The sequence below is a fragment of the Lutimonas halocynthiae genome, assembly GCF_030409835.1.
Classification (GTDB): Bacteria; Bacteroidota; Bacteroidia; order Flavobacteriales; family Flavobacteriaceae; genus Lutimonas; species Lutimonas halocynthiae.
Map to the genome: position 1 here is coordinate 1 of NZ_JAUFQO010000016.1, position 115,343 is coordinate 115,343.

Annotated in this window: 113 protein-coding genes, 1 tRNA gene, 1 pseudogene and 1 riboswitch; of the genes and pseudogenes, 56 read left to right on the forward strand and 59 right to left on the reverse strand. The window is 35.0% G+C overall.

The features are described from left to right. The 6 genes and pseudogenes from QWY87_RS12875 to QWY87_RS12900 all read right to left on the reverse strand — a co-directional run. A pseudogene (locus QWY87_RS12875) lies at window positions 1–648 on the reverse strand (hypothetical protein); the annotation flags it as partial. A 15-nt stretch (window positions 649–663) separates the two neighbouring features. Beyond that, window positions 664–1,707, reverse strand: a complete 1,044-nt coding sequence (locus QWY87_RS12880; RefSeq protein WP_290291847.1) for a hypothetical protein — start codon at window positions 1,705–1,707, stop codon at window positions 664–666. Window positions 1,708–1,711: 4 nt separating this feature from the next. Next, window positions 1,712–2,290 (reverse strand): Pvc16 family protein, encoded by a 579-nt coding sequence (locus QWY87_RS12885; RefSeq protein ID WP_290291848.1) that lies wholly within the window; start codon window positions 2,288–2,290, stop codon window positions 1,712–1,714. A 4-nt stretch (window positions 2,291–2,294) separates the two neighbouring features. Beyond that, a complete protein-coding gene (locus QWY87_RS12890; protein WP_290291849.1) occupies window positions 2,295–2,615 on the reverse strand; it encodes a hypothetical protein in 321 nt (106 codons plus the stop codon). Then, the gene (locus QWY87_RS12895; protein ID WP_290291851.1) at window positions 2,612–4,501 is read right to left on the reverse strand and encodes a glycosyl hydrolase family 18 protein; all 1,890 of its coding nucleotides are present in this window, start codon (window positions 4,499–4,501) and stop codon (window positions 2,612–2,614) included. The genes QWY87_RS12890 and QWY87_RS12895 overlap by 4 nt, the downstream gene beginning before the upstream one ends. 727 nt (window positions 4,502–5,228) lie before the next feature. Then, complete coding sequence (locus tag QWY87_RS12900; RefSeq protein WP_290291853.1) at window positions 5,229–5,663, reverse strand: helix-turn-helix domain-containing protein; 435 nt, start codon at window positions 5,661–5,663, stop codon at window positions 5,229–5,231. A 170-nt stretch (window positions 5,664–5,833) separates the two neighbouring features. Between QWY87_RS12900 and QWY87_RS12905 the strand changes: the two genes are divergently transcribed. The 5 genes from QWY87_RS12905 (at window position 5,834) to QWY87_RS12920 (ending at window position 8,278) form a co-directional block, all read left to right on the forward strand. Next, on the forward strand, window positions 5,834–6,184 hold the full coding sequence (locus QWY87_RS12905; protein WP_290291855.1) for a hypothetical protein: 351 nt from the start codon (window positions 5,834–5,836) through the stop codon (window positions 6,182–6,184). Window positions 6,185–6,244: 60 nt separating this feature from the next. After that, window positions 6,245–6,439, forward strand: a complete 195-nt coding sequence (locus QWY87_RS17870) for a helix-turn-helix domain-containing protein (RefSeq protein WP_353959171.1) — start codon at window positions 6,245–6,247, stop codon at window positions 6,437–6,439. Further along, window positions 6,436–6,918 (forward strand): hypothetical protein, encoded by a 483-nt coding sequence (locus QWY87_RS12910; RefSeq protein WP_290291857.1) that lies wholly within the window; start codon window positions 6,436–6,438, stop codon window positions 6,916–6,918. The genes QWY87_RS17870 and QWY87_RS12910 overlap by 4 nt, the downstream gene beginning before the upstream one ends. Window positions 6,919–7,001: 83 nt before the next feature. Further along, a complete protein-coding gene (locus QWY87_RS12915) occupies window positions 7,002–7,814 on the forward strand; it encodes a hypothetical protein (RefSeq protein ID WP_290291861.1) in 813 nt (270 codons plus the stop codon). A gap of 122 nt (window positions 7,815–7,936) precedes the next feature. Continuing rightward, window positions 7,937–8,278, forward strand: coding sequence for a single-stranded DNA-binding protein (locus QWY87_RS12920; protein ID WP_290291863.1), 342 nt, complete (start codon window positions 7,937–7,939; stop codon window positions 8,276–8,278). A 438-nt stretch (window positions 8,279–8,716) separates the two neighbouring features. Here QWY87_RS12920 and QWY87_RS12925 read toward each other — a convergent pair whose 3' ends face one another. The 3 genes from QWY87_RS12925 to QWY87_RS12935 are packed head-to-tail and all read right to left on the reverse strand — an operon-like array spanning window position 8,717 to window position 10,497. Beyond that, the gene (locus QWY87_RS12925) at window positions 8,717–9,511 is read right to left on the reverse strand and encodes an ImmA/IrrE family metallo-endopeptidase (RefSeq protein WP_290291865.1); all 795 of its coding nucleotides are present in this window, start codon (window positions 9,509–9,511) and stop codon (window positions 8,717–8,719) included. Further along, the gene (locus tag QWY87_RS12930) at window positions 9,498–9,836 is read right to left on the reverse strand and encodes a hypothetical protein (RefSeq protein WP_290291869.1); all 339 of its coding nucleotides are present in this window, start codon (window positions 9,834–9,836) and stop codon (window positions 9,498–9,500) included. Before QWY87_RS12930 ends, QWY87_RS12925 begins: the two co-directional genes overlap by 14 nt. After that, window positions 9,829–10,497, reverse strand: coding sequence for a sigma-70 RNA polymerase sigma factor region 4 domain-containing protein (locus QWY87_RS12935; RefSeq protein WP_290291872.1), 669 nt, complete (start codon window positions 10,495–10,497; stop codon window positions 9,829–9,831). The genes QWY87_RS12930 and QWY87_RS12935 overlap by 8 nt, the downstream gene beginning before the upstream one ends. Before the next feature lie 144 nt (window positions 10,498–10,641). Between QWY87_RS12935 and QWY87_RS12940 the strand changes: the two genes are divergently transcribed. The 5 genes from QWY87_RS12940 to QWY87_RS12960 all read left to right on the forward strand — a co-directional run bounded on the left by QWY87_RS12940 (window position 10,642) and on the right by QWY87_RS12960 (window position 14,362). Further along, on the forward strand, window positions 10,642–11,259 hold the full coding sequence (locus tag QWY87_RS12940) for a Cap15 family cyclic dinucleotide receptor domain-containing protein (RefSeq protein WP_290291874.1): 618 nt from the start codon (window positions 10,642–10,644) through the stop codon (window positions 11,257–11,259). Between the two features lie 14 nt (window positions 11,260–11,273). Further along, entirely contained in the window at window positions 11,274–12,275 is a 1,002-nt protein-coding gene (locus QWY87_RS12945) for a cyclic GMP-AMP synthase DncV-like nucleotidyltransferase (protein WP_290291876.1), read from the forward strand. Beyond that, a complete protein-coding gene (locus tag QWY87_RS12950) occupies window positions 12,265–12,918 on the forward strand; it encodes a hypothetical protein (protein WP_290291878.1) in 654 nt (217 codons plus the stop codon). The genes QWY87_RS12945 and QWY87_RS12950 overlap by 11 nt, the downstream gene beginning before the upstream one ends. A gap of 177 nt (window positions 12,919–13,095) precedes the next feature. After that, window positions 13,096–13,422 carry a type I restriction-modification system subunit M N-terminal domain-containing protein gene (locus tag QWY87_RS12955; protein ID WP_290291880.1) on the forward strand — a complete coding sequence of 109 codons (327 nt, stop codon included), beginning with the start codon at window positions 13,096–13,098 and terminating at the stop codon, window positions 13,420–13,422. 106 nt (window positions 13,423–13,528) lie between these two features. Continuing rightward, entirely contained in the window at window positions 13,529–14,362 is an 834-nt protein-coding gene (locus QWY87_RS12960; protein WP_290291882.1) for a hypothetical protein, read from the forward strand. 241 nt (window positions 14,363–14,603) lie between these two features. On the opposite strand, the gene QWY87_RS12965 is transcribed toward QWY87_RS12960, so the two are convergent. Further along, window positions 14,604–14,675, reverse strand: a tRNA-Arg gene (locus tag QWY87_RS12965). Window positions 14,676–14,793: 118 nt separating this feature from the next. Between QWY87_RS12965 and QWY87_RS12970 the strand changes: the two genes are divergently transcribed. Then, a complete protein-coding gene (locus QWY87_RS12970) occupies window positions 14,794–16,764 on the forward strand; it encodes a glycoside hydrolase family 97 protein (protein ID WP_290291883.1) in 1,971 nt (656 codons plus the stop codon). On the opposite strand, the gene QWY87_RS12975 is transcribed toward QWY87_RS12970, so the two are convergent. Continuing rightward, window positions 16,761–17,276 (reverse strand): hypothetical protein, encoded by a 516-nt coding sequence (locus QWY87_RS12975; protein ID WP_290291886.1) that lies wholly within the window; start codon window positions 17,274–17,276, stop codon window positions 16,761–16,763. The genes QWY87_RS12970 and QWY87_RS12975 overlap by 4 nt on opposite strands. A gap of 133 nt (window positions 17,277–17,409) precedes the next feature. Between QWY87_RS12975 and QWY87_RS12980 the strand changes: the two genes are divergently transcribed. The 3 genes from QWY87_RS12980 to QWY87_RS12990 are packed head-to-tail and all read left to right on the forward strand — an operon-like array spanning window position 17,410 to window position 20,506. Then, the gene (locus tag QWY87_RS12980; RefSeq protein WP_290293708.1) at window positions 17,410–18,459 is read left to right on the forward strand and encodes an o-succinylbenzoate synthase; all 1,050 of its coding nucleotides are present in this window, start codon (window positions 17,410–17,412) and stop codon (window positions 18,457–18,459) included. 30 nt (window positions 18,460–18,489) lie between these two features. Further along, the gene (locus QWY87_RS12985; RefSeq protein ID WP_290291888.1) at window positions 18,490–19,452 is read left to right on the forward strand and encodes a CPBP family intramembrane glutamic endopeptidase; all 963 of its coding nucleotides are present in this window, start codon (window positions 18,490–18,492) and stop codon (window positions 19,450–19,452) included. Further along, the gene (locus tag QWY87_RS12990; protein ID WP_290291890.1) at window positions 19,427–20,506 is read left to right on the forward strand and encodes an AMP-binding protein; all 1,080 of its coding nucleotides are present in this window, start codon (window positions 19,427–19,429) and stop codon (window positions 20,504–20,506) included. Before QWY87_RS12985 ends, QWY87_RS12990 begins: the two co-directional genes overlap by 26 nt. On the opposite strand, the gene secA is transcribed toward QWY87_RS12990, so the two are convergent. The 4 genes from secA to QWY87_RS13010 all read right to left on the reverse strand — a co-directional run bounded on the left by secA (window position 20,503) and on the right by QWY87_RS13010 (window position 25,661). Further along, on the reverse strand, window positions 20,503–23,838 hold the full coding sequence (secA, locus tag QWY87_RS12995) for a preprotein translocase subunit SecA (protein ID WP_290291892.1): 3,336 nt from the start codon (window positions 23,836–23,838) through the stop codon (window positions 20,503–20,505). The genes QWY87_RS12990 and secA overlap by 4 nt on opposite strands. 126 nt (window positions 23,839–23,964) lie before the next feature. Next, entirely contained in the window at window positions 23,965–24,186 is a 222-nt protein-coding gene (locus tag QWY87_RS13000) for a DUF2795 domain-containing protein (protein ID WP_290291894.1), read from the reverse strand. Between the two features lie 134 nt (window positions 24,187–24,320). Beyond that, window positions 24,321–24,884 (reverse strand): cob(I)yrinic acid a,c-diamide adenosyltransferase, encoded by a 564-nt coding sequence (locus QWY87_RS13005; protein WP_290291896.1) that lies wholly within the window; start codon window positions 24,882–24,884, stop codon window positions 24,321–24,323. Window positions 24,885–24,947: 63 nt separating this feature from the next. Then, window positions 24,948–25,661 (reverse strand): O-methyltransferase, encoded by a 714-nt coding sequence (locus tag QWY87_RS13010; RefSeq protein ID WP_290291897.1) that lies wholly within the window; start codon window positions 25,659–25,661, stop codon window positions 24,948–24,950. A gap of 150 nt (window positions 25,662–25,811) precedes the next feature. Between QWY87_RS13010 and QWY87_RS13015 the strand changes: the two genes are divergently transcribed. From QWY87_RS13015 to QWY87_RS13095, 17 genes are all read left to right on the forward strand, one after another. Then, complete coding sequence (locus tag QWY87_RS13015) at window positions 25,812–26,600, forward strand: polysaccharide biosynthesis/export family protein (protein WP_290291898.1); 789 nt, start codon at window positions 25,812–25,814, stop codon at window positions 26,598–26,600. 3 nt (window positions 26,601–26,603) lie between these two features. Further along, window positions 26,604–29,051, forward strand: a complete 2,448-nt coding sequence (locus QWY87_RS13020; protein WP_290291900.1) for a GumC family protein — start codon at window positions 26,604–26,606, stop codon at window positions 29,049–29,051. Window positions 29,052–29,061: 10 nt separating this feature from the next. Next, window positions 29,062–29,667, forward strand: a complete 606-nt coding sequence (locus QWY87_RS13025; RefSeq protein WP_290291902.1) for a sugar transferase — start codon at window positions 29,062–29,064, stop codon at window positions 29,665–29,667. Window positions 29,668–29,692: 25 nt separating this feature from the next. Then, on the forward strand, window positions 29,693–30,994 hold the full coding sequence (locus tag QWY87_RS13030; protein ID WP_290291903.1) for a nucleotide sugar dehydrogenase: 1,302 nt from the start codon (window positions 29,693–29,695) through the stop codon (window positions 30,992–30,994). 21 nt (window positions 30,995–31,015) lie between these two features. Then, on the forward strand, window positions 31,016–32,059 hold the full coding sequence (locus QWY87_RS13035; RefSeq protein WP_290291904.1) for an NAD-dependent epimerase: 1,044 nt from the start codon (window positions 31,016–31,018) through the stop codon (window positions 32,057–32,059). Next, on the forward strand, window positions 32,056–32,850 hold the full coding sequence (cysQ, locus tag QWY87_RS13040) for a 3'(2'),5'-bisphosphate nucleotidase CysQ (RefSeq protein ID WP_290291905.1): 795 nt from the start codon (window positions 32,056–32,058) through the stop codon (window positions 32,848–32,850). The genes QWY87_RS13035 and cysQ overlap by 4 nt, the downstream gene beginning before the upstream one ends. Window position 32,851: 1 nt before the next feature. Beyond that, window positions 32,852–33,286, forward strand: coding sequence for a DUF2061 domain-containing protein (locus tag QWY87_RS13045; RefSeq protein WP_290291908.1), 435 nt, complete (start codon window positions 32,852–32,854; stop codon window positions 33,284–33,286). Then, complete coding sequence (cysC, locus tag QWY87_RS13050) at window positions 33,283–33,876, forward strand: adenylyl-sulfate kinase (protein ID WP_290291911.1); 594 nt, start codon at window positions 33,283–33,285, stop codon at window positions 33,874–33,876. The genes QWY87_RS13045 and cysC overlap by 4 nt, the downstream gene beginning before the upstream one ends. After that, window positions 33,873–34,778, forward strand: a complete 906-nt coding sequence (cysD, locus tag QWY87_RS13055) for a sulfate adenylyltransferase subunit CysD (protein WP_290291914.1) — start codon at window positions 33,873–33,875, stop codon at window positions 34,776–34,778. Before cysC ends, cysD begins: the two co-directional genes overlap by 4 nt. Window positions 34,779–34,801: 23 nt before the next feature. Next, window positions 34,802–36,058: a sulfate adenylyltransferase subunit 1 gene (locus tag QWY87_RS13060; RefSeq protein ID WP_290291917.1), complete on the forward strand. Its 1,257-nt coding sequence runs from the start codon at window positions 34,802–34,804 to the stop codon at window positions 36,056–36,058. Window positions 36,059–36,212: 154 nt separating this feature from the next. Beyond that, a complete protein-coding gene (gene ychF / locus QWY87_RS13065) occupies window positions 36,213–37,307 on the forward strand; it encodes a redox-regulated ATPase YchF (protein ID WP_290291920.1) in 1,095 nt (364 codons plus the stop codon). A 32-nt stretch (window positions 37,308–37,339) separates the two neighbouring features. Then, complete coding sequence (gene tgt / locus QWY87_RS13070; RefSeq protein ID WP_290291921.1) at window positions 37,340–38,470, forward strand: tRNA guanosine(34) transglycosylase Tgt; 1,131 nt, start codon at window positions 37,340–37,342, stop codon at window positions 38,468–38,470. Window positions 38,471–38,516: 46 nt separating this feature from the next. After that, on the forward strand, window positions 38,517–39,608 hold the full coding sequence (locus QWY87_RS13075) for an LptF/LptG family permease (RefSeq protein WP_290291923.1): 1,092 nt from the start codon (window positions 38,517–38,519) through the stop codon (window positions 39,606–39,608). Beyond that, window positions 39,595–40,494, forward strand: coding sequence for a DMT family transporter (locus QWY87_RS13080; protein WP_290291926.1), 900 nt, complete (start codon window positions 39,595–39,597; stop codon window positions 40,492–40,494). The genes QWY87_RS13075 and QWY87_RS13080 overlap by 14 nt, the downstream gene beginning before the upstream one ends. Before the next feature lie 61 nt (window positions 40,495–40,555). Then, entirely contained in the window at window positions 40,556–41,509 is a 954-nt protein-coding gene (locus QWY87_RS13085) for an acetyl-CoA carboxylase carboxyltransferase subunit alpha (protein ID WP_290291928.1), read from the forward strand. A 118-nt stretch (window positions 41,510–41,627) separates the two neighbouring features. Continuing rightward, complete coding sequence (locus QWY87_RS13090; protein ID WP_290291930.1) at window positions 41,628–43,130, forward strand: NAD(P)H-hydrate dehydratase; 1,503 nt, start codon at window positions 41,628–41,630, stop codon at window positions 43,128–43,130. Between the two features lie 68 nt (window positions 43,131–43,198). Continuing rightward, on the forward strand, window positions 43,199–43,591 hold the full coding sequence (locus tag QWY87_RS13095) for a DUF6146 family protein (protein ID WP_290291931.1): 393 nt from the start codon (window positions 43,199–43,201) through the stop codon (window positions 43,589–43,591). A gap of 10 nt (window positions 43,592–43,601) precedes the next feature. On the opposite strand, the gene QWY87_RS13100 is transcribed toward QWY87_RS13095, so the two are convergent. Next, complete coding sequence (locus QWY87_RS13100; RefSeq protein ID WP_290291933.1) at window positions 43,602–44,261, reverse strand: hypothetical protein; 660 nt, start codon at window positions 44,259–44,261, stop codon at window positions 43,602–43,604. Between the two features lie 95 nt (window positions 44,262–44,356). Here QWY87_RS13100 and QWY87_RS13105 point away from each other — a divergent pair, with 95 nt between their 5' ends. Next, complete coding sequence (locus QWY87_RS13105; RefSeq protein WP_290291934.1) at window positions 44,357–45,697, forward strand: aspartate kinase; 1,341 nt, start codon at window positions 44,357–44,359, stop codon at window positions 45,695–45,697. 39 nt (window positions 45,698–45,736) lie between these two features. On the opposite strand, the gene QWY87_RS13110 is transcribed toward QWY87_RS13105, so the two are convergent. After that, complete coding sequence (locus QWY87_RS13110; RefSeq protein ID WP_290291936.1) at window positions 45,737–46,120, reverse strand: PUR family DNA/RNA-binding protein; 384 nt, start codon at window positions 46,118–46,120, stop codon at window positions 45,737–45,739. A 102-nt stretch (window positions 46,121–46,222) separates the two neighbouring features. Continuing rightward, on the reverse strand, window positions 46,223–47,986 hold the full coding sequence (locus tag QWY87_RS13115) for an ABC transporter ATP-binding protein (protein WP_290291939.1): 1,764 nt from the start codon (window positions 47,984–47,986) through the stop codon (window positions 46,223–46,225). Window positions 47,987–48,174: 188 nt separating this feature from the next. Here QWY87_RS13115 and nusB point away from each other — a divergent pair, with 188 nt between their 5' ends. From nusB to QWY87_RS13155, 8 genes are all read left to right on the forward strand, one after another. Then, window positions 48,175–49,113 carry a transcription antitermination factor NusB gene (nusB, locus tag QWY87_RS13120; protein ID WP_290291942.1) on the forward strand — a complete coding sequence of 313 codons (939 nt, stop codon included), beginning with the start codon at window positions 48,175–48,177 and terminating at the stop codon, window positions 49,111–49,113. Window positions 49,114–49,149: 36 nt separating this feature from the next. Beyond that, complete coding sequence (locus QWY87_RS13125) at window positions 49,150–49,620, forward strand: DUF1573 domain-containing protein (protein WP_290291944.1); 471 nt, start codon at window positions 49,150–49,152, stop codon at window positions 49,618–49,620. 8 nt (window positions 49,621–49,628) lie between these two features. After that, on the forward strand, window positions 49,629–49,952 hold the full coding sequence (gene yajC / locus QWY87_RS13130; RefSeq protein WP_290291947.1) for a preprotein translocase subunit YajC: 324 nt from the start codon (window positions 49,629–49,631) through the stop codon (window positions 49,950–49,952). Window positions 49,953–50,049: 97 nt separating this feature from the next. After that, a complete protein-coding gene (locus tag QWY87_RS13135) occupies window positions 50,050–51,018 on the forward strand; it encodes a CdaR family protein (protein ID WP_290291949.1) in 969 nt (322 codons plus the stop codon). A 27-nt stretch (window positions 51,019–51,045) separates the two neighbouring features. After that, window positions 51,046–51,633: a dephospho-CoA kinase gene (gene coaE / locus QWY87_RS13140; protein WP_290291950.1), complete on the forward strand. Its 588-nt coding sequence runs from the start codon at window positions 51,046–51,048 to the stop codon at window positions 51,631–51,633. Window positions 51,634–51,735: 102 nt separating this feature from the next. After that, window positions 51,736–53,298 carry a sensor histidine kinase gene (locus QWY87_RS13145; RefSeq protein WP_290291953.1) on the forward strand — a complete coding sequence of 521 codons (1,563 nt, stop codon included), beginning with the start codon at window positions 51,736–51,738 and terminating at the stop codon, window positions 53,296–53,298. Window positions 53,299–53,309: 11 nt separating this feature from the next. Continuing rightward, window positions 53,310–54,005 carry a response regulator transcription factor gene (locus tag QWY87_RS13150; RefSeq protein WP_290291955.1) on the forward strand — a complete coding sequence of 232 codons (696 nt, stop codon included), beginning with the start codon at window positions 53,310–53,312 and terminating at the stop codon, window positions 54,003–54,005. A gap of 95 nt (window positions 54,006–54,100) precedes the next feature. Next, complete coding sequence (locus QWY87_RS13155) at window positions 54,101–54,721, forward strand: L-threonylcarbamoyladenylate synthase (protein ID WP_290291957.1); 621 nt, start codon at window positions 54,101–54,103, stop codon at window positions 54,719–54,721. Window positions 54,722–54,728: 7 nt separating this feature from the next. Here the strand turns inward: QWY87_RS13155 and QWY87_RS13160 are convergent, their stop codons facing one another. Both QWY87_RS13160 and QWY87_RS13165 read right to left on the reverse strand, forming a co-directional pair. Continuing rightward, window positions 54,729–55,349: a DUF8845 family protein gene (locus tag QWY87_RS13160; RefSeq protein ID WP_290291960.1), complete on the reverse strand. Its 621-nt coding sequence runs from the start codon at window positions 55,347–55,349 to the stop codon at window positions 54,729–54,731. Window positions 55,350–55,351: 2 nt separating this feature from the next. Next, on the reverse strand, window positions 55,352–55,846 hold the full coding sequence (locus QWY87_RS13165; RefSeq protein ID WP_290291964.1) for an RNA polymerase sigma factor: 495 nt from the start codon (window positions 55,844–55,846) through the stop codon (window positions 55,352–55,354). A gap of 202 nt (window positions 55,847–56,048) precedes the next feature. Here QWY87_RS13165 and QWY87_RS13170 point away from each other — a divergent pair, with 202 nt between their 5' ends. Genes QWY87_RS13170 through QWY87_RS13190 form a run of 5 tightly spaced genes read left to right on the forward strand, consistent with a single transcriptional unit; the run spans window position 56,049 to window position 58,994 of the window. Then, a complete protein-coding gene (locus tag QWY87_RS13170) occupies window positions 56,049–56,273 on the forward strand; it encodes a hypothetical protein (protein ID WP_290291966.1) in 225 nt (74 codons plus the stop codon). A 16-nt stretch (window positions 56,274–56,289) separates the two neighbouring features. Next, window positions 56,290–57,612, forward strand: coding sequence for a histidine kinase (locus QWY87_RS13175; RefSeq protein ID WP_290291968.1), 1,323 nt, complete (start codon window positions 56,290–56,292; stop codon window positions 57,610–57,612). A 4-nt stretch (window positions 57,613–57,616) separates the two neighbouring features. Continuing rightward, window positions 57,617–57,904, forward strand: coding sequence for a 2TM domain-containing protein (locus tag QWY87_RS13180; RefSeq protein WP_290291970.1), 288 nt, complete (start codon window positions 57,617–57,619; stop codon window positions 57,902–57,904). Further along, entirely contained in the window at window positions 57,901–58,224 is a 324-nt protein-coding gene (locus tag QWY87_RS13185; protein WP_290291973.1) for a 2TM domain-containing protein, read from the forward strand. The genes QWY87_RS13180 and QWY87_RS13185 overlap by 4 nt, the downstream gene beginning before the upstream one ends. Window positions 58,225–58,238: 14 nt before the next feature. Further along, complete coding sequence (locus tag QWY87_RS13190; RefSeq protein WP_290293709.1) at window positions 58,239–58,994, forward strand: LytR/AlgR family response regulator transcription factor; 756 nt, start codon at window positions 58,239–58,241, stop codon at window positions 58,992–58,994. A 7-nt stretch (window positions 58,995–59,001) separates the two neighbouring features. Here the strand turns inward: QWY87_RS13190 and QWY87_RS13195 are convergent, their stop codons facing one another. The 3 genes from QWY87_RS13195 to QWY87_RS13205 are packed head-to-tail and all read right to left on the reverse strand — an operon-like array spanning window position 59,002 to window position 61,107. Further along, the gene (locus QWY87_RS13195) at window positions 59,002–59,556 is read right to left on the reverse strand and encodes an RsmD family RNA methyltransferase (protein ID WP_290291975.1); all 555 of its coding nucleotides are present in this window, start codon (window positions 59,554–59,556) and stop codon (window positions 59,002–59,004) included. Continuing rightward, the gene (locus QWY87_RS13200) at window positions 59,553–60,443 is read right to left on the reverse strand and encodes a DUF3822 family protein (protein WP_353959172.1); all 891 of its coding nucleotides are present in this window, start codon (window positions 60,441–60,443) and stop codon (window positions 59,553–59,555) included. The genes QWY87_RS13195 and QWY87_RS13200 overlap by 4 nt, the downstream gene beginning before the upstream one ends. Continuing rightward, window positions 60,379–61,107 carry a hypothetical protein gene (locus QWY87_RS13205; protein ID WP_290291979.1) on the reverse strand — a complete coding sequence of 243 codons (729 nt, stop codon included), beginning with the start codon at window positions 61,105–61,107 and terminating at the stop codon, window positions 60,379–60,381. Before QWY87_RS13205 ends, QWY87_RS13200 begins: the two co-directional genes overlap by 65 nt. A gap of 248 nt (window positions 61,108–61,355) precedes the next feature. Here QWY87_RS13205 and QWY87_RS13210 point away from each other — a divergent pair, with 248 nt between their 5' ends. Next, window positions 61,356–62,777, forward strand: a complete 1,422-nt coding sequence (locus tag QWY87_RS13210; RefSeq protein WP_290291981.1) for an ATP-dependent DNA helicase — start codon at window positions 61,356–61,358, stop codon at window positions 62,775–62,777. Beyond that, window positions 62,767–64,029 (forward strand): D-alanyl-D-alanine carboxypeptidase/D-alanyl-D-alanine-endopeptidase, encoded by a 1,263-nt coding sequence (locus tag QWY87_RS13215; RefSeq protein WP_290291983.1) that lies wholly within the window; start codon window positions 62,767–62,769, stop codon window positions 64,027–64,029. Before QWY87_RS13210 ends, QWY87_RS13215 begins: the two co-directional genes overlap by 11 nt. Before the next feature lie 6 nt (window positions 64,030–64,035). On the opposite strand, the gene QWY87_RS13220 is transcribed toward QWY87_RS13215, so the two are convergent. After that, window positions 64,036–65,679, reverse strand: a complete 1,644-nt coding sequence (locus QWY87_RS13220) for an AMP-binding protein (protein WP_290291985.1) — start codon at window positions 65,677–65,679, stop codon at window positions 64,036–64,038. A gap of 93 nt (window positions 65,680–65,772) precedes the next feature. Then, window positions 65,773–66,699 carry a tRNA (adenosine(37)-N6)-dimethylallyltransferase MiaA gene (gene miaA, locus QWY87_RS13225; protein ID WP_290291986.1) on the reverse strand — a complete coding sequence of 309 codons (927 nt, stop codon included), beginning with the start codon at window positions 66,697–66,699 and terminating at the stop codon, window positions 65,773–65,775. 128 nt (window positions 66,700–66,827) lie between these two features. Between miaA and QWY87_RS13230 the strand changes: the two genes are divergently transcribed. Next, complete coding sequence (locus QWY87_RS13230; protein WP_290291989.1) at window positions 66,828–69,365, forward strand: DUF8693 domain-containing protein; 2,538 nt, start codon at window positions 66,828–66,830, stop codon at window positions 69,363–69,365. A 7-nt stretch (window positions 69,366–69,372) separates the two neighbouring features. Here QWY87_RS13230 and QWY87_RS13235 read toward each other — a convergent pair whose 3' ends face one another. From QWY87_RS13235 to QWY87_RS13260, 6 genes are all read right to left on the reverse strand, one after another. After that, window positions 69,373–70,197 (reverse strand): ion transporter, encoded by an 825-nt coding sequence (locus QWY87_RS13235; RefSeq protein WP_290291990.1) that lies wholly within the window; start codon window positions 70,195–70,197, stop codon window positions 69,373–69,375. A gap of 447 nt (window positions 70,198–70,644) precedes the next feature. Next, window positions 70,645–71,727: an exonuclease domain-containing protein gene (locus tag QWY87_RS13240; RefSeq protein WP_290291993.1), complete on the reverse strand. Its 1,083-nt coding sequence runs from the start codon at window positions 71,725–71,727 to the stop codon at window positions 70,645–70,647. 15 nt (window positions 71,728–71,742) lie between these two features. Continuing rightward, the gene (locus QWY87_RS13245) at window positions 71,743–72,750 is read right to left on the reverse strand and encodes a M28 family peptidase (RefSeq protein ID WP_290291995.1); all 1,008 of its coding nucleotides are present in this window, start codon (window positions 72,748–72,750) and stop codon (window positions 71,743–71,745) included. Between the two features lie 40 nt (window positions 72,751–72,790). After that, window positions 72,791–73,582, reverse strand: coding sequence for an ABC transporter ATP-binding protein (locus QWY87_RS13250; RefSeq protein ID WP_290291996.1), 792 nt, complete (start codon window positions 73,580–73,582; stop codon window positions 72,791–72,793). Beyond that, a complete protein-coding gene (locus QWY87_RS13255) occupies window positions 73,579–74,610 on the reverse strand; it encodes a FecCD family ABC transporter permease (protein ID WP_290291998.1) in 1,032 nt (343 codons plus the stop codon). The genes QWY87_RS13250 and QWY87_RS13255 overlap by 4 nt, the downstream gene beginning before the upstream one ends. A gap of 54 nt (window positions 74,611–74,664) precedes the next feature. Then, window positions 74,665–75,813 (reverse strand): ABC transporter substrate-binding protein, encoded by a 1,149-nt coding sequence (locus QWY87_RS13260; protein WP_290291999.1) that lies wholly within the window; start codon window positions 75,811–75,813, stop codon window positions 74,665–74,667. A gap of 103 nt (window positions 75,814–75,916) precedes the next feature. Further along, a riboswitch (cobalamin riboswitch) is annotated at window positions 75,917–76,113 on the forward strand. Between the two features lie 25 nt (window positions 76,114–76,138). Here QWY87_RS13260 and QWY87_RS13265 point away from each other — a divergent pair. From QWY87_RS13265 to QWY87_RS13275, 3 genes are read left to right on the forward strand one after another with little or no spacing between them, the layout of a single operon-like run. Further along, window positions 76,139–77,959: a TonB-dependent receptor plug domain-containing protein gene (locus QWY87_RS13265; RefSeq protein ID WP_290292002.1), complete on the forward strand. Its 1,821-nt coding sequence runs from the start codon at window positions 76,139–76,141 to the stop codon at window positions 77,957–77,959. A gap of 6 nt (window positions 77,960–77,965) precedes the next feature. Further along, the gene (locus QWY87_RS13270) at window positions 77,966–79,024 is read left to right on the forward strand and encodes a YncE family protein (RefSeq protein ID WP_290292003.1); all 1,059 of its coding nucleotides are present in this window, start codon (window positions 77,966–77,968) and stop codon (window positions 79,022–79,024) included. Between the two features lie 29 nt (window positions 79,025–79,053). Beyond that, on the forward strand, window positions 79,054–79,485 hold the full coding sequence (locus QWY87_RS13275; protein ID WP_290292004.1) for a putative outer membrane beta-barrel protein: 432 nt from the start codon (window positions 79,054–79,056) through the stop codon (window positions 79,483–79,485). A 28-nt stretch (window positions 79,486–79,513) separates the two neighbouring features. On the opposite strand, the gene QWY87_RS13280 is transcribed toward QWY87_RS13275, so the two are convergent. From QWY87_RS13280 to QWY87_RS13370, 19 genes are all read right to left on the reverse strand, one after another. Next, complete coding sequence (locus QWY87_RS13280; RefSeq protein WP_290292006.1) at window positions 79,514–79,957, reverse strand: DUF2147 domain-containing protein; 444 nt, start codon at window positions 79,955–79,957, stop codon at window positions 79,514–79,516. Window positions 79,958–80,068: 111 nt separating this feature from the next. Beyond that, entirely contained in the window at window positions 80,069–80,500 is a 432-nt protein-coding gene (locus QWY87_RS13285) for a DUF2147 domain-containing protein (RefSeq protein WP_290292008.1), read from the reverse strand. Further along, window positions 80,497–81,426: a YihY/virulence factor BrkB family protein gene (locus tag QWY87_RS13290; protein ID WP_290292011.1), complete on the reverse strand. Its 930-nt coding sequence runs from the start codon at window positions 81,424–81,426 to the stop codon at window positions 80,497–80,499. Before QWY87_RS13290 ends, QWY87_RS13285 begins: the two co-directional genes overlap by 4 nt. A gap of 5 nt (window positions 81,427–81,431) precedes the next feature. Then, window positions 81,432–81,959, reverse strand: a complete 528-nt coding sequence (locus QWY87_RS13295) for a KdsC family phosphatase (RefSeq protein WP_290292014.1) — start codon at window positions 81,957–81,959, stop codon at window positions 81,432–81,434. A 2-nt stretch (window positions 81,960–81,961) separates the two neighbouring features. Then, on the reverse strand, window positions 81,962–82,720 hold the full coding sequence (locus tag QWY87_RS13300; RefSeq protein ID WP_290292016.1) for a Rossmann-like and DUF2520 domain-containing protein: 759 nt from the start codon (window positions 82,718–82,720) through the stop codon (window positions 81,962–81,964). A 165-nt stretch (window positions 82,721–82,885) separates the two neighbouring features. Beyond that, window positions 82,886–85,612, reverse strand: coding sequence for a pyruvate, phosphate dikinase (ppdK, locus tag QWY87_RS13305; RefSeq protein ID WP_290292018.1), 2,727 nt, complete (start codon window positions 85,610–85,612; stop codon window positions 82,886–82,888). 158 nt (window positions 85,613–85,770) lie between these two features. Next, entirely contained in the window at window positions 85,771–87,099 is a 1,329-nt protein-coding gene (locus QWY87_RS13310; protein WP_290292021.1) for a TolC family protein, read from the reverse strand. Continuing rightward, a complete protein-coding gene (locus tag QWY87_RS13315) occupies window positions 87,086–90,268 on the reverse strand; it encodes an efflux RND transporter permease subunit (protein ID WP_290292023.1) in 3,183 nt (1,060 codons plus the stop codon). Before QWY87_RS13315 ends, QWY87_RS13310 begins: the two co-directional genes overlap by 14 nt. 20 nt (window positions 90,269–90,288) lie before the next feature. After that, window positions 90,289–91,410: an efflux RND transporter periplasmic adaptor subunit gene (locus QWY87_RS13320; RefSeq protein ID WP_290292024.1), complete on the reverse strand. Its 1,122-nt coding sequence runs from the start codon at window positions 91,408–91,410 to the stop codon at window positions 90,289–90,291. Between the two features lie 5 nt (window positions 91,411–91,415). Then, the gene (locus QWY87_RS13325) at window positions 91,416–91,892 is read right to left on the reverse strand and encodes a MarR family winged helix-turn-helix transcriptional regulator (RefSeq protein ID WP_290292027.1); all 477 of its coding nucleotides are present in this window, start codon (window positions 91,890–91,892) and stop codon (window positions 91,416–91,418) included. Between the two features lie 164 nt (window positions 91,893–92,056). Beyond that, window positions 92,057–92,455, reverse strand: coding sequence for a c-type cytochrome (locus QWY87_RS13330; protein ID WP_290292030.1), 399 nt, complete (start codon window positions 92,453–92,455; stop codon window positions 92,057–92,059). Between the two features lie 11 nt (window positions 92,456–92,466). Next, entirely contained in the window at window positions 92,467–93,336 is an 870-nt protein-coding gene (locus QWY87_RS13335) for a hypothetical protein (RefSeq protein WP_290292032.1), read from the reverse strand. Next, window positions 93,333–94,649, reverse strand: coding sequence for an NrfD/PsrC family molybdoenzyme membrane anchor subunit (gene nrfD / locus QWY87_RS13340; RefSeq protein ID WP_290292033.1), 1,317 nt, complete (start codon window positions 94,647–94,649; stop codon window positions 93,333–93,335). The genes QWY87_RS13335 and nrfD overlap by 4 nt, the downstream gene beginning before the upstream one ends. A 2-nt stretch (window positions 94,650–94,651) precedes the next feature. Further along, window positions 94,652–95,629, reverse strand: coding sequence for a 4Fe-4S dicluster domain-containing protein (locus QWY87_RS13345; RefSeq protein ID WP_290292035.1), 978 nt, complete (start codon window positions 95,627–95,629; stop codon window positions 94,652–94,654). A gap of 18 nt (window positions 95,630–95,647) precedes the next feature. Next, window positions 95,648–95,896: a hypothetical protein gene (locus tag QWY87_RS13350; RefSeq protein WP_290292037.1), complete on the reverse strand. Its 249-nt coding sequence runs from the start codon at window positions 95,894–95,896 to the stop codon at window positions 95,648–95,650. Between the two features lie 24 nt (window positions 95,897–95,920). Further along, window positions 95,921–96,841 (reverse strand): DUF5777 family beta-barrel protein, encoded by a 921-nt coding sequence (locus QWY87_RS13355; protein ID WP_290292039.1) that lies wholly within the window; start codon window positions 96,839–96,841, stop codon window positions 95,921–95,923. A gap of 17 nt (window positions 96,842–96,858) precedes the next feature. Beyond that, a complete protein-coding gene (locus tag QWY87_RS13360; RefSeq protein WP_290292042.1) occupies window positions 96,859–97,257 on the reverse strand; it encodes a hypothetical protein in 399 nt (132 codons plus the stop codon). Window positions 97,258–97,335: 78 nt separating this feature from the next. Beyond that, the gene (locus tag QWY87_RS13365; protein WP_290292044.1) at window positions 97,336–98,583 is read right to left on the reverse strand and encodes an ethylbenzene dehydrogenase-related protein; all 1,248 of its coding nucleotides are present in this window, start codon (window positions 98,581–98,583) and stop codon (window positions 97,336–97,338) included. Window positions 98,584–98,669: 86 nt separating this feature from the next. Continuing rightward, on the reverse strand, window positions 98,670–99,779 hold the full coding sequence (locus QWY87_RS13370; protein WP_290292046.1) for a multiheme c-type cytochrome: 1,110 nt from the start codon (window positions 99,777–99,779) through the stop codon (window positions 98,670–98,672). A gap of 312 nt (window positions 99,780–100,091) precedes the next feature. Here QWY87_RS13370 and QWY87_RS13375 point away from each other — a divergent pair, with 312 nt between their 5' ends. The 3 genes from QWY87_RS13375 (at window position 100,092) to priA (ending at window position 106,493) form a co-directional block, all read left to right on the forward strand. Then, window positions 100,092–103,292, forward strand: coding sequence for a cytochrome c biogenesis protein CcsA (locus QWY87_RS13375; protein WP_290292048.1), 3,201 nt, complete (start codon window positions 100,092–100,094; stop codon window positions 103,290–103,292). 1 nt (window position 103,293) lies between these two features. Beyond that, window positions 103,294–103,893, forward strand: a complete 600-nt coding sequence (locus QWY87_RS13380; RefSeq protein ID WP_290292049.1) for a glutathione peroxidase — start codon at window positions 103,294–103,296, stop codon at window positions 103,891–103,893. 113 nt (window positions 103,894–104,006) lie between these two features. Beyond that, window positions 104,007–106,493 carry a replication restart helicase PriA gene (gene priA / locus QWY87_RS13385; RefSeq protein WP_290292050.1) on the forward strand — a complete coding sequence of 829 codons (2,487 nt, stop codon included), beginning with the start codon at window positions 104,007–104,009 and terminating at the stop codon, window positions 106,491–106,493. Here the strand turns inward: priA and QWY87_RS13390 are convergent. The 5 genes from QWY87_RS13390 to rpsF form a co-directional block, all read right to left on the reverse strand. Next, a complete protein-coding gene (locus QWY87_RS13390; RefSeq protein WP_290292052.1) occupies window positions 106,487–107,386 on the reverse strand; it encodes a sterol desaturase family protein in 900 nt (299 codons plus the stop codon). The two genes, priA and QWY87_RS13390, sit on opposite strands and share 7 nt — an antisense overlap. Continuing rightward, complete coding sequence (locus QWY87_RS13395; RefSeq protein ID WP_290292053.1) at window positions 107,361–107,618, reverse strand: hypothetical protein; 258 nt, start codon at window positions 107,616–107,618, stop codon at window positions 107,361–107,363. Before QWY87_RS13395 ends, QWY87_RS13390 begins: the two co-directional genes overlap by 26 nt. A gap of 63 nt (window positions 107,619–107,681) precedes the next feature. Continuing rightward, complete coding sequence (gene rplI, locus QWY87_RS13400) at window positions 107,682–108,131, reverse strand: 50S ribosomal protein L9 (protein WP_290292055.1); 450 nt, start codon at window positions 108,129–108,131, stop codon at window positions 107,682–107,684. A gap of 13 nt (window positions 108,132–108,144) precedes the next feature. Further along, complete coding sequence (gene rpsR / locus QWY87_RS13405; protein ID WP_224926970.1) at window positions 108,145–108,441, reverse strand: 30S ribosomal protein S18; 297 nt, start codon at window positions 108,439–108,441, stop codon at window positions 108,145–108,147. Next, complete coding sequence (gene rpsF / locus QWY87_RS13410) at window positions 108,441–108,788, reverse strand: 30S ribosomal protein S6 (protein WP_290292062.1); 348 nt, start codon at window positions 108,786–108,788, stop codon at window positions 108,441–108,443. Before rpsF ends, rpsR begins: the two co-directional genes overlap by 1 nt. A gap of 130 nt (window positions 108,789–108,918) precedes the next feature. On the opposite strand from rpsF, the gene QWY87_RS13415 reads away from it, so the two are divergent. Then, the gene (locus QWY87_RS13415) at window positions 108,919–109,398 is read left to right on the forward strand and encodes a DUF6495 family protein (protein ID WP_290292064.1); all 480 of its coding nucleotides are present in this window, start codon (window positions 108,919–108,921) and stop codon (window positions 109,396–109,398) included. Here QWY87_RS13415 and QWY87_RS13420 read toward each other — a convergent pair. Both QWY87_RS13420 and QWY87_RS13425 read right to left on the reverse strand, forming a co-directional pair. Then, on the reverse strand, window positions 109,395–110,078 hold the full coding sequence (locus tag QWY87_RS13420; RefSeq protein ID WP_290292066.1) for an SIR2 family NAD-dependent protein deacylase: 684 nt from the start codon (window positions 110,076–110,078) through the stop codon (window positions 109,395–109,397). The two genes, QWY87_RS13415 and QWY87_RS13420, sit on opposite strands and share 4 nt — an antisense overlap. 3 nt (window positions 110,079–110,081) lie before the next feature. Further along, window positions 110,082–111,254, reverse strand: coding sequence for a GlmU family protein (locus QWY87_RS13425; RefSeq protein ID WP_290292068.1), 1,173 nt, complete (start codon window positions 111,252–111,254; stop codon window positions 110,082–110,084). A 178-nt stretch (window positions 111,255–111,432) separates the two neighbouring features. Between QWY87_RS13425 and QWY87_RS13430 the strand changes: the two genes are divergently transcribed. Beyond that, the gene (locus QWY87_RS13430) at window positions 111,433–112,038 is read left to right on the forward strand and encodes a carbonic anhydrase family protein (protein WP_290292070.1); all 606 of its coding nucleotides are present in this window, start codon (window positions 111,433–111,435) and stop codon (window positions 112,036–112,038) included. Between the two features lie 65 nt (window positions 112,039–112,103). On the opposite strand, the gene carB is transcribed toward QWY87_RS13430, so the two are convergent. Both carB and rpmH read right to left on the reverse strand, forming a co-directional pair. Further along, window positions 112,104–114,953, reverse strand: a complete 2,850-nt coding sequence (gene carB, locus QWY87_RS13435; RefSeq protein WP_290292072.1) for a carbamoyl-phosphate synthase large subunit — start codon at window positions 114,951–114,953, stop codon at window positions 112,104–112,106. A 138-nt stretch (window positions 114,954–115,091) separates the two neighbouring features. Beyond that, window positions 115,092–115,250, reverse strand: a complete 159-nt coding sequence (gene rpmH, locus QWY87_RS13440) for a 50S ribosomal protein L34 (RefSeq protein WP_290292076.1) — start codon at window positions 115,248–115,250, stop codon at window positions 115,092–115,094. Between the last annotated feature and the right edge of the window lie 93 nt (window positions 115,251–115,343).

The window sequence follows — 115,343 nt, forward strand, 5'->3', positions numbered from 1 at the left end:
AAGTTCCGGCCACAAAGTAATATCGACAGGTCCAATTAATTTCTTATCATCCTGAATATAGTAATAAGATCCATTGGTCATATCCTTGACATCAGGCTCTTTGGGTACAATATTAACCTCGAATGATTCACCCCATTTGCTCGGATCTTTTTTAGGGCCAAACATTGTTTTGCTATTTAAATCAATAGAATATGATCCTATGGCATCATCATCCTTTTTACTCGAAAATTCGATTAGTGTTTCAACAGTGACACTAGTCAATTCTGGGGCTTTTTTAGGCCCGTATAACTTAGGTATTCTAGTGTCCAGGTAGTAATCACCTTCAGCACCCATTTCATTGATCTTTAATGCTTCAGAAACTACAAATAATTTAGCACTTTGAAAATCTATAGGAGGTGAATCCAGTCCTTTCACTCTAAATTGAATCTTAGGCCGCGATAAAGGGTTAGGATCTTCATATATTGACATAAATTCTGCAAGAGAATTAATCTTTTTAGCCTTATTGATAAGGCCTTTTCCCTTTTTATCAGTCGTTTTTTGCGTGTAACCAATAAAGGCGGGGACAGCCGTTGGCACTGGAACTACAGCATTCCCAAATGCATCCAGTTCTCGAATGTATACGCCTGGGGTTTTCATTTCATTTGACATAAGATTTGATTTAAGTTATACATATACTATTGTTGTTGAACAGAATGGATCATCATTCTTTTCGGTATTGGTTTTAAATAAATTTTCGATTCCCGGATTGGGGAGTTTTATATTCAAACTTTCCTTCCTCTGTGAAAAAGGGGCTAAGTATTTCAATTTCAATGTGGGGTTTTCTATAAGATGGTTTTGTAAGGCATAAGGACTTTTAGATTTGAAAACTTTTACCAATTGACCATTTATCAATTTTGGTTCTTTGGTTGTGACTCTTTCATAAATTTGATCACCTATTCCTTGAATTTCAACTTCTTCATCATCAATACTCCAGTTCGAGGGGAATATTATTTGGTATTCCCAATACACTTTTCTCGATTTAAAATTGATCGTATAAATTGGTGACTTTTCTTGTTCTGCGCGTATCTGTTTACTCTTAAGTTCTAAAATGCCTAGACAATTTGAAGCCAAATCAGTATCGAAATGGTAAAAACCTTGCGCGAATTGATTATCGACAAACAGCTTAAATTTACCATAGGTAAGATTCTTATAATTTACAGCGGGAATCTTGTTTTCAGGATCCTTTTTCTGTTGAACAGTGAGCCCTATTTCATTTTTTATTGCAACACTTGAAGATGAATTCATTGCTGCCTGCAAAGCATCTAAATCCAATAAATTAACTCTATAATTAGAATCATTTATCTGAAGTCCAATAGCGTTATTAGGAAATTGAAATAAGAATAATTGTCTATGATTAACTTCAGGTATATCGGTATAATTCATAAATAATTCATCCTCAACAATCAATTGAAAATACAGATTACTAAGATTCTTAATATTTTCTTTAATTATCGAATCGGATACATTAGTTGCACTTAAATCCGACACATTAGCAACTCCAAGATAAAAGGTAAATAAGTTATTGTTCTTCTGAATTAAAATATTATAGTTTTTTAATTCAATAGTAGTGCTATTCAAGGGAATCATCTCAAAATATGGACAAACTCCATTTTCAAAGTAATTATTGGTTACTTCTATGTCTAGCCATTTGTAATACTTAATATCCATGCCGTTATTCTGATCTAAATTTAGTTTCCAATCCGGTAATCATTGGTATTTCTCTTGTTACTTTATCTTCTTGTATGGTTATCATTCTCATTTTATAGACTAAAGAGGGAACATATTTGGCCCCTATTCCGCTCCATATATGACTGAGTTCAGTTAGAGGCACATTAAATATTTCCATAGTTAATTTAGTCAATGGATCTGCCATCTCTGGGTGTTTCTTCTTTGTAAAATATGGGTTTGATTGTAAAACACTTATAACAGCTGAGAGATTTTTAAATGCCTCTAAATAATTGTCAGAATTATAATTAGCGGAAATCATGAGGTAGATATTTAGATAAATAGGCGGAGTAACTTGTCCCAATGTCGACCCCGTACCTCTTTTATATACCTCATTTGGATTCATATATGTTTCATGCTCCATATTGATTACAGATATAACAATTTTATTCCCAATGTTTTCGGTGATACTTCCATCTGGATTGATTAAGCTACTGGCCATAACAGGGTTGTTCATTAAGTCATATGAATTATTCAATTGCTTATTAAGAAAAGTGGTTAAGAAAATTAATGCTTTTGCTATCATGGTATTAATTTTTAGGCTTCTTAACTAGAGTTTTTATAGATCCGATTATCGCCCGTATGAAATAAATACCTGCCGCACTCAATACATAGGTGGGTAAGAATAATTCTGTACTATGCATTAAACCGGCAATATAAGCCTTAAAACTAGGCGAGTAATTATCCAAAATCGCTTTAAATAACTCAGCTAATGGAAGGGCCAATATGGCTACGAATACAACCCATAAGAACTCTTTTGCAAGAAATTTTTTAAGGGCTGCGAAAAATTTCATCAGCTTACCCTGCTCTTTGGTCAAGGCCTCTTTTTCTGTTGCTAATATCCCACTCATGGTAAATTCTTATAATTATTAAGTAATATTTTATTGATAAAAAACAATCCAACAACACCAAAAGAGAAACCAAGTATTAACATCGTCTTTTTGGAATTGGTGTTGTTCATTAAAATTGCCATGAGACTTACCATCATAATTCCTACATAAAAAATCAAGTACTTGCCACTAAAAAAGATTATTCTAATATGTGGTTGAAATAATGAAATTATGAATCCGACACCTCCAAAGATTATTATGAATGCTAATATGAATAAAACCAAATGCTGTGAATTCTTGTAGTTCACTGTCTTTAAGAATTTTTTAAATTCAGCCCAATTATTGGTCTTGTAATTCCCTTTTTCAACCTTTGTTATTCTTTCAGAAAGGATAGTGTCTTTAGCTTTTAAATCTTTAATCGACTTGTCATATTTAGAGAATTCAGCCAATATGAAATTTGGTAAAGTATCTAAGCCTGCTTCATTTTTACCAGTAATAACTATTTCTATTGTATCGGGATATTTATATTCTGGTTTAATGGGTTTTGGTTTTAGTTTTGAAGAATCTTTTTTTACTACAATTTCTTTTAAAATATTCCAATAATTTTGATGTTCATTATTATATCCTAAGGCCCATATACCAAGGCCATTTAAAGATTCATGATCCACTAAACTCATTTTAGCCTTCATATCCTTATCAGTATCAAACCACAATTGTCTCCATTGCCTTTTATAACTAGGAGCAGAAGGAGTTATAATATAAGAATACCAAGAACTCTTACTTATAGAATCATTGCGTATTAATATGGAATCATTATGTTTTAATTCGAGCTGTTTTTCCTTTAAAAAGTTTTGAGCTGAATCTTGAGTTAGGTGTTTTATGAAGCGATATACTTTTGAACCCTTTAAGCCATTTTTTGTTTCCCACAAATTAGCATAAAATGGTAGAGCCAAAATTATTTTCTCTCGAGGCACCTCTTTTTTCTTGCAGTAAACATTGATCGATTCTGTTAAACTAAAAGGACTTTTTACATCACTTTCAAGGGGAGCTGATGGTCCTGACACCTTACTAGTTGAACTATAGTAGTCATATCCCATAATTACATATTGATCAATATAATCGTTTAGATCATCGAACAACAAATAATCATTATAATCAACAGAAGGAACCGTTAAATATAAAAGGTAGTTTTTATCCGAGGATTTAAATTTCTCTCCTAAAAGCGCAATAAAAGTATTGAAAACCTCCTTATCAGATTTTGAAACACCTTCAAAATCTATACAGACTCCATCAGCATCTGTTCTTTCTAATTCTTTTAAAATTTTATTAATCAGTCTGATTCCTGCTTCATTATTATTTAAAAACAAACTATTTCTGTCGAACCCAAAGAGTGACAAAGTAATCAATACACTCTTATCATGATTATATTTTGCGTGAGTAATTAATTTAGATAACTCAGATCCTTTTGGGCATTCCATATCACCTGAATGGGGATTTACCTTATAACCAAAATAGGCAATCGTTGTCAACATGGAATAATTTAAATACCTGTAAAGATTTTTACTCCAATGTGGATAAAAACCTAAGACTTCTTTATTTAGTATAATCTGGCTCGTATCTTTAGGTACAAAAAGATCCATTGAATCCTCGTTAATATTTACTCTAAACTCCTTTTTTCCAGAATTTCTTAAGTTCTTATGCCATCTTATATAACGTTTTGCCAGTTTTGAAGAATCGCTATGATGGAAAAATTTTTTTACTGAAAACTTTTTCTCAACTTTTTTCGTATCTTTTTCTATCGTCTTTATTGAAGTGGTTTCTTGTGAGTAAATCACACCATTAAATGGATTCAACCACAATAGGAGAAGAAAATAAATGAAAAAATTACAGGACTTCGAGGGGGTCATTCGTAAATCTATATAGGTTGATTAAAAAAAATGTTTTTCAATTCTAGAATGGAGTGACAAATGAAATTTTAATTAACTTAAAATGTGCAATAGAACATACCATTTCGAAAAAAGATCATTACATTTCCAACCCTATATAAGTTAATAATAAATAAAACTAGAATTTGGGACTCACCAAAAATACCCAGTAACCACCAATTTTTATTACCTGTAATTAAATTGTTATTTCAAATTAATTAAGGATGAATAGACAATATTCTTATCCCAAGGGGTATGTTTATTTTTCAAAGCCTAATCTGATCGCTTAAATTATATTTTTTAGAAGAATTAAAATACTAACACCAAAATCAGTTTTTTAAATAAAAAACGCAGATTTCTATATTTTTCAGATGATTTTTGAATAAAAAGTTAATTTCTCATATAATCTAAAACCAGTTATCAGAAGATTAATATCAAGAGAAACTTTTGAAAATATTGGCATAATAGATTTTCATTTCAAAATGAAGAATAAATCCTCGGGTTAAAATAAACAGTATAGAAGCTCTTATACCAGAAAATATAAAGTATTAACTAAAATAGACACATTAACCATAATGAAAATAACTGGTCATAAGACAGAGAAACAGTTTATTGACTATATTAAAATTACTCCTTCAGAATACGCTAAAAAGTTAGAGGAGTATTGGGAGACCTAAGATCTTAAAGAATCAGACTAATAAATATGATATTAACTAAACCTCTTAATTGCTCGATATACAGTTCCATATTTTATATTAATACGATATTTCGTTTGAATGTCTCTACATAATAGCTTACATGATAAATCTAAACTTCTATGGCTTCTCAAAGCTAGCCAATCTTTTATAAATTCTTCAACTTCATCATTTATCACTCTTCGAGTTCTTCTTCCGGACTTATATTTTTTAAATAACCTCTCGATACCTCCTTCCTCAAAATTAATCTGCCACCTTTTAACCGTTCTTCTGTTGACACCTAGTTTTAATCCAACAGATGTATAGGTAGATCCTTTCTTGAAATCAAGTAATAGGTATAAAAATGACCTCTTCTTATTAAATCTAATACTGTCATATTCATATTTATTTACCTCCACATCTAATTCAAATGTGTCTATATATGATTTGATTTTTTCTCCTCTTTTCAATTGATGATCTTTATTATTGGCATGTATTAAAATTAAACATATTTATTTGATTATAAGCATATTAAATAAATATATTATTATTTTACTCTACGCAACCTTGATGAAGAACTTTTACTTTAAATAATATTATGATCAATTCAAATCAATTTAGAGTAAAAATTAAAGAGATCATGGCAGAGGAATTTCTGTCATTATTAGAACAACACTCCCACATCATTTTGGAGAATTACCAATTAAATGAATCTTGTTCGGAAGAATTAGATTCTAATATTACCGGAGTTCCCTTGAAAATCTGCCTTTTAAAGCAACTTGGAATACTAAATTTACTAAAGGGAAATTTCAATAATTGTAATCAAACTAAATTCAGTTTACTTGTTTCCGTATTAATAGGTGAAAACCAAGAAGCTGTTAGAAAATGCATTAATGAACTATATAGTGGTAATGAGCATTCTAGAAATTACCCTTGTAAAACAGATTATCATGTGCCAATAATTAAGAATTTTTTACAAAAATTTGAATAAAGGGGATATCCCCAAAATCCCCTACCATAAAATTGCAGAATAATTATAAAACTAAAAAATATGCATTATCAAAAGGATTTACAAAAGGAATATTTAAACACTCAAGAATGTATGCTTCTGTTGGATATATCAAGAACGACTCTTTGGGAATTAAGACGAGAAGGGCGGATACCATTCATTCGTTTAAGAAATAAAATTCTTTATAGTCGCCAAGCAATCGAAGAAAGTCTAACAAAAATAAATTATACAAAATGAGAGATCTAAGTAATATAGTATTCCCATTCAATTACACACAGTGTGAAATTTTTGAAAAAATTGATTTTAACAAGGCTTATCATGAATCAAACATATTATTTGACCAATACAGGTTCAAATTAGTCAATGGAATTCAAAAAAATAATGAATTACATTATATGGACGAATATGAAAGTAAAAGGAAAACTATAAAGGGTCATTTAATCGAATATGAATCACTAATTCGCAATCAATTTACCCAAGTTTCGGTGCAAGTAGAACCCCATTCAACGCACGACTATAATGAATTTTACCATGACATATTGTTCCAAGAATGCATAGCGTTACAAATCTATCAAGAGAATCAAATTCTCCAATTAGATCACTTTGCAAACGAGTTGCTAATAGATTTCTTTATTAAGTTGCAATGCGGACGTGAGCTAAATTACATTAGTTACAGTAATAATAAATTACAATTCCTTTATTCCAAAGAAGAATGATCGATAATATAAAAATCAATATACTCTTTGAGGCACCTTCATCGGTGCTTCAGAGAGTTAATTCCACATTAAGAATATTTGGATTGAATTTTGACCCAGTAGTGAGAAAAGGAGTTGTAGTGAGGTATGTTTCCAAATTAGATAATCTCCATCTTACAATCAGAGAAGACCAATTAACTATTCAGAATAGTATTACAAAGTATTATCACGGAAACAACTATACAAATCTCACTTATACACAACTGCAAGAGGCCATATGTAATATTGAAAATATTTTAGGCGTTTCTATCAGAAAAGCGAAGATAATGAGCTTTGAGTATGGATGTGTTATTGAAGACAATAATATTCCATGGACATTATCCCGACTCGGCCATTATAAAGATAAGTCTCCACTCTCAATGCATGCCAATGGATTAATCTATGGCTCTTTCTACGCCAACACTACCCATAAGCTAAAGATGTATGACAAAACCTCAGAGATTAAGCGAAGGGAAGGAATCATTCTAGATAAGAATCACCTGAGAGTAGAAAAGTGTTACACTAGGTCTCACCTTAACAGTCTTAGATGCCTTAAAAGCAACCCTATTATAACATTAGATGATTTGGCTAGCTGGAAGGCATACGAAATTCTTTCCCAGGATTTGATTAACAGTTTAAGCAAAATTGAACTTAAGCCTATGTCCAAGGACCTTGAAAATTTGAGCTCCATGAACCTGAGGCGCTGGTGCTACATTCAAGACCCTTACTTTAGAAAGGTCATGCAAAAGAATCATCCTAAAGCGTTTGAATCCGACCGAAGAGAATTAAATAAATTAATCCAAGAATATCGTGAAAGTGGACACTTTATGATGATAGAAGAAGTAACACATAAACTAGCCTTTAACTTGGCTAATTGAGGCTATCGAAAAGGGAATGGTTTACTGCTTGTATGAATATAGGCAAGTAACCCCCCTTTTCAAACTTCGATTATACCTTTTAAAGAATACTGACAAAACAAACAATTATAAAAACATAAATCATGAGAAATAAAATAAACCTAATTGGTAAAATTCAAAACAAAGGAAAAGTAAAGACTTACAAAAACAATGTGAATCGTATTCACTTCAAATTAAGGATAGATGAGAGTTATAAAAATAATGATGGTGAAATGATTCCAAACTATTCATATGTACCATTAGTTGCTTGGAATGGCACAGCGAAAGTAATTGACAAATATCTTAAAAACGGAAAGGAAGTTGCAATTGAAGCTAGGTTTGATTCATCATCATTTAAAGATAAAGATGGCTCAACTCAATATGTGCTTCAAAATGTAGTAAATGACATAATCTTTTTGGAAAGTAGCAAGAAGGTAAAGAGTTAATCGGGAAAATGGTTCTATCAGCAATTCTCTTAACCTCTCTCGTTGTTTCACAGTAGTCTTACTGCAAGTACTAATGGAATAGCCAAAAACTCTTAGAGGCTAAGGATTAAAATACTCATGATATACCCTATCTGCAATGTAATAAATCCATTCTGCCGGTATAAGTTCAAAATGACTATTATTGAGATAACAATCTATAGAGTCTATGGTTAGTCATTTGATGAAGGTTTATCTTCTAAGAGACAGTGAAAATTATATAATATAAGTATCCAAAATAAACTAGTTAAGTGAAGATTGGATATGTAGTTAAAAGCGATACAAGTTATTGGTCAGTCTTCCTATGCATTAAGTGATATATTGCAACAACTTATTTATTGCATGAATCAATGAAAAAAAGTTAACTAAATAAAACACACACTCATTTGGTTAGGAAGTAGATTAATCTTCCCAAATAACACTTAACGCCATATTCCTAAACGGAATGATGTGCTCATATATATTTCTTTCTTCATCTTCATATTTATAGCATTTAAACCAATCCCCAACCGATAAATCTTCTGTTCTTTTTTCCCCTCTTCCTGTTTTAAAGTAACTCGCAGCAAGAGAATCTTCAGGTATTTTTGAATTCCCTTCAGCCAAATATTTATATGGAAAATCTTTACTTGCCCATTTCCATGCTATCTCATTATTCACGCTAAAAATTATTTGAATTGGATGATTCCCAATATCGGAAAACCTTATGGCACTTGCAGTTAGACTAACTCGATATTTTTTTGCAAGATTTTCTATAATCGCAAATTCAAATTTTCTTCCTACACAATCCTTAGAATATCTTTTTTCTGGCATTAATAAACACGAAGAAAAATAATCCGCTTCACGCTCAATTCTGTTATATTTTTGTTTATCATTAAAAGAAGGGTGAGGCTTCAATAGACCATTCATCAAGCCTATTCTATGTGAATCTATAAAATAATGTCCTAATTCATGCGCCAGCGTAAATCTTCCTCTTGTAGAATCAATATCATTACCTCTTTCTGTATTTATATGAATATAAAAACGGTTGTCATCATAAATGGTTATTCCATCAAAAGATTTTCCATAATCATCATAAAACACAAATAAATTTTCTGAATCTACAATCTTGTCTAATGGTGTTATAATTTCTTCATGCTCTAATGCAATGAACTCTGCTAAATCCTTTATATAATTTTTAGACGTATTACTTACTTCCATTCTTATGTTTACTTCTCATCTTTTGAAGAATTTCCTTTGGAATTTCATTTTCACCTTTTCTGGCAACCATTTTAAAATCATCAAAATTATCTATTTCATCCTTTTTCAATAATGAAACAACTTTTCCTTTAAAGCTAAAGTTCCCCTCAATAATTTTGTTCGTATCTATACGTGACAAGTCAATCTTATGTTCAAAATTTTCATACAACTTCTCAAAAACATCAAGCTCTGTTTCATTTCTAGGGAATAAATAGCCAGTTGAACTAAGCCAAAAGTCAAAATTGTTCTTATCCACTAATCCACTTAATTTATCTTTTTTAGCCATTTATCCTATTTAAATATGATTCAATTGCCTTATTAGCTTCCTGTTTATACTTCCTTATCGATCCTGTTGTTAATTCAAGTTCAACTTGTAATTTTTTGCTAATCGCCCTAGGAATATTTTTGTTGTTTTCTTGAACATATAACTTATAGTTTAAATAAATTATTCTATGTTTCTCAGTTAATTGTGAAAGTGCTTTCTCTACAACTTCGAGTCTTTTTCGAAGCATTCTTCTTCCATCTTCGGATGGAGATGAAATATCAATTAATTCTTGAACAGAATAAATCAAGGAGAGATCCGTGTCTTTATCAGGTTCATAACATGTTCCTTTAGATTTGTAATTAACTAGTTGAGTAAAAATAATTCTATAAAGCCATAATTTGATTCCTTTTTCAACATTTGAGGCTTTTGATTTTTTATGATCATATGTTGGGTACTTCCAAACTTTATTAAAAACACATTTAGAAATGTCTAAAGCAATGATTTCGTTATAACCCCAATTGCAACAAATTATTTCTGAATTTTTCAAAACATCTTGCTCAAACCTAAGCATAAATTCTTCAAAGGCTCTTTTTGCCTCTTCAGGGTATTCATCTTTCCAAGCAATATATTCAATTAAGTCATCAGATGTTGCTTTTTGCAACTCTTCTACTGAAACCTCCATAGGTTTATATTAATCATACCAAAAGCGTGAGTCACGCTTTAAGTAGATGGTTGAGACCTGTCCTCTAACAGGAATTTAAGACTATCAAAATACATATCATTTTGGAGGAAAAGATAGTTCAATTTAATAATAAATAAAATTTAAATGAAACAAGATTTTTTAAAATATTATAAGTCTAATTTTCTAGTTTTTTTAATAGGAATACTATTATTCATAGTTATTTCAGCTAAAAGTCACTGGAATTTATCCATTTCAATATTTAGTATAGTAACTACTTTCTTGGTGACTATTACAAACTATTTATGGAAATACAAACCATTTAAATGGTTGTTTACTTTCGATGATTTTTCCGGTCGATATGAAGGAATTTTAAGATACCAATACAAAAATGAATCCGGTGAGCTTATTACCGATGATTTAAGGCATATCAAAATCATTAAACAAAATGGAAGTGGCATATCAGTGTCTTCTTTTACATATGGATCAAATGGAACAAAATCATCTGAATCTGTTAACAAAGGAATGCATATTGAAAAAACAAAGGATGAGCAGCACCACATACTAATTTATAATTTCTTAAATGATGGGAATCAAAATAAAAGTTTCCCGCCGCACTATGGAACTGATGTGCTAAAATTCATTAAAAATGGGAATATGAAATTATTATCTGGAAGATATTTCACAGAAAGATATCCATTTCAAACCAGAGGTGAGTACATAAAACTTCAATGGGTCAGTAATAACTTAAATCACGATTTTTAAAAAATAGTAAAACTATGGCAGTATTACATAAGGAATTTATAGAATTTAATAAGAACATAAGCCTAACATCTAAGAGAAAAGAAAGTTTAAAAAATAGCCGTAAGGAGTTGCGAAAGAAAATTCGCAAATGGTTTAAAGATAACAAGCCAGATGAATTACAACCAAAATTTAATGGGCAAGGCTCATACAGCATGAATACTGTTATTAATCCTTTGCCGGTGACAGATAGTCAAGGAAAACAAAAGTTAATGTACGACTTAGACGATGGTGTTTATTTTATTAAAAAGAATGAACAAAACGATCATAGATCAATCAATACATTGCATAACTGGATTTTTGACTCAGTAGATAATCATACAGGGCAAAGTTCAATAAAAAAAAATACATGTATTAGAGTCGTTTTTGCGGATGGTCATCACATAGATTTACCAATTTATTATAAAAATGAAGAATCTATCTTGTTGGCTCATAGATCAAAAGGTTGGTTGGAGAGCGACCCAAAAGAGTTTACCGAGTGGTTCAATGGTAAAAAAACAACTCAGCTGGAGCGTATTGTTAGATATTTAAAAGCATGGAAAAATTTTAGAGAAACAAATAATAATAGCTTAAAATTACCTAGTGGTTTTGAACTTACCATTTTGGCCACTGAAAATTATTTTGAAGATGATAATGATGACAGAGCTTTTCGAGAAACAATAAGAAACATAGAATCTCAATTGACTAATACATTTGGATTTAAATGTTTACGGCCAACTACCCCAGCGGGTGAAGATCTATTCGCAAACTATTCCGATACTAGAAAAAGTAATTTCTTGAGCAGCATATCGAGTTTATTAAACGATTTGGATCGAGCGGATGAGGAGCCTAACTTTAGAAAAGCCTCTAATATATTAGTGAAAAATCAGTTTGGAAGTCGATATCCACTTGGTGAAGACAATGACAGTGACACTAAAAATAAGGAATTAATTAAGGCCTTGGGCATGGCAACCGTAACACCGAAACCCTATGGATATTAATACTGAAATTAATCAGGTTATTGAGAATTTTCCAGAACTAAATTACGATCGCAATAATAATTGCCTATGGGGAATTATTAAGGTGTCAGGATTTGATTTTTATCAGATAAAAATTGACCTTAAACCTTACCCTGAATTTTTTCCTTTGGTATATGAGTTAGATGGACGTATTCCTCGAAGAATTGAAAGACATGTATATTCTGATTCTGGTTCATGCTGTTTTACCACTAAGGCAAGATCGCAGATTTTATTAAAAACAAAGATTACAAGTATTTATCTGTTTATAAAAAATATTGTCATTCCTTATTTTCAAAATAACTCATATTATGAAATCAATATGAAATATAAAACCGATGAATATTCTCACAATGGAGAAGGGGTGATTGAAGGATATAGAGATATTCTTCAAATTCATAACGATTTAAAAATTGCGGAATTATTGTTTAATCGATACAAAGGAGGGAAACTTAAGGTTAGAGACTTATGCTATTGTGGCAGTAATATTAAACTAAAAAAATGCACCAATGGTATCCACGATATTTGCTATAGAGACTTTAAAAAAATCGATAAAAATATTTTAGGAACTGATCTTATAAACTATTTCTACCCACACCTAAAATCATTGGGTTTGGTTAATTCTTGACAAAGGTAACCGTAAAGAAATACCATCTCGATAATGTCTATTAGCTGGCGACTTTGTGGAGTAACAATTATCCTATTTAAAACGGTTATAAATGTTAATAATTTACGGAATTCCTTATCGAGATTCATGCTAACTTAGCTACTTTAGATAATTGAAAAAGATTAAATCAAATAATAAATGATTTCAAAGCAAGCATTAGGAAGTATACTGTTTGGAATGGCAGACATTCTGAGAGACAAAGTAGAAGATTACAAATCTTACATATTAACCCTGTTATTCTTTAAAAGACTTTCTGACAACTATGAATGGGAAACTGAAAACGCCATTAAGGAATTTAAAAACGAGTACGGTTCTGAACCTAATGAAAAACAGCTTAAAAAGATTTTAGAGAAAAAGCACGATTTTAAAATTCCAGATAATTGTTTTTGGACTCTATTACGTTCATACTTTCCTGAATATAAAAAAGCTGTAAAATGGTTAGACTTATATGGAAACAGTTTATGATTCTCAAATCGGTGATCAGGCACATTTGAATTATATAGAAACGAGTTGTGCTGAATTTTTTCAACTTTGATTCAATCAATATATAATATGAACCAACATATAATAAATGAACTACGAAAATAGAGTTACCGTATTTATTGACATACTCGGTTTTAAAGATATGCTTTCAAAAACCACTGATAGAAAAGGGGAAGATAACTCTGAAAAAATTGAAGAAATATTTTCAGCTTATAGGGCTATTCGTGATGTTTGGAATTTGGACGAATACAAATTCGGAAAAACCATACCCCAAAACAGCAAAGAAATAACTACTTTTTCCGATTGTCTTGTTATTTCATTTAAAACAGAGGAAAAAAGTGAAATATTTTCAACATTACTTGAGATTAAATGGATGATTATGAGACTTATTTACATGGGCATTCTTTGTAGAGGAGCAATTACTTATGGCAAGTTAATTCACACAAAGGAGGTCTTGTTTGGGCCCGCTCTTGCCGAAGCTTACATTCTAGAATCCAAAGCTGCATTATATCCAAGAGTGATATTGCATAAAGATATAATTGATTTAGCAGGAAAGGCAACAATGGAGCATCATACTTCCAAAGAGGAAAAGGAATTTGTAGAATCCTTGTTGGAAAAGGATTCAGATGGAATGTATTATATTGATTATTTTGCTAAAGCTCAGGAAGAATTGGATGATCCTCAATATGGATTCCCCGATTACATTGAAAAAATTGGTAAGAAAATACGGAAAGGCCTTATGGGATCAAGTAACGTATATAAATCTGATCTAAAAGTCAAATATCGATGGATGAAAGAACGCTACAATAAACTAATAGAAAATGTTCAACAAGAATCATTTATAAATTGGTTAAGAAATGAAGGGGAGTATGAATTGGCAGAGACATATTTGACTTTTAAAAAAATAAATCCTAATGCCTAGGTACAATTAGTGAAACTTACATTCTTTCTTTTTTATATGGAATAAAAAATTTCCTAAACAAAAAATAAATTTATAAACCCGAACTTAGTGCAATCGATCAATCATAATTGATCCAAAAGTCAAATTGAGAAATAAGTCAAATATCAAGCAAATGAAAAGGTTCAGGGGTTCGATCAGGGGTTCTTTTAAAAACAAAAAAGTTTAACAGTTAGTTTATCAAATTGTTAAGCTTATTGAGTTGTACCCTCGCTAGGAATCGAACCTAGATCTAAAGTTTAGGAAACTTTTGTTCTATCCGTTGAACTACGAGGGCATAGAAATGATGCCATATAAAGCAATTTTCGTAGACAAATATAATTGTTAATTGGAATAATGTAAAGCTTATCAAGAGAGATTTTTTATATTTATAATCTATTCCAAACACTGGCTTTATGACTTCTTTTACTTCTTTAAAAAAACTATCTTTTTTTATTCTTTTTCTAATCTTGCATAGCGTTGTTTTGGCTCAAATAAAACCTCTATACTCACCTGATAATAGGATTCACCTTGAAGTGAATACCCAAGGGCAGATAAGCTGGACGGTGCATTTTGACAATCAAGTGGTAATAGAAAATGCGATTATTTCCATGACAATGGATAAGGGCAGGGTTTTAGGAGTTGATCCAAGATTAAAGGATGTCAAGCTAAAATCTAAGGAGGAGATTTTTAATCCGCAGATCGCACATAAAGACAGTCATATTGAAAGTAAGTTCAATGAAATGACATTATTATTTAAAGGTGGTTATCAAGTTGTTTTCAGGGTGTATAACGATGGCGTAACGTATAGATTTATCGATAATCATAAGAAAAGCAAAGAAGTATATGATGAAACAATGACCTTGAAATTCCCTGAAGGATCAAGCACCTATTTTCCGGAGGAAGAATCTATGTATTCGCATAATGAAAGGATCTATTTGTATAAACCATTGAGTGAATTGGCTACGAATGACTTTTGTAGTTTACCTGTGCTATTTGAAGCAAGTAAAGTAAAGGTCTTGTTTACTGAAGCATCGCTGCATGACTATCCAGGCATGTTTTTAAAGAGTACCAAGCCAGGTGTCTTGGAAGCTGATTTTCCGAAATATGTTTTAAGTGCCCGGGCTAATGAAAAGGATTCGCCTGATAGAAATCAAATTCTTGAAAAGGAAGCTGCATATATAGCGACAGTAAATGGAGGTAGATCCTATCCTTGGAGGGTATTTATGATCAGTGATGACGATAGGGTATTTGTAGAATCAAATCTGGTTACACAGTTGTCTGGACGCTCTAAAATTAAGGACGCTTCATGGATCAAGCCGGGTAAAGTGGCCTGGGACTGGTATAATGCAAACAATATATACGGTGTTGATTTCAAGGCTGGAATCAATACCGAAACCTACAAGTACTATATTGATTTTGCCGCAGATAACGAGATTGAATATGTAATACTCGATGAGGGCTGGACCAAGTCAACTACTGAGATTCTGGAGGCCAATCCTGAAATTGATATTCTGGAACTTATTGCCTACGCGAAAGACAAAGGTGTGGAAATTATTTTATGGGTCTTATGGAAGCCCTTGGATGAAAATACAGATGAAATTCTAGAGCGATACGCTTCATGGGGAGTAAAAGGCATCAAAGTTGATTTTATGCAAAGAAGTGACCAGTATATGGTAAAATCTTATGAAACCATCGCTTCCAAAGCGGCTGACTTACAATTAATGGTTGATTATCATGGGGCTTTTAAGCCGGCTGGTATTGAAAGAGTTTGGCCCAATGTGATTAACTATGAAGGAGTAAAGGGCAATGAAAATAATAAATGGAGTGCAGATATTAGTCCTGAACATAACGTGACTATTCCTTTTATCAGGATGGCCGCCGGGCCCATGGATTTTACACCGGGCGCTATGGAAAATGCACATTTAACTAATTATAACATCAGTTTTACAAGACCGATGGCACTGGGGACGCGTTGTCATCAACTGGCCATGTATGTTGTATTTGAAGCGCCATTACAGATGTTATGTGAATCGCCAAGCAGATACAAACAAGAGCAGGAGTCAGTTGATTTTATGACAAGTATTCCAACTACCTGGGATGAAACTAGGGTTCTTGAGGCCAAAGTAGCCGACTATATTTTATTAGCGAGAAGAAATGGGAAAAACTGGTACTTGGGTGCCATGACAGATGATACCCCACGAGACATGAATATCAAACTTGATTTTCTGGGACCAGGAACCTTTACTATGGAAATCATGAAAGATGGCATGAATGCAGCACATCACGCTCAGGATTATAAAAGAGAAATTATAGAAGTTGATAAAAATTCAGTTATCCCCATTCATATGGTCAGCGGAGGAGGTTGGGCAGCTAAAATCTATTAATCGTTAGTGGATTGCTTCATTTTGCTTTCAATGGAAAAGATCAAATCTTTCATTTTTGCATCTATTCGTTTATAGAATGCAGGGTTGTATTTTTGTAATTTTTTTTCGTCCATTTGATAGATTTCCAACTGTGATTCCTGTTGTGGTTCTTTTACCACAAAATTGAAAATTTTATATTGATAGCGTCCATTTTTTGTAGTAAGACTGATTCTGCATTGAATTTTTTTGTAGAGTTCAGGATAATCATTTGGTCCCCATAGTTCCTTAAAAACGTAAAGTCCGGAAATTAAATCATGAGTTTCATCCTGGGCCATTTTTTGATCAATTTGAAGCTCATTTTCTTCAAACCATTCAACAGCTTTATTTGTTAATACAAGTTTGGAATCTCCTAAAACTTCATTTACATTTTTGAAAACTACTTTATGGTCGTCAAGGGGTAAGACATCTAAAAGCAATTCTTGCCCATATATCTGGAAACTAGTCATTAATAAAAGGAACAAGATTTTTTTCATAGCATCATAATTGAAAAATCTTATAAAATTCAAGTTTAAATTTAGTAAAAATATTTTTTATTGTCTTTTCAGACTGAGTTTCTAAATTTAAAAATAGCATATATTTGCTTATACTTCATTAAAAGAATTTGTTATAAAAGCTTCATTTCATAAATATCTGCTAGATTTTAAAAGGCCAGGGGGTACGTCTCGTGGTGTTTTGCATCAAAAAGAAACCTATTTTTTATCAATAAGAGCTGCTGCTAAAACTGGAGTAGGTGAGTGTGGTCTTTTTAGAGGTTTGAGTTATGATGACAGGCCAGATTATGAAGATAAATTGCAGTGGTTATGCGATAACATCAATGCTGATCAAGAATCACTTTTTCAGGAACTCAAAGAGTTTCCTTCTATTCAGTTTGGTTTGGAACAGGCCTTACTTTCTTTGGCGTCTCAAGATAAGTACGAATTGTTTCCTTCGAATTTTTCTAAAGGTTTGGATTGCATTCCGATTAATGGCCTGATATGGATGGGAGCGGAATCTTTTATGAATGAACAAATTTCAAACAAGCTCAAAGAAGGCTTTACGACCTTGAAAATGAAAATTGGTGCGATTGATTTTCAAACCGAATTAGAAATACTCAAAGGAATAAGAAATCAATACGATCCATCTGAGCTTGAACTGAGAGTTGACGTAAACGGCGCGTTTTCAATGGAGAATGCCTTAGAGAAATTAGAGAAATTGGCTGTTTTTGGCATTCATTCCATTGAGCAGCCTATCAAGGCTGGACAAATTGAAGCTATGCGAGAATTATGCAGCTCCAGCCCTATACCTATTGCATTAGATGAGGAATTGATAGGTGTGCTTGAGAAAGAGCAAAAGCGGGCTTTATTGGTTTCAATAAACCCCCAGTATATCATTTTAAAACCGAGTTTGGTAGGAGGGTTCAAGGGAAGCCGGGAGTGGATAGAAATGGCTGAGGCGCTCGGAATCGGATGGTGGATCACATCGGCCTTGGAAAGTAATATCGGATTAAATGCCATTGCACAATTTACATATACTTTGAAGAATGAGCTACCTCAAGGTTTAGGAACCGGAGCCTTATTTAGTAATAATATCGAGGCCCCGCTATTTGTTTCAGCAGGTGAATTAGGCTATGATAGCACACATAATTGGGGTGATTTGAAGCAATTTCTTAACGAATAACACTATTTTTAGCAAGATTAAAAACAACGCATGAATTATATAGAACAAGCATATAAAGGAAAGAATGAATGGTGGAGGTACCTGCTGTCTATAATAACCATTTTTTTAGGTTGGCAATTTTTAGGAGTGATCCCTCTTTTTATGGCTGCCTATAATGAATCTGATGATTTAAGTGAACTCATAAGGAGTTCAGAGAACGCTTTTGGAGACCTTGGTATCAATTCAAATGTATATTTATTTGTGATGTTGTTGACCTTTGTCTTCGGATTGATATTCCTCTTATTTTCTGTGAAGAAGATACATCTGCGAAGTATTAGGAGTCTGATAACCTCTCGTGATAAAGTAGACTGGAAAAGGGTTGTTTTTGGTTTTGGCATGTGGTTTTTACTCTCTCTGTTTTCTTTGATTGTGGATTACGCCGTTTCACCTGAACATTATGTGTATAATTTTAAACCAGAACCTTTTCTTATTCTTGTAGTGATTGCCTTTGTTTTAATGCCGCTTCAGACTAGTTTCGAAGAGTTGCTATTCAGAGGTTATCTAATGCAAGGCATAGGAGTGTGGTTTAAAAATGCGGCTGTTCCTTTTCTTTTCACTTCGATTGTATTTGGCCTAATGCATGGGTTTAATCCGGAGGTTGAAAAATTGGGGTATATTATCTTGGTCTATTATATAGCCACTGGCTTTTTATTTGGCATCGTCACCTTAATGGATGATGGATCCGAATTAGCGCTGGGCATGCATGCGGCCAATAATATTGTTGCTTCCATATTTGTCACTGTTAATTGGTCTGCGTTTCAGACGGATGCCCTATTTGTAGATATATCAGAACCCTCATTGAGTGTTTATATGTTTGTTCCAGTATTTATTATTTATCCAGTAGTAATTATTTACCTTTCTAGAAAATATGGATGGTCTGACTGGAAACATAAACTATTTGGCAGGATAAGTCAACCCGAAATTGTGAATGAAAGCGAAACGACTACATATTGATTTTACCTGGAATGGAAGTTCTTTTGCGTCTTATGAAGGCTTCAAAGGTTTTATAGACTTAAACTATCCGGAGTTGTCTGAATTCATTGAAGAGTGGTTCGGGGAGATGGGAATTATCCATATGAAAACATCAGGTTCTACTGGAAAGCCGAAGCTGATTGGTCTTAAAAGAGCACATATGATCAATTCAGCTCAGACAACAGCATCTTTTTTTAATTTATCAAGTGGCTCAAGAGTCTTACTTTGTTTGCCATTGGGTTATATAGCCGGGAGAATGATGTTGGTTAGGGCTATGGTTCTGGGATGGCAATTGGATGTGGTCACACCTGGTTCTAAACCTGAATTTTCAAATCAGGTTCAGTATGATTTTGCTGCGATGGTTCCATTACAACTGCATAACAGCCTAGACTCAATTGAGCATATTAAGACCCTGATCGTTGGAGGAGGACTTGTGCCTAATTCACTATTAGAAAAAATAAAAAAACTCCCATCCAGAATTTTTGCAACCTACGGAATGACAGAAACCATAACACATATAGCTGTTAGCCCTTTGAATTTGGCAGCTGGAGCTAAGGAGTCTGAACTTGTGTATCAAGCTCTCCCGAATGTTTCTTTTTCCGTTGATGACAGATCTTGCCTAGTGATTGATGCAGATCATGTGAGTGACGAGGTTATTATTACTAATGATGTGGTAGCATTGCATTCAGAAACTTCTTTTACATGGCTAGCAAGATATGACCACGTGATCAATTCAGGTGGGTTAAAGTTTTTTCCGGAGCTGATCGAGAAAAAATTAGATACCTTACTAAAAGAATCATTTTTCATATCAGGCTTAAGTGATGAAGTGTTGGGAGAAAGAATCGTCATGTTCGTTGAGGGTCAAAAAAATGATGCGCTAATTGACAGGATTAAAAGGCATCAAAAAAAATATCCCGAAAAATTGTCTAAAAAAGAAATTCCTCGGGATATATATTTTCTAAAAAGTTTTCAGAGAACTGAGACTGATAAGATTGATCGCAGTACAACAGTTAAGTTGTATTTAGGCGCAAATTAATCGTCAGATGTCAAGACCCATTGCCCTTTTTCAATCAATGGAATGGCTTGCTTATATTTTACTGTTTTAGCTTCACCAGTTGCAATATTTTTAATTGAAACCTTTTCATTTCGTCCAATTTTGCGTTCAGTCCTGACAATTGTTTCTGTAACCTGTTGCGCTTGGGTTTGATTGGTTTGTGTATCTTGTGTTGGACTATTGAACTCAGCCTTGCTTAACTGAACTTTCTCTTGCTTTTGTTCACGAGCCTGAGAAACTTCCTGAGCACTTTGACTAGGTAACTCTCCTTTAAATAAGAATGACAATACTTCCTTATTTACTTTGTCTAACATGATTTTAAACAACTCAAAAGCCTCAAATTTATAGATCAATAGAGGGTCCTTTTGCTCATAAGTGGCATTCTGAACAGATTGTTTTAAGTCATCCATTTTTCTTAAATGGTCTTTCCAGGTATCATCAATGATGGCAAGGGCAATATTCTTTTCGAAATCCTCTACCAATTGCTGACCCTTACTCTCATATGCTTCCTTTAGATTGGTAACAACCTGAAGGGTTTTAATCCCGTCAGTAAAAGGAACAACAATTCGTTCATAACGATCGCCTTGTTTTTCATAGACATCCTTGATCACAGGGAAGGCTGCAACAGCACTTCTCTCAATCTTAGCCTGATAATGCTTATAAACAACCTCGAATAACTCATCCACCAAAACTCTTTCATCTTTGGTTTCAAAATCTTCTTTACTAAACGGAGAAGTAGAAGAAGAAAAACGAATCAATTCAAATTCGAAATTTGAATAATCATTGGTCATCTTATTGTTTAAAACAATAGAATCACAGGTATCATAGATCATATTCACGATATCCACCTGAAGCCTCTCGCCGTATAAAGCGTGCTTTCTTCTTTTGTAGATCACTTCTCTTTGGGCATTCATGATATCATCATACTCCAGCAAACGCTTACGAATACCAAAGTTATTTTCTTCAACTTTTTTCTGTGCTCTTTCGATAGATTTGGAAATCATAGAATGTTGAATTACTTCACCTTCTTTAAGGCCCATTTTATCCATCATTTTAGCAATTCTTTCTGATCCAAAAAGGCGCATGAGGTTATCCTCTAACGATACATAGAATTGTGTTGATCCAGGATCTCCCTGACGACCAGCACGTCCGCGCAACTGTCTGTCAACCCTTCTTGAATCATGTCTTTCAGTACCAACAATGGCTAAACCGCCATTCTTTTTAACTTCATCAGATAGCTTGATATCAGTACCCCGACCAGCCATATTCGTTGCAATGGTAACCACACCCGGATTACCAGCAGACTCAACAATGTCAGCTTCTTTCTTGTGCAATTTTGCGTTTAGTACATTATGAGGAATCTTACGTATTGACAACATTTTAGATAACAATTCCGAAATTTCAACGGATGTTGTACCCACTAGTACGGGTCTTTTTTGGTCTACCAGAGTATTGATTTCATCAATAACGGCATTGTATTTTTCTCTTTTGGTCTTGTAGATAAGATCTTCTCGGTCATCTCTGATCAATGGCATGTTGGTTGGAATCTCAACAACATCTAATTTGTAGATTTCCCAAAATTCACCTGCTTCTGTGATCGCTGTACCGGTCATACCTGAAAGCTTGCGGTACATTCTAAAATAATTCTGCAAGGTGATCGTAGCAAATGTTTGGGTAGCGGCTTCGATCTTAACATTTTCTTTCGCTTCCAAAGCCTGGTGCAAACCGTCTGAATACCTTCTTCCGTCCATCACACGACCAGTTTGTTCATCCACGATTTTGATCTGGTCTTCAATGATCACATATTCAACATCTTTTTCAAATAAAGTATATGCCTTAAGTAGCTGATTTAATGTGTGAATTCGCTCACTTTTAATACTGAAGTCTCTGTATAATTCTTCTTTCTCCTTGGTCTTTTCTTCAGGAGAAATCTCTTGGGCATCAATTTTTCCCACTTCAATACCCATATCAGGTAAAACAAAGAAATGGTCTTCATTGTCTCCAGAAAGATGGGCAATACCTTTGTCAGTCAGATCGATGGAATTATTTTTTTCCTCAATTACAAAAAGAAGCTCCTCATCGACTCTAGGCATTTCCCTGTTATTATCCTGCATATAGAAATTCTCAGTCTTCTGCAGTAATTGTCTAATACCTTCCTGACTTAGGAATTTGATCAGCGCCTTGTTTTTTGGTAATCCTCTAAATACCCTGTATAATAGGAAACCACCTTCTTTGGTGTCTCCTTCGCTGATTAGTTTTTTAGCTTCAGCCAAAGCACCAATCAGGTATTTATTTTGAATTCTTACAAGTTCATCAACCTTGGGTTTTAATTCATTGAACTCATGGCGATCACCTTGAGGGATTGCTCCGGATATAATTAATGGCGTTCTGGCATCATCTACCAATACTGAATCTACTTCATCAACAATTGTAAAGTTATGCGGTCTCTGTACAAGATCTTTAGGCGAATGCGCCATATTATCTCTTAAGTAGTCAAAACCAAATTCATTATTGGTTCCGTAAGTAATATCAGAGAGGTAGGCTTTTCTTCTTTCGTCAGAATTCGGCTTGTGGTTATCAATACAGTCAATACTCAAACCATGAAATTCAAAAATTGGACCCATCCAGGCGGCATCACGTCTGGCCAAATAATCATTAACCGTTACTACATGTACCCCGTTGCCGGTTAGTGCATTTAAATAGATAGGTAAGGTGGCTACAAGTGTTTTACCTTCCCCAGTCATCATTTCAGCAATATTACCTTGATGCAACACAGCACCTCCAATTAATTGGACATCATAATGAATCATGTCCCAGGTAATTGGTTTCCCGGCAGCATTCCATGTATTTGACCATAAGGCATAGTCACCATCAAGGTTTACATAGTCATGGGCTGATAATTCTCTGTCAAAAGCAGTCGCTTTAACCTTAAGGGTTTCGTTATTAGTAAATCTTTTAGCAGTTTCACGCATTACAGCAAAAGCTTCCGGCTGGATATCATTCAATACATTTTCGGAAGCTTCATATGCCTCGTCCTTTATTTGATCGATCTCCTTATAAATCGCTTCTTTTCTGTCTATTGTAGCTGTTTCAATTTCTTTATTCAGCTCAGCTATCTGATCCTCAAAAGTTTGAATGGCATCAGCGATAATTTTTTTGAAAGTTTGGGTTTTGCCTCTTAGGTCATCAATTGAAAGATTTTCCATTTCCTGATCAAAGGAGCGAACTTTCCCTACTAGGGGTTGTAATAGCTTAAGGTCTTTCTTTTTCTTGTCTCCAACAAAAGCCTTAAGCACTGAATTTAAAAAACTCATAATTGTATATGTTATTATAACTGATTCAGAATCAGTGTTTATTTTTTGACAGCCATTAGCATAGAAAAATTAATTTTCTCACTAGTTTGATGTAAAAAAAAAAGCCTCGTAAGAGACCTTTGTTTTTTAGTATTCATCTTCATTCCAAAGGAAATCTTCATCCGTTGGATAGTCCGGCCAAATTTCTTGGATGATCTCGTAACTCTCACCCTCATCTTCGAGCGCCTGTAAGTTTTCTACAACTTCCAAAGGAGCTCCGGTTCTTATTGCATAATCAATCAGCTCGTCTTTTGTTGCCGGCCAAGGTGCATCACTTAAATAGGATGCTAATTCTAATGTCCAATACATAATTGAAAATTATTTAATTTGAATTGCAAAAGTAATTTTTTTACTGAAAAAAGCAAGCTTTTTAATTACTATTTTTCAGCTGTCAAAAGAACGTGTTTTTTAGTTATCTAAAAACCTTTAAATACGCTGTGTTTTTAGCCTTTCCAAGGGATTTCTGTAACCTTATAATCCTTAGTCAATTTCCGTGCCAATACAAATAAATAATCTGATAAACGATTGAGATAGATTAAAACATAGGCGTTAATCTCTTCTGTGTCAGCTAATTCTACAGTAATTCTTTCCGCTCTTCTGCAAACACAACGAGCAATATGACAGAATGACACAACGGTGTGTCCTCCTGGCAATATAAAGTGAGTCATGGGCGCCAGGCGCTCATTCATAGTATCCATTCTGCTTTCAAGAAACTGGATTTCAGTCTCTTCAATTTTTTCGATTTTAAGTCGATCAGAGCCATCTTTGAGCTTTTCCTTGTCTAAAGGCGTGGCAAGCATCGCACCTAAAGCAAATAATTTATTCTGTATTCTCAATAAATCTTCAATGACAATTTTATCTTCGAGTTGGTCTTTTACAAGACCAATATATGAATTGAGTTCATCCACAGTACCATAAGCATCTATACGTAAATTACTCTTCTTAACCCTTGTTCCTCCATAAAGCGAGGTTTTGCCCTGGTCACCTGTTTTGGTATATATTTTCATGTAATTCGCATTTTTATTCAAAAATAAACATATTAGTTCATTCGCTTGTACGATTCTTTCGTATTAAATTCTGATGGTAAAATGTTGTTTTTCTCTTCCTTTTGAAAAGAAAACGAGTCCCCATTTATAAGTATCTACGCTCATGCTCACTTTTTCATGATTTTTGATTTTCTCCCAGGCTGCTTCCATACCTTTTGACCAATGGATGTCATCAAAGATAAAAACGCTTTTTTCATGTGCTAGCTCCAGGCATTTTTTGAAATAACGAATCGTTGCCTCTTTTTGATGGTTTCCGTCAAAAAAAATCAAGTCGTATGCATGGTTATGATGCAATTGATCAAGGGACTGGTCAAATTCTCCGATTTTGACCTCAATGTTTTTTAAATTCAACTTTTCGAAATTCTCTTTTGCAATTTGAGCCGTAGCAGGACATCCTTCCAGGGTTGTGATATTCGCCTTGGGTGCACCCAGAGCCATATAAGAAGTTGCAATCCCTAAAGAAGTTCCAATTTCAAGAATGTGTGTAGGATTAAAATACTTAGTGGTCCTTGCGAGTAATCCCCCTCTTTTTTTTGAAATACCGGCAGTGGTAGCAATTTTTGAAACAACTCTTTTATTACTGTTGAAAATTCTTGAGCCAGCTCCAAAATCCGTGACCTGGATTTTGCTGTGATTCCTCGATAATTCCTTTCTTAATAATGTCACCTTTTTTAAATCAATATGTGTGCTGTTTCTCAGGCCTTTTGTGATATAAGCGAAAAGGAATGGTGAATGCACTCCAAATTGATTTTTTGAAGTGATTAGGTATTTGTAGTATGAGTAAATGGCATGCAGCAAAGCCTCTTTATTTATTTGCTAAATTAGAAAGAAAAATTATTGTAATAATAATTTTAAAATTATATTTGCCATTGACTCAAAATTGAAAATATGAGGAAGATTATAGCTGTTTTATTGCTATTTGCCGCATTCACATCTTGTATCCCATTGAAGAAGCAAGTTTACTTCCAAGGGGATTTGGATCAAAATGATTCCCTTGCCAGAATTCAAGACCAGCCTTATAGGCTACAGGTGGATGATTTTTTGGATATTCAGATCAAATCTTCGGATGAGAATATAACCAATACTTTTAGTCCTTCAACTTCTGAAAACACAAACAATCTAAGAAACAATGAAGCAAGTATTTATTTTAACTCTTATTCCGTGGATAAACATGGAAATATTAGATTGCCTTATTTAGGAGATATTAACGTACTGGGTTATACTACTCAGGAAGTACAGGGAAAGATCAATACAGAGTTTGAAACCTATTTTAAAAACCCGGATGATGTATTTGTAGAAGTTCGTTTGGCTGGAATCAGGTTTACAACTATTGGTGAGGTAGGCAAAACAGGAGTCAATGTCGTTTATCTAAATCAGTTAAACCTCATACAAGCGCTCGCATCATCAGGAGATATAAAAATTACTGGGAATAGAGAAAATGTGCATGTGTATAGAAAAGGAATAGATGGTACGAAAATGTACACGATTAATATGTTGGATGTCAACACTTTTGACTCAGACACTTTCTATATACAACCCAATGATATCATCTATGTAGAACCGCTAAAGCAAAAGTCATGGGGAACGGGAACATCAGGTATGCAGACTATTACCTCTTTGATCGCAGTTTTATCGCTTGTAACGACTACTATATTATTGGTTAATGCTGTAAAATAATTTATGAAAGAAGTAAATAAATTCGATCTTGAAATACAATCCTTTGATATTAAGGAATACCTGTATAAAATTGCAAGTTACTGGAAGTTATTTGCCGTGGTGATCGTGTTTGCTTTGGTCATGGCTAATATTATCAATGCGACTTCTCAAAGGGTATATAATCTAAAATCTTTAATTACCGTTAGCGATGAGCAAAACCCTCTGTTTTCTTCTAGTACCAATATAGCTTTTAATTGGGGTGGCCCGAGTGACAAAGTGGAAACCATTATGACAATATTACAGTCTCGAACACATAATGAAAAGGTTGTTGAACAATTGAATTTTACATTGGATTATTTTGAAGATGGCACGTTTAGAAAGGTGGATGTTTATGGGAGGTCTCCTTTTCTGGTTGAAATCGACACCTTGCAGTTTCAGTTGCAGAATACGGATTTTAAATTGGAATTTTTAAGTAATGAAGAGGTTCTGATATCCTTTGAGATGGATGATGAAAAGAATACATTAATCAATTACAGTAACAACAAAACCAAAGAGTATATTCCTGAGGACGATGAGTTTTCAAATGTTTATCCTTTAAATGAAATGTTGGACACTTCTTTGTTTAGTTTTCGAATTAGCAAGAAGGATCCTTCTTTTGATTTGACTGGAAAGGAATATTTTATCAGGTTTCATAATTTTGATGGGATTGTAAAGAAATATCAAAAAGTAGATGTCGCTACCTTGAAAAAAGGGACTTCAATCATAGAACTAAGTTTTGAAGGAGAGAATAAAAAGAAGATTGAAGATTTTTTAAATACGACTGTTGCGGTACTGGATAAAGACCAAAGAGCCCAAAAGATCAAATATGCTTTAAGTACACAAAGATACATTGACACCTTATTTCAAGTAGAAGCTAACAGTTTGAGGGATATTGAAACAGACCTTGGCGATTATAAACAAAAGAATAGGATTTATAACCTTTCCGTCGAAGGGGAAACATTGCTAAATGAGGTGACATTGCTTGATCACGAAGCACAGCAAACTTCAAAAAGGATTAGTTACCTGAATAATTTAGAAAGTTATTTGGTCAATAATAATGTTATCAATAGTGAGTATATACCAGCTCCTGCTTTAGTTGAAATGGAGGACCCTGGTATCGCGATTAGTGTTAACAACCTGATTATGTTGGTTAAAACCAGAGAAGGAATGGAAAAAAAGGTAAAAGCATCCTATCCTCCTTTGATCCGCGTAAATGATCAAATTAAATTAGAAAGTCAGATTCTTTTAGAACAAATTAACTCTTTAAAACAGATCACAAAAGATAATCTTTCTAGTGTGAATAGAAGAATGGCTAATACGAATTCTAAGTTAAGTCGCCTGAACCCAAAGGAACAGCAACTGTTGAATTTTCAACGTAAATATAATATTACGGAATCTAATTATAATTATTTAAAACAAAAAAGTTATGAAGCAGGAACTGCGATTGCAGCAAATGTTTCAGATATTAAAATTCTTGACGAGGCTAAAGACGTTGGTCAACTACCTGTCAAACCCAAAAAATCATTTAATTATTTAATTGCCTTAATGTTAGGCTTTATGTTGCCTATGTTATTTGTTCTAACAAAAGAAACATTGAATAACAAGATTCAAACGGTAGAAGAAATTGAAAAGGCATATAAGATTCCTGTACTTGGTGTGATAGGGAGGAATAGGCATGATAAAGACCGATTGGTAGTGCATAGAAAACCAAATTCAACGGTTTCAGAATCTTTTAGAGCCTTACGATCTAATATTCAGTTCATGTTTCAAAATAAAGGCGCTTCAAAGACGATAGTGATTACTTCTTCTGTGAGTGGAGAAGGGAAAACACTATGTGCTGAAAATATGGCGACGGTTTTTGCTTCATCTGGAAAAAAAACTATCTTGGTGGGCTTAGATCTTAGAAAGCCCAAGATGCATACTGATTTTGATGCGGACAATTCAAAAGGGATTGTAAACTATTTAATTGGAGAAAATACTTTGGATGAAATTACTTTGGATTCAGGGATACCCAATCTTGAGATTATAACTTCTGGGCCTGTCCCGCCGAATCCTTCAGAATTATTGATTAGTGATCAGACACAGACGCTATTTGAAATTTTAAAAGAGAAATATGACTATGTCATTATCGATACACCACCTGTAGGGTTGGTGGCTGACGCATTGGAATTATTTACTTATGCTGACGCCATAATCTATATGATACGTCAGGACTATACCCAAAGAGGTATGCCAAAAATGATTGACAGTAAATATGAACTGGGTGAAGTGAAACACATTTCTTATGTGTTAAATGATTTTGAGGTAAAGAACAAGTATGGTGGAGGATATGGCTACGGTTATGGCTACGGTTATGGCTATGGTAAATATGGCAATGGGTACCACGAAGTTGAAAAACAAAGCTGGCTGAAGAAATTGTTTAGCAAAGCATAAGTTGCATATCATGATTGAAGGCTTAAACAACCATCAAAAAAGACTAAAGAGATTATTTGATCTCTTTTTTTCTTTTGTAGGACTTTTGATTTTTCTAGTCCCAATATTTATTTTAATCATCTTGTCCACAATATCTACTCGAAAAATTGGTTTATATAGCCAAAATAGAGTAGGATTAGCTGGACTAGTCTTTGTCATGTATAAAATCAGGTCAATGAAAACAGGTGAGTCTTTAAACCATATAACATTGAGCAATGATCCAAGGATTACCCGTTTTGGAAGCTTTATAAGGGCTAATAACCTAGATGAGTTACCTCAATTATGGAATATTTTCATGGGGGATATGAGTTTTGTTGGACCCAGGCCGGATGTACCAGGATATGCTGATAAATTGATTGGAAAGGATAGGATTGTATTAAGTGTAAGGCCCGGAATTACCGGCCCTGCTACTTTGAAATATAGGAATGAGGAAAAGATATTATCAAAGGAGATTGATCCGTTGATTTATAATGACGAAATCATTTGGAAAGACAAAATTGAAATAAATAAACATTACATTAAAAAATGGTCGTTAAGAGGAGACGTGAACTATATTCTTAAGACAATTTTTAGTTAATTTTTAAAGTTTAATATTAGTGAAAATGGAGAATAAAAGAATTGCAATTATTGGTTTAGGCTATGTTGGCTTGCCTTTGGCGGTTGAGTTTGCCAAAAAATTTCAGGTTGTTGGATTTGATATCAACGAGCAACGTATTAAAGAACTTAGAAATAATGAAGACGTCACTTTGGAGACAACTTCTAAAGAATTGGAATCGGTCAATGTAGCATCTAATGATGTTTTGAATTCTCAAAGCACGGGTTTATGGATTTCGAATCAATTAGAGGACATTGCGTCATGTAATTTTTATGTAGTAACAGTCCCAACACCAGTTGATAAGAATAATAGACCCGATCTAACACCTTTGTATAAGGCCAGTGAATCTGTAGGTAAGGTGCTAACCAAAGGGGATATTGTAGTCTATGAGTCTACTGTTTTCCCAGGAGCTACAGAAGATGAATGTAGACCAATTTTGGAAAAATGTTCTGGTTTAACTTATAATAAGGATTTCTATTTAGGCTATTCTCCCGAACGAATCAATCCGGGAGACAAGGAACATACCGTGACGAAAATATTAAAGGTGACTTCGGGCTCAACACCAGAAGTGGCTAAAATAGTGGACGATTTATATAAAACGATAATTGTTGCAGGTACGCATTTAGCACCTTGTATCAAGGTAGCCGAAGCGGCAAAAGTGATTGAAAATTCTCAACGTGATGTGAATATCGCATTTGTAAATGAATTGTCGAAAATTTTCAGATTGATGGATATTGACACCAATGACGTTTTAGAGGCAGCAGGTACGAAATGGAATTTTCTTCCTTTTAGACCAGGGCTAGTGGGAGGTCATTGTATTGGAGTAGACCCTTATTATTTAGCCCATAAAGCAATGGAATTAGGTTATAATCCAGAAATTATCTTGTCAGGAAGAAGGCTAAATGACAGTATGGGGCCTTATGTGGCTCAGGAGACCATTAAGCTCATGATTAAAAAAGGGATTAAAATTTCTGATTCAAATATTTTGGTACTAGGAATTACGTTTAAAGAAGATTGCCCGGATATTAGAAATTCGCGAGCTATTGATATTATTGAAGAGTTGAAGTCCTATTCCGTGAATGTGGATGTTTTTGACCCTTGGGCTTCTAAGGAGGAAGTTCATCATGAATATGGAATTGACCTTATGAATAATGAAAGCGAGTTTGATAAAAAGTATGATGGAGTTGTATTAGCGGTCTCTCATAAAGAGTTTTTATCTTTCGACTTGAAAAAATATGTAAATTCGGATAATGTTTTGTTTGATGTTAAATCGATTTTAGCAAAAGGTGTAGCAGATAGCAGATTATAAAATTAATTGAAATAAAATAATATGAAAGTATTGGTTACCGGTGCAGCCGGATTTATAGGACATCATCTGTCTAAGTTGTTATTAAAGGAAGGATATGAGGTTGTAGGAATTGATAATATCAATGACTATTATGACCCTGCCTTAAAGATAGCAAGGTTACAAGACATGAACATCAATACGGAACATATTGAATATAACGTTCCTTTGCATGGTGATATCACTTTTGTTAAATTGGATCTTACGGATAAAGATGAGATTCGGAATCTATTTGAAAAGTTCGGATTTGATTTTGTAGTGAATTTAGCAGCTCAGGCTGGGGTTCGTTACTCACTGATTAATCCACACTCCTATGTTGATAGTAATATTACTGGATTTTTGAATATTCTGGAAGCTTGTAGGGCTTTTCCAGTAAAGCATTTGGTTTATGCTTCTTCAAGTTCTGTTTATGGTTTAAATCAAAACATACCTTTTAAGACCAGTGATCACACAGATCATCCTCTGGCGATGTATGCGGCAAGTAAGAAGGCCAATGAGATGATGGCACATTCTTATTCTCAACTCTATGATATTCCTACAACGGGGCTAAGATTTTTCACGGTCTACGGACCATGGGGAAGACCTGACATGGCTTTGCATATTTTTACCAAAGCAATTGTAGAGGATAAAGAATTTGAGGTGTTTAATTTTGGTAAGATGAGTAGGGATTTTACCTATGTTGCTGATATAGTAGAAAGCGTAAAGCGATTGATCCCGCTTCCACCAAAAGCTAATAATCCTGACTTTGATCCGAAGCATCCAAACCCTTCGATCAGCTCTGCTCCGTATCAAATTTTTAATATTGGTAATAACAGCCCGGTTGAACTCATGGATTATGTTCATGCCATAGAAGATGCTTTAGGGAAAAAAGGAAAAATAGTATATAAAGAAATTCAACCAGGAGATGTTCCATCAACTTATGCCGATGTACAAAGTTTATATGATTATATAAATTTCAAACCGTCTACAACAATAGAAGAAGGTATTCAAGCGTTTGTTAAAAGATATTTAGAACTAAATAAATCATGAATAAAGATTTAGCGATTGCGGTGAAAGCTGCTGTAGAAGGTGGTGCTGCCATCATGGGCATCTATTCCCAAGAAGATTTAGGTGTTGAATACAAGGATGATAAATCACCTTTGACTTTGGCAGATAAAAAATGTAATGATGTGATCAATTCATATTTAATAGGAACAACACATCCTATTATTAGTGAAGAGAACAGGCAATTGGAATTTAAGGATAGAAAAGACTGGGACACCTGTTGGATCGTTGATCCATTAGATGGTACTAAGGAATTTGTAAAACGCAATGGTGAATTTACTGTAAACATTGCTTTGGTTAAACATGGAAAACCCTTGTTAGGGGTCATCTATGTTCCTGATACAAAGGAATTATATGTGGCGGATGTTACTCAAAAAAAGGCAGGAAAATTTATTTTGGATCAGCATGAGGTAATTGTAGCAGATCTTGATATGGATGCAAATCTTATTGGACCAAAAGCTGCGAATACTGAATTAGTGCGCGTTGTTGGGAGTCGATCCCATATGAGTGAGGCTACAGAGAATTTTGTTGAATCGCTTAAGGGAATTTATGAAAAGGTAGATATCGTGTCTAAAGGAAGTTCTTTAAAATTTTGCTTGGTCGCTGAAGGAAAGGCTGACGTATATCCGCGGTTTGCACCTACTATGGAGTGGGACACTGCAGCAGGACAAGCCATTTGCGAAGCTGTTGGATTGCAGGTTATTTCTAAGGAGACAGATGAGCCACTGTTATACAATAAAGAGAATTTATTGAACCCTTGGTTTATCGTAAAATAGCATGAAAGACCAGTCACGTAAAAGACATTTTGCAAAAGCGGTGACCTGGAGAGTTGTTGGGACGATTGATACCATTTTACTGTCCTGGTTGATTTCTGGTAATCCTCTTACTGGATTAAAAATTGGTTTTACAGAGGTACTGACTAAAATGGTCTTATACTATTTTCATGAACGTGCTTGGTTTAAAATTAATTTGACAAAGGATGGTAAATTATTAGAGAGTCGAAAACGTCATATTGGAAAGACCATTACCTGGAGAATAGTGGGTACGATAGACACCATGCTTTTGGCCTGGTGGATCTCAGGAAACCCATTAACCGGAATGAAAATAGGGGTAGCGGAATTATTTACTAAAATGATTTTTTACTATATCCATGAAAGAATTTGGCATAAAAGCAGGTATGGATTAACAACGAATAATGTAAAAGAAGCATGAAGGAAAATATCATTAGACATAATTATCAGGTAAGTAAATTAGAGCGGCAAGAATTATTAGGTCAAAATTCTTTATTACTTTGGTTTACTGGTTTGTCTGGATCTGGAAAATCGACTATTGCAAATGCCTTAGAACATAAATTACACGTAGAAGGCATTAAAACCTATGCCCTTGACGGTGATAATATAAGAAAGGGAATCAATAATGATCTGACATTTAGCCCGGAAGATCGAAAGGAGAATATTCGAAGAATCGCTGAAATTGCTAATTTAATGGTAGATGCTGGAGTTGTTGTATTAGCTGCTTTTGTATCACCCTACAAAAAAGATAGGGAAAACATTGCCCGTATTGTGGGAAATGATAACTTTGTCGAAATTTTTGTAAATACGTCTATAGAAGAATGTGAAAAAAGAGACGTCAAAGGTTTGTATAAGAAAGCAAGAGCTGGAGAAATAAAAGATTTTACAGGAGTTAATGCTCCGTATGAAGCACCTGAGAACCCTGAAGTTGAAATCATCACAGATGGTCTTTCGATTGAAGAGTGTGTTTTGAAAATATATGATAAGATAAAACCAAAATTAAAAATATGACAAAGTATTTTTTAAATTATTTAGATGAATTAGAGGCCGAAGCTGTATTTGTATTGCGCGAGGTCTATGCACAATTCCAAAATCCTGTGATCTTATTTTCAGGAGGTAAGGACTCGATCGTATTGGCACATTTGGCTAAAAAGGCATTTTATCCTGCAAAGGTTCCTTTTCCATTAATGCATATTGATACGGGTCATAATTTCCCTGAAACGATTCAGTTTAGAGATGACTTAATTAGCAAGTTAGGCGCAACATTATTGGTTGGTTCTGTTCAAGAAGCGATTGATACGAACAGAGTTGTAGAAGAACAAGGAAAGAACGCAACTAGAAATGAATTACAAATTACCACTTTGCTCGACGCCATTGAAAGCAATCAGGTTGACTGTGCCATTGGAGGAGGAAGACGTGATGAAGAAAAAGCCAGAGCAAAAGAAAGGTTCTTTTCTCACAGGGATGACTTTGGTCAATGGACGCCTAAAAATCAAAGACCAGAACTTTGGAATATATTTAATGGGAAAATGAGACAAGGTGAGCATTTTAGAGCTTTCCCTATCAGTAATTGGACTGAGATGGATGTTTGGAATTATATTACTAGAGAGAATATAGCTATTCCAAGCTTGTATTTTGCCCATGATCGTAAAGTAGTTTGGAGAAGTGACAGTTGGATTCCTGTTTCAGACTATCTGATCATGCAGGAGGACGAAGAAGTTCAGACTAAAAAAGTACGGTTTAGAACACTTGGGGATATTACCATTACCGGTGGTATTGAAAGTGAAGCGGATACTTTGGAAAAGATTGTTGAAGAAGTTGCTGCAATGAGAGAAACTGAAAGGGGTAACAGAACAGATGACAAACGTTCTGAATCGTCGATGGAAGATAGAAAAAAACAAGGTTATTTTTAATATAAAGCAAAAGAAAAAGTATTATGAGTATTGATAAGAACCAACTTTTAAGATTTACAACAGCAGGTAGTGTTGATGATGGAAAAAGTACGCTAATAGGAAGATTGCTTTATGATTCAAAATCTATTTTTGAGGATCAGATGGCTTCTGTTGAAAAAACAAGTAAGCGTAAAGGATTTAAAACTGTTGATTTAGCTCTTTTTACGGATGGGTTGAGAGACGAGAGAGAGCAAGGTATTACGATTGACGTAGCCTACCGTTATTTTACCACACCAAAGCGTAAATTTATTATCGCTGACACACCAGGCCATGTTCAGTATACAAGAAATATGGTTACGGGAGCATCAACAGCCAATGTGGCTTTGGTACTTATTGATGCGAGAAAGGGTGTAATAGAGCAGACTAAAAGACATTCATTTATAGCATCTCTTCTTCAAATATCACATATTATTGTTTGTGTGAATAAAATGGACCTTGTTGAATATAAAGAAGAAGTATTTGATGACATTGTGGAACAATATGAAGAAATGTCTGGAAAAATGATGATCAAGGATGTGCGTTATATTCCATTATCTGCTTTGAATGGAGATAATGTGGTGAATCGTTCTGATAAAATGCCTTGGTATCAAAATGCACCATTATTGCATACACTTGAGACACTGCATATAGCCAGTGATAACAATATGGTGGATGCAAGATTCCCGGTACAAACTGTTCTAAGACCCCAGGATGATGAGCACCATGATTACAGAGGTTATGCCGGATCAGTTGCCGGAGGTATTTTTAGGGTTGGAGATGATGTAAGATTGTTACCATCTGGATTTGAATCCAAAATCAAATCGATCAATCGTTATGAAGAGGAAGTTAAAGAGGCTTTTGACGGGATGAGTGTTGCCATTACCCTTGAAGATGACATTGACCTCAGTAGAGGGGATATGATTGTTAAACCTAATAATTTACCTGTAAAAGATCAGCGACTTTCTGCAATGATCTGTTGGTTCCATGAAAATTCGGCTAGACCAAGGGCGAAGTATATTCTGAAACATACTTCTAATGAACCAATGGCGATGATCAATGAGATCGAATATAAGGTAGACGTAAACACACTTCGTCGAATCACAGATGATCAGGAGATCAATATGAATGATATTTGTAAAGTCAAGATTCGTACGACTGCGCCAATTATGATGGATGAATATTCAAGAAATAGGAAAACAGGAAGTTTTATTCTGATAGATGCCGGTACCAATGAAACCGTAGCTGGAGGAATGCTCCTATAGAAAATATATATAGATTTAAATTAAAGAGACTGTTTTTATAACAGTCTTTTTTTATGGCACAAATTCAGGATGGTTTCGCAGGAATTTTATCAGTCACTTAAAGATAAAAAAACAATAATAATCGCCTATATTTGCAATCCAAAAAATTTATACAATGAAAGCAGGAATTGTAGGACTTCCTAATGTAGGAAAATCGACTTTATTTAATTGTCTGTCAAATGCCAAGGCACAATCAGCGAACTTTCCATTTTGTACCATTGAGCCTAATATAGGTGTTGTGAATGTGCCAGATGAAAGACTTGAAAAGCTTGAAAGTTTGGTGAACCCAGAAAGGGTTATGCCCGCCACTGTTGAAATAGTGGATATTGCAGGTCTGGTAAAAGGTGCCAGTAAGGGTGAAGGGCTTGGAAATAAGTTCTTGGCAAATATAAGAGAAACAGATGCGATCATTCATGTTTTACGATGTTTCGATAATGATAATATTATTCATGTTGATGCAAATATAGATCCTGTTCGAGATAAGGAAACGATCGATATGGAGTTGCAATTGAAGGATCTTGAAACAGTTGAGAAAAAATTAGACAAGGCTAAGAAAGCTTCAAGAACCGGCGACAAAGCAGCGATAAAGGAGTTGGCAATTTTAACTAAGGTGGTTGAAAACCTTGAAGCTGCCGTTTCTGTAAGAGCGATTGAATTTACAGAAAAAGAAAGAGAAGAATTTATAAGTCCGCTTCAACTACTAACAGATAAGCCAGTATTATACGTTTGCAACGTTGATGAAGCGGCTGCGGTTAGCGGCAATGCTTATGTAGATAGGGTTATGGAAGCGGTTAAAGATGAAAATGCAGAAGTTTTGGTATTAGCTGTAGCCACCGAAGCTGATATTATGGAACTTGAAGCCTATGATGAGCGCCAAATGTTTTTGGAAGATCTCGGCTTAGATGAGCCAGGGGTTTCAAAACTAATCAGATCGGCTTATAAATTATTAAAACTACAGACGTATTTTACAGCTGGTGAAAAAGAAGTTAGGGCTTGGACCATACATATTGGTGATTCAGCTCCACAAGCAGCCGGTGTTATACATACTGATTTTGAAAAGGGATTTATTAGAGCGGAAGTAATCAAATATGACGATTTCGTTCATTTTGGAAGTGAGATAAAAGTCAAGGAGGCTGGAAAATTGTCGGTTGAAGGAAAAGAATACATCGTTAAAGATGGAGATATGATGAACTTTCGTTTTAACGTTTAATTTGCTTATTAGGCTCTTGAAAAACACACCTTATGAAGTTTGACATCAAACATAGCGATACGAAAAGTTCTGCAAGAGCGGGAACTATAACTACTGACCATGGTAAAATTGAGACGCCTATTTTCATGCCGGTTGGGACAGTCGCTTCAGTTAAAGGTGTGCATCAGAAAGAACTGGAAGATGACATTAATGCCGACATTATTCTAGGGAATACCTATCATTTGTACCTGCGCCCCAAAACAGATATTTTAGAAGCTGCAGGTGGTTTGCATAAATTTATGAACTGGCAAAGACCTCTTTTGACTGATTCAGGAGGTTATCAAGTTTATTCTTTGTCGGATAATAATAAAATCAAAGAAGAGGGTGTTAAGTTTAAATCCCACATAGATGGGTCTTCTCATTTTTTTTCTCCGGAATTTTCTATGGAAATTCAAAGGAAAATCGGAGCTGATATTTTTATGGCGTTTGACGAATGTACGCCTTATCCATGTGAATATAATTATGCGAGAAACTCTATGCACATGACGCATAGATGGCTTGAGAGATGTTTGACTTATTTAAAAGACCATCCTGAAAAGTATGATTTTAAACAAACGTTTTTCCCCATAGTACAAGGCAGTACCTATAAGGATCTTCGGAAACAATCAGCAGAATATATTGCGGGAGTAAATGCAGAAGGAAATGCTATTGGAGGTTTATCAGTTGGAGAACCTGCTGAAGAAATGTATGAAATGACAGAAATTGTTACAGCCATTCTTCCGAAAGATAAGCCCAGGTATTTGATGGGTGTTGGAACGCCAATTAATATCCTAGAAAACATTGCCCTGGGGATTGACATGTTTGATTGTGTCATGCCGACAAGAAACGCCAGAAATGGAATGCTTTTTACGGCACATGGAACCATCAATATTAAAAATAAAAAATGGGAGGATGATTTTTCTCCATTAGATGAAATGGGTATCACGACTGTTGACACTTTGTATTCCAAGGCCTATGTTAGACATTTGTTTGCAGCCAATGAATATCTGGGGAGACAAATAGCCTCTATTCATAATTTGGGATTTTACCTATGGTTGGTTCGTGAGGCCAGAAAGCATATCTTAGCAGGAGATTTTACTGAATGGAAGCATATGATGGTCCTTCAAATGGATAAAAGACTATAGGAGGTAAAAATTCCTGAGATAGCCATTTAATTAATACGATTCGAATTTGAAAATTCTAGATAAGTACATACTTAAGAAATATTTCACTTCTTTTATTTTCACCTTGCTAATTTTGATACCAATTGCCATGGCAATTGATGTATCTGAAAAAGTGGGGAAATTTCTAAAAGCAGAGGATCTTACAGTAGAGGAGATTATCAATGATTATTACCTTAATTTTATCGTGAATTACGGGAATACTTTTATGCCTTTGGCGCTTTTTATCTCCGTAATTATGTTTACTTCCAAATTATCTGGAAATTCTGAGATCATTGCCATTCACAGTTCGGGAATTTCTTTTACCCGCTTTTTAAGACCTTATTTAATCGGAGCGACAATCATTACTGTCATCTCATTATATGCTAATCATTTTGTGGTTCCAAATTCCAATAAGTCATTGGAGAAGTTTGAAGAGACCTATTTAAGATCTATTTATAAGAAAAAAACAAAAAGCTCTGTGAGTAAAGTGAGTTTGCAACTCAGTGAAGATGATTACGTTTACTTTGGGTATTTCAATTTTAAATCTAAGAATGGCTATAATTTTTCATACGAACATTTTGATGGAAATAAATTGGTTTATAAAATTATTTCCCAGAACATACGTTGGAATGAAAATGATAGTACCTACAGATTAAGTACCTATAGAAAGCGTTTTATTGGATCACATCAGGATAGCCTTGATTCAGGAAGTTTTATGGATACTACTTTTAATTTTCAACCCAAAGACCTCTTATATGTTGATTATTTGGCACGAGAAATGCCTTCCTTGGAGCTAAGTGAACACATTAAGAAATCTGAAAACAGAGGTGTAGAGAATCTCAATAATTATAAGGTCGAAATCTATAAAAGAACGAGTTTGCCAATTTCTTCTTTTGTTTTAACATTGATTGCTGTGACTCTAGCATCAAAAAAGAGAAGGGGAGGGATAGGTGTGAATCTTGCCGCTGGAATTAGTTTGATGTTTTTGTACGTATTCTTTATGAAAGTTTCTGAAGTTTTGGGATCAACGGCTGAATCTATTCCATTATTAATGGTGTGGATACCAAATATTATTTTTGGAATTATAGCCGCTTATCTTTATGTCAATGCCAACAAATAAATTTAAAAACCAGCTTCATCTTCATTTCATTGTTTTTATTTGGGGATTTACAGCCATTCTTGGCGCATTGATTTCAATTGATGCAATACCCTTGGTTTGGTTTCGCGTTCTTTTGGCCTCAGGGGTGTTATTTCTCTTTTTAAAAATCAGAAAAATTCCATTTAATGAAAATGGAAGTGATATGCTGAATTTATTTATAGGAGGGGTTTTGGTAGCACTGCACTGGGTTACATTTTTCTATGCCATTAAAATATCCACGGTATCAACAACCTTAATAACACTGTCATCCAGCGCATTTTTTGTAGTGATTATCAAACCTCTCTTTGAGAAAAAAAGGATTGAGATCTACGAGCTATTATTGGCATTTTTGACTATGATCGGTTTTGTTGTGATTTTTTATAGCGAAAAATTATACACAGTTGGGATACTAGTTGCATTGGTATCGGCAATTCTCGTCGCATTATTTTCTGTTTATAATAGTAAACTGATAAAAAGCTATAGCGGCAGTAAAATTGCTTTTTATGAATTGTTTTTTGCAGGTGTTTTTTTGACTATAATCCTGCTTGTCAAAAAAGATTTTAACATAGCGTATTTTCAACTTAGTCAATCGGACTGGTTCTATTTGTTGGTGCTGGCTGTTATTTGTACTGCCTATCCATTTGTAGTGGCTACCAACCTTTTAAAAAGGATGAGTCCTTTTACTATAGTACTTACAAACAACCTGGAGCCAGTCTATGGTATTATTTTGGCATTGATCATTTTTAAAGAAAAAGAACAAATGAGTATTCAATTTTATATTGGTGCAGCTATTATATTTAGTAGTGTTCTATTGAATGGAATTTTGAAAAGCCAGAAATTTACAGGAAGAATGAGAACTAAAGAATAATAGTTGCTCAAAGTTTATATATTTGTAGCCTTAAAGATTATAAAAAATCAACTCAACGAAAATGGAATATCTGGATTTTGAATTACCAATAAAAGAGTTAGAAGACCAGTTGGATAAGTGCAAGCTCATTGGAGAAGAAAGCGATGTGGATGTGACTGAAACTTGTCAGCAAATTGAGTCTAAATTAGAAGTTACTCGAAAAGAAATATTTAAGAACTTAACAGCCTGGCAAAGAGTGCAGTTGTCTAGACATCCGTCTAGACCGTATACCTTAGATTTTATTAAAGCCCTTACCAAAGGAACTTTTATGGAATTGCATGGTGACCGTACGGTAAAAGATGATAAGGCTATGGTGGGCGGATTAGGTAAAATAGGCGATCAGTCGTATATGTTTATTGGCCAGCAAAAAGGATATAACACCAAGACGAGACAGTACCGAAATTTTGGCATGTCGAACCCTGAAGGATATAGAAAAGCCTTAAGGCTAATGAAAATGGCTGAGAAATTCGGAATTCCAGTTGTTACATTGATTGATACTCCTGGTGCTTACCCAGGTTTGGAAGCTGAAGAAAGAGGACAAGGCGAGGCTATAGCAAGGAATATTTTAGAAATGACCAGGCTGAAAACACAGATAATTTCTATTGTAATAGGTGAGGGTGCCTCAGGTGGCGCTATTGGTATTGGCGTTGGTGACAAGGTCATGATGCTGGAAAATACTTGGTATACAGTAATATCTCCTGAATCCTGTTCTTCTATTCTTTGGAGAAGCTGGGAATACAAGGAAGAAGCAGCCGAAGCCCTTAAGTTGACAGCGAAAGATATGAGTCGTCAGAAACTTATTGATGGAATCATCAAGGAACCTTTGGGGGGAGCGCATACCGATAGAGAAAAAACGTATAAGGCGGTTGAAATGGCCATTAAAAAAGCCTACAAAGAATTAAGTGGTTTATCTACTGAAAAGCTCATCGAACAACGTATGGACAAATATGCCAACATGGGCGTCTATAAATCATAAGAAATTTTAGCTTAAATATAATAGGACCCTGGGTAGCTTATATCCAGGGTCTTTTTTTGTCGTGACTTTTCACATGCCTTGTTGATTTTTATGTACTTTTATTGGTATATAGCGACTTATGAAAATTCTCTCAGCAAAACAGGTTTATAAGGCCGATCAGGCCACAATGAAAAACTTGTCAATTTCATCTACAGATTTGATGGAAAAAGCAGGCCTAGCTTGTTTTAATTGGATATATCAGGCTTTTCAACATGCTAAGAGGCCAATTCATGTTTTCTGTGGGATGGGTAATAATGGAGGAGATGGTTTAGTTATAGCCAGACTGTTAGCTGAAAAAGCCCTAGATGTAAAAACTTACCTGGTCAATTTTAGTGATAAAAGAACTGATGATTTTCGCATAAACCTTGAAAGACTAAAGAAGCTAAATAGTGATGTTTATGAGATTAATGCGGAAGGAGATTTTCCGAAGATTAGCAATAAGCACATTGTTGTTGATGCTATTTTCGGTATAGGACTTAAACGAGCTATTGATGGTTTCACAAGACAATTGGTTATGTGTCTTAACGCTTCAAAAGCCACAATTATTTCTATTGACATACCTTCAGGTTTGTTCGCAAATCAACATATGATCGATAATGATGCGATCGTAAAAGCTGATCAGGTTTTAACCTTTCAGGTACCTAAATTAGCATTGTTAATTCCGGAGAATCAAAATTTTATTTCAGAATGGATAGTTCTTGATATTGAGCTGGATAAGACCTATCTAGAAACGGTTGATGTTAAATATGAGTTTATAACAACAAATGATATCAAGAGAATCTATAAGAAAAGAAAAAGGTTTTCGCATAAAGGAAGCCACGGTCATAGTTTGATTATTGGAGGTAGTTTTGGTAAGATAGGCGCGGTTATACTGGCTTCAAGAGCTGCTATAAAATCTGGATCAGGTTTGGTGTCATCTTATATCCCGAAATGCGGCTATACGGCCATGCAGGTTTCAGTTCCAGAGGTAATGGTAGAAGTAGACGATGAAAAAATAGTCCAATTCTTTAATTTCAAGACCAAACCCAGTGCAATTGGTATTGGCCCGGGATTAGGGACCCATCTAAAGACCAAAAAGGGATTTGTGGATTTTTATTCAAACTGTAAAATTCCGATGGTTATTGATGCGGATGGCTTAAATATTATCTCCGAATTCAAAGACCTTAAGAAATTAATTCCAAAGAATACGATTTTAACGCCACACCCAAAAGAATTTGAACGTTTAGCAGGAAAATGGACTGATGATTATCACAAGCTTGAAATGCTCAAGAAATTTTCTGTTAAGTATAAATGTGTTGTGGTTTTAAAAGGAGCCTACACGGCTGTTGCCTATCAAGGAAAGATCTGGTTTAATTCCAGTGGTAATGCAGCCTTGGCAACTGCGGGAAGCGGCGATGTATTAACAGGAATTATTTGCTCCTTGCTAGCTCAAGGATATACCTCTATTGAAGCTGCTCTTATGGGTGTTTATATTCACGGACGAACTGCTGATATTGGTATTGAGTCAGAAGAATCGATGGAATCATTTATTGCTTCTGATATTATAGCGAATCTAGCCAAGGTATTTAAAGAGCTTGCTTGACTTGGATTGTGGCATTGATTTTGTGTTATATTAATAAAACCTACCCTATGCGATTTTTACCTCTAATAATGATAATAGGAATTTGTCTTTTCTCTTGTAACAGCAGTAAAAAAAGTGTTGACAAAGTAAATGAGGTGTCACCTAGTGCCGTAGTTGATACAATCAGAATAGAGAATAAGGAGCTTGATTACCAGATCATCATAATGGATATAGGATTTGAATCGTGGCTTGCAACACAGCGAAGTTCCAATTTTTACATCCAGCCAACTTTAGAGAGTAAAAATAAATTTTATGTTATGGAGTGGAATAGAAGGGTGATGAATCCACAAGTTTATAATTCAAACCTCTATATGCAACCGATCGACTATGATCACCAGATCGATTATGGAATGGAAGTAAATTATCTGTTATATATGTACTTTCAATTCTTTCAAGATAAATACAATCAGCGACTTTACTAAAGAATTCCTTTTAGGTTTTCTTGAGATCAATTAAAATCGAAAAAGTTTTATTAATATCTGCTTCTTTTACAACAAGTGTAATCTCATGAGTAGTGGATATAACCTCCTGTACAGGAATATTTGCCCAAGCCAGTTGTTTCAGAATAAAATAGTAGATACCCGATTGTTCAAGGTTTTTTTTAGGTAATTTGATTGTGATTGAGGCCAGTTTGGCCATAGAATTGATCAATTCCTCATCTTTAAAAATACCCTCTATTTCTTCTTTTAAATCAGCGCTGATTACAATATTGGTTTCAAAAATACCTTGTGAAACAGTAAAAAATGATTCCCGATTGTCACCAATCTTAGCAAAGATTAATGATATCTGTTTGGGAAGGGTACTGGAGTTTTTAAAGGTATAATCGAAAAGATCAGATCTTACTATAAAATCACCAAGTTTAAGAGAAAGCGATTTTATATTCTTGCGAATTTTTAAAACTTCCACAGGAGACATTCTGTTGATAGACATCATAATGGCCCCTGTTTTCACCTCTTTACCAAGTGATTCTTCAACTTCTGGTTGTATAATTCTGGCAAGTGAAGAAACATTGATAAGCTTATCTTGCATTGCCTCCTCTATAAAAGGTGTCCTTTGAATAATAGTTTCGACCGTTTCCTGGATTGTTTTCATTGTTGAAATTTGAACAATATGTTATAATATGTAAATATATTACAAAAATTTTATCGTAAATCTCTTTTTTTCAATATTTGTAGAAAATAATAATTATGATCGTTTTAAAATTTGGAGGAACTTCAGTAGGCTCAGTAGAGAATTTTAGAAAAGTAGCGAGAATCGTGCAAGATTGTCAGGAGGATAAGATTATCGTCTTATCTGCAATGTCTGGTGTAACCAATACGCTGGTCAGCATTTCTGAATTGTTGAGAGCATCTAAAACCAAGGAGGCTCTGGAACTGATCAATGGTTTAAATCAAAAATATTTGGTTGTTGCTAAAGACCTTTTAGAAAGTGATGAAGGGTTTTACAAGGCACAGATTGTATTGAAAAAACAACACCAGGTTTTACTCTCTATTGTTGAAGAATCATTTACAATCCAAAATGAAAAAATAGTAATGGCACAAGGCGAATTGGTCTCTACAAATTTGTTCCAACTCTATATGGAAGAAATTGAGCTTGAATCGGTACTATTGTCAGCGCTTGATTTTATGTATATCGATAAGTTTGGAGAACCTAAAAGTGCGGTGATTAAAGATAGGATAGGAAAGGTTCTTGCAAATTACAGCGTGAACACTTTTATAACTCAGGGATTTATTTGCAGAAATGAACAGAATGAAATTGATAATTTGAATAGGGGAGGTAGTGACTATAGCGCCTCGCTCATTGGAGCTGCTGTAGAAGCAAACCAAATTCAAATTTGGACTGATATTGATGGGATGCACAATAATGACCCGCGTTTTGTTGATCACACCTTCTCTGTTAAAGAAATGTCTTTTGATGAAGCTGCAGAGCTGGCTTATTTTGGAGCCAAAATTTTACATCCACAAAGTATCATCCCGGCTCAGGAAAGCAATATTCCTGTTTTGCTAAAAAACACATTTAAGCCTGAATCTATAGGTACACTTATTCACAATAAAGCCAAAGTTCAGAAAATAAGAGCTATTGCAGCAAAAGATAATATTACAGCAATTAAGATTAAATCGTATCGAATGTTAATGGCTTATGGTTTTATAAAAAAAATATTTGAAGTTTTTGAAGACCATAAAACTGCGATTGATATGATTACCACATCTGAGGTAGCGGTATCTTTAACCATTGATAATACGTCTAAATTAAAAGAAATTATAAATGAGTTACAAGCCTTCGGAAATATTGAAGTAGATTCGGATTTAAGTATTATTTGTATTGCCGGAGATTTGGCTCAGAATAAAAAAGGTGTTACTTCAGCCATCTTTAATGGATTAAAAGATATTCCGATAAGAATGATCTCTTATGGAGGAAGTAATTACAACCTTTCATTTTTGGTAAAAAGTATTGATAAAATAGCAGTCTTAAATATCCTCAACGAAGGATTATTCAAACGGCTTGAAATTGAAGTACTACAAGCATAAATAAAAAAGCCACCAGTTAAGACTAGTGGCTTTTTCTATTTAAATATCTTCAAAATTTACATCTGTAAAGCTGTCAGTTGAAGATTCGCTGACTTCACTTCCGTTCAGCTCTTCTCCATTTACTCTGTGATAGTCTTTTTGATGACGTTCACTTATCACTTCCTGACCTTTTTCATTTACTATGAAAGATGTCGCTTTGTTTAAGATTTCACCAAACTCTGTAAAATCTTCTTTGTACAAATAAATTTTGTGTTTCTTATAATGGAATGATCCGTCGTCATGCGTAAATTTCTTACTCTCCGTAATGGTTAAATAATAATCTCCTGCCTTAGTTTCTCTTACATCAAAAAAATAGGTTCTTCTACCTGCTCTTAATACTTGAGAAAAGATTTCTTCCTGTTCAATAAACCCTTTTTCGTCCATATTAATTTTAAATTTAAATTAACTTTTAACAATTCTTGAGACAAATCTATAAAATTAAATAACGTATGCAACAATTATTTGTTCCATTTATGAGCATGAAACTCACTGATTTGTTAACTTTTCTTCAAGTTGTTGATTATAAATATCTTGATAATACCCAGGTATGGCTACCAATTCATCATGTGTTCCCGCTGACACTATTTTTCCTGCTTCTAAAATGATGATTTGATCAGCGTTTTTAACTGATGAGGCCCGATGACTAATAATGATGGTTGTTTTATCCTTCGTGGCTTCACTAAGGTTTTGAAGAATTATTTCTTCCGTTTCAGTGTCAACTGCTGATAGACAATCATCAAAAATTAATATTTCCGGATCAGATATTAAAGCCCTTGCGATTGAAACTCTTTGTTTTTGCCCTCCGGAAAGTGTGACACCCCGTTCACCAACCAACGTTTCAAATTTATTACTAAAAGCATCTATATTGTGATAGATATAAGCTGATTTAGCGGCCTGAGCAACTTGTTCATCACTTGCATTTTCATTTCCAATCTTGATATTTTCTTTTATCGTATCGGAAAATAAAAAAGCGTCCTGAGGCACAAAGCCTATACTTTCTCTCAAGGAGTCAAGATTTATTTTTTTTATGGGTTGATCATCTATCAGGATCGTTCCTCCGTCAACATCGTATAAGCGAGCAATTAAAGCTGCTATAGTAGATTTCCCAGATCCTGTTCTACCTAGAATGGCAAGTGTTTTGCCTTTTTTAATTTTAAAACTAACTCCATCCAAAGCAGTAATTTGGGTGTCCTCAAAGGTAAATGAGACATTATCAAATTCAATTTCGCCTTTGATCTGGGTTTTATTTGGCTCGTAATTGATGATTTTTGGCTTTTCTTCCAAAAACTCATTGATTCTTGTTTGTGACACTTCAGCTTGCTGTACAATTGAAGTTACCCACCCTACAACAGCTACAGGCCAGGTAAGCATATTTACATAGATAATGAATTCAGCGATGATACCAATGTTTTCTATTTCGCCATTTATGTATTGCATTCCACCTACATAGATCACTAATATATTACTCAATCCAATTAATAGAATCATCAAAGGGAAGAACAAAGCCTGGGCCTTATAAAGTGAAATGTTTTTATCTTTACTTGTATTCGCTAATTCTTCAAATGAATTAGATGAAAAACCTTCAATACCATAGGCTTTAACAACGTTTATTCCTGAAAAGGTTTCCTGTGCGAAGGTTGTTAATTTTGATAAGTATTGTTGCACAATATTACTTCTCTTATTTATGATCCTACTCAGAAAATAAATAGATAATGATAATATGGGAAGCGGTAATAAGGTATAAAGGGTTAATTTTGTGTCAATATTGGCCATCTTTGTGATGGCGATAATGAATAAGACCAGCATATTCATGGTGTACATGATGGCGGGCCCAAAATACATTCTGACTTTTCCCACGTCCTCGCTTATTCGATTCATGAGGTCACCAGTCCTGTTTTTTTTATAAAAGTTTAATGATAGGAGCTCGTATTGATGGAATATCTCATTTTTAAGATCGAATTCTATTAACCTTGACATTACAATCAATGTCTGTCTCATGAGAAATGTGAAAAAACCTGCAAGTAATGCGGCTCCAATAATATAGAGAATATTAATAATAAGTTGTGATTTAACAATCTCTAAGTCAGTAATCTGATTACTTCTGTAATCTTCAACAATATTCAGGGACTCTTTAATTAATTGGGGTATTTGTAAGGCGAATACCTTGGAAACCACAGTGATTAAAATTCCAAGAATTAATCTTGACCTGTATTTGTAGAAAAATTTATTTAAATACTTTAATGCCTTCATAAACTACCAACGCTAGTCGTTGCAACGGCGAAGATACATAAATATTAGGTTCAGTTATTTGAAGGTTTTCTATTCGTTTAAATTTTAACCTTTTCTTTAGACTTTAAAAATATAGTTTAAAAAAAAAGTAGTAATTTTGCCACCATTAAAATATCAAATAATTTATTTGAACTACGATCTTTATAATAATGGTAAATAGAAGACATATTCGTATCAAAGTGATGCAATCAATATATGCTGTGCTTCAGTCTAAGAGCGATAACTTACCTAAAGAAGAGAAATTCCTATTATTCAATATTAAAAAAGCGACTGACCTGTACGTACTTCAACTAATGTTGATGGTAGAGGTGAGAAACCTTGCTTTGGAGCACTTGGAGATAAAAAAGAAGAATTATCTCGCTACAGATGAGGATAAGAACCCTAATTTGAAATTCATTAATAATGAAGTCATTTTAGCCATCACAGAAAGTACTGAGGTAAAAGAATTCCTATCCAAATCTAAATTAATGGACTGGAAGGATAACAGAGAGTATGTGAGAATCATTCTTGATGATATGACCGGAAGTGATATTTACAGGAATTATTTAAATTCGGGAGATTCAAGCTTTGCAGAAGACAAGGCCTTTGTTGCTGACTTCTTCAAGAACATTCTTGCTCCGAATGAAAAGTTATTTGATTTTTATGAGAGTCTAAACCTTAGTTGGGTTGACGACTATCCTTTAGTGAATACAGCTATTCTTAAAGCAATCAAGCAACTGAATAAAGGAGATTCGATTCAATTGAGCCAATTGAAGGTAAAAGCCGACGATGAAGAGTTTTTAGTAGATTTGTTTCGGAAAACAATCTTGCATCAACAGGAATTCACTAGTGAGATTGACGAAAAGACACCAAATTGGGATACAGAACGTATAGCCGATATGGATATGATATTGATAAAAATGGCCCTGACAGAATTTTTGTATTTTCCATCAATTCCTACTAAGGTTACAATTAATGAATACATAGAGATCGCCAAGGATTATTCTACAAGAAAAAGTAGTTATTTTATCAATGGTGTTTTGGATAAACTTTTAAAAGATTACAATAAATCCAATAGATTGAACAAAATCGGAAGAGGATTGTTGTAAAAAATTATATTTTTACAAAAATTAAATTTAATAGACATGAAAAAAGTAATTGTTTTATCGATTCTTAGTTTGAGTTTGATGACTATTTCTTGCAATGAAAACGCAGCGAAAAAGATCAAGTCTGAAAATCTGGAATTGGCGAAAGAGCGTGATAAGGAAATCAAAGTTGGAGGAGCAAAAGTAAAATTTGACAAAACCGAACATGATTTTGGAGTTATTAATGAAGGAGATGTGGTTGAAACTGTATTTACCTTTACCAATTCAGGTAAAGCTGAATTAATAATTACTTCTGCCAAAGGAAGTTGTGGTTGTACAGTTCCTGAATGGCCAAAAGAGCCAATCATGCCAGGTGAAGAAGGTCAGATAAGAGTTAAATTCAATTCTGATAAAAAACCTAATTTACAGCAGAAAAGTATTACGCTTGTTACGAATACGGAGCAGGGTAAAGAAATTTTAAAGATTAAGGCTCAGGTAACGCCAAAATCAAAAGTTCAACAGAATAGTTAATAAAATTTATGTATCAAACAATATTTTTACAAGCCGGAGGTGGTGGCATAGGGAACTATGTACTGATTCCTTTAATGTTTTTAGTGTTATATCTTTTTATGATTCGTCCTCAAATGAAGAAGCAGAAGAATGAAAAGAAATTCCAATCATCTATCAAGAAAGGTGCTAAGGTTATCACTACAAGTGGTGTTCATGGTAAAATAGTTGATTTAATTGATTCGGATAACACCTGTGTTATTGAAACAGGAGCGGGTAAGATCAAATTTGAAAGATCTGCCATATCTATGGAATTAAGTAAAAAATACGCGCCAAAAGAAGTTAAGAAAAAATAACTTTTTTGTCAATAATAAAGAAGAGGCTATCTTAATTAATATTTTTAGGATAGCCTCTTTTTTTATACATTTAGGGTAATAAGCAAAGTGAAAATTTATGACTGATACAAACGGGAAACAAAACCCTGAAATTAAACAGAATCAAAAGAAATTAAGGGTCTTCCTTTTGTTCCTGATACTGTCCATTTTGTTTTGGTCTTTGATAAAATTGTCGAAAGAATATATTGCTGATGTTGAATTTGATCTAGTTTACTCTGATATCCCAAATAATAAGCTGATTCAAAATGAGCCAGATCAAAAAGTCAAGTTAACATTAAAAACCATAGGCTTTAAATTACTCAAGTACGAATTTAGGAAAAAGTTTTTGGATTATTCCTTAACTGAAATTGAGAGAAAAGGAGGGTCTATGTATTACAGCGAAACGCGTTCAAATATAAATTATTTGCAAGCACAGCTCTCTGCAGAGACTGTGGTACTGAATGTTGAACCAGATACTTTGTTTTTTGACCTCGGCGTTAAAAGATCTAAAAAGGTACCTGTAGTTTCACAAATGGAGTTTTCATTCAAAACAGGGTTTAATTTTGTAGGTAATCATACATTGAGCCCTGCAGAAGTAACCATATCTGGTCCTGAAAAAGTAATTGACACAATTAATGAGGTATTGACCTCAAGCTTCCATTTAACAGATATATCCGAGTCATTTGAACAAAGTGTTTCTTTAGAAGTGCCTAACGAATCAATTGTATTGTCTGAAGAATCGATAATGGTTATTGGGGTTGTAGATAAGATTACAGACGGTTCTTATAATTTACCCTTTGAAGTAATCAACTTACCTCGTAATGTGATCATTAGCACCTACCCGAAAAAAGTTAAAGTTGTATACCAGGTAGCCCTTAAAGACTACAATAAAATTCCGGAGAATAGTTTTAGGATTCAATGTGATTATAAGCAAACGCAAGACAATGATTTGGATTATTTAATTCCAAAATTAGTTGACATGCCCGAAATGATTACCAATGTAAAAATAGTGCCGAATAAAGTTGAGTTTTTACTCAAGAAACAATAACATCACCCATCTTTAAATTTTGATATTTTGAGAATTGTTGGTTTAACAGGAGGCATTGGAAGCGGTAAGAGTACTGTTGCCAGAATGTTTGAAAGATTAGGAGTTCCGGTCTACTATAGCGATGTCAAAGCTAAGCATCTCATGAACACTTCAGATGATATAAGAAAAGGATTGATTGATGTTTTTGGGCCTAAATCTTTTGAAAACGGAGAATTGAATCGCTCCTATATTGCAAGCCTTGTTTTTAATAATGAAGCAAAATTAAAAAAGCTCAATTCGATTGTACATCCTGAAGTTAAAAGAAATTTTAAGAAATGGATATCGAAGCAAAGTGCTTCATATGTGATCGAGGAAAACCCTTTGATTTTTGAAAACAACAGTCAACATGATTTTGATTTAATCATCACCGTGACGGCTCCAAAGAAAATTAGAATTCAAAGAGTTATGGAAAGAGATGGGCTTAGTGAAAATGAAGTTCTTGCTCGAGTAAAAAACCAGTTAGAAGATGAATTAAAGATCAATGGTTCTGATTTTGTCATAACAAATGAGTCCCTAAATGCTACAAAAACCCAAGTTGATAGAATAAATGAAGCGATAATGGCTCAAATTCCTTAATAAAATTGAAATAAACTTAAAATTTTGTTAAATAAATTGAAATTTTCGTTAACATCTGTTAAAAGATTAATTAAACCCTAAAGAAACTATAAATTTGTTTCAATGAGTAAACGGATTTTTGTACTTTTAGTGATGCTGATGGTAATTTCTTTGTTGGGAATTATCACTGTTCAGATATTTTGGATTCGATCATCTATTGAGATGAGAGAAGAGCAGTTTTCTACAAGTGTAAAATTCGCACTTGCAAGAGTTTCAGAGAATATTCAGAAAAGAGAGTTTAAAGAAAATATATCCCGATATGCGCCGCTGATTGATAGTTTGCAAAAATCTAAGCAGAGCAATGTTAGGGATTTTTATTTTCAGCAAGTTGACACAAGTAGAAATGAAATTTTCACATTCCGTCAAAGTATTCTGGAGAATAATTATAAATCTCAATTTTCCCCATTTGAGGCAGATACGGTTAATTTTAAAACATTCTTAAGTAGAGAAGAAACCCAGATTGAGAAAATCGAGTTTACATCGAAAGATTTTAGTGAACTGTCGCCTAAAGATAGGATGGTTAAGGTGGAAAGGCTGGATAGATATGATAAACTTGAATTAGAAAGCATATTTAAAAATATAGTATCAAGAACGCCAATACACGATAGGGTGAGTAACAATGAAATCAGGATGAACCTTGATAATGAGCTGAGAGCAAGAAATATTGATACAAAGTTTGAATTTGGTGTTTTTAGTGAAGAATTGATTACGAAAGTTAAATCGGATAGGTTCGTGCAAAAAAGAGGGTATACTTATAATGTACCTTTGTTTGTTACTGATGATAGTATTGATTATGATTTATACGTAAGTTTTCCTGAAAAGAAGGAGTATATTCTTTCAACTATTTCATGGATTCTTATATTATCAGCTGTTTTTATTTTCATCATCATCGTTTCGTTTGCCAGTGCTTTATACCAATTGATACGTCAAAAACAGATTTCAGCCATTAAAACGGATTTTATAAATAATATGACTCATGAGTTTAAAACTCCCATAGCGACGATTAATCTTGCTATTGATTCTATTCGAAATCCTAAAATTATTAATGATAAGGAAAAGGTGATCAGGTATGCTGAAATGATTCGTGAAGAAAACAAAAGGATGCATGCACAGGTAGAAAATGTATTGCGAATCTCTAAGCTTGAAAAAAATCAACTTGACCTTAGTAAGGATATAGTTAATTTTCACGACATAATAAAGGATGCAGTATCACATGTAAACTTGATTATCAGAGACAGAGAGGGTGATATTGAGCAAAATTTAAATGCGAAACAAACAGAAATGTTGGCAAGTAAGTTTCATATGACAAATGTAATTACCAATATGCTTGACAATGCTATTAAATATTCTGAAGGAGCCCCAAGAATAAGTATTGAGACGGTAAATGCGGGTAATAATATTGTATTAAAAATAGCTGATAAAGGCATAGGAATGTCAAAAGCAGCCCAAAGAAAAGTATTTAATAAATTTTATAGAGAACAAACAGGAAATATACACAATGTAAAAGGACACGGCCTTGGGCTTTCTTATGTGAAGAGTATCGTTGAAAAACATCATGGAAATGTTTATGTTGAAAGCGAGAAAGGAAAGGGAAGTACTTTTACAGTTAAATTACCAATTATTTAAATTCATTAACCATGGCAAATAAAAAAATATTACTGGTGGAAGACGATCCTAATTTCGGGACCGTATTGAAAGATTATTTAGCATTGAATGATTACGACGTACATCACGCTAAAGATGGCTTAGATGGTCTGATTGCTTTTAAAAATGACGATTTTGACATTTGCATTTTAGATGTTATGATGCCAAAGAAAGATGGGTTTTCGTTAGCTAAGGATATTAGAGCAGTGAATGCTGATATTCCTTTGTTTTTTTTAACGGCAAAATCGATGAAAGAAGATGTGCTTAAAGGATATCAGGTTGGAGCCGATGACTATTTGAATAAACCTTTTGATTCAGAGATTTTGTTGCATAAAATAAAAGCAATTCTGCAAAGAAAAGCATCAGATGCGGCGAATGATGATAATCAATTCGAATTTGAAATAGGTGGTTTTCATTTGAATTCCAAGCTTAGACAATTAACTTTTAATGGTGAAGAACCTAGAAAACTATCTCCAAAAGAGAATAAACTTTTAAAGTTATTGGCGATGTACAAAAACGATTTGCTTCCGAGAGATCTTGCATTAACAAAAATATGGAGAGATGATAATTATTTTACATCAAGGAGTATGGATGTTTATATTGCAAAATTGAGAAAATACCTTAAGCCTGACGAGAAGGTTGAAATTATTAATATTCACGGAGAAGGTTTCCGACTTGTGGTTGATTGATAATTTAATTTATATAGGAAAAAGGCTGTATCTGTTTGATGCAGCCTTTTTTTATTTGTAGTTTTACCGAATAAGCGCTTATGTCATTCAAAAATATGTCGAAATTATTAAAGGTTTATGAAAAAAATCCTGATCAGCGGGTAATTGATCAAGCAGTAGATGTGCTTCGTAAAGGTGGTCTTATTATTTATCCAACGGATACTGTTTATGGTCTAGGATGCGACATAACCAAAACAAGAGCACTAGAGAAAATTGCCAGGTTAAAACAAGTAAAACTTGAAAAGGCTAATTTTTCGTTTATATGTTACGATCTCAGCAACCTGTCTGAATATGTGCGACAAATTGATACCCCAACTTATAAGATTCTAAAAAGAGCTTTGCCAGGGCCGTATACATTTATTTTGAAAGGAAATAATAATCTCCCGAAGGTATTTAAAAAGAAAAGTACCGTGGGGATTAGAGTACCGGATAACAATATCATTAGAACAATTGCTCAGCAACTCGGAAATCCAATAATTTCAACTTCCATTTATGATGAAGATGATGTGATAGAGTATACCACAGATCCTGAACTCATCTTTGAAAAATGGCGAGATAAGGTTGATCTTGTTCTCGATGGCGGATATGGTGATAATATTGCCTCAACAATTATAGATCTTACAGAAGATGAAATAGTTGTTGTTAGAGAAGGCAAGGGCTCAATAGATATTTTATAAGACTACTTTACAAATCACCTTGATGAGATAAGGCGGCATAATTCTTTTTAAGCTTCTTTAAAAAGAACCCATAAATTATTCTGTAAAAACCCCAGAAAATAATTAGAGCAAGACTTAACAGGACAATAGAAATAATCCATATTTTAAGCATGCTTGTTCCTTCTGTGAGGGTGTTTTGAAATTCTATGGAGCTGTATACCGCATAGAAAATATTGATTCCTATGATCCCCATTATGGTAAGGTTATAATAAATATAATTTTTAACTGTTCTTCTTGTTTTTAGAATGTTACTAAGGAGGTTTTTGACGTTGCTATCAGAACTAATGTTTTTATAATTTTTATAAAATATGTAAATAAAACCTATGATAACGACGATATGAATGGCCGAGTAGATCATCATGCTATTGCTTAGGCCATATTGCTCGTAAAATTGTTTTGTTGCATCAAAATCAGTGAAGGCGAATAGCAAATTAGGTAAAATAAATTCCAATAAGCTAATAATCAGAATCCATCTTACAATAGAAGATGATTTTTTCTGAACCATCTGGCTGATATCATCTTGGGTAAACCTAATTTTAGATTCTCCTTGATTTTTCCATAGGTCTTTTAAGTTGTCTAAATTTTCCATTCTTATGGATTTAATATGTTTTTTAACTTCGTCTTTGTCCTGTTCATCTTAACTCTTGCATTAACTTCACTAATACCAAGTGTTTTAGATATCTCTTTATAACTTTTATCCTCAAGATACATTAAAGCCAAGGCTTTTTCAATGTCATTAAGACTATAGATAGCCTCGTATAAAAGTTTTAATTGTTTGTCAGTTGAGTCGTCATAATCATGATACTCCAGCTCTTTTAGATTGTCGTAAATCTGAGTAGTCTCAACATTTCTTTTACTTTTTCTAAAAAGAGAAATAGCTGTGTTAAAGGCTACACGGTACATCCAAGTACTAAATTTAGATTCCCCTCTAAACTTTGGGTAAGCCTTCCATAGCTGTATAGTGATCTCCTGAAATAGATCCTTATGAGCTGCTTCATTATTCGTATATGACCTGCATACTTTGTGAATAATGTTTTGATGTTGCTCAAGTTCCTTAGCAAATTTTTGTTCCAATTCTTTGGTCACCAACAGTTGATTTACTTATTAGTAGTGTGATGCATCAATTTGTTACGAATTCTTTAAAACAAATTGATTTTGGTGCAAACTACACAAAAATGACAATTCATCCTAGAAATTTGACAATTGGGTAAATGTAAATTTAAAATTCAACCATGTTGCCTGATATTTGCTTCATCAAACAACAATAAGAATCTTAAATAATCAAACGATGATACGAATTTTTATAACTGCTATTCTTTATTTTATAGGGATGTTCACACAAGCCCAAGACAATCCAAATAAGGATATTTTGGGAAAGAGTTTTTCAACAGAGGTAGGTTCGTTTGAAAATTATGTACCGCCCTGTAATTTGCAAAATGCCATAGCATTTGAGTTTGAGGCGGCAAAATTTGAAGTAATAAATAAAGACCTTACATTTGATAGTAGATTTTAATAGTTAGCATAATATTATGAGCGAAAACGGAAAAAACATATTAATTGTCTTTATCATAGGAACAATCATTTTTGTATTTGGAAGCGGATTTTTCAACCAGTTTCAATATGAAGGATTCGACGATTTTATCCAGGAGTTTTTAATTTATCAGCTTTATGCTTTTGTTTTAGGCTATTCTAATATGAACTATTTTAAATATTTGGAAAGTGTAAAATGGGGAGAAGGGACCAGAGCGAAAAGGATTGCTATTGGAATTATTGGATCCACTATTATTTCAATTATAGGCTTGTTTATTATAAGAATGGTTCTTTCAGTCTTTTATCAAGGCAATACCTTTATGGAATATTGGCAAGACGAGAGAATAGAGAATTTCTATTTCGGCATATGGGCCACAACTACTGTGGTGATCATTTTTCATGTTATCTATTTTTATAATAGGTATCAAAAAACCAAAGTAAAGGAGTCGCAAATAGTTGCCAAAAACGAGACTGCAAAATTCGAGTCTTTAAAAAACCAGTTGGACCCGCATTTTTTGTTTAACAGTCTAAACGTACTAACCTCACTAATCAGTGAGAACCCTATTCAGGCAGAAAAATTTACGACTAAACTATCAAAGGTTTATCGTTATGTGCTGGAGCAAAAGGATAAAGATCTGGTGGCTCTTGAGGAAGAATTAAAGTTCGCCAAATCGTATATGCAATTATTGCAAATGAGGTTTGAAGATGCCATTGTGTTTTCAATTCCTGAAAGTGTGAGCAGGGATGATTTAAAAATCGTGCCTTTATCACTTCAATTGCTCTTGGAGAATGCAGTAAAACACAATGTGATTTCTTCAGAAGAACCGCTCAAAATTAATATTTATGAACATGAAGGATATCTGGTTATAGAGAACTCATTAAATGAAAAAGCTTCTTTAGAGAAAAGTACTAAAGTGGGGTTGCAAAATATACAACAACGCTATGAATTGGTCTCTTCAAACAAAGTGAGCATTGAAAAAGATCAGAAACTATTCAGAGTAAGGTTACCATTATTAACGCAAAAAATAAAAGTTATGAGAACAGATTATATGGATGATAGTGCCAAGTATATCAGAGCTAAGAAGCGAGTAGATGAGCTCAAAGGATTTTATGGAAGTCTTGTTGCTTATGTTATTGCGATACCTTTTTTCATCACATTGAATTATAAAACATCATGGCAATTTCAATGGTTCTGGTTTCCAATTTTGGGTTGGGGATTGGGCATAGTCATTCAGGCATTTAATATTTACGGGATTGGTGGCAACTGGGAAGATCGTAAAATAAGAGAAATAATGGAAAATAATAAAAAATATAAATCTTAACAAAATGGATCAGGAGCAAAAAAACACAAGCGAAGAGTATAATAGGGCAAGGGCACGAGTAACTGAGTTAAAGGCTTTTTATTCAAATGTAGCCGCCTATTGTTTGATCATTCCCTTTTTAATTTTTATTAACTACATGACTTACTGGGATTATAAATGGTTTTGGTATCCAATGGCAGGCTGGGGATTAGGTATTATCATCCATGGGATGGTCACTTATGGTTTCGGGTCAGACTGGGAAAAAAGAAAGATAGAACAGATAATTGAGGAAGAAAAACACAAGAAATCATGAAAACATACCACACAGACGAGGAATTATATAGAATAGCTGAAAAAAGAGTAAAGGATATTAAAGGGTTTTACTGGCATTTATTTTGGTATTTGGCGGTGAACATATTTCTAACTTTTGGAGGAACGATTAAACGATTTGTTTTTGAAGGAACTTTCGACATTAGTTATATTCATTTCTCGGCTTTTTCAGTTTGGTTTTTTTGGGGCATTGGACTAGTTAGCCATTGGTTACATGTATTTGGTAAGAATGTTTTCTTTTCAAAAAACTGGGAAGAAAGAAAAATAAAGGAGTTTATGGAAAAAGATAAATTTGACAACTAAATTAATTCAAGATGATCAAAGTTATAATAGTTGAGGATGAGAAACCTTCTGCAAGAAGGTTACAAAGAATGCTTTCTGAGTTGAATATAGAAGCATTGGCAATGTTGCACTCTGTAAAGGAAGCGGTAGACTGGTTTAAAAATAATGAGCATCCTGATCTGATCTTATTGGATATACAATTGTCTGATGGATTATCGTTTGAGATTTTTGAGCAGGTAACTGTGAATAGCGCTATTATATTTACAACAGCCTATGATGAATATGCATTGAAGGCTTTTAAACTCAATAGTATTGATTATTTATTGAAGCCTATTGATGACGAAGAACTTGAAACAGCTATTAATAAGTTTACAGTAAACCAACCTGTAAAGCATGACTTATTGGTTGATATAAATCAAATTAAAAAATTATTAATCAATCCATTAGATAAGTCTTATAAAAAAAGATTTACCATTAAAATAGGTCAGCATTTAAGGGTGGTAGACACCGAAGATATAGAGTGTTTTTACAGTGAGCAAAAGGCCACTTATGCCTATACAGTAGAGAGAAAAAATTACTTAATGGATTTCAGTCTTGAGCAATTAGAAGACGAATTGGACCCTTCTAAATTTTTCAAGGTAAATCGCAAGTTCATTGTTAATATTTCAGCCATTAATGATATCATATCCTATACAAATAGTAGGCTCCAAATCAAACTAAATAACTTTTCTGATCTTGAAATCATCGTAAGTAGGGAGAAGGTCAAAGAGTTTAGAAAATGGCTAGAATAGCCTAATTTCATTCTGAGTCAGGCACATTGTCTTTAAAGAAGCTAAAAACATTACCGCCATATTTTCTGGAACGCTCAAAATTAGTGTGATCAGATAGATTTGTTTGTTTACCGTGCTCAATAATCAATAGGCCGTCGTCTTTTAATAGACCTTTACTAAAAATAAGCTCTAATAAACGATTGAACCTTTCTTCTTCCATAGCGTAAGGAGGGTCCGCGAAAATGACATCGAATTTTCGAGAATTTCTTTCTAGAAAACTAAATACATCACTTTTAATAGTCTGAATGCCTGATTCCAGGAGCTTATCCGTACTTTCAAGAAATTTGATGCATCCTGCATGTTCATCAACAGCCACAATGTCAGTTGAGCCCCTTGATGCAAATTCAAAACTAATGCTTCCAATTCCAGCGAAAAGATCTAAAACAGATATGTCTTCTAAATAATAAGTATTATTTAGAATGTTGAACAAAGCCTCTTTAGCCATGTCAGTAGTAGGTCTTACAGGCAGGCTGGCTGGAGCCGTAAGGCGCCGCCCCCTGTGTTTTCCGGATACAATTCTCATGAATACTGATTTAGCAGCGTGAAATGCCTTCTTTTAGTAGTTTCTTTGCTGGTCGGTGGGAATTTATACTCTGAACGATTTTCCATTAGGCCAACCTTTCGAACGTATCGATATGCTATTTTATAGAGCTCACTTTCTGTGTCAATGATACCAGCTAAAATTAGTTCAAATTTTTCAGGGTTAAGCGCTAATTGTTCCGCCGTAAAAAGTATATAGTATATGAAATCCTCCTTACTTTGATAGTCAAAGCTATTGTAGAACAAAAGTTTGTTATTTGCTATGACCAAAATTTCAAATTGTCGTTCTCCAATATGCGCGAACATATGAGGGTGTTCACTGAATTTAAAGGTATTAAGCAGGTTGTTGACCAAGACGGTTGAAAAATGTTTATATTCAAAACTTCCAAATCTCTCAAGGAAAAAATTATTCACATTAACAAATGGGATATATACATTAACCATGTCATGATTTTCAATTTCGTCATGCACTACATAGTCATTTGTATAGGTTTTAGATGAGAACTTCAGGTAATCCCTGATACGGTCTTCATCAAATAAAGATTTGGGAACAAGGGTTGAGAGTTGGTTGACATGCGTAATGTTTGTTGAGCCATATCGCTTCTGCAGGGCTCTTTCTTTTTTGAAAACACTTTCCACATTTTGAAGTAATTTGTCTGGAGTAGGAGAGTGGTCATTAAATCGAAAGTGCTCAAGCCTTTCGATTTGCATTTCATTTTTATTAATTATACAAAAAGAAAATCCATCCAAACTGAGTTGGATGGATAGATGTTTATTACTAAGATTATTAAAATCTATAGATGTATTAGTCTTGTGCGTTTTCTTTAATTCCATCGTAGAAAGGAGGCCAGTTACCATTTGAGTTAACATCTTCCAAAGATCCTACAGCGATATATTCACCAGGGACATTAATACCCCCTAGCGCTTCTTTTTCCTGACGTACAAGATCTTTGTTCATACCTTCAAGAACTACTGCCTTGTCAACTTTTGCTTCAAAAACTGAAGCCATAACACCTTGAACCTTCTCAACAGAACCAGTTTTTAATTCAAATTTAGCGTCTGTTCCTGGAACGTTCATCATGTCTTTATAGTTCCTTCCTTCAAATTGATTCTTAACCATTTCAAATCCAACGGTATCAACAACTCTTTTCTCTACATCAATTGTGATTCGACCTCTTTGTTCAGTTACAACAACGTTTTTAACTTCTGTAATGGCAAAAGAGTCTTTTTCAATAAAATTGACCAAGTCTTCGAACTTACTTGTAAACCTTCTATTAACAGAAGCATAAGCCAATTCAGCATCACGAATAGTCTTCAGATTTTCGATAACCAAGGCATAACGCTCCTTTTTCTTTTTATTGAATTTAATTGGCGCCATTATACTCATGTATATTTGATAGCCGAAAAATACTATAACTACCCATAACACAATGGACAATACAGGTTTCATTTTAGCCGGCAACTTATTTACAATTAAGTATGCTAATCCTCCTACTGCAAGAATAGACACAATAATTATTAAAATAGAAATCATTTTTTAGGTTTTTTTAATTACGTCAGTGACAAATCTACAAAAATTTTTCAATCAGGAAAGTAATATTTTTAGTTTATCTGCTAATTTTTTAAGGGACAATATAACTAAAAAACAGGAGCGATAATTTGAAAGTGGATTTATTCTTATAGTTTGATTCCTATGATTAATTTGATCTCTTGCAAGATGGAAACTATAATTAATTCTAGTTAAGTTTGTGAAACAAAAAAAATAGCACTTAAATTGATATAATGCAAAATGTAAATAATCTTTTTTCTGAGTTTGTAAAGGGTTTCGGTTTTGAGCCCACTAATTTACAGAATGAGTTGCTTAGAAAATTGGCAGATTTTGTGTTAAATGCATCTAAAAATGATCTTTTTCTAATGAAAGGTTATGCAGGAACCGGTAAAACAACCATTGTAAGTACAGTGGTTAATAATTTAGGATCTGTAAATTTAAAAGCAGTTTTATTAGCCCCCACAGGAAGGGCTGCCAAGGTTATGGGCTCCTATTCTAAAAAACCAGCTTTTACGATCCACAAGAAAATCTATTTTCCAAAGAATGATCCGAACTCAGGCATGAGTTTTGTTCTTCAGCAAAATAAGCACCGTAATACTGTTTTTATCGTTGATGAAGCGTCAATGATTCCTGACAGGAATCCAGATGCCAGATTATTTAATAATAGGTCATTATTAGCTGATTTGATCAGTTATGTTTATTCGGGTATAAATTGCAAGCTGATTTTGGTTGGAGATGTGGCACAATTACCACCTGTTAAGTTAGATTTGAGTCCGGCGCTTGACAAATCTCTTTTGGAAATTGAATTTGATAAAGAAGTGAAGTCGATTGAGCTCGATGAGGTGATGCGGCAACATGAAGACTCCGGAATTCTGTATAATGCAACTGGTATACGCGAATCGCTTTTTCAGAATCTTTTGAATCAATTCAAATTCGATTTGAATTTTAAAGATGTGATTCGGCTAACTGATGGTTATGATATTCAGGACGCCATTTATAATGCGTATTATGAGGGGTTAAACAATACAGTCTTTATTGTGAGGTCAAATAAGAGGGCCAACCTCTATAATCAGCAGATCAGAATCAATATTTTAGGATATGAAAATGAAATCACTTCTGGTGATTTCGTAATGATCGTGAAGAATAATTATTTTTGGCTTCAGGATGCTCCAAAAGTTGGATTTATTGCCAATGGTGACATATGCGAAGTATTGGAAATTTTTAGTTTTAAGGAGCTTTATGGATTTCGTTTTGCTGAAGTTAAACTGCGACTTGTGGATTACGAAGATGAGCCTCCTTTCGAGACGGTGCTATTATTAGATACACTCCACAGTGAGGCACCCTCATTGTCATATGAAGATTCAAACAGATTGTATCACGCTGTAGGAGAAGACTATGCAGAAGAAAGATCGAAGTATAAGAGGTTATTAGCCATTAAAAGCAATAAGTATTTTAATGCCTTGCAGGTAAAATTCTCCTATGCGCTTACCTGTCATAAAACACAAGGAGGGCAATGGGACAATGTGTTTATAGAGCAGCCTTACATGCCTGAAGGTGAAGATATTTCGTATCTTAGATGGTTATACACGGCGGTTACCCGTGCTCAAAAGAAATTATTTTTAATTGGTTTTAAGGAAGCGTACTTTGAAGAATAGCTTAATCATAGGTGTTTTACTCATATCATTGTTCATGTCATGTTCAGCATCGAAAAGCCTGGAAAAGGATCTTGCTGAGATGAATGAAAGCAATTCGTATTTCATGGGTTTGTCGGTAGTTGACGCATCAAATGGTCGCACTATAATTGATTTTCAAGGAAACAAGTATTTTACACCGGCATCTAACGTTAAATTGTTTACGCTATATGCTGCATTAAAAACCTTAAAGGATTCTGTACCAAGTTTTGAATACTACAAATCTGGCGATTCTTTAATCATAAGAGGAGCAGGAGATCCAACTTTTTTAAACGATTCACTCCATGTTAACTCTATAGACTTTTTAAAAAACAAGGACTTTAAACTGTATTTTTTGGATAGAGATCTGGATGATGATGTATATGGCCCAGGATGGTCATGGGATGATTATCAATACACTTATATGCCCGAGAAAAGCCTGATGCCTCTATATGGTAACACCATAAGAATTGCTCATAGTCAAGATAATTTACAGGTGTTTCCATCATTTTTCACGAATAGGGTCCACATAAGTGATCATCATAAAAAAGCAAGAGATCTAAATGAAAATAATTTTTATATTTCGAAATCAGGAGGAAATTCGGATAAAAAAGTGCCGTTTATAACTTCAAATCAATTGGTGGCCGACCTTTTAAGCCAGGAATTGGATGTCAAAGTCACATTAGTTAAGGAAATGTCAGATAGAAAATTCGAAGCATTCAAAGAGGTCCCTTATGATTCACTTTATGCCAAAATGATGAAAGAATCAGACAATTTCATTGCTGAACAGCTGATGCTACAGGTAGGAAATAGGTCTGTTCAACAATATAGTATTCCCAAAGGCATTAATTATATTTTGGATAGCTGTTTAGCTGATTTACCACAAAGACCACGTTGGGTAGATGGTTCTGGTTTGTCTAGGTATAATTTGTTCAGTCCTCAGAGCATCGTCTTTTTGTTGCAAAAAATGTATGCTGAAATCCCGAATGAAAAACTGATGTCCTATTTTCCTCAAGGGGGAATAGACGGGACACTTAAAAATGATTATAGCGAACAAGAGTATATTCGCGCTAAATCGGGTACATTGTCTAATAATTATAGTTTATCCGGTTACCTGACTACTAAGAAAGGTAACTTGCTTGTATTTAGCTATATGAACAACCATTATCCAGGAAGTTCAAGAGAGCGAAAAAAGGAAATGGCTATTTTTTTTAGAAAATTACATGAAGAATATTGATATATTTTATTCAAATAACACTCTTTCTTCTGCATCAAACCAGGCCCTATACATCGGACTATGTATCTTTTCAACATGACTTCGTTTAATCTTCATAGTAGGTGTCAAAAGTCCATTTTCAATCGTCCAATCTTCTTTCATGACAATAGCTTTTTCAATCTTCTCGTGTTTTTCTAAGGTAGGATTTATTTCAAGAATTGAATTAAGAAGGCTTTCTGAAAGGTCAAAATTTGATTTATTTTTCCCTGTTTCAGATGGGATAACAAGCATGATGGGTTGAGGAATCCCCATTCCAACAATACATATTTGTTCTATATCTGAATTGTTTAATAACAACATTTCCATAGGAGCAGGAGATATATATTTTCCCTTATCTGTCTTAAACTGGTCTTTTGCCCTTCCGGTTATGAACAAATAACCGTCATGATCATACTCTCCTAAGTCTCCGGTTTTTAAATACCCCGTATCATCAAATACTTTTGCTGTTTCCTCAGGATCTTTGTAGTACCCAAGCATCAGGCAATCATTTTTAACGCAAATTTCTCCAATATCAGAAAGTTTGGCCGTTGCACCTGCTGTAAATTTTCCAACCGAACCAATTTTGTTTCTATCGGGAAGGTTGCAATGTGAAATGATGCAATCTTCTGTCATTCCATATGCTTGAATGATTTCAATTCCTAATTTTTTGAACCAAATTATTATTGAATCTGATAAAGGAGCAGCTCCTGAAGCGACATATAATGCCTTAGAGAGCCCTAGTTTTTGTTTGATCTTATTCTTTAAAATTTTATTTAAAATGGGAATTTTAAGAAGTGTATTGAGTTTTTTTTGTGGCAGGCCTTCAAGGATTTTTTCTTGAAACTTTGCATAAATTCTTGGGACAGCAAAAAACAAATCAGGTTGTGTAGCTTCAAGATTGCTGGCAAAAGAATCCAAAGACTCAGAAAAAGTAAGTGAGCCGCCAACGTATAGGGCTCCCATTTCTAAGCCAATTCTTTCTGCTATATGTGACAAGGGGAGGTATGAGAAATAAGATGTATGGGTAGGAAGCTTAAGCGTATTAATGATATTTCGGGCAGCATTGATGAAGTTCTCATGACTATGCATGACACCTTTTGGATTGCCTGTGGTGCCCGAAGTGTAAATAATTGTTATGAGATCTTTAGGATCTGGCAGGCTAATTTTTTCCAAGGGTTCATTTCGTTCAAGGAGTGATTCCCAGGTTTCTGATTCGTTAATCCCATATTTTTCAACACTAATTTTTGGAATATGAGTAAAGGCATTCTTTTGAGATTCGTAATTATCTAACTTACCAACAAACAGTAGTTTACTGTCACTATGCTCAATAATTAGTTTAATTGATTTATCATTGAGTGTTGGGTAGATAGGAATAGAAACATGCCCACTCATCATGATCGCAAGGTCTGCCATGATCCATGCATCGCAATTCTTTGAGAGTAAAGCAATATTACTTTTAGGAGGTAACTCTTTTTTAAGTATGGCCTGGGCAATTTGTCTGATTTGCCTGCCGCTTTCCTTAAAACTTAAGGTTTCAATTTCTCCGTTTATATGCTGTCTTAAAAATACTTTATTCGGGCAGGTTTCTTCCCAATGGAGGAAGGCTTGTAATGGGGATTTAATATTTTTCATATAGAATTTGGCTACTTAATTATGCCAAGTTATGAAAAAAAAATAATAGGATAGAAATATCTTTTTGATCAAAGTTGCTAAGGTGTAACAAGCTTAAATAGTATTTTTATAATCCTTCAGCTGATCTTCAATATATTTTATAATTTCTATAGGATCAGTTTTGTAATCAAACCACTTGATTTCTTTATCTTTTCTGAACCATGTTCCCTGTCTTTTAGCAAACCTTCTGGTATTCTGTTTGATTAGGTTCACAGCTTCTTCAAGGGTTTGTGAGCCATCAAAATAACTAAACAATTCTTTGTATCCTACTGTTTGCAGCGCATTTAATTCTTTATGAGGATAAAGTTTTTCAGCTTCTTGCAACAAGCCATTTTCCATCATGATGTCTACTCTTAGGTTGATTCTTTCATAAACTACATTTCTATCAGTTGTCAAACCAATTTTCAGGGAATTAAATATTCTTTTTTTTGAGTGAAGGCCCAAATAATAAGAAAATGGATGTTCGGATCCCAGGCAAATTTCCAGAGCTCTTATCAGTCTTTGTTTGTTGTCAATGTCAATCCGTTTGTAAGATAATGGGTCTAATTCTAATAACTGTTCTTGAAGTGTTTCGATTCCGTGTAAATCCAATTTGATTTTAAGCTCTTTTCTTATTTCTGGATCCACCAGCGGGAAATCATCCAATCCTTTTGTCACAGCGTCAACATAAAGTCCGCTACCTCCAGTCATAATCATAATTTCGTTATGCTCGAAAAGATTCGAAAGTAAGGCGATGGCATCTTTCTCAAAAGCACCAACACTATAATCTTCAAAAATGGAACGATTTTGTATAAAGTGATGTTTAGCGGACTCTAATTCGTTTTTTGACGGAACGGCGGTTCCAATAGCCATCTCTTTATAAAATTGACGCGAGTCACAAGAAATGATATCAGTCTTGAAATGACCGGCCAAAACGATACTTAAGGCGGTTTTTCCTATTGCGGTAGGCCCAATTAACGAGATCAAAGTCTTGTTTTTCATCCTTCCAAAAATAGGCAATTATCACGATTTTTTTTTGTCAATTTTAAAAATAGTAACAGAGTAGTATAATGTAGAATAAATGAGACAATTATGCGTTATAATATGGATTAATTAAGGTGTCAGTTACTATGTTTAAACGCTTAAGTTTTATTTTTTTCCTTTTAGGTGCAATCCAATTGACTTGGTCTCAGCAATTGGAGATTAAGGGTAATGGCATTGTAATAGCAGGTGATGGTTTGAATACACCCGATATAAATGATGGGACCCTTTATGAATCAATACCCATAGCTGCGACTCGAATTCATGATTTTGTTTTAGAAAACACTGGTTTTCAGGATCTTAAAGTTGAGCGTATAAGCGTAAATTCCAATATTTTTAAGACTGATGGTCGTATACGTCGAATTAAAAAAGGTGAATCTGCCAATCTAGGAATCGTTTTTGAACCTTTAAATGTTGGGGTTTTTGAGGCAACAGTTAGCATAAGGGTAAAAGGGGGTAAGTCAACTAAAGATTATTCTTTTAATGTTAAAGGTTCAGCATCTCAACCTTCCGGGCTTCCTGAAATTATGATATCTCAATATTATGATAATGAGGATAACGATCAAATCGAAATCAAAAACCTTACGGATTATGATATTCAAGACAAGAAATATTTCCTTGCTATTTATGGGAAAAGAGATGATTTAAATAAAGCTCCGAAAAAAAACAGGATAATTGAAATTGATGAGATGGGAGCAGAGGAGGTATTGGTGTATTCAAAATTTGAATTAACTGGAAATGAGCTTGTGATTATCTCAAGTTCAAAAAGGAATAATTGCTATGCCGATAGAATCGATATTATTGGAAATCAAAATATTTTTTTAGGAAACAATGTGTCGTTTAGTAAAGGCGGATGTGCAACTGAAACAGCTCATAGGGAATTCAGTTTTGATGATTGGATAGAATTGACAAATGTGAAAGTTGACTTAGCTTCCGCAAACCAAAATATTTCTTTAGGGGCCTACCAATCAGGCCCAATCAGTTGGACAAACACCGGCTGGTCTGCAGGGCAACTACCTGATTTAACTAGAATTGTGCATATAGACCATCCATATTCTGGTAGTTCCGGTAATATTGAAGCTTGTGATCTTATCATTAATGAGCCGATTGATTTTAATGTGGGAGGCACTAATTCTGTAATAGTCTACAGGGATCTGACTATCAATGCTGCATTTGAAATTGGTGATAATGAGTCACTTGTAATGTATGACGATGATGCAACTATTAACGGAAGTATTAAAAAACATGAGAATTCTACTTTCCGAAATAACACATATGACTTCACCTATTGGTCATCTCCTGTAGAAGAGGCAGATCTGGCAAAAGTATTTGCGGGTGTTAATTCAAATCGAATATACTATTATGACCAATCTAGAACAACCACGTCAGATAAAAATCACCCTGATTTTTGGTCCACTTGGGTTCTTGCTTCTGACAAAATGAAAAATGGAAGAGGTTATGCGGCAGAGGGAATAGCAGGTGAAACAGGAGTTCATGAAATTGTGTTTGAAGGAAAACCCAATAACGGGACCATTTATGAAGATCTTAATTTTCACAATGACGATGGTGCAAACACAAATGTTGACAATGATTTTAATATGTTAGGAAACCCATATCCTTCAGCGATAAACATAGAAACCTTTTTTGAAATTAATTCAGATGTGATCGAGCCAACAGTATATCTATGGACTCATATGACTCCAGTTGACCAAGATTCGGGAGATTTTTCATTTGATGATTATGCAACGTATAATTATATTGGAGGAACAGGAGTTGGGAAAAGAGCTATTGGAGGTGATCCTCCTACAAAGAATATTGGCTCATCTCAAGGTTTTTTTGTAAGGGCCAAGAAGCATGCTAAGGTGACTTTTAACAATACAATGCGTATGGTTGATGCCAATGATCAATTTTTTAAAGGTCGTTTGATTAAGAAAGAAAAAAGCGATACTGAAAAAGACAGGATTTGGCTTGATTTAACAACAAATCAGGGAGGTTTTAATCAGATATTAATTGGTTTCGATGATAAGGCTTCAGATGCTTATGACAGTGGATATGATGCCTTGAAATTTGAAGGCTCCAATAAAATTGGATTCTATTCGGTATTAAATTCAGATAAATTGACAATTCAAGGTTTAGCGCCATTTAACGAGGCCAAAGAAATCTTGCTGGGTTTTGATACAAAATTAGCACAGAGAGAATACTCCATATCAATTTCTGGGCTTGAGGGTAAATTAAGAGATGCAGACCTTATTCTTTATGACAACCTGCTGAACATTTCACATGATCTCGAAAAATCAGCTTATACATTTATGCATAATGAAATAGGGGGGTTCCCTGGCAGGTTTAGCCTGAAATTAAGGCATGAGGTTGATCTTTCAATTGAGGAAGAGCCAATACAAGAGGAGCTGATTATAAGTAATGCAGAAGATGTTTTTAGTATTGTGGCTTCGAATGAGGTATCAACTCTAAATATGTTTGATTTGCAAGGAAGGTTAATAATGCGAATCCATCCGAATCAAAAATCTTTTGATTTTGTCGAATCTGAATCCAGAAAAGGAGAAATTCTATTATTAGAGATTCAAATGAAGGACCAAAAACGCATAGTTAAAAAAACCTACAAACAGTAATAAGTTTTTATAATACTTCACCACATTTATAACAATATTTCGCTCCATCTTTATGGTTGCCTTCAGAACAATTTTCGCAGGCATTTGTATTCAAATCTATGTTTTGACCCATTTCTTTTGCCATTTCAGCACCTACAATTCCAGTTGGAATTGCGATGATGCCATAACCAAGAATCATTACCAAACTCGCTAAAAGCTGCCCCACAGCTGTCTGAGGAGCGATATCTCCATAGCCTACAGTTGTTAAAGTTACAATTGCCCAATAAATACTTCTTGGAATACTGGTAAAGCCACTAGGGTCACCCTCAATTAAATACATGAGCGTTCCAATAATGACACAAATGATTAAGACGGCCGAGATGAAAACAAAAATTTTGAACCGACTTGCTTTTAAGGCCTTGCCCAGATTATTTGTCGCGCCAACAAATCTCACCAACTTCAAAATTCTAAAAATACGCAATAATCTCAGTGCTCTAAGAGCTACTAAGGCATGTGCGCCTCCAATAAATAGCGATAAGTATTTTGGTATCGTCGAGAGAAAATCAATTACTCCATAAAAACTAAAAATATATGATTTTGGTTTTTTGACACTGATAACGCGGAGAATATATTCAATAGTAAACAAGATTGTTATGACCCATTCAGAGATGTTAAAAAAAGCATGGTATCGGGCATCCAGCTCTTTCACACTTTCAAGCATAACAAGTAGGATACTAAATAGAATGGCTACAATTATAATAAGGTCAAACACTTTACCTTCGCGAGAATCAGCCTCGTAAATTATTTCATGCAATCTAGCTCTCCAAGCATTTTTTGGAACGTTACTTTTCAAGAATCTGTAGTTTTCCCTAAAGATATTAAACTATTACTAGTTTTGATGATTTCCTTGAATAATTCCTTGAGTAATTGATATTTTTCCACCCCATATATTGTGTAATTAAGTTTTAAGTATTTGATTATCAGATATTAAATATATTTTTTATGGTAACTGAAAATGTAGTAGCCTCCCTTGTTTAGCAGCTTCATAAACCTTGTATTCGCCAAGTTGCTTAATTTGTATCCTTTTGGCATCCAAATATTCATTTTTGGGCAAGTTTTATTGATAAAATAATTGTCCTAAGACCCATATGCATTGAGAGATAAATTGTTCTATTCAAATAGGGCCAATCATTAGAAGCGCTGCATTCATCAGAAATTCTTAAGTGCAGTTTTTAAGGTTTACCAATTAGTTGAAAAATAAAATGGAGTGATTTATCTAAAATTAAACAGAAATATTTACTTAAAATCGAATGATTTTTTCAACTGTATTTCCGGAAAGGTATTTTTTAATGATCATGTTTTGAATCATGGAATCATTGGTTTTGTTGATCAGACTTTTAAGGATTTCCAAATTATTGAATTGATGACTCAATTCAGTATAAGCAAAACCTTGAAAGTCATTATTTTCGATTAAAACCACCGATTTTTCTTCTAGATTTCTGCCTTTGTCAATAAGGATCATGTTTTCATGATTAAAGGCTACTTTATGCACAGTAGTCTTTTTTGATTTGTTGTGTTTTGGTTTGTGAGTTGAAACCTCTTCTTCAAATTTAATGTTGGCTATTAGTTCGCTTCCCGTTAGTTCAAAAGTTACCGAGTTCATTTCCTTTAATAAAGACCGATTTCGGTTTGAAGTTCTCAGGAATACTTGATTCACTACTTTTTGAATGTTCTTTCCTTTTCCGATATACAAAATATCGCCATTGAATCTGTGAAAATAGAAAAGACCTGACTGAACGGGTAAAGTATCCAGAATACTAAGAAGTTTCCCGGAAAGGTCTCGTTGGTTGCCTATTTTAATAGTGCTTTTTACAATTAACTTATCTTTATCTTTTTGTAAAAGAACTTGAAAAAGTTTTACGGTAGCTAAGGCATCTCCATTGGCTCTGTGCCTGTCGCTCATGGGTATCCCAATGGTCCTGCATAATTTCCCTAGACTATATGATTCAAGATCTGGTAAAAGAATTTTACTCAACTCAACTGTACAAAGTGTAGGGATTTCAAATTGATAGCCTAGTCTTGAAAATTCATTCCTTACAACTCTATAGTCGAAGCTTGAATTATGAGCTACCATAACACAATCATCAGTAATTTCAATGATTCTTTTGGCTACCTCGTAAAATTTCGGAGCGTTTTTCAGCATTTTTGAATTGATGCCGGTCAGGTTTACAACAAAAGGTTGTATTTCTCTTTCAGGATTGATAAGACTTACGAATGAATCGATAACATTTTGCCCGTCAAATTTATGAATGGCAACTTCTGTAATTCCTTCTTCATTAAACTTACCACCAGTGGTTTCAACGTCTATTATTGCAAAATTCATAAGATTTTCAATCTGTTATTTTTCATCAAGAACCAATCGGTCCTCTCTATTAGCAATTTCCCAAGCCGTATAGAACACTAGTTTAGTTCTTAAAGCTAGTAATTCAAAATTAATTTTATCCGCAGTGTCTGTCGTTCTGTGATAGTCCGCATGAGATCCATTGAAATAAAATATGACCGGTATATTCATTTGAGCAAAATTATAATGATCAGATCTCTTATAATAATTATACGGATCATCTCTTTCATTGAAAGTGTAATCTAGTTCTAGATGTGTATATTTTTTGTTTGCCTTTTCAGATAATTTGTGAAGATCCTGGCTCAATCTGTTGGAGCCAATCAAATAAATATATTCTTTATGGTCGTAATGTTCCTTGTCAACCCTGCCCACCATGTCTATATTTAAATCAACTAGAGTGCTGTCAAGCGAAAACGCTGGATTTTCGATATAAAATTGAGATCCATAGAGGCCTATTTCTTCACCAGTCAAATGCAGAAATAATATTGACCTTTTCGGCCCTTTACCTTGCTTTTTTGCCAATTGAAATGATTGTGCCAGCTCCATAAGAGCAGAGCTGCCTGATGCGTTGTCATCCGCACCATTGTATACTTCTTCACCTTTCATTCCGAGATGGTCATAATGTGCCGAAATTACAACCACTTCATTTGGAAATTCACTTCCTTCAATATAAGCCAATACATTTTCAGAAGGCCCTTCTGAATTATTCTCAAAATATTCTTGAGGAATAAGCTGCGTGTAATCAGGATATTTATTAGGAGCGCTAAGTCCAATGTGTTCATAATAGGCCGTGAAATAATTGACAGCCATATCTTGTCTTTTTTCACCCGTTTTTCTTCCTTCTAATATGTCAGATGACAGCAAAAACAAATGCTCTTTCAAGTCATCGGGTTTAATTTGATTAGCATATTTTTCTTTAATAGAATCTTGCGCATCCTTATCTGTCTTTCCTGTTGCACAAGAAAGTATTATAAGTGACAATAGGCCAATGAGTATCTTCTTCATTTTTGGGTATTGAATTAACAAAAATAGACATATATTTTTCCTATTTCATGATAAACTGTTTAGTTTCTTTGTCGAAAAATATAGAATTGCTATCGAAAATTAAATTAATTTGGTCAGAATCAATCAGTTCTGAAGGTTTTCCTGAAATAATTTCATCGTCTGTCATTAACCATAATTCATCAGCCATTTGTGTGGCAAGTTGGATTTCATGGGTCGAGATAAGAATTGCTTTATTCAGTGTGTGCGCAATTTTTTTTAGTAGTCTGAAAGTTTCAATTTTATGTTGAACATCCAAGTGAGCAGTAGGTTCATCCAGGATAATCACATCAGTATTTTGCGCCAAGGCCCTGCAAATCATGGCTCTTTGTAACTGACCATCACTAAGCTTATCGCATCTTTGTTCGGCTAATTCGCTTAAATGAGATTGATTTAAAGCATCCTTAATGTGTTCCAGGTCTTCGTTCAATAACTTGCCTATCCAATTCGTATAGGGCTGTCTGCCTAAAGCAATGAGTTCATATACATTAAGATTACTAGCCGGAATTCTTTCAGTGAGTACCAAACTAATAATTTTAGCAAGGTCATTTCTTGAATATGCGTCAATGTTTTGATTCTCAAGAAAAATGTCTCCTTTCAATCTGGCTTGCATCTTGCTCAGGGTTCTCAAAAGGGTAGACTTACCGATTCCATTTCTACCCACTAAACCAACTAGTTGGCCTTTTTTCAACTTGACATTAATATTTTTGAACACTTCATGAGTCTCCTTCTTTGAAGCGTAGCCAATACTTAAATTTTTTGTGTTTAAAACGATATGTGATTTATGCGCTGTCATAACACCATTTTCTTTTTTCTTAACAAGAGCCATATGACGATCGGAGCTCCGAACATCGTAGTAATCGCGTTAATGGGTAAAGTGAATTCACTATTGGGTAATTGAGCAACCGTGTCACTGATCAGCATGATATTGGCACCTAGCAAGGCTGCAGCGGGCAAGATTAATCTATGCTCTGACGTATTTAAGATTAATTTGGTCATATGTGGTGCAGCAAGTCCTATAAAAGCAATCGGCCCTGCAAAAGCAGTAATCACGCCAGTAAGAAGGCTGGTTGCCACCAGAATCAGGTTTTTGGTTTGTTTCATGTTTACACCTACACTTTTTGCGTAGTTTTCACCTAAAAGCAGGCTGTTTAATGATTTGATGACAGGAAAAATCAATGCTGCTGCTATCATATAAATACATGAAAATATCAACACTTCATTCCATGTTAAATTACCAAGACTTCCAAACCCCCAAAACATGTACTGTTGCAGGTTTTCGGCACTACTGAAATAGGCAAGAACACTGATCACAGCAGATGTTAGGCTACTGAACATGAGTCCAATGATCAATATGCTCATCGTATTTTTTACTTGTTTGGAAACGACCATTACAGCAAATAATACCAGAAATGAGCCCGCACTTGCCGCTAGACTGATAAAGAGCTGTGACTGAGCTAAAAAATGAAAGCTTCCGCCAATAATTGAAGAGCCAAGGATAAGCAAAGCCACACCCAAACTAGCTCCTGAACTAATTCCTAAGACATAGGGGCCCGCCAATGGGTTTCTGAAAAGTGTTTGCATAAGTAAGCCTCCCACTGCAAGGCCTGAACCAACAAGAACTGCTGTAATAGCTTTAGGTAACCTATAATTCAGAATGATATAATTCCATGTTTCTTTACCACTGTTACCACCAATTAGGCTCTTAAAAACCGATTTGAGAGGTATATCAACTGACCCAAGACTGATGTTTATGACGAAAAGCATCAGAAGAGCGAGGAATAATAGTAAAATGGTAAATTTATATGAATTTTGTGTGTTCAAATTGATTTAGTAGAATTTTGATAAAGTTAAAATATTTGCATCAATGAATAAGATTTAATTCAGTTTTTGAAGAAAGTAAGGCTCATAATCAGGCATAAGGTCTGGATGGGTTACTTTTATCAGGTCCTTCAAAACTATATGCGGTTGGAGTGGGCCTAATTCAAAATATTCAACTCCACCAGAATCGCTCCTTCGTTTAGAGAAAGAAAAAATATTTCCTGTTTTAAAACTTTGAAATTGCTCGTAATGAGCATTGGCTGCTTTTAGTTCATCAAGTGTTGTGAAATATCCTGACCCTATCCAATAATCAGCTTTCTCAGCTTTCTCAAAAACAGTTTCGAAGCTTAATACTAAACTGCCTTGCCCTGTTGAATTATTCCAAATATAGGAAGTGTTCGCATCTTCATATAATTTGGCCGTAAAGCTTTCTCCTGCTGGAAGATTCCATTTGTCTTTATATAAAACTCCAGACATAATTACCGGGCTTGTTTTGGCCTCTGAAGCTATCTTTTTAGCCTCGATATATTGAGCTTCAATACTGTTGAAAATGCTGTCAGCCTCTTTTTCTTTATTGAATAAGGCACCAAAAAATTTAATCCATTCGGCTCTTCCTAAGGGAGTTGCTTCAAGCCAGTCTCCGTTATAAATAACCGGGATCCCATTTTGTTCAATATTATTATAAAGTTTCGTTGATTTTCCCATCGAAAATGCAACCATCACATCGGGTTGTAAACTGATTAAGACTTCTGTATTAAAATCTTGTTCGTTGCCCAAGTCTTTAACCAAATTATTAGCCACACGTTGTCTTGTTTTTTTCGAGGAAATATAATCCGTATTTGGAAATCCAATAAGGCTGTTCGTCTCTCCTAAAATTTCAATCATAGGAATGTGAGTGGTTGAGGTCGCTACCATTTTTTGAACCGGGGTGTATATTTTATTTTCACCGTCAATGTCTCTCTCTTTATTTGATATCAAGATAAATTCTTGATATTGTTCTGCATCTGGATAAGGTGATTTTATAATTAGTTTTGTATATCCGTTATATGTTTGAATATCAAATCCTTTTGCATATCTAATTGATTTTTTAGATTCAACTATTGGCTTCTCAGAAATAATTGATTTTTTAGGTTTTGTACAAGATGAAAACAACATTACGAATATAAAAGTAAGCAGTAATGCAGGGTGTAATTTATCGTATTTCATAAGCCCGTTTTATTCATTTTTTAAAGTTGATTTCAACACGCAAGTTTACAATATTTTCTAATAATAGCCTGTAATAAATTTTTTTCATAGCATCAAAGCTACTACATTTGTCACGGAATTTGGTCCGGCTAATGCCGGATAAAAAAACGGGAATCTCGTGAAAAACGGGAGCTGTCTCCGCAACTGTAAGCTTAGCTGAAATTTCAGCGGTTGTTGTTAAAAATGATACCACTTTCTTTAAGAAGGGAAGGTTGACAACAATACGCAAGCCAGGAAACCTGCCAGATTTTGTAACAGCAATGTTTTCGGAAGAAAAACGATTGGCATGAGACAGATTCTATTTTTATTATTATTGACTTTCCAGGCACTCTTCGCCCAGGATGACAGCATTAACAATCTTGATGAAATTGTATTAAAGGGAAATTTCTCGCCTGCTATGAATAGTGGGTATGAGGTTCAAGTCATAGCTGACTCAATTTTAAAGGACAGTTATGAAAGTTTGGGTAACCTTCTTCAGAAACAAGCTAATTTTTACTTTAAACAAAATGGAAACGGGATGGTTTCTTCAATTTCATTGAGAGGAACCAGTGCTTCGCAAACGGGTGTATACTGGAATGGCATATCGATTAATTCGGCCTTGAATGGTCAGACTGACTTCAATACCCTACAAGGAAATAGTTTTGATGAATTAGAAGTACGTAAGGGTGGAGGCAGTGTTCTTTTGGGAAATGGCTCCATTGGTGGAGCTATAAACTTAAAGGATAAAGTGAGTTTTAAAGATAGGCAAAGTGCTTTTCTTTTGGCAGGAGGGGGTAGTTACGAAACTTATTTTTCGCAATTAACCGCCATATGGGGTTCTGATCAGTTTTATGGCAAAATATCTGGTGGTATTCAAAGTTCTGTGAATGATTATCAATATGGAGGAACTGATTTAAAGAATGAAAACGGTGATTATAAGAATTATAATTTCAATGCTACGTTGGGATTCAAGATAAATGATTATCATTCTATTAGCCTTAATGCGTCTGTTTTTGATAATGACAGGAACTTGTCAAGAACGCTTAGCGCCGAAAGTTTGTCTAATCTTGAAAGTAAGGACAGGCGTTTTTTACTGGAATGGAAATATGTTGGAGACCGGGTTACATCCTCTTTTAAGACGGCCTTTCTGCATGAAGATTTTACTTATTTGTTTAATAAAAATATAGCAGATAATGCGTCATACGGTGAAAGCGAAAGATTCATTGCCAAATATGATTTTAGTTATTTTTTAAACAATAAAATGTTTTTCAGGTCAGGAATAGAATTTGAAAATGCAGTGGGAAATGGGAGTAGCATCAGTACTGTTACTCGAAATGATGCAACAGCATACTTTTTACTGCATCATGAACCATTTGAACGTTTTATGTACAATGTGAGTTTTCGCGTTGGGGGTTCGTCGGCTTATGAGATTCCTTTTATTTATTCTTTAGATGCCAAATACGCCTTAGCGGATCGTCTTTCTCTTAGAGGTGCTTTTTCTACAAATTATAGATTACCAACTTTTAATGATTTGTATTGGGAGCCGGGAGGCAACCCAGATTTGAAACCAGAAAACAGTGTATCAGGAGAATTAGGACTAGACTATAAAAAAAACAATTTCTATGTGGGTGGCGCGGCCTATTTTATTCAAAGTGAAGATTTGATTCAGTGGCGTCCTGTGACCCAAGATTTTTGGCAACCCCAAAATGTCAGCGATGCTTCGAATTTCGGATTGGAATTCTCAACGGGTTATAATTGGATAATGGGTGCCCATAACTTTGGAGTATCCGGCAAATATGATTATTCAATTGCACAAGATGATGCACTTGACAAACAGCTAATTTATGTTCCTAAGCATAGGGCAGGAGGGGCATTAGATTATTCCTGGAAGAAGTGGAGATTTAACTACAATTTACAATATGTTGGGGAAGTATTTATAACTACAAGTAATAGTCAATCGTTGGATGCCTATTCTTTATCAGATATCTCTATATATAGAACCCTTTTTAAACAATTGGTAACACTAGGGTTTAAAGTAAATAATTTATTTAACGAGAACTATCAATCTGTGGCATTTAGACCGATGCCAGGAAGAAACTATTTATTACAAATCAATTTTAAAATTTAATTCAAAATGAAAAAATCAAACTTATTATTTTACGTCGCTTTTTTAGCAGTCTTTTTGAGCTCATGCTCAGACGATGAGCCAGATCCAATAGAACCAAAAGGAGACTATGAAAATGGTTATTTTGTAACCAATGAAGGGCCTTTTCAAAATGGAAGCGGCACCATTACTTTTGTTGAAGATGGTGGACCAGTGAGTCAGAATGTGTATAAAACTGTAAATAATGAAGACCTGGGGAATATTGTGAATTCAATGCATATTGCTGATGATAAAGGATATATAGTCGTAAATAATTCTAACAAGGTGGTGGTTGTAAACCGTTTCACAATGGAGAAAGAAGACGTAATTGATGGCGATGAAATTATAAGCCCACGTTTTTTTGTAGCGGGTAATGGTAAGGGTTATATTTCGAACTGGGGAGATCCTTTTAATACTGAGGATGATTTCATCACGGTTGTAAGCTTAAGCACAAATGAAGTTTTATCTACAATTCCGGTTGGAGAAGGTCCTGAAAAAATGCTCTTGGTAGGAGAAAGATTATATGTTTGTCTGCAAGGAGGTTATGGTTTTAATAACAAAGTGGTTGTGATCAATGCTGAAGACAATAGTATTACTGAAACCCTTATTGTTGGGGATGTTCCTAATTCAATATTACTTGACAGAAATTCTGATATTTGGGTGTTGTGTCAGGGAAAACCTTCTTATTCAGGCGATGAGACAAATGGATCATTATTTAAGATTCAAGCGGGAAGTAATGCGTTGACATCAATTGACTTCACATCAATTCAGCATCCTAGCTTATTGAATTACGAAGACGAAAACTTATATTATAATTTAGATGGGATGGTATATCGTTTCGGAATAAATGATGCTGAATTACCAACTGAAGCGCTTACTGGATTAAACGGTTTTTATTATGCTATGAACATAGACAATGGAGAATTATATGCTACTGATGCAGGTGATTACTCAAGTGAAGGAACGCTAAAAGTGTTTAATTTGGTTTCAGGAGATTTAATGCAAACGATAAGCACAGGAATTGTTCCAGGTCAAATAGTATTTCCTTAATTTAGTAACTTGATTTTGAAATTGTACATATGCAAAAGATTGTTCTATTTTGTTGTTTAATTTTTTTTAGTTACCAGGTTAGCGCTCAGGAGATTGGGATTAGATTTGGAGATATGACTGGGAACAATATAGGAATCGACGCCACAATACCAATTAAGGATAAAAGGATTCATGCTACGGTTTCATTTGGTAGTAATGTGGGGCTAGACCTCATCTACGATTTTGCCGTTGCATCAATATTTAGAAGCCCTGACCTGCGTTATTATGCAGGGATAGGGCTTACTACTTTATTTGCCAGTGAGTTCAAGCTGGGCGTAATGGGTGAGCTAGGTATAGAATATAGTTTCCCAAGAACACCTATTAGTGTAGGACTAGATTACCGTCCTGCGATTATTGTCATTGAAAAAATGGATTTTATATATGGTAATTTTGGCTTAAATGTCCGTTACCGGTTTAATTAAAACCAAGACAGACCTTCTGATAAAAGTACTATCTGAACCTATTGGTTTTGACCCTGGTCCAATAAAGCGTTTTACCGAAAATAGGGTAGCCCACAAAACCTCTTATTTTTAAAAGATCAGGTGCTACGAGTGAAATATGACAACCATATCTTTTCCCATTTTTGGCATTGAGCACCTTTGCACCCTGCCAAATCCCATCTTTCAGTTCAGCTCCTTCTAAAATGACCATTCCTAAAATAGGTTTCCCCTTGAAGGGACCCTCACAATTGTTGCAGAGGTCATCTTTGTGTTCATCAGGCAGAATTTCAACAATTTTCACATAAAGACGATCGTCAATTGAATAAATTTCTACTATTGATTCAGCTACATTTTTATCAAAAACATCATAGGTTTTCCATTTTCCAAGTATGTCTTGTGCCGAAGATGAAAGGCATACAAAAAGAGCTGATATGAAAATAATTTTTTTAAACATTATGCATTAATATTCTCTGCATTTTTTTGGCTTTAGTATAAAACCATTGTTACTTTTCTAAGAAATATCTGATCGATATGAACGATCAGAAATAAGTATAAAAACGATATTTTATTTTTGTACCCTATGCCAATATTCAGTTCTACCTAATAACGAGAAGCCAATATATCCTCTAAGCTTAAGCTTATTCTCTTCTTCGAGGGTTATATAGCATTTGTAGAGTTTACCATTTTTGGGATCAAGAATTTTCCCATCGTTCCATTCATCACCATCTTTGCTTAAACCTCTTATAATTACCAAGCCTTCTATGGGTTGGTCCTTATCTTTTCCGGTACATTCAATGCAGGTCTTATCTTTATCTTCCTCTTTTAAGATTTCGATAATCTTACCGTAAATCTTATTACCTTTTGTATAAACCTCAATAACAGATTCATTAAGTCCTGTATCCGGATCTATACTATGCCATTGACCAAGAACACTTTGGGCGTTTGTTGAAAAAGTGAAAAAAAAAGTGACCAGCGAAATAAAAATATATTTTCTCATTGTTTTGCTTCTAAATTTTTATGATGCAATTTTAATAAACTTGCATTCAATTCAAATCCGAGGAGCAATATAATAGAATTTAACCAAATAAAAAGCATGATGACCAAAACCGTTCCTATTGACCCATAGAGCTGGTTGTACTGGGCAAATTTTTCAATATAGATTTGAAAAATTTTAAAATTTAAGAGAAATAAAATGATCGTTAATATGGTTCCTGGAGAAAAAAAGGAGCTTTTCCTTCCTTCTCTAGTTCCGAAATAATATAACAATGAAATACCGATGAACATCATACCAACCAGAATAATAAACTGAACGGAACTCAACCAAAAGTTCGTGTCACTAACCATACCCTGTTCATTAAGTGATTTGATGAAAAATTCAATAAGGATCACCACACCAACAGTGATCAATAATAATAAGGCCAGTACTAAGGAGATTGCAAGAGACACCATGTATTGCCTGATAACGGTTCTGGTTTCAATTTGGTGAAAGGTATATTCAAAACCACTTAAAACAGCGTTAACACCGTTGGTCATTAAGAAAATAGAAAGTATAAAACCGAAGGATAATAATTCTCCATATTTGTTGGTGGCAATATCATTCAGGACGTGTGCTACAGCATCGCTGGCTTCTTTTGATGGCATAACCCTAAATACCAACGACATAAAATCGTCTTGAAATCCTTCTATGGGCACAAAAGGGATAAGGGTAAGTACGAAAAGTGCAAAAGGGAAAAGCGCAATAAAAAAACTAAAGGCGATACTACCTGCACGTGAGGTCAAGGCTCCCTTGACAATGCCTGAAATATATAATTCGAGCAGGTCATACAGGTTCATACCCTCCAGTCCGGGGATTTTAATCCTATGAAGCAGGTTATTCAACCAGGTGATTACAGAAACAAGTATGGTTTTACCTTTCTTAATCATTGTTTTTAATCATATTTCGCATCGAAATGATTATGCCATTTATCTTGCACTTTTAATACTTGTTCTATTACATCCCTTGCGCAACCTTTTCCGCCTTTTTTCTGCGAAATATAGTCTGATATATGCTGTACCTCAGAAACAGCATCAAGAGGGCAGGTTGCCAATCCACAAAGTTTCATCACTGGTATGTCTGGGATATCATCTCCCATATACAACACATTTTTTGGATCAATATTATATATGTCTAAATACTCATCCAATTGGTCTTTTTTATGATGGGCCCCCAAATAGATATCTGTAATACCCAAGGCTTGCAGTCTTGATTTAACGGCCGGGTTCGTGCCACCCGATATAATACAGACATTATATCCCATAGTAACAGCTGTTTTTAGGGCATATCCATCTTTGATATTCATTGTTCTTACCAGTTCTCCGTTAGGAAAAACCGTAACAGTACCATCAGTAAGCACGCCATCCACATCAAAAATAAAAGTGGTGATTTGCGGCATTATTTCTTTATAACTCTTGTCCATGATTATTCTCTTTTGTATGCATTGCTAATAGCAAGCGATAATAGCTTATAGATTTCTTTTTGCTGCCCTTTGAGCTGATTTAGGTGTTTCTCTATCACATCCTGATCATGTCTTCTGGCAGGCCCCGTTTGGGCATCCATGGGCTGCAGATATTGTACCTTTCTTCCTGTTTCCAGGATTAAAGGTCTTAAAATTTCAAATGGAATTTCATGTTCCTTGCAAATATCTTCAGTACAGGTAAACATGAAGTTGCTAAAATTATTGGCAAAAACAGCCGCGACATGAAGTTTCTCTCTTTTAGCTGAATCCAATTCAAAGACATGATGGCTTAATTCAGTGGCTAATTTTTGTAGTAATTCTTGATCTTCGATCGTTTCAGTTTCTATTGCAAATGGAACATCCTTTAGATCAATTTTTTGATCTATAGATAAGGATTGAACAGGGTAAAGGACACCTCTTCTGAACCTTGAATCAAGTACATTCAGTTCCATGGCACCAGATGTGTGAACTAAGAGTCCTTTTATATGTTCGAGTGATCTGCAAACCGTGGCAATCGCTTCATCCTTTATGGCGAGAATATAGATATCTGCTGATTTGATCTCATGTAGATCCGTTGTGTGAGGAATTGAGCTGTCAAAAAGTTGTGCATTAGAATTTTTCCGACTATAGCGTTGAACAAGTTCAACATTGTTTGTTGATTTCATTGCTAGTGCTAAATGATAAGCAACATTTCCAGAGCCGAGTAATACAACTTTGATCATATAGCGAATATACAGAGTTAAAGCTTGAAATAAAAAGTATTTTATGGCCTTTCAGTTCTCTAAGAAGAACATCATGATCAGTTTAGATGACTCTGGTGTTTTTAATTCAAAAAAGGGACAAATAAATTTGTCCCTTTTTCACAATTAACTCTAACAAAAATAATATCAAGAAGCCTTAATCTGAGCCTGAGCTGCAGATAAACGCGCAATTGGTACTCTAAATGGAGAACAACTTACATAATCTAAGTTGGTATTATAACAGAACTCAATAGAACTAGGTTCACCTCCATGTTCACCACAAATACCTACCTTAAGGTTGGGTTTTGTGCTTCTACCTCTTTCTGTTCCGAGTTCAACTAATTGACCCACACCTTCTTGGTCAAGGGCTTCAAAAGGATCTACTTTTAAGATTCCTTTTTCTATATAAATTGGTAAAAATTTACCAGCATCATCACGTGAGTATCCAAAGGCCATCTGGGTTAAATCATTTGTTCCAAATGAGAAGAACTCAGCGCGTTGTGCGATCAAATTCGCTGTTAAGGCAGCTCTCGGAATCTCGATCATGGTACCTACTAAAAATTCGATGGTATCATTTCTTTCTTCAAACACCTTTTTGGCTGTAGTTCTAATGATTTCTTCCTGGCTTACAAATTCAGCCAAAGTACCGATCAATGGAACCATAATTTCAGGTTTCGCTTCTATCCCTTTTTCTTTAAGGTTTAAAGCAGCCTCAATAATGGCTCTTGTTTGCATTTCAGTAATCTCTGGATAAGTAATCCCTAGTCTACATCCTCTATGACCCAACATTGGGTTAAACTCTTCTAGTTCAACTATTTTAGCTTTTACAGCGTCTAAAGAAATATGCATTTCTTCTGCCAATTCCTTTTGATGTGCCAATTGGTGAGGAACAAACTCATGTAATGGCGGATCTAGTAATCGAACAGTCACTGGCAAACCTTCCATAGCTTCAAAGATTCCTTCAAAATCTTCACGTTGCATTGGTAATAATTGTTCAAGGGCTTCTTTTCTTCCTTTAACCGTTTCTGCTAATATCATTTCACGCATCGCTTTGATACGATCCACTTCAAAGAACATGTGCTCTGTTCTGGTTAGCCCAATTCCTTGAGCGCCAAATCTTCGCGCAACTTTCGCATCCTTAGGCGAGTCGGCATTGGTTCTTACTTTCATTTTAGAATATTTGGCTGATAATTCCATGATCTCAGCAAATTCTCCACTTAATTCTGGTTCAATAGTAGCAACTTTTCCCTCAATGATGTTACCTGTTGATCCATTTAAAGAAATCCAGTCACCTTCATGATATTCATGCCCGTCGACAACTAGTGTACGCTTCTTATAGTTTATTTTTAATGCTCCGGCACCTGAAACACAACATTTACCCATACCTCTGGCAACAACAGCTGCGTGAGAAGTCATCCCTCCACGAGCAGTAAGGATACCTTTGGCAATATTCATTCCCTCTAAATCTTCCGGAGAAGTTTCAATTCGTGTTAAAATGGTGTTTTTGTATTTGTTTGCTTCGTCAGCAAAGAATACAATCTGACCTGTTGCAGCACCAGGTGATGCTGGTAAACCTTGCGCGATTACATTCGCTTTTTTTAAGGCTTTAGGGTTAAAAACAGGGTGTAATAATTCGTCTAATTTATTAGGTTCAATTCTTAGTAGTGCTTCTTTCTCATCTATTGAGCCTTCTTTTAGTTTGTCAATGGCAATTTTCACCATGGCAGCACCTGTACGTTTACCATTTCGAGTTTGTAAAATCCAAAGTTTACCGTCTTGCATGGTGAACTCCATGTCTTGCATGTCTTTGTAATGGTCTTCCAGTTTTTGCTGATACTCATTTAATTCATTATAAATGGCAGGCATTAACTCTTCCAATGAAGGATAATTTTTAAACCTGTCTTCTTCTTCAACTTTTGCTAATTCAGCCCATCTTAGAGAACCTAGTTTTGTGATTTGTTGCGGTGTTCTTGTTCCGGCAACAACGTCTTCACCTTGGGCGTTAATTAAATACTCTCCATTGAAAACATCTTCTCCGGTTCCGGCATCTCTTGTAAAGCAAACACCTGTTCCTGAATTGTCACCCATATTTCCATATACCATGGCCTGAACATTTACAGCTGTTCCCCAGTTTGCAGGATAACCATGCATGTTTCTATAATAAACGGCTCTATCACCATTCCAGCTATCAAAAACAGCAACCACTGCTCCCCATAATTGATCCCATGGATTTGTTGGGAAATCATGGCCAGTACGTTTTTTTACGGCATCTTTAAAATCATATACAAGGTCTTTCAAATCTTGTATGCTAAACTCTGTATCAAGTTCAATATCTCTTTTATGCTTTAAGGCTTCCATGATTTCTTCAAAAGGATCAATATCCTCTTTTGACTCAGGTTTCATCCCTAAAACAACATCTCCATACATTTGTATAAAACGACGGTATGAATCCCATGCAAAGCGCTCATTTCCGGTTTTTTCGGCTAATCCAATAACCACTTCATCATTTAATCCAAGATTTAATACGGTATCCATCATTCCTGGCATCGATACTCTTGCTCCGGATCTTACGGATATCAACAAAGGATTCTCTTGATCACCAAAAGTAGAGCCCATAATAGATTCAACATTTTTGATTGCTTCTTCAACATCAGCTCTGATCATTTCGACAGTTTCCTCCTGACCTACTTCATTGTATTTCGTACAGACTTCTGTAGTAATAGTGAAACCAGCAGGCACTGGTATACCCAGTAAACTCATTTCAGCAAGGTTCGCTCCTTTACCACCAAGTAGGTTTTTCATTTTGGTATTCCCATCGGCGGTTTTATTGCCAAATTTGTATACATTCATTTTAACATCTTGTATTGTCTCCATTTCTCGTATTTTTGATGATTATTAATTGAGTACCAAAAATAATCATCATTGGAGTCCTAGATTATGATATAAATCATACCAAACCCTTGTGTAAGAATTGTTACAAAAAAAAAGAGATGATCCGCAGACCATCTCTTTTCAATCGATATGTAACTTGTTTAGTAATTGGCTCCAATGAGCTTTCCGCCCAGTTGTAACAGCCTTAATTCTGCAACTTTTGCAGTATATTTAGCTTGATTATAACTATTCACAGCACTCAATAAATTGACCTGAGCTAATCTGAATTCTACAGTGATAATCTGACCCAATCTATACTGTTCCTGACTTCGTTCAAAATTTCTTTTATTCGTTTCTACATTCTTCTCTTCTGCACTTAGAATAAACAATGAATTCTGATAGGTTTCCCAAGCATTGGCAACATTCCTTTCAAGGTCTTTTTCAATGAATTGTTTTTCTATATTGCTATTGTCAATGGCAATTTTGGCATTCTGTACGCGTGTTTTAGTAAGACCTCCGTCAAATATGTTCCAAGACACACTAACGCCACCAACTATTCCTACAGAAGTATTTGACGCTAATGAAAAAGGGTTACTTATGTTAGAATCCGTATTCGAATCTCTCCAATTATAAGCACCATTGACACCAACATTAGGTACCCAGGATGATTTATTGATTTTTAAGTCATAATCACTCAAGGTAACATTTTTTTCAGCTTGTAATAAAAAGGTGTTATTGATTTTTGCAGACTGCATCATGTTATCGTAGGTAAGATCAATCGCGTAAGAAACTGTTGTGTCAACTGCAAAATCAACATTCACATCTCGGCCTAGAATTACATTCAAGTCACGCTTGGCATTGGCCAATTCTCTTTGAATGTTTAACAGGTTAATACTGTCTTGGTTAACGTTTACTTCTGAATTCAATACGTCAAGCTGTGTTTTTTGACCATATTGATAACCGTATTGCTCCCTTAACAATTGACTTTTCGAGATATCTAAAGACTGTTGCAGGTTGTTTTTATTTTCAGTCAATCTCGCCACATCATAATAGGAGATGAGCAGCTCAAGTAAGGTGTTTTCAATTACCTGTCTTACCCTGATTTCAGAGATGTTGTATTGTTCCTGGAGCTTCTTATAATTGTATTTCCTACCAAAACCGTCAAATAATAAATAGTCAACACCAACGGTAGCCGTATACGTATTCGTCGTATTTTCAATATCATCCTGGCTATCTCCATTCTGGAATTCTATTTCACTTTCCTGATTTTGGTAATCAGCACCACCAGAAGCAAAAACGGATGGCAAATAGCCACTATTGTATATACTCGAACTGTTTTTAGCCGCTTCAAGATCATTGTTTGACACTTTAATGTCAAAGTTGTTTTCCAAGGCAATGCCAACTGCTCCTTGTTTTTCAAGCAAGTCTTGCGCATTCATTGAAAATCCAAGTATTAATATTACAATACTTAAAAATTTATTCTGTATCATTTTCTTCAAGTTTTAATTCTTTTACAGCACGTGTTACTTCTTCTTTAGTCACCATTTTTCCGGTAATCAACCATTTAATCCTAACAGTTAAACTGTTGTTTATTGACAATAGTAAGGGTAACATTAACAAGGTTAAAAAAGTAGCCATAATAATACCATATGATATAGAAATGGCCATCGGTTTTAGAAATTGAGCCTGTCTGCTTTTTTCTAATAGCAAAGGCATTAAACCAGCAACTGTTGTTAGAGAAGTTAGAAAAATAGCTCTAAACCTTGACTTTCCTGCCTGGAACAAAGCTTCATTGAAATCCATTCCCTCCTTAAGATAGGTGTTGAATTTTCCAACCAAGACCAGACCATCATTTACCATAATTCCGATAAGAGCGATGATACCTAACCAAGATAAAATATTGATAGAAAATCCATGAATATAATGTCCCCATACAATACCTATCAAACTAAAAGGCACCATAATCAACAATAAAAACGGTTGACTATACGACCTAAAAGTAAAGGCGATAACACAATAGATTAAGACCAATACAATACCCCCAACCTTGGTGGCAGAATTGATTGTTTTGGCAGCTTCTCTATTTTGACCTTCAAAACTGGGTTGTACGGTAGGATATTTTGCTAGGATCTTCGGAAGTATATTATTCTTTATATCTGCCATGACATCACTGGCACTTTCCTTAGGATTTGACATGTCAGCTGTAATTTGAATTTCTCTTCTACCTTCTAAATGATTGATCGCTACATCACCACGAGCAATATCATAAGTAGCAATTTCTGAAAAAGGGACTTTAGTACCCATTGGAGTAGAAATCCACATATCATCAAGATTCCTGATCGATGACCTGTCTTCTTTCTCATATCTTACCCAAACTTTGATCTCATCCTGGCCTCTTTGAAAACGTTGTGCCTGAAAACCAAAGAACCCTGAACGCACTTGATTCATAACAGTTTGTAAGGTAAGGCCAAGGATATAGGCGTCTTTTTTTAACTTAATACGAACCTCCTTTATTCCTGCAGGATCTGTGTCAGAGACGTCTTTCAGAATAGGGTTACTTGTCATTTCATTTTTTAATTCGGTTTTCGCGGCTTTGAGCTCTTCAATATTATTTCCTAACAATGAAACAGCCACCGGACTTCCACCAAAATTCATTCCTGAACCAAAAGTCAGACTTTCGGCACCATAAATTACACCCGCTTCTTCTCGAATCGCATTAGTGATTTCACCAGAGGCAAAATCTCTAAATTCTCCTGGTAGAAGGTTAATGGTCAATCTGGCGTTACTTGATCCAGGGCCTATTCTTTTTATAATGTTTTCAACTACAGGAACATTACCTGTTTGATTCTCGGTATATTTATCGGCAACACGCCATGCGGCGGCTTCAATATTTGATATAATAGAGTCTGTGATGCGTTCATTGGTTCCTTGAGGCATGGCAAGATTAATGTCAACACGATCACTGGCCATATTTGGGAAAAATGAAGTGCGAACTACCTTACTTGAAATACCTCCAATAGAAAAAATCAATAGTGCAAACGGAATGGCAAGCCCTAAAAACCGGTTCTTTAAGAAGAATTTTAGGTATGGGCCATATAGCCTGTCTCTACAAAAAACAAGGAATTGATCAGCCTTTGCATTCACCTGATTGAATATATAAAATAATCCGGAAGTCGGTTTTTTACGACCTCTTACCAATGCTTTTGAATGTGCAATATGCGCAGGTAAAATGATAAGCGCTTCAACCAAGGATACTGCCAAGGTAAGTATAACCACTGTTGATACTTCCTTAAAGAAATCGCCTATTCCTCCATCTAAAAAGAAAAATATAGAAAAGGCAAGCATCGTTGTCAGGATAGCAGAAATAATAGGGGGAATCACCTCTAGGGTTCCGTCAATTGCTGCCTGAACAGGGGATTTTCCCTTTTCATAATGGTGGTAAATGTTTTCACCAATTACAATTCCATCATCAACCAAAATACCGATTACAATGATCATCCCAAACAGGGATAAAACATTAATAGTCACCCCAAGATTTGCAGCAAAAATAAACATCCCTAAAAAAGCAATTGGCAACCCTGCAGCTACCCAAAAGGCAAGCCTTACATTTAGAAATAACGAAAGAAACAGCAATACCAGAAGTATTCCAACCACTGCATTTTCGGTTAATAAATCAGTTCTTTCTTTTAAAACTACAGAACGGTCACTCGCTACATTTAGCTGCACATTATCATGCTGCCCGTTAAATTTTTCTATATACTTATTGATCACATCTGCAGAGGCGATCATGTCTTCACTGTTGGTATTACTCACCTGTATGCTAATTGCCACCTCATCGTTGAAAAAGAGTCTGTCTGGGTTTTCGTTCCATCGGTCTCTCACTGTAGCGACATCTTTTAGATAGATAACGTTACCTGATTCATCCGCTTTTACAATAATATTTGTGAGATCATCACCGTAGTATTTACGGTTTCTTGCCCGTATTAAGTAATCTTCATAGTCAGTTTTAATATTACCACCTGAGATCAATAAGTTTGATCCTTGCACGGCCTGGGCCACATCTGCAAATGTCAGGTCAAAGGCCCTCAGGTCAATTTCACGCACGGCAATTTCAATCTCCTCATCCGGAAAACCGGTTAAGGATATTTGTGAAATGCCAGGCATAGCTCTTAAATCGTTTTCAACGTCTCTTGCGTATTGTTTCAAAGTAGTTAAAGGCAGATCAGTTCCACTTACCGTAAAATTAATGGTTGGCGCTATAGATTCAATTTTGGCAATTACCGGAGGTTCCATCCCTGATGGGAATGATGGCACCCGATCTACAGCATTTTTTACATCTGCCAATATCACATCAATATCAGAATCAACAATGGTCTCTATACTGATGCTGGCTGAATTTTCTCTTGAGACTGACGTGACCCTGTCAATACCTACTATTCCTTTTAAATTGTCTTCAATTTTAAGGATAATTCCTTCCTCCATTTCTTGAGGAGAAGCACCTGGATATACTACAGAAATGCTGATGAAACGCGAGTCAGTTAATGGGAAAAAAGATGACTTCATCGATTTAGTCCCTAAGTAACCAAAAATAACCACTGCTAGGATAATTACATTAACAGCAACATGATATTTAATAAAATAGGATATAATTTTTTTCATAATCTACGTAAGGAACTTATTTATTTGCGAGGGTTTGAACCATATAATGAAACTTTCATTCCAGGATAGGCACCCGGAACGGCTCTGCTTAATACAGGTGTTCCATCTTCTAATCCCTTTACAACAACAGTTTTGTCATTAAAATAAACAGGGTTGACTTTTACAAGTTCAATAATACTGTCTCTAAAAACATAAACACTTTCATTATTAACTAATAGTTTACGAGGCATTTCAAAAGCATCCTGTTCAGCTTTGGCAACTAAATGTGCTTCTAAATAAATCCCTTCTTTTAAATCCTTACCTTCTACTTGAATATAGGCTTTAACTGTTTGAGAAGCTTGATCAACGCGTCCGTTTACACGTGCGATTTTACCTTTCCAAGATTGATTTGTATCCCTGCTACTTACCTCTACGGCACTGCCTTTTTGCAGTAGATCCATATATTTCGCATTGATAGCCACTTCCATTTCGTAAACCTTAGGGTTTATAAACTCTCCAAGTTTTTGACCTGATCTGATCAAGGAACCTGGATTTACGAGAGCGTCAGTTAGAATCCCATCATATGGTGCACGAATGGTGTATTTGGTCAATCGAACTTCCATATTTTTTACATTATAAAATGTGGTGTAAATATTTCTTCCCGAAATAAAGAACTTTTCCTTTTCAGAATTTATTTCTGGCAACTTTGGAGTAGGTTTTTCAAAATCAAAATCTCTGAGATATTGCTGCCATTTTTCATATTGTTCTGGATAATCCAATCGTATATCAGGCATGATAGAAGTGATCGAATTGTAAAGGTTACTTTTCTGAGCCTGTAAATTAGCGTAATGTTCTTCACTATTTAACTTAAGAATCACTTCTCCTTTGCGGTAAGAGTTTCCAGGACGAAATTCTTTGGATGAAGGCTGTAATACGCCTTGAACCTCAGAGAATATCTCGATTTTATTCTTGGCTACTAAATTACCATTAGCAGTAATGGTTATCGGAACTGTCCCGTTTTTAACTTCTTCCACGAAAACTGTTTTTACTATTTTCACAGGAGCTTTTTCTGGCTTTTTGTTTAGGATACCCATTACTTTCACTAGCCAAACGGCTAAGACAATCAAAAGAATTCCCAGTACAATATTGATATACTTTCTCATTATAATTAGTGGTTAATTTTTGTTTTTAATTTGATGTTATGCTGTATTATTTTCAAAGCGTTTTGAACTGTAAGCAGGTCTTCTTGAGGTATACCTTTCTGAAGATCTTCAATAATTTTTAAAAAAACAGGGTAGGATTCATCCCATGTTTGTTTACCAAAAGGGGTAAGGAACACATGATTGATTCTCATATCACTTTCAGAAACCTGACGACGTACAAATCCCTTTTTCTCCATAGTATGGATCAATCTTGTAAGTGCTGTTTTTGAACGATTGGTAATAAAGGCGAGGTCGTTTTGTTTTTTACCATCTTTTTCATCAAGGTGTTTTAAGACGATAAACTGTTCTTTGGAAATATTTATACCATGACTCTTCATATAGTCAGCTATATAATAATCCATAAACTTGGCGGTTTTGCCAATCCAGGGAATTAGTGTAATAGTGTCAGGAGTAGTTTTGGTCAAATCATAAATTTTTGCCAAAAATACAAATAAAGAGAATTTAGTTGCATATGCAACTATGTTAATTTTTTCATAAAAAAGTAAAACAACTGTAGGGTAGAGGTTTAAAAAAAAATGAAAGACTTTCAAAAAAAAAACCACCCGTTACATAACGGATGGTTTTTTATTTTATAATTGTAAATTGATTATTCTGCCAGCGTTCTCATATAATTCACAATCAGCCATCTGTCTTCATCATCTGGCATTTTTTTTGTGTATTCCGGCATGTCTTCTCTACCAAACGTAGTTTTATAAAACAAAGCTCCGTCAGACTGCGCCTGAAATTCTTCAGATGAGAAATCTCCAAGATCTCCTTCTACCTCATTTGCTTTTTTACCATCTCCATATCCTTCTTTACCATGACAAGATTGACAATGTTTGGAGTATAGTGATTTTCCAATACTAAGATCTTCTTCCGGATCAGTTGGATTTTTCATATTCTGATATTTGTCTGGCACTACCCATTCGTCTTGCAATATCCCACTAAAGGACAGCATTGCAAGTGATATTATTACTAAAAAAAGTAAGTTTTTCAAATTTTTCATGTTCGTTTGATTTAAGATTTAAAGATTCTGACTAAGTTAATAAATAAATAAATAAAAATACCCCAAACCACGAAGATAAAGGAAAAGGTCAATGTCAATAAAAAGATGGGTGTTTTCCCCCTTGGAGACCACATGGTTCTCTGGTCATAGGTGGATTCATCTACAATGACAGTTCCAATAGGAGCAACTACGCTAGCTATAACAGTTCCGTAATCGTCACTTTCGTTTAGTACAACCTCCAATTTTAAATTTCCATCAACTCCTGGTATACCGTCTTCAATAGCCACTTCAATTTCGCCATTTTCATCTGTCTCAAAAGATGTGTCTCCAATGCGAAGTGGTCTGAATAACCTATCAACTCTAACATCAAGTGCAGCCTCTGCAACGCTGCTGTCTGTCATCACATCCAGAAGTTTTGCACTCACATAATTGATACTGTCTTTTACAATCCAGTTGGCCTTTATACTGGCTTTTCTGAAACTGACGCTTCTTGAAGCTTTTTTAAATGCATCGTTACCTGGAAAACTTACAGATAAATTATAAATTCCGGTGCTATCAGCTTCTAGAGAGTTAAAGTTTTCAATCTTAAATTTACTTATGCCTGATCCGTCTGTGGTAGTTTTACCAAGCTCAATTTCTTGATCATTGAGCTCTTGATAGATCGTTAATTCTATATTCGAAACTTCAACCGTCTTTTTATTGATTCTTGCCGAAGCTTTGATATTCAAATATTTTTCTCCACCAATGATGTTTACCAGATCAGCATTGATTCTTGCCTTGTTCTTTTTTGCCTGAGCAAATAAACTGCTATTTATCGTTGAAAACTGGAAAGAGACAACGATCAGTAAAAAAACAAAAGATGTAATGTTCCAATTTTTCATGATCCACTTTTTTGATCGTTATTATCTGATTCTTGTTCGTCAATACTTCTTTGTATGGCAACCACCGGAAGGTATCGTACCAAAAGAGTAAGAATTAATAGCGCTGTCGCAAGGTTACTCGCTGTGATAAGCCATTCGTGTATACTTGGAAAGTAATGCCTCCACGATTCAGGTACACCTTGTATAGGTAAATAAGGATGCAGCAAGGTAGGTGTCACAATTATATAACGTTTCCACCAAGAGGCAACAATAACAAGTAAACCTATCCAAAACATGGCAATTGGTGATCTTCCTTTTTTAAAGAGAAGCAATATTACCGGGATAATTAACCCGCCAATGGTAACAAACCAAAAGATGGTAGAGTAGTGCCCCGTAAAAAGTGTTTCCAAATGTACTTCTTCGTTAACTGTTGATGCATAGGCAGGCATGAGGTATTCATTGGCATTGAAATACAAATAGATTAAACAGGCCAGGGCTAAAAATTTACCCATTTTATCAAAATGATAGTCTGTAATATATTCTTCAAGTCCTTTGACTTTTCTGACCATATAAATTGTGACAACTAGTGTTGCAACCCCGGCAACAAAAGCACCTGAAATAAAGTAAGGTCCAAAATTGGTGCTATTCCAGCCAATTCTGTAGGTTGATGAAAACAGCCAGGCATCAATTGTTTGCAATATTAGTCCTAATGGTAGCACTAGTATAGCGATGATCTTTATTGACTTTTGCTGAATTGCTTTTTGGGCCACACTTCCTGTCCAGTTCAGTGATAGCTTTCCGTACCATTTGCTCAAGCGAGGATTATCCTTACTATATAATTTTTTTAATATGGCGAGATCCGGAAGCAGCGGAAAGTATAACAGAAAGAAAATAGCCACTAAATACGTAGGAATGATAATAACATCCCAGGTAATTGGTGATTGAAATCTTGCGTGAATTATAGTGTACAAAGCCCGGTCAGGTCGACCCAGATCAATAATAATGGTGATGCCGGCCATGATAATAGCTGCTAAAGAAATAATTTCAGCTATTCGTACCAATGGTGTTCTCCAGTGGTTTTTGGTCAGTCTTAAAATGGCCACCGTGGCCGCTCCCACAAAACTTGTTGCGATAAAGAACACAAAATTGGAAATATAAATACCCCATAAGGCATAATCGTTTAAACTAGTAACCTGAAGTCCTTTTCTGATTTGATCGACATAAGCCAGCATTCCTGCTACTATAATAATCAAAAGAAGTCCTAACCAAATTTTCTCTGGTTTGGTGAATTTTTTAGGAGCTAAATCTTTTATGAATTGTTCGCGTGATTTCATAATTATTCAGGTTTTGCAACAGATTCATATTCAGTATAATTTTCAAGACCATCTTTGAAGTCAACCAGTCTGTCAGTTGGAGGTAGGTAATAAACGCTGGGTTGTGTTCCCAGGTCTTCCATAAACCTGTAACCAGCTTTATCTTCAAGAAGTTTGCTTAATCGCAGCGTCTCATCTCCGTTAGTCACAGTGTCTTCATATTTGTCTCCAAAATAGAAAACTCCATTAGGACATGCAGTCACACAGTGAGGCAGTTCATTGTTTTTAATGGCATGAGGACAAAAATCACATTTGTCAACAGTACCCATTTTACTTGGTGCACCTGCATGTTCAGGTGTAGGACTGTGATGTGACATATCATGTTCCATGTTGAGGTATATCTCTCCCTGATCAGGTTCACTCCAGTTAAATACTCTGATGGAATAAGGACAAGCAGCCATACAAAATCTACAGCCAATACATCTCTCATTATCGATAAGTACTAAACCATCTCTTCTTTTAAAAGTAGCGTCAACAGGGCAAACCGTAACACAGGCAGGTTCGTCACAATGTTGACAGGTTACTGGCATCCAATAAGGTGAAGTCGTCTCAGATTCCTGCATGTTATAGATTTTAATCCATGCATTATCCCCCGTGACATAATGGTGTTTATTACAGGCGCTTTGACAGGCCAGCGCATTTTTACATTTAGCTAGGTCAACAACCATTACGAATTTTCTGTTTGGAATACCTTCCCTGACATTGTATTTTTCATCAGGATCTGTCTTGTGCATTACTTCCTGCACTTCAGAAGAATCAACTTCGATAATGTTTCCGTCGGTATCCATGAGCTCCATTTTTTCATGGGAGCTATGATTTGGTTTAGCTGATATTTCTTCGGCTAGTTTGCTGATGCCTAAGCCGCCTAGTGCGGTAGCAAAGCCTAATTTCAACCCTTTGTCAAGAAATTTTCTTCTGGCATTTTTATTGGATTCTTGCATAATACAAATGATTTGAAATTAGACTTTTTTACCTGTCCATTTTAAAAAGGTGGAATTTGAAATGTTTTTCTTGACAACTTTTGATTGTTTAAGAGTACTTTTCTTCACCTTTACAGAAGTACCGTCTGGCTTCAGAAGAATTTGATAGTCATCTTCATTGATCTGATCCGGCTCGTCATTTTGAGCTTTTCCTATAAAAGGAATCAATAAACTACTTCCAATAATTGGAAAGAATCCTCTTCTGGTAAATTTATCTTTACTTGCCATAACAAAACGGTAGATTTCGATTAATTAAAAGTTATAAATTCTTGTAATGTTAAATCCTAAAAGAATATCTCCATCGAAGAAATCGTTTTGGTTCCACATGTAGTTCTCCTGAGGAAGAATACCCCAGTAATTACTTATAAACAATTGAAAAGCGTGGCCCGATGTACCAAATTCAAATCCTAAACTAATTCCGGGATGTGGATTAACATTATCATATTCTATTTCTCCAGTATCGTTGTTTACAGACCCATAAAAGTTATCAAATTCTGTAATAGGTTGGCTGTAATCTACAATGATTGCAGTGTTAGGGCTGATCTTATATCTAGCTCCCAGTGAAAAGGCTACCATGTCATTTTTCATGTCAACATATACCGTATTATAATGAGAAAGACTCAAAGTTCCCTGAGCTGAAAACTCCGGTGTGAATCTCCTTGCCACAATCAATTGATGAAAATAAGATAATCTGTCTTGATGATAATTGATAGGTGGTTGCATGGTTGCAGTTTGAGCTCTGCCGTCATAGGCAATGTTACCGTAATAGGTCAAACTCAAAGGCATTTTTTCAGAACGTGTTTGTCTGAGTATCGCCACTTTTGCATTGAGGTCAAGGTATCTTCTGTATTTTTGGACACCTAAGCCTAAGGTTACTCTTTCGTGAACACCATAGGTTCCACCAAATCTAATATTGGCTGCACCCCAGATTCCACCCATATCATCCCAGCTCTCAATAATTCCAAATCTGTGCTCCATTTGTACTTCCAGAGCGTTTTTATTATTTACAACATTTGTAGGGTTATCAATGACGAATGAACTTTCAAAAGCCGGACGCTCTAGTTTTTCTTTTTTCTTAACAATTGTATCCTGTTGTACTTCCTCGCTGTCTTGTGCGGTTCCGATAAAGGGCACTACAAAAAGAACAAGTAGTATTATTATATAATTTTTCATGTCTATGTTCTTAAAGGTTAATTATCTTCGGCACCCTGGTCTATCCAGGCTTTTACTAAATCAGTTTGAGAAGCCGGCCATTTTGTATTAGGCGTCGGCATAGGCGAAACATTATCCGCATGAATCAGTGATAGATAAAGGATGCTGTTTCCAGAATCATTTGGTTCTACAAAACCGTTTAGAAGACTATCATATGAGTTGTCAGGTCTAAGATCTGGCGGAACACTACCTTGGTGGCATGCTACACATTGGCCCTCCCATAGCGGCATAATGTCATTGGAATACGACACAACCTCGGGAATCTCTCCACCACCACCACTACCATCATCAATGTCTTGAGGAAATGAATCATAATAACAGGAGTTTAAAAAGAGCCCCATGCTTACTAAAATGAATATTTTCAATATATTTTTCATGTTTTTGACTTTAAATTTTAAACAACCAGGTTTTAAATTAGAAGTGCAGATGTTGATCTGCACTTCCAGTTAAATTGATTATTCTATTGTCATGGTTAGGAAGTTTGACATTCCATGCCCAATGGCAGCATTATTAAATATGGCTAATCCAAAAGGCATTGATTGACCTACTACAAATTCTGCATCCATAGGATCACCAGTATTTAGTTCTCTTCTAATTTCTAATACCCAACCTGAACCTGTATGTTCAGCTAAAATGCGTACTTCTGATCTACCATCATTTCCTTGACCACCTGGGTTGATAATGACACTAGGCATTCTTTTAGGACCAAAACCTTGAGAGTAAGCAGAATCTCCATTAGGATCGATGCTTCCTCCTTCATAAGTCAGCACTCCATTCTCGGCTACTGCAGTAACAGCTTTTGCTGTCCCGTTGTCTATTTCTTCCTGGGTAATCCAGTAGTAATTTTCACGATCTGGAATAACATATTTAGGTCCACTGAGACCAGTTGCTTCATCTGTAAATTTCATTCCGGTACTATATGGAGAAATACCATCATCATTTTTTCTACCGTTTGCAGAAGCAAAACCTTCATCTTCTTCCCATTGTACAAAACCATCATCACATGCTTCTGCTAAGGCATGTCTGTCACGTTTCCAATGCCAGAAATCAGTGAATTCACCTTCGTTTTTCATGTAATGCCTTGTCACTTTATGACCTAGATCCTCAGAATCATCTAATAATTCTAAACCACCATGACAAGTAACAGTACAAGTACCTGTTGCAAATCCTTCAGGGTTGCCTATAGGAAACATCATACCAAACTTGTCTTCATAAAACTTATCGTTTTTATGATTTGCATATTTATTTTCTTGTTTCCATTTACTGGCAACTGAATCAAAATACCATGATTGTCTGTCTCTACTGTCAGTATCGTCATCCCATTCAAATAACAAGTATAAATATTCACCATCGTGACCACCTCTTAATGAGTACTGATAACCTTCTCCGGTAAAAGGGTCAAAAAGATCTGTAGGTTCCAAAGAAATATCGCCATTACTTGAACCATTTAGAGTGATAATTCTGTCACCTGCTTTAGTTACGGAGGCAATAGATTTTAGAGGTCTAGCTTCAGACCACACTTCATCTATTCCACCATCAAATTGAGGAGCGACGGAGAATTCTTTCACTAGTAAGGTGTCCATGCTATATGAAGGACTTTCACTGATGCCGCCATCTATACAAATGGGGTCATTGTCATGGGTACAATTGGCAAATAACAAGATCACCAAGAATAGCATTGAGCTTTTTATAATTGTTTTCATTTTTTAAAATTTTGCATTAGTATGTTGGCTTTGATCGATATTTCACCAAAGATTAATTTCATTAATAATTTCAGTTAACCTCCTAATTAATTAGCATTCAACGCGTCAATAGAATTCTGGACGAGATCCTTGGAGTAATTAGGGTTGTGAACTCCGTGACTGTGGTCGTAATAGATCATTTTGTAGTTCCATAGTGCCGCAGCGGGAATCAAGTCATATTTTCCTGATACAATGCTCACGTCTCCCTCATCATCAATTGTAATGATTCCTTCAGCTACAAGAAGGTCTTCCAAAGCTTGGAAGTCTGCTTTCAAGAAGTCTCTAGGCGGAATTCCATTTGCATGACAAACCGTACATGAAGTATCTGTTGGATTCTTGCTGTGCAGACCGTTGTCCAAGAGGTCACCTGTAGGTTCACCCATGTGACAATTGGTACAGCTGGATCCTGCTCTGTGCGCTGCAGTGGCATCCTTGCCACGATAGGTATATCCGTCAAGCTCAGCTCCCTGGATTCCTTCGAGTAGGGTGGATTGTGCTCCGTAGTGTGGTCCGAATCGCCCACCTACGTCATACGTTCCCTCATCGTTTAACGAACCTTCAAAAGTTGATCTTGGTTGATGACAGGTCGCACAAGTGTGACTGGTCATTTCGTCTTTTCCGTAATCTATAGTATAGGAGTTATCCGCTACAAGCATTACTGGGTCTATTCTTCTTAAAGCATAGTCGAAGCCTTCATTTTCAAAGTCAAAGCTTGAATGTTTGCTATGGCATGTTGTACATGTAATTGTTTGGGTACCTGGATAAACCGGGTGTGAGCCTCCTGCAGCTGAACCCTGTTCCGCCCAGGCTATATAACCATCGCTGGTATGGCAGGATGTACATGATAACCCTCCGAAACCTCTATTCCCGTATTGTGAAAGAGGATCGTTTACACCATCACCATTCACATCATGATCCATATTTTCATTGTAATGACCTGAAAATAAATAAGATGTATGAGCATTTTCTGTTGTTTCTGCATTGTGGCAGGCAATACACTCGGCGAGACCACTTGCGCCATCCATTCCGTCTTCTCCATCGGCTCCATCTGCACCGTCTCTACCGGCTGGCCCTGGAATTGGATCTGTTGTACATTGAACAAAAAGCAAACTAGTTGCTATGAGGATTAAAAAACTTATGAGCTTAATTTTTTTCATGGTATTTGAAATTTACATGTTAACATAATGTTAAGTAAAATTAGAGCGATGAAGCATTATATTCCATGATAAATATCATATTTAAAAAAAAATATAACGTTGAAAATCAGATAATTAAGATCTAATAATGACTTTTGTCATAATTTGAATGTAACATGAGTCACAGATTGCAGTAATAAAAATGACTTTTTTTTGCTCAAAAACTTGAACAAAATCAGGTTCTTAAAAAACCGGCTCTAATTAGGTGTTTTTAGAAAAAATATTGATGGAATTTTAGTAAGTTTGCAACTCTTATGAATCAATTCCTTTTGAATGAAAAAAGTTGCTAATTTCTTGTTTTCGACACGCCTTACGGGTATTTTGTTTTTACTTTTTGCTGCGGCAATGGCCATCTCAACCTTTATAGAGAATGATTATGGAACTCAGTCTGCCAAGGCCCTAGTCTATAATGCCTGGTGGTTTGAATTAATCATGCTCCTGTTAATGGTTAATTTTATTGGTAATATTAAAAAATATGACCTGTTACAACGTAAAAAGTACTCAGTACTGATGTTTCATTTGTCATTTATACTGATCATTTTAGGCGCTGGAATAACGCGTTATATAGGTTATGAGGGAATTATGCCTATATATGAAGGAGAGACCACTAATAAGATGTTGTCTGATAAAGCTTTTGTAGATGTCCATATAGATAATGACGAAGAGCAAAAGGCTCCTTTATATGAGCATTATCTGTTTGCCTCAACTTATGGAAACAGTAGTAATTTTATTTATAATACATCTAGGTTTCTGAATTGGATAAGAGGAGGGAATGATTTTTCTATCAAAACAGATTTTAAAGGTGATCCGGTTGAAGTGAACTACGTAAACTATATACCGAATGCCTTTGAAGAATTTCAGGCAAATGAAGATGGTGAACCGTATTTGAAAATTGTTGAGTCAGGTGGAGGCGGAAGGCATGACCATTTTATCAAGGCGGGCCAGACGATTAATATGCACAATACCTTATTCTCTTTTGAAAACCCAACCCAAGGAGCTATCAATATTTTCACGCAAAATGACACCTTAAGGATTACAACACCTAACGAAGGGAGTTATATGATTATGGCAAGTCAAACGCAGGGAGTTGTTGTAAAGGATTCTGTCCAGGTTTTTAATTTAAGATCTTTATATCAAATTGGAAATAGTCAGTTTGTGATTCCCTTGCCTGCGGTTAAAGGTGGGATGGAACTCGTTTCAGGAGATAAAGATGAGCATCCAAGTGATATGCTTGAAGTAGAAGTGGTCACAAAAAACACGAAGCAAAACATCAAACTTTTTGGAAATGCTTTAAGTATTACAGCACCTAAGGTGTTCACTCAGGATGGATTGAATTTTAGATTACATTATGGCTCTAAACAGTTTCAGATCCCATTTTCAGTGAAGTTGAGAGATTTTCAGCTAGAGCGATATCCGGGCTCTATGAGTCCAAAATCATATGCCAGTGAAATAACGGTTGTAGATGGAGATGATGTTTTTGATTTCAAAATATTCATGAACCATGTTTTAGATCATAAAGGCTATCGATTTTTTCAATCAAGTTATAATGATCAAGGAGAAGTTGAACAAACTTTCTTATCTGTAAATTATGATCAGGCAGGTACCTGGACATCATATGTAGGATACTTTCTATTGTTTATGGGCTTGATCTTAACATTGTTTGAAAAGGGTACTCGTTTTGCCGGATTAAAGAAAAACTTAAAAAAGCTAAAGAAAAAGAAAAGAAAACTTGTAATGATATTGTTATTGGTGACTGGTATTTCTTACGGACAATCAGATGATACATCACATGCTCAGCATGATCAGCAATACAAAACGATCGACTCCATCATTAAAGCTCAGACTTCTGAAAAAGGACATGCAAAAGAATTTGGAAAGTTAGTGATACAAGATGAAGGTGGTAGAATGAAGCCTGTCAATACTTTTGCTTCAGAATTATTAAGAAAAGTAAGTAAGAAGGATTCCTATGAGAATATGGACGCTAATCAAGTAGTGGTTTCAATGCTTACCAATCCCAGGGCCTGGTACTTTGTTCCTTTTATATATGTCAAAAGAGAGAATACAAAAGTGAGAGACCTTATCGGGATTCCACATGACCAGAAATATGCAAGATTTTCAGATCTCTTTACAGAAAAAGGAGAATATAAACTTACTGAAGAGGTTGCCGCTGCGCATAAGAAAAAGATTAAGACTAAATATGAAGAGAGTATACTGAATATTGATGGTCGGGCGAATCTATTGTTTGGAGCATTAGGTGGCTCTATCTTTAAGTTCTTTCCACTTCCGGATAGTGAAGACAATAAGTGGTTTTCTTTTGTTGAAGTGAGACATTCTGGCTTTACTGGTGAAGATTCATTATATGTAAGCAATATTCTTCCATTATATGCTGGTGAAGTAGCTGCAGCAACAAAATCAGGGGATTATAGTCAGGCAAATGAGTACCTGGAGAGCATTCATAAATTTCAGAGAAAATATGGTTCTGAAGTAGTTCCTTCTCAAAGAAAAGTTGATTTAGAACTATTTTATAATGAATACGATATTTTTAAATCATTGTTTAAATACTATATGTATGCGAGTTTACTGATGTTTATTGTTGTTATTGTAAACATCTTCAATGATAAAAAACTCATTCGTACGCTGGTTAAAATCTGTACAGGGATTGTATTGTTGTTATTTGCTTATCATACTGTTGGTCTTGGTATCAGATGGTATATTTCAGGACACGCTCCATGGAGTAATGGCTACGAGTCAATGATTTATATTTCATGGGCTACAATGTTATTCGGTATCATTTTTGGAAAAAGATCACCGCTTACGCTCGCGGCAACCACTTTTGTGACTTCTATGTTGTTGATGGTGGCTCATTGGAATTGGATGGATCCGTCTATTGGGAATTTGGTACCTGTACTTGATTCTTACTGGTTAATGGTTCACGTAGCAATTATCGTAGCGAGTTATGGACCGTTTACTATTGGGATGGTATTGGGTATGTTATCTCTGATTCTTTATATTTTCACTAATAAGAAAAACAAAAAGAAAATGAACCTTGCCATCAATGAAATCACGGCAATTAATGAAATGTCATTGACGATTGGTTTGGTATTATTGACCATTGGAAACTTCCTGGGTGGTATCTGGGCCAATGAGAGTTGGGGTAGGTATTGGGGCTGGGATCCTAAAGAGACATGGGCTTTGATCAGTATCATAATTTACTCTTTTGTATTGCACATGAGGATCATCCCCGGGTTAAAAAGTAAATTTACGTTTAACATGGTGTCGGTATTTGCCTTTGCATCTATATTGATGACCTATTTAGGAGTGAATCATTTACTTTCAGGTTTACACTCTTATGCAGCAGGTGAATCTGCAGAGGTTCCTGTTCAGATTTGGGGTTGGTTAGGGCTTTCAATATTATTAAGTATATTAGCTTACTTTAAATTCAAAAAGTATTTCAACAAAAAAAAGAAAAAGTAGTATGAAACATGTGATGGTTTCTTTTAGTCTGGTATTCATATTAATGATAGGCTGTAAGAAAGAGAAAGAAGCGCCTACAGAATTGCAAGCTGCAGTGATTGAAAATACGATTCAGGATAGTGAAGAAATTTACCAATTTCAGGTTACCGACTTATATGGTGATGATTTTGATTTTTCTAAATTAAAAGGAAAAAAGATCATGGTAGTGAATACAGCTTCCGAATGTGGATTAACACCTCAATACGAAGCATTGCAAAAACTATATGATACTTATAAAGATAAAAACTTCGTGATTGTGGGCTTTCCAGCCAATAATTTTGGAGGACAGGAACCAGGTTCAGATGCGCAGATTGCAGCTTTTTGTAAAGAGAACTATGGTGTTAGTTTCCCTATGATGTCTAAGATATCCGTTAAAGGAGGAGACATGCATGAAGTCTATCATTTTTTAACAGAGAAAGAAAAGAATGGTCTTCAGGATTCTGAAGTAGCATGGAATTTTCAAAAATATTTATTGAATGAGCAAGGTCAATTAGAAAAGGTAATAGCACCTAATACCTTGCCAACAGATGCTGAGATCGTAAACTGGATCGAAGCCAACTAACACAGTAATTTCAATTTCCCCAATGTTAAACACCTTCATTCTTTAGAAGGTGTTTTTTTTGTTCTATATTATTTGTTCAGATGCAATAAACCATTTAGTTTCGTATAGGTGACATGCTACGTGCAGGATCATTCTCTATTTATTTTAAAAAGCTGGCTATCAATTTTATAAACGTCATATTACCCATTCCGCTTCAAAAACTGTTTACATATCGTATAACAGAAGCAGAGGCAGGTTTTGTAAAAATTGGTACAAGGGTGGCTGTCCCTTTTGGAAAGTCTAAAATTTATACGGCCATTGTTTTTGAAATACATTCTGAAGAGCCCAAAGCATATGAAGCCAAAGAGATCTTTCAGATTCTTGATGAGACGCCTATTATTTCAATGATTCAATTAAAGCATTGGCAGTGGATTGCTTCTTATTATATGTGCTCTTTAGGAGATGTATTACGCGCTTCTTTACCCAAAGCTTTTTTACTCGAAAGTGAGACCCTGGTATTAAAAAATGCAGCTTTTGAAGAGGTATCTGTATTAAATGATGATGAATTTCTCATCTGGGAAGCACTGGAACATCAGTCTAAGTTGAAAATTCAGGATATTATTAAAATCCTGGATAGAAAAGGCGTTTTAGCAGTAGTTAATGGATTGCTATCAAAGGAGGCGATTGAAGTGAAGGAGGAGATCTATGAGCAATACAAACCCAAATTCGTAAAATACCTTGATTTACATGCAAATTATGCATCAGAAGACAGGCTTCATGGTCTTTTAGATGGGCTAAGTAAAGCGCCTAAGCAACGAGAGGCCATGTTAAACTTCTTTCAATTGAAACACGGGAATGACGACCCGATTTTAATGAAGGATCTTTTGAAAAAAGGGATTACTGCATCTATTATTAAGGCCTTGGTTCAGAAAGAAGTTTTCGAGGTGACACAAGTCAGGGAAGATCGGGTATCATTTGATACTGATATACAACCTATTCATCAGCTTAATGAGCACCAATTAAAGGCTTATGATGAGATTAAGGAAGTTTTTAGCCAAAAGGAAGTGTGTTTACTTCATGGGATAACTTCAAGCGGGAAAACGGAGATTTACTCTCATTTGATGGCGGAAACCTTAAAGCAAGGGAAGCAGGTACTTTATCTATTACCAGAAATTGCGCTAACCACTCATATCATTAATAGGTTACAACATTTTTTCGGAGACAAAATATCAGTGTTTCATTCGAGGTATTCGGTGGATGAAAGAGTTGAGGTCTGGAATAACCTTATTTCAAATTCTAACAAGGCTCAGATCATCTTAGGGGCCAGGTCATCGGTTTTATTACCATTTAGTAACTTAGGCTTGGTTATAGTTGATGAAGAGCATGAGACGTCCTTTAAACAGTTTGAACCTTCTCCAAGATATCATGCCAGAGACTCGGCTATTATGCTTGGTCATTTACATAAAGCCAAAGTGCTTTTAGGAAGTGCTACACCTTCTGTCGAAACCTATTATAATGCCAAGCAGAAAAAATATGGTTATGTTGAATTGAATAAGCGATATAAAGACATTCAACTACCTGAAATTGAATTGGTTGACATAAAAGAGAAGCATAGGAAAAAACGAATGAAAGGTCATTTTTCTGATAGGTTGTTACTATTAATGGAAGAGGCTTTGGCTGAGAAAGAACAAATAATTCTTTTTCAAAACAGACGTGGATTTTCGCCTATAGTAGAATGCAGTACTTGTGGTATTGCGCCTCAATGCCCTAATTGCGATGTCAGTTTAACTTTTCATAAGTTTAATAATGAACTGAGATGTCATTATTGCGGACACCATCAAACGCTCCCTAAAACCTGCCCAGCCTGTGAAAACCCAACACTTGATTCAAAAGGTTTCGGTACCGAGCAGATTGAGTTAGAACTGAAAGAACTATTTCCGGACACGAAAGTAGCGCGTATGGATCTCGACACAACAAGAGGTAAATATGGATATCAAAAACTATTGCAATCTTTTCATGATCATGAAATTGATATTCTTGTAGGAACTCAAATGCTGACGAAAGGATTAGATTTTAAGAATGTTACGTTGGTTGGTGTGCTTAACGCGGATAATTTATTGAACTTCCCTGATTTTAGAGCCCATGAGCGAACCTATCAATTGATGGTTCAGGTATCGGGGAGGGCAGGCCGTGATCAAAAAAGAGGTAAAGTTGCTATCCAGAGTTTTAACCCATATCATCAGGTTTTGCAACAAGTTACTACTCACGATTATGAGACCATGTATCAGGATCAATTAAATGAACGCCATCAGTTTCATTATCCACCTTTGGTAAGGCTGGTCAGAATTGTATTAAAACACAAGGACTTTATTAAGGTTGATGCCGCAGCGAATTGGATGGGCAGGTCATTAGTCAATTCATTTGGTGATCAGGTTTTAGGTCCTACGAGCCCGTCAATTGGGAGGATTAGAAATAAGTATATCAAATCAATTCTAATCAAGTTGCCACCGAATATTGCTTTAAAACAATCCAAAGGTCAAATTCAAAAAATCAGAGATTCGTTTATGTCAATACCTGATTATAGAGCCGTTCAGGTTATAGTGGATGTAGATTGTTATTGATTTTTCTCCCACTCATTTCGAAGATCTGAAGAAACTAAACCACTTCCATCATGCTTCCATCCCGGAGGTTTATAAAAATATTTGATTTTATTGAGAAGCGTTGTTTTGGAGTTGATGGCATCTTTAAACATCAGGTACCATTCCATAAAGGCAATTTTAACAGGATTATAGGTGTCAATATTCTTGACCAGCCCGTATATAGGAACTTCGACTTCAGGTTCAAAAGTGCCAAACATTTTATCCCAGATAATGAGTATCCCGGCATGATTCCTATCCAGATATTGAGGATTTGTAGCATGATGTACCCTGTGATGGGAAGGGGTGTTGAAAACAGCTTCAAACCATTTTGGCAGTTTCTTAATAAGTTCTGTGTGAATCCAATATTGGTATAAGAGGCTGATAGACATCTGAGCAAGGATCATCGCAGGATGAAAGCCTAGAAAAGCCATCGGTACCCAAAAAATAAAAGAAGTAAAACTTCCAGACCAGGTTTGTCTTAAGGCTGTGCTGAGGTTGTACCTTTTTGATGAATGATGTACCACGTGTGAAGCCCAAAAGAACCGATTCTCATGGCTTATCCTGTGAAACCAATAATAACAAAAATCATCAGCAAAGAAAACAAGCAACCAAGCCCACCAAGTAAACGGTATGGTAAAAACACGCAAATTTAAATAGATAAAAGTAAGGGCTGAGAGCACCAAGGCTTTTGCCAGTAAACCGATAAAAACATTTCCTAATCCCATAGAGATCGAGGCAGCAGCATCTTTAAACGTATAGGATGCCATCTGCTTTTTACTCGTCACAATGATTTCAATAATCAGGGTGATTATAAAAAATGGAATTGCATAATGAATGATGTTGGGTATTTCAGGTATGTGAATTGCAAGATCCATAGTTGTTATCAGGTGTCAATTTTACAATAATTAAACTCAATAACAAAATATGCCTGATGATTTTTATGAGAGGCGAAGGGTTCGGAGGTGAAGCCTTCATCTCCGAACCCTTCAGAAGAAACGGGTGATCGGAGGTGAGGTGCTCACCTCCGATCACCTCACCTCCGATCACCTCAGCTCCGAACCCTTCAGTAAATGCAAGGTTAATCCAAAGTTTGAGAAAAATAGCCATAAAAAAAACCCGCTCTAATGAACGGGTTTTAAAATAGAAGGTTGTCAACAACCTATTGAGAAATTACTTTTCAGCAACAACTTCAAAAGGAAGTTCAACAATAACGTCTCTGTGTAATCTTACAGAAGCATTATATTTCCCTAATCTTTTTACAATACCACCAGCGATGGTAATGAACTTTTTCTCTATTTCCTGACCTTCAGCAGCAACAGCCTCAGCTACATTTGCATTACTGATAGATCCGAATAATTTATCTCCTTCACCTGTCTTAGCAGTGATTTTCAATTCTAGAGCTTTTAGTGCTTCAGCAGCTTTGTTCGCTTCTTTAACAACGTTTTGCTCTTTGTAAGCTCTTTGCTTTAATGTTTCAGCCAAAACCTTCTTTGCTGAACTAGTAGCCAATACCGCTTGTCCTTTAGGGATTAGAAAGTTACGTCCATATCCGTTTTTTACGGTCACAACGTCATCTTTAAATCCTAAGTTAGCTACGTCTTGTTTTAATATCAATTCCATACTATCCGGTTTATTATTTTAACATATCACCTACATATGGCATTAAAGCCAAATGACGCGCTCTTTTAATTGCCTGAGAAACTTTACGTTGGTATTTCAACGAAGTTCCGGTTAACCTACGAGGTAAAATTTTACCTTGTTCGTTCACTAAGTACATCAAAAAGTCTGCATCTTTATAATCAATATATTTGATACCGTTCTTTTTAAAACGACAATACTTAACTTTTACCTTAGTATCTATCTCTAAAGGAGTAAGATATCTTATCTCTCCTTTACTTCCGCCTTTTGCTTGTTGTTCTAATGTTGCCATTATTTTTTAGCCTTACTTGGTTTAACTCTTTCTTTTCTTTTCTCAGCCCAGGCAACAGCATGCTTATCTAACCTTACAGTTAAATACCTCATGATGCTATCATCTCTTCTAAATTCAAGCTCGTACGCAGAGATTGCTTCTCCAGGACATTTGAATTCAAATAAATGATAAAATCCGGTTTTTTTCTTTTGGATTGGATAGGCGAGTTTTTTCAAGCCCCAATCTTCTTTCCAAATCATTTCGGCACCTTTAGAAACCAAGTAGTCGTTAAACTTCTTTACTGTTTCCTTTACCTGTGTATCAGATAAAACGGGATTCAAAATGAAAACAGTTTCGTAATGATTCATAATAATAACTATTAAATTGTTAATTTTTAAGCGTGCAAATATACAACATTATTTTTGTTTTTGATTACTTTTGCATTTTTATAATAATTAATTAGCCAGTAGTGCGAAGGGTTAATAAGAATTGAAAACTATGATGAAATATGCTAAGCTCACCAAAGAGCAGTTTGAAGAGTTAAATGAAGAATTTGCAGTTTTTTTGGCAGCCCAAAGTATCGATGGGAAGGAGTGGACCAAGATTAAAGAGGAAAAACCAGAATTAGCAGAAAAGCAGCTTGAAGTGTTTAGTGATTTTGTTTGGGAAAAAGTCTTGAATAAAACAGGTTATTTGGAGCACTTTTCAAAAGATGCTGTCAATCTTTTTAAATGCAATGAAAAGGACATGGAAAGGATTGTAGTCAAGGTGAATAAAGAAGGGATTAATTTATTGAACACTACTGATTTTGATTGGTTTGTAGACAATTCCAAGGATCCCCGAATAGAATATTTAAAAGGGAAAAAGGCTTATGCTGCTGATAAGAATCAGGAAATATTTGATGTAATACAAAAAGGAGGTGTAGTATCTGATGGTAAATTATTTGAAGCCATTCACAAAATGCTTGCCGCGAATTAAAGGCTTATCAATCCCATGAATTTTTCCATGCCAATTGTTGCCTTTTCAGGGATGATTGTCAGGTTTTCAAATGCCGATGAATTAATGGCAGGTCTCGGATCTATAAAATAGATGGGAACCTGAGATTTGATATAGTTTATCAGGCTGGCTGCAGGGTAAACCTGCATTGAAGTTCCAATGATTAACAACATGTCTGCTTCAGCGGTGATCTCTATTGCTCTTTCCAGCATAGGGACTGCTTCTCCAAACCAAACAATATGTGGTCTTAACTGGCTGTTCAATTCGCAAAGATCACCTTTGTTTAAATCGTCTTCCCAACTATAAACTAGTTCTTCGTTTAAGGTGCTTCTTACTTTGCGCAGTTCTCCGTGCAGATGTAAAACATTTTTACTACCTGCTCGCTCATGCAAATCATCAACATTTTGTGTTACAATTTTCACTTGATGGGTTGCTTGTAATTGTGCCAGTGATTCATGACCATAATTAGGCTCAACTTCCAAGAGTTGCTTCCTTCTTTGGTTGTAAAAATCAAGAACAAGATCCTGATCTCGATACCAACCTTCAGGAGAGGCTACATCCATTACATTATGGCCTTCCCAAAGGCCATCTGCATCCCTAAAAGTGTTGATGCCACTCTCTGCACTCATGCCTGCTCCAGTAAGTACCACAAGCTTTTTCATAGACTATTTTGATCTATATTTAGAAGAGACCTCAAATATGTGTTCCATGATTTTTTGATCTTCTGCAGTAAATTCTTCATTTTTTCTCCTCATTACAAGATCCATCGTTTCAAATGCTTTCACTAATGAATAGGTTTTAAGCCCTGCTGCACCGCCCCAGGAGAAAGAAGGAATAAAATTTCTAGGAAAATTACTTCCATATATGTTTGAACTTACGCCAACTACGGTACCTGTGTTGAACATTGTATTGATACCACACTTTGAGTGATCTGCCATGATCAATCCGCAAAACTGAAGGCCAGTATCTACAAACCGCTCCTCAGCATACCCCCAGACCTTAACATTGGCATAATTGTTTTTTAGATTTGAATTATTTGAATCAGCTCCAATGTTGCACCATTCTCCAATAACTGCATTGCCGAGGTATCCATCATGCCCCTTGCTACAATAACCAGAAAGGATCGCATTATTAACTTCTCCACCTATCTTACATTTTGGGCCCAGTGTTGTTGGCCCGTAAACTTTTGTTCCCATTTTCACGACTGAATAGGCACCCATGGCAAAGGGTCCTCTGATCATTGAACCTTCTTGTACTTCTGCATTTTTACCAATGTATATTGCTCCTTTATTGGCATTAAGCACAGCAATTTCAATGTCGACATCAGGTTCTAAAAATATTCGTTCCTTGTTCATACAATGAATAGTTTCAGGAATAGGAGCCGATTCTCTGCCTTCAGTAATCAGATCAAAATCAGCTTCTAAAGCCACGCCATTATTCGAAAACAAATCCCAGCTATGTTTTATTTGAATCAAGTCTTCTGCATATTCATATTTATGAAATGTTTCAAAATCTATCTCTTCTTGTTCTTTTGCAAAGAAAGCAATTAGCTCGCCAGATTTGTAAATAGCCTCAGACGCTTTAAGCTTGCTAACCATTTCGACAAGACTTAAAGTAGGTAGGAAAGAAGCATTTATCATAATGTTTTCTTCCATTTCAACCATAGGAAATTTATCAGAAAGGTATTCCTCTGTAACGGTTGTAGTAGTAAAACCTAAATGTTTTTCCCATTTTTCTCTGATGGTCAGTATGCCAATCCTAAGATCAGCTACAGGCTTTGTAAAGGTGAGGGGGAGTAAATTATCCCTGTATTCACCATCAAATAAAATATAATTCATGAGTCAATTTTTTTTGAGCAAATATAAGTTTTTTCGCTTTATGCTTGTTTTCATTTGAGCTAAATAATCATTGATGATCAAGGGGCTACTTAAGTCAGGGGCTGACTTAAGTGAAGGGGTCACTTAAGTGACCCCTTCACTAACCAAAAAATGCTTATTTTTATTAAAACTTTATTTTATGAAAACATTTACAAAAGAATTACAGGTTAAGACGAGCCCTGATGCAGCGATTGACCTACTGAAACAGGGAAATAAAAGATTTGTTGATAAAAAAAATACGGAAAGAGACTTTTTGTCTCAGGTTGACCAAACAAGTACTGGGCAATTTCCATTTGCGGCTTTGTTGAGTTGTATAGATTCAAGAGTTCCTGCAGAACTTGTTTTTGATCAGGGTATTGGTGATATTTTTAATGTAAGAGTGGCTGGAAACATTGTGAATGAAGATGTTTTGGGTTCTTTGGAGTATTCCTGTAAAGTTGCCGGATCAAAGGTTTTGGTGGTAATGGGGCATACAAAATGCGGCGCTGTCACGGCTGCTTGCAATCACGTTGAACTGGGAAATATTACCCACTTATTAAGTAAGATCCAACCGGCCGTAGAAGTTGCCGGAAATGGAGAGGTTGATGCTGAAGCTATTGAGCGTGTTGCCTTAAAGAATATCGAGTTGTCAATTGAAAGAATTCGAAAAGAAAGCCCTATCCTGGCAGAAATGGAACAGAAGGGCGAGATAAAGATTGTAGGTGCTGTCTACGATGTAGCCAGTGGCGTAGTTTGTTTTTTCTAAAAAAATAATATAAAAAAAGCCCCAAAAATTAATTTTTGGGGCTTTAATTTTTTTCTCAGTAAGTATTATCTGCTTAAATACATTTTTCTTCTGGAATACAGCTCGTAAAAAGCATCGTCTTTTAGACTGTCTATAAAAAGAATACTTTCACCGGTAGATTTCATTTCTGGTCCAAGGTTCTTATTTACATTTGGAAACTTATCGAAAGAGAATACAGGTTGCTTGATTGCAAATCCTTCCAATTGAGGATTAAAATCAAAGTCTGTAACTTTTTTCTCACCCAGCATTACTTTAGTAGCATAATTCACATAAGGTTCGTTATATGCTTTTGAAATAAAAGGCACCGTTCTGGAAGCCCTTGGATTGGCTTCAATGATATACACGGTATCATCTTTAATAGCAAATTGAATATTGATTAAACCTTTGGTTTCTAGCGCTAAAGCGATCTTTTTAGTATGATCTTTAATTTGCTGCATTACAAACTCACCAAGATTGAAAGGAGGTAAAGTGGCGTTAGAATCCCCAGAGTGAACTCCACAAGGTTCTATATGCTCCATGATACCAATGATATACACATTCTCTCCATCACAAATGGCATCCGCTTCAGCTTCAATGGCTCCATCTAGATAATGATCAAGCAGCAAAACGTTGTTTGGAATTTTTCTTAGGATGTCAATGACATGGCTTTCTAACTCGTCTTTGTTAATAACGATCTTCATGCCTTGTCCTCCCAAAACATAACTAGGTCTTACCAAAATCGGAAAATCTAATTCATCAGCAATGGCTGCAGCTTCATCTGCAGAAGTGGCTGTTCCAAATTGAGGAAAAGGAATATCTAATTTTGTCAATAATTCAGAAAAATGACCCCTGTCTTCAGCAAGATCGAGGGCTTCAAAACTTGTTCCGATAATCTTTATGCCATACTTGCTTAATTTCTCAGCTAACTTAAGTGCCGTTTGCCCTCCGAGCTGTACGATAACTCCTTCTGGTTTTTCCAACTGGATGATATCCCAAATATGTTCCCAGAATACGGGTTCAAAATACAGTTTATCTGCAATGTCAAAATCAGTTGAAACTGTTTCTGGATTACAATTAATCATGATTGTTTCATAACCACATTCTTTGGCAGCTAATACGCCATGAACACAGCAGTAATCAAATTCAATTCCTTGACCAATTCTGTTAGGCCCAGAACCTAAAACAACGATTTTCTTTTTCTTGGTAACGATACTTTCATTTTCGGAATAAGATTTCCCATCAACAATCATATCGCTTTCAAAAGTAGAGTAGTAGTAAGGTGTTTCTGCTTTGAATTCAGCCGCACATGTGTCTACCAATTTGAAGACCCTGTTGATATTGAGCTCTCTTCGTTTCGTATGAACCTGACTTTCCCAACAGCCTATCATATGGGCAATCTGTCTGTCTGCAAATCCTTTTTGCTTGGCTTCTAATAAAAGAGGTTTAGGTAAGGAATCCAGATTATTATAAGTCGATATTTCTTTTTCTAATAAATGTAATTCCTCGTATTGTCTTAAGAACCACATATCAATTTTTGTGATCTCATGAATCCTGTCTAAAGGAATTCCCATTTGAATGGCATCGTAAATAATAAAAACACGATCCCAACTCGCATGTTGTAATTTTTCAATGATCGTATTATAATCTTTTATTCCTTTTCCATCTGCACCAAGTCCGTTTCTGCTAATCTCGAGAGATTGCGTAGCCTTGTGAAGTGCTTCTTGAAATGAACGTCCGATACCCATTACTTCACCTACTGATTTCATCTGCAGGCCTAATGTACGCTCTGAGCCCTCGAATTTATCAAAATTCCAACGTGGAATTTTTACAATCACATAGTCAAGCGTTGGTTCAAAAAGTGCTGATGTCGTTTTTGTAATTTGATTATCCAATTCATCTAAACTATACCCAATGGCTAACTTAGACGCAATTTTGGCAATAGGATAACCAGTTGCTTTTGATGCTAAAGCCGAAGATCTAGAAACCCGAGGGTTTATTTCAATAGCAATAATATCTTCTTTTTCATCCGGACTCACGGCAAATTGAACATTACATCCACCTGCAAAATCACCAATTGATCTCATCATGTGAATGGCCATATCACGCATGCGCTGGAATGTAGTATCCGAAAGTGTCATGGCAGGCGCCACTGTAATGGAGTCACCAGTATGAATTCCCATAGGGTCCATATTCTCGATAGTACAAATGATCACAACATTATCATTTTTGTCGCGAAGCAATTCTAATTCATACTCTTTCCAACCTAATAAGGCTTTGTCGATCATTACCTCATGAATAGGAGAAATTTCTAATCCACGGCTTAAATGTTCGTCAAAATCTTCTTTCTTATAAACGATTGAGGCTCCTGCACCTCCTAAAGTATAAGAGGCCCTGATAACCAATGGAAATCCGAATTCCTGAGCAATTTCTTTTCCTTTTAGAAATGAGGTGGCTGTTGCCTGAGGCGCCATACCAACTCCAATTTTCAACATAAGTTCGCGAAATTGTTCACGATCTTCAGTAATGTTAATGGCGTTAATATCTACTCCAATAAGCTCTACACCAAAATCTTTCCAAATTCCTTTTTCATCCGCTTCAATACATAAGTTTAATGCGGTTTGCCCTCCCATAGTGGGTAATACCGCATCTATATCGTGTTTTTCGAGAATCTCGATGATAGATTTGGTTGTCAGGGGTTTAAGGTAAATATGATCTGCCATTTGAGGGTCAGTCATGATTGTTGCCGGGTTGGAATTAATCAAAACAACTTCTATACCTTCTTCACGTAAAGATCTTATTGCTTGGGTTCCTGAATAATCAAATTCACAGGCTTGACCTATAACTATTGGACCTGAACCTATGATTAAAATGGATTTTAGGGAATTGTTCTTTGGCATGCTTTTATATTTTTTTTGTCAGCTAATTTATTGAAAAGTAATTAATTATATAAATATTTTGATGATGTTAAAATTTGGGTATAAAAAAAGGTGTTACTAATAAAAGTAACACCTTTGATATATATATGTTTAGACATATTATTTTTTATGACCTGGATCAGATGACACTGAAAGTTTAGCTCTTCCCTTGGCTCTTCTTCTAGCCAAAATCTTTCTTCCATTGACACTTGACATCCTTTCACGAAATCCGTGTTTGTTTTTTTTCTTTCTATTCGATGGCTGGAACGTTCTTTTCATTTCTAAATATCTTAATAATTGGGTATAGACCTTTTTTTCTCTAAAAGTCCGGCAAATATACAAAGGTTTTTAATTCTGACAAGCATGAAATAA

Excerpts from the sequence above, each read along its gene's own strand:
- QWY87_RS13265 (WP_290292002.1), top strand. The coding sequence starts at position 76,139 with ATGAGACAGATTCTATTTTTATTATTATTGACTTTCCAGGCACTCTTC.
- QWY87_RS13370 (WP_290292046.1), bottom strand. The coding sequence starts at position 99,779 with ATGAAAAAAATTAAGCTCATAAGTTTTTTAATCCTCATAGCAACTAGT.
- ychF (WP_290291920.1), top strand. The coding sequence starts at position 36,213 with ATGAAAGCAGGAATTGTAGGACTTCCTAATGTAGGAAAATCGACTTTA.
- QWY87_RS13155 (WP_290291957.1), top strand. The coding sequence starts at position 54,101 with ATGTCGAAATTATTAAAGGTTTATGAAAAAAATCCTGATCAGCGGGTA.
- QWY87_RS13330 (WP_290292030.1), bottom strand. The coding sequence starts at position 92,455 with ATGAAAAATTTGAAAAACTTACTTTTTTTAGTAATAATATCACTTGCA.
- QWY87_RS13310 (WP_290292021.1), bottom strand. The coding sequence starts at position 87,099 with ATGATACAGAATAAATTTTTAAGTATTGTAATATTAATACTTGGATTT.
- QWY87_RS13365 (WP_290292044.1), bottom strand. The coding sequence starts at position 98,583 with ATGAAAACAATTATAAAAAGCTCAATGCTATTCTTGGTGATCTTGTTA.
- QWY87_RS13085 (WP_290291928.1), top strand. The coding sequence starts at position 40,556 with ATGGAATATCTGGATTTTGAATTACCAATAAAAGAGTTAGAAGACCAG.
- QWY87_RS13030 (WP_290291903.1), top strand. The coding sequence starts at position 29,693 with ATGGAGAATAAAAGAATTGCAATTATTGGTTTAGGCTATGTTGGCTTG.
- QWY87_RS13200 (WP_353959172.1), bottom strand. The coding sequence starts at position 60,443 with ATGTTAACTCAAATGGTAACTGGCCTCCTTTCTACGATGGAATTAAAG.
- QWY87_RS13100 (WP_290291933.1), bottom strand. The coding sequence starts at position 44,261 with ATGAAAACAATCCAGGAAACGGTCGAAACTATTATTCAAAGGACACCT.
- QWY87_RS13000 (WP_290291894.1), bottom strand. The coding sequence starts at position 24,186 with ATGTATTGGACATTAGAATTAGCATCCTATTTAAGTGATGCACCTTGG.
- QWY87_RS13060 (WP_290291917.1), top strand. The coding sequence starts at position 34,802 with ATGAGTATTGATAAGAACCAACTTTTAAGATTTACAACAGCAGGTAGT.
- QWY87_RS13355 (WP_290292039.1), bottom strand. The coding sequence starts at position 96,841 with ATGAAAAATTATATAATAATACTACTTGTTCTTTTTGTAGTGCCCTTT.
- QWY87_RS13250 (WP_290291996.1), bottom strand. The coding sequence starts at position 73,582 with ATGACAGCGCATAAATCACATATCGTTTTAAACACAAAAAATTTAAGT.
- QWY87_RS13035 (WP_290291904.1), top strand. The coding sequence starts at position 31,016 with ATGAAAGTATTGGTTACCGGTGCAGCCGGATTTATAGGACATCATCTG.
- QWY87_RS12935 (WP_290291872.1), bottom strand. The coding sequence starts at position 10,497 with ATGGAGGTTTCAGTAGAAGAGTTGCAAAAAGCAACATCTGATGACTTA.
- QWY87_RS13360 (WP_290292042.1), bottom strand. The coding sequence starts at position 97,257 with ATGAAAAATATATTGAAAATATTCATTTTAGTAAGCATGGGGCTCTTT.
- QWY87_RS12880 (WP_290291847.1), bottom strand. The coding sequence starts at position 1,707 with ATGGATATTAAGTATTACAAATGGCTAGACATAGAAGTAACCAATAAT.
- QWY87_RS13110 (WP_290291936.1), bottom strand. The coding sequence starts at position 46,120 with ATGGACGAAAAAGGGTTTATTGAACAGGAAGAAATCTTTTCTCAAGTA.
- rplI (WP_290292055.1), bottom strand. The coding sequence starts at position 108,131 with ATGGAATTGATATTAAAACAAGACGTAGCTAACTTAGGATTTAAAGAT.
- rpsR (WP_224926970.1), bottom strand. The coding sequence starts at position 108,441 with ATGGCAACATTAGAACAACAAGCAAAAGGCGGAAGTAAAGGAGAGATA.
- QWY87_RS13135 (WP_290291949.1), top strand. The coding sequence starts at position 50,050 with ATGACTGATACAAACGGGAAACAAAACCCTGAAATTAAACAGAATCAA.
- QWY87_RS12950 (WP_290291878.1), top strand. The coding sequence starts at position 12,265 with ATGGATATTAATACTGAAATTAATCAGGTTATTGAGAATTTTCCAGAA.
- QWY87_RS13105 (WP_290291934.1), top strand. The coding sequence starts at position 44,357 with ATGATCGTTTTAAAATTTGGAGGAACTTCAGTAGGCTCAGTAGAGAAT.
- QWY87_RS13045 (WP_290291908.1), top strand. The coding sequence starts at position 32,852 with ATGAAAGACCAGTCACGTAAAAGACATTTTGCAAAAGCGGTGACCTGG.
- yajC (WP_290291947.1), top strand. The coding sequence starts at position 49,629 with ATGTATCAAACAATATTTTTACAAGCCGGAGGTGGTGGCATAGGGAAC.
- cysD (WP_290291914.1), top strand. The coding sequence starts at position 33,873 with ATGACAAAGTATTTTTTAAATTATTTAGATGAATTAGAGGCCGAAGCT.
- QWY87_RS13390 (WP_290292052.1), bottom strand. The coding sequence starts at position 107,386 with ATGGATCTTGCAATTCACATACCTGAAATACCCAACATCATTCATTAT.
- QWY87_RS13290 (WP_290292011.1), bottom strand. The coding sequence starts at position 81,426 with ATGATTAAGAAAGGTAAAACCATACTTGTTTCTGTAATCACCTGGTTG.
- tgt (WP_290291921.1), top strand. The coding sequence starts at position 37,340 with ATGAAGTTTGACATCAAACATAGCGATACGAAAAGTTCTGCAAGAGCG.
- QWY87_RS12910 (WP_290291857.1), top strand. The coding sequence starts at position 6,436 with ATGAGAGATCTAAGTAATATAGTATTCCCATTCAATTACACACAGTGT.
- QWY87_RS13005 (WP_290291896.1), bottom strand. The coding sequence starts at position 24,884 with ATGAAAATATATACCAAAACAGGTGACCAGGGCAAAACCTCGCTTTAT.
- secA (WP_290291892.1), bottom strand. The coding sequence starts at position 23,838 with ATGAGTTTTTTAAATTCAGTGCTTAAGGCTTTTGTTGGAGACAAGAAA.
- QWY87_RS13205 (WP_290291979.1), bottom strand. The coding sequence starts at position 61,107 with ATGATTTCTATTTTAATAATTATTGTGTCTATTCTTGCAGTAGGAGGA.
- QWY87_RS13095 (WP_290291931.1), top strand. The coding sequence starts at position 43,199 with ATGATAATAGGAATTTGTCTTTTCTCTTGTAACAGCAGTAAAAAAAGT.
- QWY87_RS13210 (WP_290291981.1), top strand. The coding sequence starts at position 61,356 with ATGCAAAATGTAAATAATCTTTTTTCTGAGTTTGTAAAGGGTTTCGGT.
- QWY87_RS12920 (WP_290291863.1), top strand. The coding sequence starts at position 7,937 with ATGAGAAATAAAATAAACCTAATTGGTAAAATTCAAAACAAAGGAAAA.
- QWY87_RS12970 (WP_290291883.1), top strand. The coding sequence starts at position 14,794 with ATGACTTCTTTTACTTCTTTAAAAAAACTATCTTTTTTTATTCTTTTT.
- QWY87_RS13275 (WP_290292004.1), top strand. The coding sequence starts at position 79,054 with ATGCAAAAGATTGTTCTATTTTGTTGTTTAATTTTTTTTAGTTACCAG.
- QWY87_RS13395 (WP_290292053.1), bottom strand. The coding sequence starts at position 107,618 with ATGGCTATTTTTCTCAAACTTTGGATTAACCTTGCATTTACTGAAGGG.
- QWY87_RS12895 (WP_290291851.1), bottom strand. The coding sequence starts at position 4,501 with ATGACCCCCTCGAAGTCCTGTAATTTTTTCATTTATTTTCTTCTCCTA.
- cysQ (WP_290291905.1), top strand. The coding sequence starts at position 32,056 with ATGAATAAAGATTTAGCGATTGCGGTGAAAGCTGCTGTAGAAGGTGGT.
- QWY87_RS13020 (WP_290291900.1), top strand. The coding sequence starts at position 26,604 with ATGAAAGAAGTAAATAAATTCGATCTTGAAATACAATCCTTTGATATT.
- carB (WP_290292072.1), bottom strand. The coding sequence starts at position 114,953 with ATGCCAAAGAACAATTCCCTAAAATCCATTTTAATCATAGGTTCAGGT.
- priA (WP_290292050.1), top strand. The coding sequence starts at position 104,007 with ATGCTACGTGCAGGATCATTCTCTATTTATTTTAAAAAGCTGGCTATC.
- QWY87_RS13115 (WP_290291939.1), bottom strand. The coding sequence starts at position 47,986 with ATGAAGGCATTAAAGTATTTAAATAAATTTTTCTACAAATACAGGTCA.
- QWY87_RS12945 (WP_290291876.1), top strand. The coding sequence starts at position 11,274 with ATGGCAGTATTACATAAGGAATTTATAGAATTTAATAAGAACATAAGC.
- QWY87_RS13345 (WP_290292035.1), bottom strand. The coding sequence starts at position 95,629 with ATGCAAGAATCCAATAAAAATGCCAGAAGAAAATTTCTTGACAAAGGG.
- QWY87_RS13185 (WP_290291973.1), top strand. The coding sequence starts at position 57,901 with ATGAAAACATACCACACAGACGAGGAATTATATAGAATAGCTGAAAAA.
- QWY87_RS13270 (WP_290292003.1), top strand. The coding sequence starts at position 77,966 with ATGAAAAAATCAAACTTATTATTTTACGTCGCTTTTTTAGCAGTCTTT.
- QWY87_RS13245 (WP_290291995.1), bottom strand. The coding sequence starts at position 72,750 with ATGAAGAAGATACTCATTGGCCTATTGTCACTTATAATACTTTCTTGT.
- QWY87_RS13220 (WP_290291985.1), bottom strand. The coding sequence starts at position 65,679 with ATGAAAAATATTAAATCCCCATTACAAGCCTTCCTCCATTGGGAAGAA.
- QWY87_RS13240 (WP_290291993.1), bottom strand. The coding sequence starts at position 71,727 with ATGAATTTTGCAATAATAGACGTTGAAACCACTGGTGGTAAGTTTAAT.
- QWY87_RS12940 (WP_290291874.1), top strand. The coding sequence starts at position 10,642 with ATGAAACAAGATTTTTTAAAATATTATAAGTCTAATTTTCTAGTTTTT.
- QWY87_RS12955 (WP_290291880.1), top strand. The coding sequence starts at position 13,096 with ATGATTTCAAAGCAAGCATTAGGAAGTATACTGTTTGGAATGGCAGAC.
- QWY87_RS13260 (WP_290291999.1), bottom strand. The coding sequence starts at position 75,813 with ATGAAATACGATAAATTACACCCTGCATTACTGCTTACTTTTATATTC.
- QWY87_RS13125 (WP_290291944.1), top strand. The coding sequence starts at position 49,150 with ATGAAAAAAGTAATTGTTTTATCGATTCTTAGTTTGAGTTTGATGACT.
- QWY87_RS13380 (WP_290292049.1), top strand. The coding sequence starts at position 103,294 with ATGAAACATGTGATGGTTTCTTTTAGTCTGGTATTCATATTAATGATA.
- QWY87_RS13335 (WP_290292032.1), bottom strand. The coding sequence starts at position 93,336 with ATGAAAAATTGGAACATTACATCTTTTGTTTTTTTACTGATCGTTGTC.
- rpmH (WP_290292076.1), bottom strand. The coding sequence starts at position 115,250 with ATGAAAAGAACGTTCCAGCCATCGAATAGAAAGAAAAAAAACAAACAC.
- rpsF (WP_290292062.1), bottom strand. The coding sequence starts at position 108,788 with ATGAATCATTACGAAACTGTTTTCATTTTGAATCCCGTTTTATCTGAT.
- QWY87_RS12990 (WP_290291890.1), top strand. The coding sequence starts at position 19,427 with ATGAAAGCGAAACGACTACATATTGATTTTACCTGGAATGGAAGTTCT.
- nusB (WP_290291942.1), top strand. The coding sequence starts at position 48,175 with ATGGTAAATAGAAGACATATTCGTATCAAAGTGATGCAATCAATATAT.
- cysC (WP_290291911.1), top strand. The coding sequence starts at position 33,283 with ATGAAGGAAAATATCATTAGACATAATTATCAGGTAAGTAAATTAGAG.
- miaA (WP_290291986.1), bottom strand. The coding sequence starts at position 66,699 with ATGAAAAACAAGACTTTGATCTCGTTAATTGGGCCTACCGCAATAGGA.
- QWY87_RS13350 (WP_290292037.1), bottom strand. The coding sequence starts at position 95,896 with ATGGCAAGTAAAGATAAATTTACCAGAAGAGGATTCTTTCCAATTATT.
- QWY87_RS17870 (WP_353959171.1), top strand. The coding sequence starts at position 6,245 with ATGCATTATCAAAAGGATTTACAAAAGGAATATTTAAACACTCAAGAA.
- QWY87_RS13195 (WP_290291975.1), bottom strand. The coding sequence starts at position 59,556 with ATGAGAATTGTATCCGGAAAACACAGGGGGCGGCGCCTTACGGCTCCA.
- QWY87_RS13080 (WP_290291926.1), top strand. The coding sequence starts at position 39,595 with ATGCCAACAAATAAATTTAAAAACCAGCTTCATCTTCATTTCATTGTT.
- QWY87_RS13300 (WP_290292016.1), bottom strand. The coding sequence starts at position 82,720 with ATGATCAAAGTTGTATTACTCGGCTCTGGAAATGTTGCTTATCATTTA.
- QWY87_RS12885 (WP_290291848.1), bottom strand. The coding sequence starts at position 2,290 with ATGATAGCAAAAGCATTAATTTTCTTAACCACTTTTCTTAATAAGCAA.
- QWY87_RS12975 (WP_290291886.1), bottom strand. The coding sequence starts at position 17,276 with ATGAAAAAAATCTTGTTCCTTTTATTAATGACTAGTTTCCAGATATAT.
- QWY87_RS13285 (WP_290292008.1), bottom strand. The coding sequence starts at position 80,500 with ATGAGAAAATATATTTTTATTTCGCTGGTCACTTTTTTTTTCACTTTT.
- QWY87_RS12925 (WP_290291865.1), bottom strand. The coding sequence starts at position 9,511 with ATGGAAGTAAGTAATACGTCTAAAAATTATATAAAGGATTTAGCAGAG.
- QWY87_RS12960 (WP_290291882.1), top strand. The coding sequence starts at position 13,529 with ATGAACTACGAAAATAGAGTTACCGTATTTATTGACATACTCGGTTTT.
- QWY87_RS13295 (WP_290292014.1), bottom strand. The coding sequence starts at position 81,959 with ATGGACAAGAGTTATAAAGAAATAATGCCGCAAATCACCACTTTTATT.
- QWY87_RS13415 (WP_290292064.1), top strand. The coding sequence starts at position 108,919 with ATGATGAAATATGCTAAGCTCACCAAAGAGCAGTTTGAAGAGTTAAAT.
- QWY87_RS13430 (WP_290292070.1), top strand. The coding sequence starts at position 111,433 with ATGAAAACATTTACAAAAGAATTACAGGTTAAGACGAGCCCTGATGCA.
- QWY87_RS13150 (WP_290291955.1), top strand. The coding sequence starts at position 53,310 with ATGGCAAATAAAAAAATATTACTGGTGGAAGACGATCCTAATTTCGGG.
- QWY87_RS13420 (WP_290292066.1), bottom strand. The coding sequence starts at position 110,078 with ATGAAAAAGCTTGTGGTACTTACTGGAGCAGGCATGAGTGCAGAGAGT.
- QWY87_RS13425 (WP_290292068.1), bottom strand. The coding sequence starts at position 111,254 with ATGAATTATATTTTATTTGATGGTGAATACAGGGATAATTTACTCCCC.
- QWY87_RS12985 (WP_290291888.1), top strand. The coding sequence starts at position 18,490 with ATGAATTATATAGAACAAGCATATAAAGGAAAGAATGAATGGTGGAGG.
- nrfD (WP_290292033.1), bottom strand. The coding sequence starts at position 94,649 with ATGAAATCACGCGAACAATTCATAAAAGATTTAGCTCCTAAAAAATTC.
- QWY87_RS12930 (WP_290291869.1), bottom strand. The coding sequence starts at position 9,836 with ATGGCTAAAAAAGATAAATTAAGTGGATTAGTGGATAAGAACAATTTT.
- QWY87_RS13315 (WP_290292023.1), bottom strand. The coding sequence starts at position 90,268 with ATGAAAAAAATTATATCCTATTTTATTAAATATCATGTTGCTGTTAAT.
- QWY87_RS13015 (WP_290291898.1), top strand. The coding sequence starts at position 25,812 with ATGAGGAAGATTATAGCTGTTTTATTGCTATTTGCCGCATTCACATCT.
- QWY87_RS13320 (WP_290292024.1), bottom strand. The coding sequence starts at position 91,410 with ATGAGAAAGTATATCAATATTGTACTGGGAATTCTTTTGATTGTCTTA.
- QWY87_RS13230 (WP_290291989.1), top strand. The coding sequence starts at position 66,828 with ATGTTTAAACGCTTAAGTTTTATTTTTTTCCTTTTAGGTGCAATCCAA.
- QWY87_RS13375 (WP_290292048.1), top strand. The coding sequence starts at position 100,092 with ATGAAAAAAGTTGCTAATTTCTTGTTTTCGACACGCCTTACGGGTATT.
- QWY87_RS13170 (WP_290291966.1), top strand. The coding sequence starts at position 56,049 with ATGATACGAATTTTTATAACTGCTATTCTTTATTTTATAGGGATGTTC.
- QWY87_RS13090 (WP_290291930.1), top strand. The coding sequence starts at position 41,628 with ATGAAAATTCTCTCAGCAAAACAGGTTTATAAGGCCGATCAGGCCACA.
- ppdK (WP_290292018.1), bottom strand. The coding sequence starts at position 85,612 with ATGGAGACAATACAAGATGTTAAAATGAATGTATACAAATTTGGCAAT.
- QWY87_RS13280 (WP_290292006.1), bottom strand. The coding sequence starts at position 79,957 with ATGTTTAAAAAAATTATTTTCATATCAGCTCTTTTTGTATGCCTTTCA.
- QWY87_RS13025 (WP_290291902.1), top strand. The coding sequence starts at position 29,062 with ATGATTGAAGGCTTAAACAACCATCAAAAAAGACTAAAGAGATTATTT.
- QWY87_RS13180 (WP_290291970.1), top strand. The coding sequence starts at position 57,617 with ATGGATCAGGAGCAAAAAAACACAAGCGAAGAGTATAATAGGGCAAGG.
- QWY87_RS13145 (WP_290291953.1), top strand. The coding sequence starts at position 51,736 with ATGAGTAAACGGATTTTTGTACTTTTAGTGATGCTGATGGTAATTTCT.
- QWY87_RS13175 (WP_290291968.1), top strand. The coding sequence starts at position 56,290 with ATGAGCGAAAACGGAAAAAACATATTAATTGTCTTTATCATAGGAACA.
- QWY87_RS12905 (WP_290291855.1), top strand. The coding sequence starts at position 5,834 with ATGGCAGAGGAATTTCTGTCATTATTAGAACAACACTCCCACATCATT.
- QWY87_RS13160 (WP_290291960.1), bottom strand. The coding sequence starts at position 55,349 with ATGGAAAATTTAGACAACTTAAAAGACCTATGGAAAAATCAAGGAGAA.
- QWY87_RS12890 (WP_290291849.1), bottom strand. The coding sequence starts at position 2,615 with ATGAGTGGGATATTAGCAACAGAAAAAGAGGCCTTGACCAAAGAGCAG.